Origin of the sequence: Ruegeria sp. HKCCA4633 (genome assembly GCF_013034605.1) — a bacterium.
Taxonomy (GTDB): Bacteria; Pseudomonadota; Alphaproteobacteria; order Rhodobacterales; family Rhodobacteraceae; genus Ruegeria.
The window spans coordinates 55,809-168,935 of record NZ_WQGJ01000004.1; the positions used below are offsets into that span (position 1 = coordinate 55,809).

General features: G+C 57.6%; 115 protein-coding genes, 1 tRNA gene and 1 riboswitch (2 of these 117 running past the window's edge). Of the genes, 53 read left to right on the plus strand and 63 right to left on the minus strand.

The features are described 5' to 3' along the window. Positions 1-79, plus strand: partial view of an NADPH-dependent 2,4-dienoyl-CoA reductase gene (locus GOV85_RS11565; RefSeq protein ID WP_171178253.1) — the 3' portion only. It extends 1,949 nt beyond the left edge of the window; 79 of the gene's 2,028 nt are visible here — the last part of the coding sequence; the start codon falls outside the window, past its left edge; the stop codon is at positions 77-79. Between the two features lie 6 nt (positions 80-85). Here GOV85_RS11565 and GOV85_RS11570 read toward each other — a convergent pair whose 3' ends face one another. Then, the gene (locus GOV85_RS11570; protein ID WP_171178255.1) at positions 86-694 is read right to left on the minus strand and encodes a LysE family translocator; all 609 of its coding nucleotides are present in this window, start codon (positions 692-694) and stop codon (positions 86-88) included. A gap of 67 nt (positions 695-761) precedes the next feature. Then, complete coding sequence (locus GOV85_RS11575) at positions 762-1,202, minus strand: DUF4399 domain-containing protein (protein ID WP_171178257.1); 441 nt, start codon at positions 1,200-1,202, stop codon at positions 762-764. A 227-nt stretch (positions 1,203-1,429) separates the two neighbouring features. Between GOV85_RS11575 and GOV85_RS11580 the strand changes: the two genes are divergently transcribed. Continuing rightward, complete coding sequence (locus GOV85_RS11580; RefSeq protein WP_171178259.1) at positions 1,430-2,335, plus strand: LysR family transcriptional regulator; 906 nt, start codon at positions 1,430-1,432, stop codon at positions 2,333-2,335. A 77-nt stretch (positions 2,336-2,412) separates the two neighbouring features. Here GOV85_RS11580 and GOV85_RS11585 read toward each other — a convergent pair whose 3' ends face one another. Genes GOV85_RS11585 through GOV85_RS11600 form a run of 4 tightly spaced genes read right to left on the minus strand, consistent with a single transcriptional unit; the run spans position 2,413 to position 5,329 of the window. Further along, positions 2,413-3,315 carry an OmpA family protein gene (locus GOV85_RS11585; protein ID WP_171178261.1) on the minus strand — a complete coding sequence of 301 codons (903 nt, stop codon included), beginning with the start codon at positions 3,313-3,315 and terminating at the stop codon, positions 2,413-2,415. Further along, entirely contained in the window at positions 3,312-3,869 is a 558-nt protein-coding gene (locus tag GOV85_RS11590; protein ID WP_171178845.1) for a peroxidase-related enzyme, read from the minus strand. The genes GOV85_RS11585 and GOV85_RS11590 overlap by 4 nt, the downstream gene beginning before the upstream one ends. A 30-nt stretch (positions 3,870-3,899) precedes the next feature. Beyond that, complete coding sequence (locus GOV85_RS11595; protein ID WP_171178263.1) at positions 3,900-4,610, minus strand: GNAT family N-acetyltransferase; 711 nt, start codon at positions 4,608-4,610, stop codon at positions 3,900-3,902. After that, the gene (locus GOV85_RS11600) at positions 4,607-5,329 is read right to left on the minus strand and encodes a molybdopterin-binding protein (RefSeq protein WP_171178265.1); all 723 of its coding nucleotides are present in this window, start codon (positions 5,327-5,329) and stop codon (positions 4,607-4,609) included. The genes GOV85_RS11595 and GOV85_RS11600 overlap by 4 nt, the downstream gene beginning before the upstream one ends. Before the next feature lie 50 nt (positions 5,330-5,379). Between GOV85_RS11600 and sfsA the strand changes: the two genes are divergently transcribed. The 4 genes from sfsA (at position 5,380) to map (ending at position 7,992) form a co-directional block, all read left to right on the plus strand. Then, on the plus strand, positions 5,380-6,075 hold the full coding sequence (gene sfsA, locus GOV85_RS11605) for a DNA/RNA nuclease SfsA (protein WP_171178266.1): 696 nt from the start codon (positions 5,380-5,382) through the stop codon (positions 6,073-6,075). Between the two features lie 167 nt (positions 6,076-6,242). Further along, positions 6,243-6,617, plus strand: coding sequence for a hypothetical protein (locus tag GOV85_RS11610; protein WP_171178268.1), 375 nt, complete (start codon positions 6,243-6,245; stop codon positions 6,615-6,617). A 22-nt stretch (positions 6,618-6,639) separates the two neighbouring features. Next, positions 6,640-7,014, plus strand: coding sequence for a hypothetical protein (locus tag GOV85_RS11615; protein ID WP_171178270.1), 375 nt, complete (start codon positions 6,640-6,642; stop codon positions 7,012-7,014). A gap of 165 nt (positions 7,015-7,179) precedes the next feature. Beyond that, on the plus strand, positions 7,180-7,992 hold the full coding sequence (gene map, locus GOV85_RS11620; RefSeq protein WP_171093205.1) for a type I methionyl aminopeptidase: 813 nt from the start codon (positions 7,180-7,182) through the stop codon (positions 7,990-7,992). On the opposite strand, the gene GOV85_RS11625 is transcribed toward map, so the two are convergent. The 4 genes from GOV85_RS11625 to GOV85_RS11640 are packed head-to-tail and all read right to left on the minus strand — an operon-like array spanning position 7,980 to position 10,578. Beyond that, a complete protein-coding gene (locus tag GOV85_RS11625; RefSeq protein ID WP_171178272.1) occupies positions 7,980-8,159 on the minus strand; it encodes a hypothetical protein in 180 nt (59 codons plus the stop codon). The two genes, map and GOV85_RS11625, sit on opposite strands and share 13 nt — an antisense overlap. A 25-nt stretch (positions 8,160-8,184) precedes the next feature. Next, positions 8,185-8,814 (minus strand): HAD family phosphatase, encoded by a 630-nt coding sequence (locus GOV85_RS11630; protein ID WP_171178274.1) that lies wholly within the window; start codon positions 8,812-8,814, stop codon positions 8,185-8,187. Further along, a complete protein-coding gene (gene rsmD / locus GOV85_RS11635) occupies positions 8,807-9,370 on the minus strand; it encodes a 16S rRNA (guanine(966)-N(2))-methyltransferase RsmD (RefSeq protein WP_171178276.1) in 564 nt (187 codons plus the stop codon). The genes GOV85_RS11630 and rsmD overlap by 8 nt, the downstream gene beginning before the upstream one ends. Then, positions 9,367-10,578 (minus strand): NAD(P)/FAD-dependent oxidoreductase, encoded by a 1,212-nt coding sequence (locus tag GOV85_RS11640; protein WP_171178278.1) that lies wholly within the window; start codon positions 10,576-10,578, stop codon positions 9,367-9,369. The genes rsmD and GOV85_RS11640 overlap by 4 nt, the downstream gene beginning before the upstream one ends. Before the next feature lie 99 nt (positions 10,579-10,677). Between GOV85_RS11640 and GOV85_RS11645 the strand changes: the two genes are divergently transcribed. From GOV85_RS11645 to GOV85_RS11660, 4 genes are all read left to right on the plus strand, one after another. Continuing rightward, positions 10,678-11,163: a peroxiredoxin gene (locus tag GOV85_RS11645; RefSeq protein WP_171178280.1), complete on the plus strand. Its 486-nt coding sequence runs from the start codon at positions 10,678-10,680 to the stop codon at positions 11,161-11,163. A 101-nt stretch (positions 11,164-11,264) separates the two neighbouring features. Then, positions 11,265-11,510, plus strand: a complete 246-nt coding sequence (locus GOV85_RS11650; protein WP_171178282.1) for a glycine zipper 2TM domain-containing protein — start codon at positions 11,265-11,267, stop codon at positions 11,508-11,510. Positions 11,511-11,521: 11 nt separating this feature from the next. After that, positions 11,522-11,869: a hypothetical protein gene (locus GOV85_RS11655; RefSeq protein WP_245222904.1), complete on the plus strand. Its 348-nt coding sequence runs from the start codon at positions 11,522-11,524 to the stop codon at positions 11,867-11,869. Positions 11,870-11,892: 23 nt separating this feature from the next. Then, positions 11,893-12,201 (plus strand): hypothetical protein, encoded by a 309-nt coding sequence (locus tag GOV85_RS11660; protein ID WP_171178286.1) that lies wholly within the window; start codon positions 11,893-11,895, stop codon positions 12,199-12,201. On the opposite strand, the gene GOV85_RS11665 is transcribed toward GOV85_RS11660, so the two are convergent. From GOV85_RS11665 to GOV85_RS11680, 4 genes are read right to left on the minus strand one after another with little or no spacing between them, the layout of a single operon-like run. Continuing rightward, positions 12,198-12,491, minus strand: coding sequence for a 4a-hydroxytetrahydrobiopterin dehydratase (locus tag GOV85_RS11665; protein WP_171178288.1), 294 nt, complete (start codon positions 12,489-12,491; stop codon positions 12,198-12,200). The genes GOV85_RS11660 and GOV85_RS11665 overlap by 4 nt on opposite strands. Continuing rightward, the gene (locus GOV85_RS11670) at positions 12,488-13,675 is read right to left on the minus strand and encodes a GNAT family N-acetyltransferase (protein WP_171178290.1); all 1,188 of its coding nucleotides are present in this window, start codon (positions 13,673-13,675) and stop codon (positions 12,488-12,490) included. Before GOV85_RS11670 ends, GOV85_RS11665 begins: the two co-directional genes overlap by 4 nt. A 45-nt stretch (positions 13,676-13,720) precedes the next feature. After that, positions 13,721-14,488 (minus strand): glycerophosphodiester phosphodiesterase family protein, encoded by a 768-nt coding sequence (locus GOV85_RS11675; RefSeq protein ID WP_171178292.1) that lies wholly within the window; start codon positions 14,486-14,488, stop codon positions 13,721-13,723. Then, positions 14,485-14,940 carry a RidA family protein gene (locus tag GOV85_RS11680; RefSeq protein ID WP_171178294.1) on the minus strand — a complete coding sequence of 152 codons (456 nt, stop codon included), beginning with the start codon at positions 14,938-14,940 and terminating at the stop codon, positions 14,485-14,487. The genes GOV85_RS11675 and GOV85_RS11680 overlap by 4 nt, the downstream gene beginning before the upstream one ends. Before the next feature lie 290 nt (positions 14,941-15,230). On the opposite strand from GOV85_RS11680, the gene GOV85_RS11685 reads away from it, so the two are divergent. Together GOV85_RS11685 and GOV85_RS11690 are read left to right on the plus strand one after the other, a co-directional pair. Further along, positions 15,231-16,046, plus strand: a complete 816-nt coding sequence (locus tag GOV85_RS11685) for a VacJ family lipoprotein (protein WP_371732269.1) — start codon at positions 15,231-15,233, stop codon at positions 16,044-16,046. After that, a complete protein-coding gene (locus tag GOV85_RS11690) occupies positions 16,036-16,635 on the plus strand; it encodes a phospholipid-binding protein MlaC (RefSeq protein ID WP_171178297.1) in 600 nt (199 codons plus the stop codon). Before GOV85_RS11685 ends, GOV85_RS11690 begins: the two co-directional genes overlap by 11 nt. Positions 16,636-16,727: 92 nt before the next feature. Here the strand turns inward: GOV85_RS11690 and fliP are convergent, their stop codons facing one another. Genes fliP through fliF form a run of 4 tightly spaced genes read right to left on the minus strand, consistent with a single transcriptional unit; the run spans position 16,728 to position 19,915 of the window. After that, positions 16,728-17,456, minus strand: a complete 729-nt coding sequence (gene fliP / locus GOV85_RS11695; protein ID WP_171178299.1) for a flagellar type III secretion system pore protein FliP — start codon at positions 17,454-17,456, stop codon at positions 16,728-16,730. Continuing rightward, on the minus strand, positions 17,456-17,743 hold the full coding sequence (locus GOV85_RS11700; protein ID WP_171178301.1) for a FliM/FliN family flagellar motor C-terminal domain-containing protein: 288 nt from the start codon (positions 17,741-17,743) through the stop codon (positions 17,456-17,458). The genes fliP and GOV85_RS11700 overlap by 1 nt, the downstream gene beginning before the upstream one ends. Continuing rightward, complete coding sequence (locus tag GOV85_RS11705) at positions 17,736-18,332, minus strand: ABC transporter ATP-binding protein (RefSeq protein ID WP_171178303.1); 597 nt, start codon at positions 18,330-18,332, stop codon at positions 17,736-17,738. Before GOV85_RS11705 ends, GOV85_RS11700 begins: the two co-directional genes overlap by 8 nt. Next, positions 18,332-19,915 (minus strand): flagellar basal-body MS-ring/collar protein FliF, encoded by a 1,584-nt coding sequence (gene fliF / locus GOV85_RS11710; protein ID WP_171178305.1) that lies wholly within the window; start codon positions 19,913-19,915, stop codon positions 18,332-18,334. The genes GOV85_RS11705 and fliF overlap by 1 nt, the downstream gene beginning before the upstream one ends. Before the next feature lie 118 nt (positions 19,916-20,033). Between fliF and fliL the strand changes: the two genes are divergently transcribed. The 5 genes from fliL to GOV85_RS11735 are packed head-to-tail and all read left to right on the plus strand — an operon-like array spanning position 20,034 to position 24,668. Then, positions 20,034-20,531 carry a flagellar basal body-associated protein FliL gene (gene fliL / locus GOV85_RS11715; protein ID WP_171178307.1) on the plus strand — a complete coding sequence of 166 codons (498 nt, stop codon included), beginning with the start codon at positions 20,034-20,036 and terminating at the stop codon, positions 20,529-20,531. A 9-nt stretch (positions 20,532-20,540) separates the two neighbouring features. Beyond that, on the plus strand, positions 20,541-21,038 hold the full coding sequence (locus GOV85_RS11720) for a DUF6468 domain-containing protein (RefSeq protein WP_171178309.1): 498 nt from the start codon (positions 20,541-20,543) through the stop codon (positions 21,036-21,038). After that, positions 21,035-21,619: a MotE family protein gene (locus GOV85_RS11725; RefSeq protein WP_171178311.1), complete on the plus strand. Its 585-nt coding sequence runs from the start codon at positions 21,035-21,037 to the stop codon at positions 21,617-21,619. The genes GOV85_RS11720 and GOV85_RS11725 overlap by 4 nt, the downstream gene beginning before the upstream one ends. A 44-nt stretch (positions 21,620-21,663) precedes the next feature. Then, on the plus strand, positions 21,664-22,533 hold the full coding sequence (gene motA / locus GOV85_RS11730; protein ID WP_171178313.1) for a flagellar motor stator protein MotA: 870 nt from the start codon (positions 21,664-21,666) through the stop codon (positions 22,531-22,533). After that, the gene (locus GOV85_RS11735) at positions 22,530-24,668 is read left to right on the plus strand and encodes a hypothetical protein (protein ID WP_171178315.1); all 2,139 of its coding nucleotides are present in this window, start codon (positions 22,530-22,532) and stop codon (positions 24,666-24,668) included. Before motA ends, GOV85_RS11735 begins: the two co-directional genes overlap by 4 nt. Positions 24,669-24,893: 225 nt before the next feature. Here GOV85_RS11735 and betB read toward each other — a convergent pair whose 3' ends face one another. Next, the gene (betB, locus tag GOV85_RS11740; protein WP_171178317.1) at positions 24,894-26,348 is read right to left on the minus strand and encodes a betaine-aldehyde dehydrogenase; all 1,455 of its coding nucleotides are present in this window, start codon (positions 26,346-26,348) and stop codon (positions 24,894-24,896) included. 186 nt (positions 26,349-26,534) lie between these two features. On the opposite strand from betB, the gene GOV85_RS11745 reads away from it, so the two are divergent. Then, the gene (locus tag GOV85_RS11745; RefSeq protein ID WP_171178319.1) at positions 26,535-26,864 is read left to right on the plus strand and encodes a hypothetical protein; all 330 of its coding nucleotides are present in this window, start codon (positions 26,535-26,537) and stop codon (positions 26,862-26,864) included. A gap of 3 nt (positions 26,865-26,867) precedes the next feature. Here GOV85_RS11745 and GOV85_RS11750 read toward each other — a convergent pair whose 3' ends face one another. Together GOV85_RS11750 and GOV85_RS11755 are read right to left on the minus strand one after the other, a co-directional pair. Continuing rightward, positions 26,868-27,380, minus strand: a complete 513-nt coding sequence (locus tag GOV85_RS11750) for a potassium channel family protein (RefSeq protein ID WP_171178321.1) — start codon at positions 27,378-27,380, stop codon at positions 26,868-26,870. A 65-nt stretch (positions 27,381-27,445) separates the two neighbouring features. Further along, on the minus strand, positions 27,446-28,351 hold the full coding sequence (locus tag GOV85_RS11755) for a rhodanese-related sulfurtransferase (RefSeq protein ID WP_171178323.1): 906 nt from the start codon (positions 28,349-28,351) through the stop codon (positions 27,446-27,448). 96 nt (positions 28,352-28,447) lie between these two features. Here GOV85_RS11755 and pncA point away from each other — a divergent pair, with 96 nt between their 5' ends. Further along, a complete protein-coding gene (gene pncA / locus GOV85_RS11760) occupies positions 28,448-29,041 on the plus strand; it encodes a bifunctional nicotinamidase/pyrazinamidase (RefSeq protein ID WP_171178325.1) in 594 nt (197 codons plus the stop codon). Here the strand turns inward: pncA and GOV85_RS11765 are convergent. Next, positions 29,038-29,571: a hypothetical protein gene (locus GOV85_RS11765; RefSeq protein WP_171178328.1), complete on the minus strand. Its 534-nt coding sequence runs from the start codon at positions 29,569-29,571 to the stop codon at positions 29,038-29,040. The genes pncA and GOV85_RS11765 overlap by 4 nt on opposite strands. Before the next feature lie 164 nt (positions 29,572-29,735). Here GOV85_RS11765 and pncB point away from each other — a divergent pair, with 164 nt between their 5' ends. After that, positions 29,736-31,028: a nicotinate phosphoribosyltransferase gene (gene pncB, locus GOV85_RS11770; protein WP_171178330.1), complete on the plus strand. Its 1,293-nt coding sequence runs from the start codon at positions 29,736-29,738 to the stop codon at positions 31,026-31,028. Here pncB and GOV85_RS11775 read toward each other — a convergent pair. The 6 genes from GOV85_RS11775 to GOV85_RS11800 all read right to left on the minus strand — a co-directional run bounded on the left by GOV85_RS11775 (position 31,025) and on the right by GOV85_RS11800 (position 38,526). Next, the gene (locus GOV85_RS11775) at positions 31,025-32,476 is read right to left on the minus strand and encodes an aldehyde dehydrogenase family protein (protein ID WP_245222890.1); all 1,452 of its coding nucleotides are present in this window, start codon (positions 32,474-32,476) and stop codon (positions 31,025-31,027) included. The genes pncB and GOV85_RS11775 overlap by 4 nt on opposite strands. A gap of 34 nt (positions 32,477-32,510) precedes the next feature. Then, positions 32,511-34,109: an ABC transporter ATP-binding protein gene (locus GOV85_RS11780; RefSeq protein WP_171178334.1), complete on the minus strand. Its 1,599-nt coding sequence runs from the start codon at positions 34,107-34,109 to the stop codon at positions 32,511-32,513. Next, a complete protein-coding gene (locus GOV85_RS11785) occupies positions 34,106-34,921 on the minus strand; it encodes an ABC transporter permease (RefSeq protein ID WP_171178336.1) in 816 nt (271 codons plus the stop codon). The genes GOV85_RS11780 and GOV85_RS11785 overlap by 4 nt, the downstream gene beginning before the upstream one ends. Beyond that, on the minus strand, positions 34,918-35,865 hold the full coding sequence (locus GOV85_RS11790; RefSeq protein WP_171178338.1) for an ABC transporter permease: 948 nt from the start codon (positions 35,863-35,865) through the stop codon (positions 34,918-34,920). The genes GOV85_RS11785 and GOV85_RS11790 overlap by 4 nt, the downstream gene beginning before the upstream one ends. Positions 35,866-35,905: 40 nt before the next feature. After that, positions 35,906-36,976 carry a hypothetical protein gene (locus tag GOV85_RS11795; RefSeq protein ID WP_171093137.1) on the minus strand — a complete coding sequence of 357 codons (1,071 nt, stop codon included), beginning with the start codon at positions 36,974-36,976 and terminating at the stop codon, positions 35,906-35,908. 62 nt (positions 36,977-37,038) lie between these two features. Further along, entirely contained in the window at positions 37,039-38,526 is a 1,488-nt protein-coding gene (locus GOV85_RS11800) for an ABC transporter substrate-binding protein (protein ID WP_171178340.1), read from the minus strand. Positions 38,527-38,696: 170 nt separating this feature from the next. Here GOV85_RS11800 and panB point away from each other — a divergent pair, with 170 nt between their 5' ends. The 3 genes from panB (at position 38,697) to glpK (ending at position 41,932) form a co-directional block, all read left to right on the plus strand. Next, positions 38,697-39,536, plus strand: a complete 840-nt coding sequence (gene panB / locus GOV85_RS11805; protein ID WP_171178341.1) for a 3-methyl-2-oxobutanoate hydroxymethyltransferase — start codon at positions 38,697-38,699, stop codon at positions 39,534-39,536. Then, complete coding sequence (gene panC / locus GOV85_RS11810) at positions 39,533-40,384, plus strand: pantoate--beta-alanine ligase (protein ID WP_171178343.1); 852 nt, start codon at positions 39,533-39,535, stop codon at positions 40,382-40,384. The genes panB and panC overlap by 4 nt, the downstream gene beginning before the upstream one ends. Positions 40,385-40,453: 69 nt before the next feature. Further along, on the plus strand, positions 40,454-41,932 hold the full coding sequence (gene glpK, locus GOV85_RS11815; protein ID WP_171178345.1) for a glycerol kinase GlpK: 1,479 nt from the start codon (positions 40,454-40,456) through the stop codon (positions 41,930-41,932). Here the strand turns inward: glpK and smpB are convergent. The 10 genes from smpB to GOV85_RS11865 form a co-directional block, all read right to left on the minus strand. After that, positions 41,929-42,405, minus strand: a complete 477-nt coding sequence (smpB, locus tag GOV85_RS11820) for an SsrA-binding protein SmpB (protein ID WP_171178347.1) — start codon at positions 42,403-42,405, stop codon at positions 41,929-41,931. The genes glpK and smpB overlap by 4 nt on opposite strands. Before the next feature lie 58 nt (positions 42,406-42,463). Next, positions 42,464-43,006, minus strand: coding sequence for an isopentenyl-diphosphate Delta-isomerase (gene idi / locus GOV85_RS11825; RefSeq protein WP_171178350.1), 543 nt, complete (start codon positions 43,004-43,006; stop codon positions 42,464-42,466). A gap of 198 nt (positions 43,007-43,204) precedes the next feature. Beyond that, positions 43,205-43,618, minus strand: coding sequence for a cytochrome c family protein (locus tag GOV85_RS11830; protein ID WP_171093120.1), 414 nt, complete (start codon positions 43,616-43,618; stop codon positions 43,205-43,207). A 113-nt stretch (positions 43,619-43,731) separates the two neighbouring features. After that, a complete protein-coding gene (locus tag GOV85_RS11835; protein ID WP_171178352.1) occupies positions 43,732-44,748 on the minus strand; it encodes a P1 family peptidase in 1,017 nt (338 codons plus the stop codon). Positions 44,749-44,829: 81 nt separating this feature from the next. After that, the gene (locus GOV85_RS11840; RefSeq protein ID WP_171178353.1) at positions 44,830-45,576 is read right to left on the minus strand and encodes an SDR family oxidoreductase; all 747 of its coding nucleotides are present in this window, start codon (positions 45,574-45,576) and stop codon (positions 44,830-44,832) included. 57 nt (positions 45,577-45,633) lie between these two features. Beyond that, positions 45,634-46,053, minus strand: a complete 420-nt coding sequence (gene arfB, locus GOV85_RS11845; RefSeq protein ID WP_171178355.1) for an alternative ribosome rescue aminoacyl-tRNA hydrolase ArfB — start codon at positions 46,051-46,053, stop codon at positions 45,634-45,636. Positions 46,054-46,316: 263 nt separating this feature from the next. Then, positions 46,317-46,964 (minus strand): queuosine precursor transporter, encoded by a 648-nt coding sequence (locus GOV85_RS11850; RefSeq protein WP_171178357.1) that lies wholly within the window; start codon positions 46,962-46,964, stop codon positions 46,317-46,319. 91 nt (positions 46,965-47,055) lie between these two features. Continuing rightward, entirely contained in the window at positions 47,056-47,940 is an 885-nt protein-coding gene (locus GOV85_RS11855) for an esterase-like activity of phytase family protein (RefSeq protein WP_171178359.1), read from the minus strand. Then, a complete protein-coding gene (mepA, locus tag GOV85_RS11860; RefSeq protein ID WP_171178361.1) occupies positions 47,913-48,776 on the minus strand; it encodes a penicillin-insensitive murein endopeptidase in 864 nt (287 codons plus the stop codon). Before mepA ends, GOV85_RS11855 begins: the two co-directional genes overlap by 28 nt. Further along, positions 48,773-50,140, minus strand: coding sequence for an MFS transporter (locus GOV85_RS11865; protein WP_171178363.1), 1,368 nt, complete (start codon positions 50,138-50,140; stop codon positions 48,773-48,775). Before GOV85_RS11865 ends, mepA begins: the two co-directional genes overlap by 4 nt. 127 nt (positions 50,141-50,267) lie before the next feature. Between GOV85_RS11865 and GOV85_RS11870 the strand changes: the two genes are divergently transcribed. From GOV85_RS11870 to yaaA, 3 genes are all read left to right on the plus strand, one after another. Further along, entirely contained in the window at positions 50,268-50,555 is a 288-nt protein-coding gene (locus GOV85_RS11870; RefSeq protein WP_171178365.1) for a YggT family protein, read from the plus strand. 78 nt (positions 50,556-50,633) lie between these two features. Next, positions 50,634-52,673, plus strand: coding sequence for a DNA helicase RecQ (gene recQ / locus GOV85_RS11875; protein WP_171178367.1), 2,040 nt, complete (start codon positions 50,634-50,636; stop codon positions 52,671-52,673). Positions 52,674-52,806: 133 nt separating this feature from the next. Then, the gene (gene yaaA / locus GOV85_RS11880) at positions 52,807-53,577 is read left to right on the plus strand and encodes a peroxide stress protein YaaA (protein WP_171178369.1); all 771 of its coding nucleotides are present in this window, start codon (positions 52,807-52,809) and stop codon (positions 53,575-53,577) included. Between the two features lie 79 nt (positions 53,578-53,656). On the opposite strand, the gene GOV85_RS11885 is transcribed toward yaaA, so the two are convergent. Beyond that, positions 53,657-55,915 carry a response regulator gene (locus tag GOV85_RS11885; RefSeq protein WP_171178371.1) on the minus strand — a complete coding sequence of 753 codons (2,259 nt, stop codon included), beginning with the start codon at positions 55,913-55,915 and terminating at the stop codon, positions 53,657-53,659. A 116-nt stretch (positions 55,916-56,031) separates the two neighbouring features. On the opposite strand from GOV85_RS11885, the gene GOV85_RS11890 reads away from it, so the two are divergent. Beyond that, complete coding sequence (locus GOV85_RS11890) at positions 56,032-61,458, plus strand: alpha-2-macroglobulin family protein (RefSeq protein ID WP_171178373.1); 5,427 nt, start codon at positions 56,032-56,034, stop codon at positions 61,456-61,458. 36 nt (positions 61,459-61,494) lie between these two features. Continuing rightward, on the plus strand, positions 61,495-63,531 hold the full coding sequence (gene pbpC, locus GOV85_RS11895) for a penicillin-binding protein 1C (RefSeq protein ID WP_371810791.1): 2,037 nt from the start codon (positions 61,495-61,497) through the stop codon (positions 63,529-63,531). Here pbpC and GOV85_RS11900 read toward each other — a convergent pair. The 4 genes from GOV85_RS11900 to GOV85_RS11915 are packed head-to-tail and all read right to left on the minus strand — an operon-like array spanning position 63,528 to position 70,205. Next, positions 63,528-65,570, minus strand: coding sequence for a hypothetical protein (locus GOV85_RS11900; protein WP_171178375.1), 2,043 nt, complete (start codon positions 65,568-65,570; stop codon positions 63,528-63,530). The genes pbpC and GOV85_RS11900 overlap by 4 nt on opposite strands. Continuing rightward, entirely contained in the window at positions 65,567-68,329 is a 2,763-nt protein-coding gene (locus GOV85_RS11905) for a DUF4159 domain-containing protein (RefSeq protein WP_171178378.1), read from the minus strand. The genes GOV85_RS11900 and GOV85_RS11905 overlap by 4 nt, the downstream gene beginning before the upstream one ends. After that, positions 68,326-69,201 (minus strand): DUF58 domain-containing protein, encoded by an 876-nt coding sequence (locus GOV85_RS11910; protein ID WP_171178380.1) that lies wholly within the window; start codon positions 69,199-69,201, stop codon positions 68,326-68,328. The genes GOV85_RS11905 and GOV85_RS11910 overlap by 4 nt, the downstream gene beginning before the upstream one ends. Further along, complete coding sequence (locus GOV85_RS11915) at positions 69,198-70,205, minus strand: MoxR family ATPase (RefSeq protein ID WP_171178382.1); 1,008 nt, start codon at positions 70,203-70,205, stop codon at positions 69,198-69,200. The genes GOV85_RS11910 and GOV85_RS11915 overlap by 4 nt, the downstream gene beginning before the upstream one ends. 64 nt (positions 70,206-70,269) lie before the next feature. Between GOV85_RS11915 and GOV85_RS11920 the strand changes: the two genes are divergently transcribed. Continuing rightward, entirely contained in the window at positions 70,270-70,845 is a 576-nt protein-coding gene (locus GOV85_RS11920) for a DUF1285 domain-containing protein (protein ID WP_245222881.1), read from the plus strand. Here GOV85_RS11920 and GOV85_RS11925 read toward each other — a convergent pair. Next, positions 70,828-71,784: a DMT family transporter gene (locus GOV85_RS11925; protein WP_254442983.1), complete on the minus strand. Its 957-nt coding sequence runs from the start codon at positions 71,782-71,784 to the stop codon at positions 70,828-70,830. The genes GOV85_RS11920 and GOV85_RS11925 overlap by 18 nt on opposite strands. Before the next feature lie 178 nt (positions 71,785-71,962). Between GOV85_RS11925 and GOV85_RS11930 the strand changes: the two genes are divergently transcribed. Then, positions 71,963-72,718, plus strand: coding sequence for a hydroxypyruvate isomerase family protein (locus tag GOV85_RS11930; protein ID WP_171178388.1), 756 nt, complete (start codon positions 71,963-71,965; stop codon positions 72,716-72,718). Next, positions 72,703-73,011 carry a DUF2798 domain-containing protein gene (locus GOV85_RS11935; RefSeq protein ID WP_254442984.1) on the plus strand — a complete coding sequence of 103 codons (309 nt, stop codon included), beginning with the start codon at positions 72,703-72,705 and terminating at the stop codon, positions 73,009-73,011. Before GOV85_RS11930 ends, GOV85_RS11935 begins: the two co-directional genes overlap by 16 nt. A 42-nt stretch (positions 73,012-73,053) precedes the next feature. Here GOV85_RS11935 and polA read toward each other — a convergent pair whose 3' ends face one another. From polA to GOV85_RS11950, 3 genes are all read right to left on the minus strand, one after another. Beyond that, on the minus strand, positions 73,054-75,852 hold the full coding sequence (gene polA, locus GOV85_RS11940) for a DNA polymerase I (RefSeq protein ID WP_171178390.1): 2,799 nt from the start codon (positions 75,850-75,852) through the stop codon (positions 73,054-73,056). Positions 75,853-75,922: 70 nt separating this feature from the next. Continuing rightward, entirely contained in the window at positions 75,923-76,393 is a 471-nt protein-coding gene (locus tag GOV85_RS11945) for a hypothetical protein (protein ID WP_171178392.1), read from the minus strand. An 82-nt stretch (positions 76,394-76,475) separates the two neighbouring features. Next, positions 76,476-76,652, minus strand: coding sequence for a zinc-finger domain-containing protein (locus GOV85_RS11950; RefSeq protein ID WP_170533977.1), 177 nt, complete (start codon positions 76,650-76,652; stop codon positions 76,476-76,478). Between the two features lie 87 nt (positions 76,653-76,739). Between GOV85_RS11950 and GOV85_RS11955 the strand changes: the two genes are divergently transcribed. Next, positions 76,740-77,729 (plus strand): ABC transporter ATP-binding protein, encoded by a 990-nt coding sequence (locus tag GOV85_RS11955; protein WP_171178852.1) that lies wholly within the window; start codon positions 76,740-76,742, stop codon positions 77,727-77,729. Here the strand turns inward: GOV85_RS11955 and GOV85_RS11960 are convergent. Beyond that, on the minus strand, positions 77,726-78,190 hold the full coding sequence (locus GOV85_RS11960; protein WP_170785285.1) for a DUF1203 domain-containing protein: 465 nt from the start codon (positions 78,188-78,190) through the stop codon (positions 77,726-77,728). The two genes, GOV85_RS11955 and GOV85_RS11960, sit on opposite strands and share 4 nt — an antisense overlap. 110 nt (positions 78,191-78,300) lie before the next feature. On the opposite strand from GOV85_RS11960, the gene GOV85_RS11965 reads away from it, so the two are divergent. The 3 genes from GOV85_RS11965 (at position 78,301) to GOV85_RS11975 (ending at position 82,764) form a co-directional block, all read left to right on the plus strand. Continuing rightward, positions 78,301-81,219 carry an error-prone DNA polymerase gene (locus GOV85_RS11965; RefSeq protein WP_171178394.1) on the plus strand — a complete coding sequence of 973 codons (2,919 nt, stop codon included), beginning with the start codon at positions 78,301-78,303 and terminating at the stop codon, positions 81,217-81,219. A 48-nt stretch (positions 81,220-81,267) separates the two neighbouring features. Further along, complete coding sequence (locus GOV85_RS11970) at positions 81,268-81,681, plus strand: group III truncated hemoglobin (RefSeq protein ID WP_171178396.1); 414 nt, start codon at positions 81,268-81,270, stop codon at positions 81,679-81,681. 144 nt (positions 81,682-81,825) lie between these two features. Beyond that, a complete protein-coding gene (locus tag GOV85_RS11975) occupies positions 81,826-82,764 on the plus strand; it encodes a DMT family transporter (protein ID WP_171178398.1) in 939 nt (312 codons plus the stop codon). 9 nt (positions 82,765-82,773) lie between these two features. Here GOV85_RS11975 and GOV85_RS11980 read toward each other — a convergent pair whose 3' ends face one another. Then, positions 82,774-83,487: an NYN domain-containing protein gene (locus GOV85_RS11980; protein ID WP_171178853.1), complete on the minus strand. Its 714-nt coding sequence runs from the start codon at positions 83,485-83,487 to the stop codon at positions 82,774-82,776. A gap of 109 nt (positions 83,488-83,596) precedes the next feature. Beyond that, positions 83,597-84,709: an S-(hydroxymethyl)glutathione dehydrogenase/class III alcohol dehydrogenase gene (locus GOV85_RS11985; protein ID WP_171178401.1), complete on the minus strand. Its 1,113-nt coding sequence runs from the start codon at positions 84,707-84,709 to the stop codon at positions 83,597-83,599. 129 nt (positions 84,710-84,838) lie between these two features. Between GOV85_RS11985 and GOV85_RS11990 the strand changes: the two genes are divergently transcribed. Further along, the gene (locus GOV85_RS11990) at positions 84,839-85,126 is read left to right on the plus strand and encodes an I78 family peptidase inhibitor (protein ID WP_171178403.1); all 288 of its coding nucleotides are present in this window, start codon (positions 84,839-84,841) and stop codon (positions 85,124-85,126) included. Between the two features lie 61 nt (positions 85,127-85,187). Next, on the plus strand, positions 85,188-86,840 hold the full coding sequence (locus GOV85_RS11995; RefSeq protein ID WP_171178405.1) for a DUF6504 family protein: 1,653 nt from the start codon (positions 85,188-85,190) through the stop codon (positions 86,838-86,840). Between the two features lie 3 nt (positions 86,841-86,843). Here the strand turns inward: GOV85_RS11995 and GOV85_RS12000 are convergent, their stop codons facing one another. Further along, on the minus strand, positions 86,844-87,569 hold the full coding sequence (locus GOV85_RS12000; RefSeq protein WP_171178408.1) for an SDR family oxidoreductase: 726 nt from the start codon (positions 87,567-87,569) through the stop codon (positions 86,844-86,846). A 192-nt stretch (positions 87,570-87,761) separates the two neighbouring features. Between GOV85_RS12000 and GOV85_RS12005 the strand changes: the two genes are divergently transcribed. From GOV85_RS12005 to GOV85_RS12040, 8 genes are all read left to right on the plus strand, one after another. Then, the gene (locus tag GOV85_RS12005; protein ID WP_171178410.1) at positions 87,762-89,093 is read left to right on the plus strand and encodes an NAD(P)/FAD-dependent oxidoreductase; all 1,332 of its coding nucleotides are present in this window, start codon (positions 87,762-87,764) and stop codon (positions 89,091-89,093) included. Positions 89,094-89,100: 7 nt separating this feature from the next. After that, entirely contained in the window at positions 89,101-89,592 is a 492-nt protein-coding gene (locus tag GOV85_RS12010) for a hypothetical protein (RefSeq protein ID WP_253285892.1), read from the plus strand. Next, complete coding sequence (locus tag GOV85_RS12015; RefSeq protein ID WP_171178414.1) at positions 89,592-90,815, plus strand: MFS transporter; 1,224 nt, start codon at positions 89,592-89,594, stop codon at positions 90,813-90,815. Before GOV85_RS12010 ends, GOV85_RS12015 begins: the two co-directional genes overlap by 1 nt. Further along, on the plus strand, positions 90,812-91,429 hold the full coding sequence (locus GOV85_RS12020; protein ID WP_171178416.1) for a DUF3833 domain-containing protein: 618 nt from the start codon (positions 90,812-90,814) through the stop codon (positions 91,427-91,429). Before GOV85_RS12015 ends, GOV85_RS12020 begins: the two co-directional genes overlap by 4 nt. Next, positions 91,426-91,968, plus strand: a complete 543-nt coding sequence (locus GOV85_RS12025) for a DUF3833 family protein (protein WP_171178419.1) — start codon at positions 91,426-91,428, stop codon at positions 91,966-91,968. The genes GOV85_RS12020 and GOV85_RS12025 overlap by 4 nt, the downstream gene beginning before the upstream one ends. Positions 91,969-92,848: 880 nt before the next feature. Continuing rightward, complete coding sequence (locus GOV85_RS12030; protein WP_171178421.1) at positions 92,849-94,015, plus strand: tyrosine-type recombinase/integrase; 1,167 nt, start codon at positions 92,849-92,851, stop codon at positions 94,013-94,015. Positions 94,016-94,213: 198 nt separating this feature from the next. Further along, positions 94,214-94,468, plus strand: a complete 255-nt coding sequence (locus tag GOV85_RS12035) for an AlpA family transcriptional regulator (RefSeq protein ID WP_171178423.1) — start codon at positions 94,214-94,216, stop codon at positions 94,466-94,468. A gap of 188 nt (positions 94,469-94,656) precedes the next feature. Next, positions 94,657-95,928, plus strand: a complete 1,272-nt coding sequence (locus GOV85_RS12040; protein WP_171178425.1) for a hypothetical protein — start codon at positions 94,657-94,659, stop codon at positions 95,926-95,928. On the opposite strand, the gene GOV85_RS12045 is transcribed toward GOV85_RS12040, so the two are convergent. From GOV85_RS12045 to GOV85_RS12055, 3 genes are all read right to left on the minus strand, one after another. After that, entirely contained in the window at positions 95,875-96,705 is an 831-nt protein-coding gene (locus tag GOV85_RS12045) for a site-specific DNA-methyltransferase (protein WP_171178427.1), read from the minus strand. The two genes, GOV85_RS12040 and GOV85_RS12045, sit on opposite strands and share 54 nt — an antisense overlap. Beyond that, positions 96,702-97,574 (minus strand): TRM11 family methyltransferase, encoded by an 873-nt coding sequence (locus GOV85_RS12050; protein WP_171178429.1) that lies wholly within the window; start codon positions 97,572-97,574, stop codon positions 96,702-96,704. Before GOV85_RS12050 ends, GOV85_RS12045 begins: the two co-directional genes overlap by 4 nt. Before the next feature lie 351 nt (positions 97,575-97,925). Continuing rightward, positions 97,926-98,001: transfer RNA gene (locus GOV85_RS12055), tRNA-Lys, on the minus strand. Positions 98,002-98,221: 220 nt separating this feature from the next. Here GOV85_RS12055 and dapF point away from each other — a divergent pair. Further along, positions 98,222-99,055, plus strand: coding sequence for a diaminopimelate epimerase (gene dapF, locus GOV85_RS12060; RefSeq protein ID WP_171178431.1), 834 nt, complete (start codon positions 98,222-98,224; stop codon positions 99,053-99,055). Further along, positions 99,052-100,308, plus strand: coding sequence for a tRNA (N(6)-L-threonylcarbamoyladenosine(37)-C(2))-methylthiotransferase MtaB (gene mtaB, locus GOV85_RS12065; RefSeq protein WP_171178433.1), 1,257 nt, complete (start codon positions 99,052-99,054; stop codon positions 100,306-100,308). Before dapF ends, mtaB begins: the two co-directional genes overlap by 4 nt. A gap of 144 nt (positions 100,309-100,452) precedes the next feature. On the opposite strand, the gene GOV85_RS12070 is transcribed toward mtaB, so the two are convergent. Genes GOV85_RS12070 through petA form a run of 3 tightly spaced genes read right to left on the minus strand, consistent with a single transcriptional unit; the run spans position 100,453 to position 103,193 of the window. After that, positions 100,453-101,244 carry a cytochrome c1 gene (locus GOV85_RS12070; protein WP_171178435.1) on the minus strand — a complete coding sequence of 264 codons (792 nt, stop codon included), beginning with the start codon at positions 101,242-101,244 and terminating at the stop codon, positions 100,453-100,455. Positions 101,245-101,262: 18 nt separating this feature from the next. Continuing rightward, a complete protein-coding gene (gene petB / locus GOV85_RS12075) occupies positions 101,263-102,594 on the minus strand; it encodes a cytochrome b (RefSeq protein WP_171093028.1) in 1,332 nt (443 codons plus the stop codon). A gap of 14 nt (positions 102,595-102,608) precedes the next feature. Then, positions 102,609-103,193: a ubiquinol-cytochrome c reductase iron-sulfur subunit gene (gene petA, locus GOV85_RS12080; RefSeq protein WP_171178437.1), complete on the minus strand. Its 585-nt coding sequence runs from the start codon at positions 103,191-103,193 to the stop codon at positions 102,609-102,611. Between the two features lie 464 nt (positions 103,194-103,657). Between petA and GOV85_RS12085 the strand changes: the two genes are divergently transcribed. Beyond that, complete coding sequence (locus tag GOV85_RS12085; protein ID WP_171178439.1) at positions 103,658-104,101, plus strand: cytochrome c family protein; 444 nt, start codon at positions 103,658-103,660, stop codon at positions 104,099-104,101. 22 nt (positions 104,102-104,123) lie between these two features. On the opposite strand, the gene GOV85_RS12090 is transcribed toward GOV85_RS12085, so the two are convergent. Beyond that, positions 104,124-104,732, minus strand: coding sequence for a glutathione S-transferase (locus GOV85_RS12090; RefSeq protein WP_171178441.1), 609 nt, complete (start codon positions 104,730-104,732; stop codon positions 104,124-104,126). 70 nt (positions 104,733-104,802) lie between these two features. After that, the gene (locus GOV85_RS12095; RefSeq protein WP_171178443.1) at positions 104,803-105,414 is read right to left on the minus strand and encodes an FMN-binding negative transcriptional regulator; all 612 of its coding nucleotides are present in this window, start codon (positions 105,412-105,414) and stop codon (positions 104,803-104,805) included. Between the two features lie 54 nt (positions 105,415-105,468). Then, a riboswitch (FMN riboswitch) is annotated at positions 105,469-105,669 on the plus strand. A 71-nt stretch (positions 105,670-105,740) separates the two neighbouring features. Here GOV85_RS12095 and GOV85_RS12100 point away from each other — a divergent pair. The 5 genes from GOV85_RS12100 (at position 105,741) to cobO (ending at position 109,713) form a co-directional block, all read left to right on the plus strand. Continuing rightward, complete coding sequence (locus GOV85_RS12100; RefSeq protein ID WP_171178444.1) at positions 105,741-106,181, plus strand: 6,7-dimethyl-8-ribityllumazine synthase; 441 nt, start codon at positions 105,741-105,743, stop codon at positions 106,179-106,181. A gap of 148 nt (positions 106,182-106,329) precedes the next feature. Beyond that, positions 106,330-107,430 carry a chorismate synthase gene (aroC, locus tag GOV85_RS12105; protein WP_171178446.1) on the plus strand — a complete coding sequence of 367 codons (1,101 nt, stop codon included), beginning with the start codon at positions 106,330-106,332 and terminating at the stop codon, positions 107,428-107,430. Next, positions 107,414-108,076: an HD domain-containing protein gene (locus GOV85_RS12110; RefSeq protein WP_171178448.1), complete on the plus strand. Its 663-nt coding sequence runs from the start codon at positions 107,414-107,416 to the stop codon at positions 108,074-108,076. The genes aroC and GOV85_RS12110 overlap by 17 nt, the downstream gene beginning before the upstream one ends. 45 nt (positions 108,077-108,121) lie before the next feature. Continuing rightward, complete coding sequence (locus tag GOV85_RS12115) at positions 108,122-109,057, plus strand: DMT family transporter (protein ID WP_171178450.1); 936 nt, start codon at positions 108,122-108,124, stop codon at positions 109,055-109,057. Between the two features lie 56 nt (positions 109,058-109,113). After that, positions 109,114-109,713 (plus strand): cob(I)yrinic acid a,c-diamide adenosyltransferase, encoded by a 600-nt coding sequence (gene cobO / locus GOV85_RS12120; protein WP_171178452.1) that lies wholly within the window; start codon positions 109,114-109,116, stop codon positions 109,711-109,713. A gap of 35 nt (positions 109,714-109,748) precedes the next feature. Here cobO and GOV85_RS12125 read toward each other — a convergent pair whose 3' ends face one another. The 4 genes from GOV85_RS12125 to GOV85_RS12140 all read right to left on the minus strand — a co-directional run. Then, positions 109,749-109,967, minus strand: a complete 219-nt coding sequence (locus tag GOV85_RS12125; RefSeq protein ID WP_171178454.1) for a hypothetical protein — start codon at positions 109,965-109,967, stop codon at positions 109,749-109,751. Positions 109,968-110,175: 208 nt separating this feature from the next. Beyond that, complete coding sequence (locus GOV85_RS12130) at positions 110,176-111,744, minus strand: alkaline phosphatase (RefSeq protein ID WP_171178455.1); 1,569 nt, start codon at positions 111,742-111,744, stop codon at positions 110,176-110,178. A gap of 137 nt (positions 111,745-111,881) precedes the next feature. Beyond that, positions 111,882-112,247, minus strand: coding sequence for a hypothetical protein (locus GOV85_RS12135; protein ID WP_171178458.1), 366 nt, complete (start codon positions 112,245-112,247; stop codon positions 111,882-111,884). A 111-nt stretch (positions 112,248-112,358) separates the two neighbouring features. Beyond that, on the minus strand, positions 112,359-113,127 hold the 3' portion of the coding sequence (locus GOV85_RS12140; RefSeq protein ID WP_171178460.1) for an AraC family transcriptional regulator. Its footprint extends 182 nt past the window's final position; only the last 769 of its 951 coding nucleotides appear in the window; the start codon falls outside the window, past its right edge; it ends in the stop codon at positions 112,359-112,361.

Here is a 113,127-nt window from a genome sequence, read left to right on the forward strand (position 1 = left end):
CGGCGGTGCGGATGTAGCGGCCGAACTGGACGCCAAACGTGCGATCAATCAAGGAACACGATTGGCGGCCGAGCTTTAAGCTTGGTCAGTCGGACAGCGCAAGTTTTACCCCAAGCGCGCCGAAGGCTGTTGCAAAACAACGTTTGATCCAGGCCATCACTGACGGGCGGTGGATTATGTAGTCCCGCGCCAAAGCCGCGCAGGCCCCGTAGGCGATGAATACAACAAAGGTCATCGCCATGAACGCAAGCGCCAGTTGCACCAAAGCCAGCCCCGCATCGCTTGTGTCGGCGGGCAGGAATTGCGGCAGGAACGCAAGGAAGAACAAAGACAACTTAGGGTTCAAAACGTTGATAAGCGTGCCGGTCGTCGCAATCTTTAGGTAGCCTTTACCGGATTTTTCGGCGCTCACTTCCATCGCACCGCCCTCACGGACGATTCCCCACGCCATATAGAACAGGTAGAGCACGCCAAGGTATTTGAGCACCTGAAAGGCCAGCGCGCTTGTATGCAGCAAAGCGGCCAGGCCGATAATGCTGGCTACAGCGGCGGGCACGATCCCAAGTGTACAGCCTGCTGCTGCCGCGACGCTGGCGCGAAATCCTCGGCCAAGCCCAATGGCCAGCGTGTAGATGACGCCGGTACCCGGCAACAGAACAACGATCAAGGACGTAAGAAGAAACTCAAGCGACATGAAACCCCCCGAACACGCGCCGGAGAGTTCCCCACATCAACGCGAAAGTAAACAGGCCCGTGGTTGCTTATTCGACGGTAATCGTAATCACCTCGGACACAATCGGCGGGTTATGCGGCACATGGCCCGCGTCCCCCAGCACCAGTTGCAACGTGTGCTGACCAGGGGGCAGGTCCAGTGTCACCTCGGTCTGACCGCCTCCGAAGTGCATGTGGTTGTCGTCGGCGGGCAGGCCATAGGCCAGCTCATCTGCGCCGTCATCACCCTCACCAATTGGTGGGCGGTTAAGCAGCAAGTGGTGGTGGCCGGTGTTTTCCTTCTCGGTCCCTGCCGGAGCGACACCCATTCCGCTGAGGCCAAAGACAACCGTAACCGGCGATTGCACTGCGTCACCGTCTGACAAATTGACGAAATAGACCTTTGCTTCGGGGTTCGAAGGCGTTTCACCCCCGGCGTGTGCGAAACCCGCAAAAAGGCAAAAGGCAGCGATGGTGAAAACGGTCTTCATGGTCTCCTCCCTTGTCACAAAAATGCCATTCTCAAACTAATAGATTAGTCCAATTGGCCAAAAAACACAGCCACACAGGGGCTGCGGCGCATTTGGAAACCACTGTTTCTGCGTTTCCCATACGCAAACGATCCGATTCAAATCCCTGATATTATCCCATGTATGCCCCGTTTCCGCCCAGATTCAGCGCCATAGTCAGGGAGGAAATCAAGATCTGGGGAACAAGTATGGACCGACTGACTGAAATGGAAGCCTTCGCCAATGTGGTGGACCAAGGTGGCTTCACCGATGCGGCCAAAAAGATGGGCATCTCCAAATCCGCCGTGTCCAAACATGTCTCGAGCCTCGAAGCGCGTCTGGGGGCCCGGTTGCTGAACCGCACCACGCGTCGGGTGTCGCCGACAGAAATCGGCCTTGCCTATTATGACCGCGCACGGCGCGTTCTGAATGACGCGGGCGAGGCAGATTCGCTGGTCACCTCAATGCAGTCGGCCCCATCTGGCCTGTTGCGCATCAGCGTTGCCACGGATTTCGGCGTGAATCACCTGTCCCCCGTTCTGTCCGAGTTCCTGGCCGCCTATCCCGACATCACCGTGAACATGGTTCTGAACAACCGTTATGTCGAACTGATTTCCGAAGGATTTGACGTGGCCGTCCGCATTGGCGAGCTGGAAGACAGCACGTTGCGCGCCCGTAAACTGACTGAAACCGTGAAGCGCATGGTGGTTGCGCCCAGCTACATAGAGCGCTTCGGTCGCCCGCAGAAGATTGATGATCTGAACGAACACAAGCTGCTGCACTATTCCAGCCAGTCCTCGGGCAATGTCTGGAAACTGACGGCACCTTCGGGTGAAAAGCGTCAGGTGCGCACTGCGGGCTGGCTGAGCGTGAATGACGGGCAGTCGCTGCTGAACGCGGCCATCTCGGGGCTGGGGATCGCGTATCTGCCCAGCTATCTTTATGCCGATGCGCTTAAATCAGGGCAGGTGGTCGACGCCATGCCATCACTGCCGGATGAGGTTCAGGGCATCTATGCCGTCTACCCACCCGGCCGCTTCACACAACCCAAAGTTCGGGCCTTCATCGACTTCCTGGTCAATTCCTACCACGACAAAGGCCCGATGGACTGGTAATTCTCCCTGAAGACCAACCTATGACCCGCATGTCAAAGTGCGGGTCTTTTTTTGCCTTCAGACTCGGCGGCACAGTTTCAGTTGACCAATAAAACCGCCTCGACCCGGCGGTTCAGGTCGCGCCCTTCAGGCGTTGCATTGGACGTTATCGGAGCCAGATAGCCCACGCCTTGCGCCTCAATCCGCTCGGGGGCCACGCCATGCGCCTCGATCAATCGGGTGCGTACGGCCTCGGCCCGGCTTTTGCTGACAGAGATATTGGCCGACAGCGCGCCGGTGTCGTCGGTATGCCCCACCAGCGCCAACCGCGTCTCCGGGTTGTCGGCCAGATATCCGGCCAGCAGGGCCAGTGAGCCAAATGGCCCTTCTCCTAACGCCACCTCGCCCGTAGGGAAATGCAAATCATCCAGGATCACATGCCCAGTGCTAGTCAGAGCCTCGAGCAATCCGCCCGAACCTTCGACGGCCTGTTCGATCACCACCGGATCAGGGTCAGGAGCATCCTGCGGCGTCACACGGATAAGCTGAACATAGCCATCCGGCGGGTTGCGACTGACCAACAGGCTCAACACAACAGGCCCTTTGGTGGCCGACAGGAAGCGGTAATCCTGAATGGCGACATACATGTCCGGTGTCGGCACAACTTCGGTACCAAATCGAAAATCGAAGCCGCCACAGTTTTGAGCCTCGCATTCGAACAGGATTTTGTATCCCTGCGCCTCGATCTGGTCGCGCAGCGGGGCCAGAAGTTGCAGGGTCGTACTGGACCCGGCCTGAAGCCGCCATGTGAACCGTTCGACCTGCCCCTCAACGGTCTTTGCTGGCACTGCACCATCGGCATAAGGCCCCGTCGGTAGGTCATAGCTATCCAGCGGCGAGGTCCGGTCGCTGATCTGACGCGCACTGCTGGGCAGTGTCAGGTCCTGTGCCAGAACCGGACCTGTCAGAAGCATTGAAACAAGGGCGGCGGCGCGGATCATCGAAACTGTGCGTGATATTCTTCGTTGGGTACCATTGCGGTCGCGCTGGCCACCCGGTTGGACATGTTGAAGAACCCGGTGACATTGGCAATGTCCCAGATATCCCGGTCGGTGAACCCGGCATCGCGCAGTTTCTGGCGGTCAGGTTCTTCAATCTCGGCACTGGCAGTGGTCATCTTGGCGGCAAAATCCAACATCGCACGTTGACGCGGCTCCAGCGGCGCGACGCGGTAATTCATCACCAGCATCTCACCCAGTTGCGGATTACCCGATAGCTGACGCACCGCCGCGCCATGTGCGACCAGACAGTAGAAGCACTTGTTGATCGACGATACCACCACCGCAATCATCTCGCGCTCCAGCTTGGACAAGCCGCTGTCGACCAGCATCAGGTCATTGTACATCGCTGTGAAGGCGTTCAGCTTGTCGATGTCGAATGCGTTGGCTTTCAATACGTTCGGCACCATTCCCAGCTTTTCGACACAGATATCAAAGTATTTCTGCGTTTCCGGCGGCAGCGGATCGACCATGGGCAGGTTCAGCGCGGTGGGCATGTCTTTCTGTGTCACGGCGGCCTCTTCAGTTCACTCAAGGTGACGGTAATGGTATTCGCCCGCAAGCTCCATCCCGAGTGCGCGATAAAGACCATTGGCTCCCACGTTGGCCTTGGTGCAGATCACGCTGAGGGTCTGCGCGCCATTGTCCCGCGCCCAGATTGCCGCCGCGCGCATGGTCCAGTGGCCCAGACCTTGGCGGCGATGATCGGGCAGGATTTCAAGTGCGTGGACCATCGCAACATCCCCGTGCATCGCGACAAATGCTACGCCACTGGGCTTGTCGTTGTGGCGCAACAACAGACTGGTTTTGGGGCCCTTCGCGCGCGCCATCACCGCTTGGCGTTCTGGCCCAATCCCGGCCGAAGCCCAGATTTCACGCATGATCTCAAGCGGCTCCCAGACCGAGAAGACCATGATCGGAGGGATCGGTTGATCTGTCAGCAGGTCGACCGGACAGGCATAGATGTTGACCGGGTCCAGAACGCTGTACCCCCGATCAGCCAGTTTCGCGTCCAGAGCCTCATCACCCGGACGCAGACAGAAAATGCGTTTTTGCCCCATGGCCAGCATTGCGGCCTCGGCGGCGTCAATATCCGCGTCCCTGGCAGGACCCAGCGCGTTGGCGGCAGACACGCGTGACCCACCACCCTGCCCTTCGCGCAGTTGGAACGGGCCAAGCGCCTTGTAGCCTGCGGCGGGCCAAGTGCCGTCGACAATATCCGCCCAGTTGGTGCTCAAAGCTCCAACTCTTTCGCCAGACGGGTCATCGCCGCATCGATCTGCCTTCCGTCAGTGCCCCGTATCACAACGTTGGCACCGAAGGCCCCGTTGATCTGGAACGGATAACAGCCAATGGACAGGTCGCTGAACTCTTCGGCCAAGGCGGACAGGTTTGCGGCAATATCGCCCTCGCCCCGATCCACGCGCAGAGTTTGCGACAGCAAGGGACTGCCTCCGGTTAACGTTGGCAGAACACTGGCCACCATGGCCTGAAACACCGAAGGCACACCGGCCATCACATGCACGTTCGCAAGGATAAAGCCCGGTGCAGTCGAGACCGGATTGTCGATCAGCGCCGCACCATCGGGAATGCGGGCCATGCGCAGTCGGGCGGCATTCAGCTCCAACCCCGATTTGTCGTAATGCGCCTGCAACAGCGCCCGCGCGTCATCCCGAATATCAATCGGCGTGTCGAAGGCCCGCGCGATGCAATCGGCGGTGATATCGTCATGTGTCGGACCGATGCCGCCACTGGTAAAGACGGTGTCATAGGCATCAGACAGTGCTTTGACCGCCGCTTCGATGGCGGGGGCGTCATCGCTGACAATGCGCACTTCTTTCAGGTCGATGCCGTGTTTGGTCAGCTCCTGCGCCAGAAAGTGCATGTTGGCATCACGGGTGCGGCCGGACAGGATTTCATCCCCGATCACCAGCATTGCTGCAGTTGGATTGGCCATGGCGCCCTCCCCTCTTGATCGTTCTCAGGGGCAGGTATAGGCCCTGAACCATGCGATTTGAAACCCCTCTTGTCCCCGCCCGCCTGATCCGCCGCTACAAACGCTTTCTGGCTGATTGCACGCTGGAAGACGGGCAAGAGGTTACGGCCCATTGCGCCAATCCGGGATCGATGATGGGGCTGGCTGAACCGGGCGAGAAAATCTGGCTGGAACCCAATGACGACCCCAAGAAAAAGCTGAAATACGGCTGGCGTTTGGTGGATCACGAAAACGGGCATTTCACCGGCGTTGACACCTCGGTTCCCAATCGCGCCTTAAGGGCAGCGCTTGAAGCCGGTGAGATTGCAGAACTGGCCGCCTATGACACCGTCCGGCCCGAAGTGAAATACGGCGAAAACAGCCGCATCGATTTCCTGCTGACCGGGCCGGGCCTGCCCGACGCTTATGTCGAGGTCAAAAGCGTGACCCTCTCGCGCCAGCCCGGCCTGGCCGAGTTTCCCGACAGTGTCACGGCACGCGGCACAAAGCATCTGGGCGAGCTGGCAGCCATGGCCGCGCAAGGACACCGCGCGATCATGCTGTATCTGGTCCAGCGTACCGATTGCGACAGGTTTGCGCTGGCGGCTGATATTGACCCGGCCTATGCGGCGGCGTTTGAAACAGCACAGGCGCAGGGGGTGGAACGATTGGTGTATGGGACAGAGATTTCACCCTTAGGCGTCGCAGTCTTACCCAAACCGATCTAGAGGCCATTCAGCAGCACCCGCCAGAAACAAGATAACCTAGCGTCTCGGGTCAAACCTAAAGCTCACTATAAACATTCTTAAAACGCTATTTGTTGATTCATATCAAGGTTAATGAGCATACAAAAAGCTTTGCTATTCAGCACGACAATTTCGAGGGGAGATTTGTCATGCGATACAAAGCCATTGGTATGACCGTTCTGTGCGCCGCACTCCTATACACGGCCTCTTGCTCGGGCATGAGTTACGCGATGAAGACATATGGCGACGTCGACCCAATAAACTTCGAAGCCTTTGGCAGAACCTGGCGCGTCTTCGACAAGCCTGAAAGCGGCTTGATTATGCTGACGCCCAGCTTGGGAGATGCGGCATTGGCAGGTGCCGCCGAAGGGGCAACATTCGGCTTGGCTGGCAGTATGGACCCCACGCAGTTGGTCTTTCAATCGGCGGCGGCAGAGTACCTGAAGTCAACCGGCAGAACATGTGACATCCGTTCTGCCCAACTGGTCATCGACCCTCAGTGGGAGTTCACCTATACCTGCTGAGCCTTCGCGAAACTGTCGCCTTATGTCAGAAATCACTGAGTTCAGCATGCAAAAAAATTTAGTCACATTGGCCGTCCTTCTCGCCGTCACCGCGTGCGCGGAACAACCAAGTTCGATTGCACCGGTTCCAATCGGAGACGTCTATAACGACGTATCTTGCGCAAAGGCACGACAACTCTACCAACAAGAGGTTGCCAGAGTGCCTGCCTTGGTTTCCGCACAAAAACAAGCGGTTGCTGGTGACGCTGTCGGCGTGCTGTTAATCGGCGTTCCTGTATCCAGTTTATCTGGGGATGATTTGGAGGGCGAAATAGCCGCGACCAAGGGCAAATTGATCGCACTGTCCGCTCGTTTGGAAGTTTGCGGCACTCCACCCCCGAAAATAGCGTGGGATTGAGCCTGTCGCGACATAGGGTCGTAGTAATGGCATGAGAGAGCGGCTGTTGAAACTGATAAGCCGTCGAACTACTTCGCTGAAAGAGTGTGACCCTGCGCCCTCTGGTACTTTCTGCACAAGCAGCGTAAAAGGAATGCTGCGCGAAACATTTGGAGCTTAGCGTCGATGAAAGAACATCGTGGCCGCCTGACCAAAGACGGCATCCGCATCTATGAACAAAGCGACTTTGCCGGAATGCACGCGGCAGGGGCTTTGGCGGCACGCATTCTGGATGATATTGCAGAACACGTCTTTCCCGGCCAGACCACTGGCGCGATTGACGGGCTGATCACGCAGATGGTCGAAGACGCAGGCGCAACTTCGGCCACGATTGGCTACAAAGGCTATCAGCACGCCAGCTGCATCAGCGTCAATCACGTCGTTTGCCATGGCATTCCGGGTGAAAAAAAGCTGAAGGATGGCGACATCCTGAACATCGACGTGACTGTGATCGTCGATGGCTGGTTCGGCGACACCTCGCGTATGTATGTGGCCGGTAAATTGCCCCGCAAAGCAGAGCGGCTGATTCAAGTGACCCATGACGCGCTGTTCAAGGGCATCGAGATGGTGAAGCCCGGCAACACTTTTGGCGATATCGGCCACGCCATTCAGGCTTATGTCGAAGCGCACCGGATGAGTGTTGTGCGTGATTTCTGCGGCCACGGTCTGGGCCGCGTGTTCCACGCGCCGCCCAACGTTTTGCACTATGGCCGTCCGGGCACTGGCGCGGTTCTGGAAGAGGGTATGTTCTTTACCATCGAACCGATGGTCAACTTGGGCCGTCCTGAAACCAAGACACTGGCCGACGACTGGACTGCTGTGACCCGCGACAAGTCACTGTCGGCACAGTTCGAGCATTCGGTGGGTGTCACAGCGGATGGGGTCGAGATTTTTACACTCTCGCCGGGCGATAAGTTCCACCCGACCTATTCCTCCTGATCGGCAGCCTGTTCGCGCATCACTTTCAGCAGCATTGTCTCTGCCCCCCAAGGCGTCACCGCGTCGTGGATGAAAACAGGCGCGCGCATGGGTTTGCGCTCGGGGCCGGTCGAGGCTTCGGCGTCGTGGGAAAACGTCCAACTAAAGGGTGTCAGGGCGCGGTCCATGCCTGCACCTTAGCACAACAAAGGGTCAGAGTCCCAACAACTGGTGCGCTTGTGACATGTGCGTGATTACTTCGGCACCCAGATCTGCCAGCCTGCCGCCATGCGGTGCGTAGGCCAAACAGCGCATACCCGCCCGGGTGGCCGCAGTGACGCCGTTCTCGCTGTCTTCAATAACCACCGGGGCGTTTGCTTCGAAGTGCTGAGCGGCCAGCTTGAACATCCTTGGGTCCGGTTTGCCAGTTCCCAGAACATGAGCCGAGAACATAACGTCCTTGAACCGGTCCCAGAGCCCATTCTGACCCAGGGTGATCTTCATCTTGTCCGGGCTGCCGTTTGACGCAACGCAGAACGGGATGCCGTTTTGATCCAATGCCACCAACAATTCGGAAACACCAGGCACCAAAGGAACCCCTTTGCGAAGTCGGTCATAGGTTTCAGCATAGATCTGATCCACCCAGTCATCGGGTAAATCGGCACCCATGCTGCGTGCCTTGTCGCGCACCCCGACCATTGTTCCGCCTACAAACAGCGACATGCATTCAGGCAGTGTCAGGTGCAGGTCATAGCCAGCTAGATTTTCAACCAGCACCTGGTTCGAGATCACTTCGCTGTCTACCAGAACGCCATCGCAATCAAAAATCACCAGATCATGCATCCGGTTCGTCTTTCCATATCAAAGAGATATACGTGTCGCCATATTTCCGACTGCCCTGCAACGTGAACCCGGCAGGTGGCTGCATCGGAGCATTTTCTTCCCAAACCAGTAAGGCGTCATCAGCGACCCATCCACCGGCGGTTATTGCGGTCACTGCCTTTTGGCCCAACGCTTTGCCGTAGGGGGGGTCCAGAAAGATCAGATCATATGGGGCCTTCGGGTTGTCGCCCAGCCGGGTGGCATCGCGGCGGACCAGATCGGTACGCTCGGCGCTGTGGGTCAGGTCGATATTCTTGCGGATTAGCCCTTGGGCCACACGTCCGTCATCAACAAAGGTGACATGAGACGCACCACGCGACAGCGCCTCAAGCCCCAGCGCCCCGGTTCCTGCGAACAGATCCAGCACGCGCAGGCCGTCAAAATCGATCTGGTGGGTCAGGACGTTGAAAAGACTTTCGCGCACACGGTCAGTGGTGGGGCGCAGATGTGCCCCCGCATCCCCTTTGCCGACCGAGGCCAAGGCGCGGCCCCGGAACTCTCCGGCGATGATTCTCACGCTTTAAGCAGCGGCTTCAGGTCCGCGTCCGGATCCGCCACGATGGCCGGATCGGCCGTCTTGCCTGCGTCGATCAAGCGTTTGCCGACCATATACGCGCGGGGATCGTTCATTGCGTCCACAGCTATCAACTGATCGCCCTTGTAATACCAGAAGGACACGGTCTGCCCTTCGCCCTTGCGGGTCACAACGCGGTCATATCCGGTGTTCAGACCGGCGATCTGCAGTTTGACGTCATACTGGTCCGACCAGAACCATGGGGTCGCCACATAATCCCGGGCCGCGCCCAGCATGTTCTGCGCGACGATCTCGGCCTGATCGATGGCGTTAGGCACACTCTCTAGCCTGATCCGGCCTTCACCGTGTGGAAACGAGGCACAATCGCCTGCCGCCCAGATTGACGGATCCGAAGTGCGGCCATGGGCATCGGTCTTGATACCATTGTCCACCTCAAGCCCCGCCATCTCGGCCAATTGGGTTGCGGGCGCGATGCCGACACCAACCACGACAAAGTCAACCTCAAGCTCGGTGCCGTCGGTAAGCAGGGCCCCCGTCACCTTTCCGTTTTTGCCAATCAGCCGATCCAACCCGACGCCTTCGCGAATGTCCGCACCATACTCGCTGTGCAATGCACGGAAATAGTCGCTGGTCTCGGGTGCTGCAACCCGTTGTAGAATACGGTCTGCCATCTCGACCAGAGTCACCTTGACGCCTCGCTTGGCGCAGACGGCTGCGGCCTCAAGCCCGATATAGCCACCCCCCACGATCAACGCACGAGCACCTTCAGTGACCTTGGGCTCCATATCGTCGATATGCGCCAGATCGCGCACCACATGCACACCTTCCAGGTCACCACCAATTGCCGCGGGCAGACGGCGCGGATCGGACCCGGTGGTCAGCGCCAGTTCGTCGTAAGAAATGACTTCGTCCCCCAACGTCACAGTCTTGGCTTGCGGATCGATGCCCGTGACGCGCTGGCCCAGACGCAGGGTGATGTTGTTCTCGGCATAGAAACTCTCGGGCCGCAGGAACAGGCGCTCCAGCTCCATCTCGCCCAGCAGGTATGCTTTGGACAAAGGCGGGCGCTGATAGGGCAAATGCGGTTCAGCGCCGACAAGGGTGATGTCCCCGTCGAACCCATCCTTGCGCAAACGCGCCACCAAAGATGCACCCGCCTGACCGGCACCGATCACGACAATATGGCTCATGTTTTGCCCACCCTGCAGTTTTCCCGTGGTCTCCGTGTTTGGACCACCTATATTGCGGCTAAGCCCAATTCTGCAAATCCAAACAACAGGAGCTGAAAAATGATTTCAACAGGAGACGCCCTTCCCGAAGCGACACTGACCCAGATGGGCGCGGACGGGCCGGAAGAGGTTCGGATTTCAGAAAAGACCAAGGGCCGCAAAGTGGTGATCTTTGCTGTTCCTGGGGCGTTTACACCGACATGCCATTCCGCGCATGTACCCAGCTTCATGCGGACGAAAGATCAGTTCGACGCCAAAGGCGTAGACGAAATCATCTGCATTTCGGTCAACGACCCCTTTGTCATGAAAGCTTGGGGCGAAGCCACCGGCGCGTCTGACGCCGGTCTGACCATGCTGGCAGATGCCGCATCAGAATTCACCAAAGCCATCGGCATGGATTTCGACGCCCCGCCCGCCGGTCTGATTGCCCGGTCCAAACGCTATGCCATGCTGGTTGAGGACGGCAAAGTCACTGCCTTGAACCTGGAAGAAAACCCGGGCGCATGCGAAATCTCTGCCGGTGAAGGCCTGCTGGACGTCATCTGATAGAGTTCGGCCCCGGTTTTTCGGGGCCATCAAAACCCAAATTAACTTGATGCTCTTCCCTAATGCGCGAATACTTGATCCAGGCGTTTGGGGAGTTCTTTATGACACTTAAGACATTTTCACTTATCCTGACCGGCTCCGCCATTCTAGCATCCTGCGGACCGGCACCCACCCCACAGCAACAAGCCGCGCGCCAACACGAGATCGCGTGCCTGGGCGGAACTTTGGGCGGTGCGTTGATCGGTGGCGCCATCGGCAATCAATTTGGTGGCGGGTCGGGCAAGACAATCCTTACCGCTGCGGGTGCCGCGGCTGGTGGCTTTGAAGGCCAGAGATTTGCATGCTGAAAGGGTCAACCATGACACGCGGAATTATCATACTCATGATCACATTTCTGACCTCGGCAGCCGCCGCCGAAACCGTTGCAGAGCTGCATGAAAAAGAACTGAACGCCATTGATGCGAATAATGACGGGTTCTTATCAAAAGACGAGTTCGACGCATTCTCGGACTATGCATTTCAGGCCATGGATGAAGACAAAAACGGCACCCTGGGCCTGGAAGAGGCCAAACCGTTTCTGGACATCAAGCAGTTTCAGAATGTTGACCGCAACAAAGACAGCTTTATCTCAAGAGCGGAATATGATGCTCAGATGGATGAGGACTTCAACACGGCGGATCAGGATGGCAATGGCCAACTGGATTAAGCCTGTCACGACAGGAGCTTGGTATGAACAAATGGATTGGTTTGGGCGCATTGGCACTGGTCGCGGCCTGTGATGTTCCGCAGGCTACTGTGGTGACGGGACCGGATGGGCAGTCTCGCATTGAAATCAACCTTTCCGGGCTGACCTGCTATCAAAACCGCTGTCTGGACATAAACCCAGCAGCGCGGAGCGTGCGCCAGATTGGCAACAAGACCACCAGGATTCCTGCATCCATAGATGTCAGCGACGGCTATGTCACGCCAGCCGAGTTCAGGCAGATGGCGACCACGGCCTCACTTGCCGGAGGCCAAGGCTCGGGAAATGATCGCTAGCACAGACTGTCCATCTTGCGTGCCAGTTTGGCATCCAATGAGGACAGACCACCTACGTCATGGGTGGACAGAACAACCTCGACCGTGCGGTACACGTTGAACCATTCGGGATGGTGGTTCCATTTCTCGGACCAAATCGCTACCTGGGTCATCCAGCCAAAAGCGGAAACGAAATTGTCGAATATAAACGTTTTTGTAATCGCATCTCGGCCTTCGACCATCGTCCAACCGTTCTTGAACAGCGGATCCAGCAGCGGGCCGCGGGTTTCTGTCGACAAGAGTTCGGTCATTGCTGTTCCTCCGGGTTCGATTTCCTGAACGGACCGTAGTCCGTTAGGATCTCGATCTCTTCTCCCACTGCACGGCCTTCGGCGTCCAGATATTTTTTGACGGCATCAGCAAAACCCGGATCGCCAACCCAGTGCAAGCTATGCGTGCGCGTTGGCAAATAGCCCCGCGCCAACTTGTGTTCACCCTGAGCGCCCGCCTCGACCCGGGCCAGACCATGGGCAATGGCAAAGTCTATCGCCCTATAATAGCACAGTTCGAAATGCAGACAGGCATGATGTTCAACGCAACCCCAATACCGGCCAAAAAGCGTTTCGCGGCCTATGAAGTTCAACGCACCCGCGATGGCAAAGCCGTTCCGTTCCGCCAGCACCAAGGCCATGTCATCCGACATGGTTTCCTGTGCAATATCAAAGAATTGGCGCGTCAGGTACGGCGAGCCCCACTTACGCGCGCCGGTATCCTGATAGAATCGCCAGAACGCATCCCAATGTTCCGGGCGCAACGCTTCGCCGGTCAGGGTGCGGATGTCACCGCCAAAGTCATTGGCCTGCGCCCGCTCCTTGCGGATGTTCTTGCGTTTGCGCGATGACAGGGCAGCCAGGAAAGCGTCGAAGTCTGAATAGCCCTCATTCAACCAGTGAAACTGCTGCGAGCCGCGCAACATCAGGCCCATCTGTTCACCGGCCAACGCTTCGTCCTCGGTACAGAAGGTCGCATGAACCGACGAAACCTGATTATCCGCCGCCAGTTGTACAGCGCCCTGCACCAGAGCTGACATGCCGATCCTCTCGTATCCCGGGCGCACCAGGAAACGTCGTCCGGTTGCCGGGGTGAACGGCACTGCGATCTGAAGCTTGGGGTAATAACGTCCACCTGCGCTTTCATAAGCATGGGCCCAGCTATGATCGAAGATATATTCGCCCTGACTGTGCGATTTGGCATACATCGGGGCCGCTGCGATCAGCATACCATCAAGATAAGCAGTCAAATATTGCGGCTGCCAGCCTGTGCCGCGACCAACCGAGCCGCTTTCTTCCAGCGCTAGTAAAAACCGATGGGTTGTAAAGGGATCAAGAGGCCGCCCGCCATCAACGGCTTCGGGGCAAGCGCAGGCATCCCACTCTGCCGCAGAAATCTGCGACAGAGCACCCAATACCTGAATTTCGATCTGTGCCTGATCCATATGTCCTCCGCGCCTGCCCTTTATCTGTGACAGCCTGAAGGAGGTTCAAGCCGAATGCGCAGCCAGATACCCTTCGAAAGTCACATTGTCGGCAACTTTGCGAGCCTCTGCCTCTTGTTCAGGCGATCGGACAGTCCAGCACAGGATTGGCACCCCGCGCGCCTTCAATTCAGCCACGCGGGGGCGCGACAGGTCAGCGGCCTCGTGACTAATGAAACTTGCTCCGACACGATCAAAATCCGGAATACCACGCAGATTGTCGCAAACGCCTTGGGGCAAAAGTTCGACGCTGGGTTCATAGGCGCAAGTGGTGATGCCGCGCGGCAGATGCGGGGCAAGCCGTGCCAGTTCAGCGACCGAGTTGGGATTGAAGGACATCAGGGCCACAGGACCGTCGTAACCCTGCAATGCGCGGACGGTATCCCGCTCCAACGCGCCCACATTGGCACCCATTTCACCGTCCTGATCTTTCAGTTCGATCAGCAGCGGTACCCGACCTGCCACCATCTCTAGGACCTCATCCAGCGTTGGAATGCCATCATCCCCATACAAAAGGGTCGCGCCAGAAGCTGCAGCCGCCGAGACCTGACGGATCGGCCCGGGCTGACCGGTCAGACGCGCCATATCATAGTCATGGAAAACCATGGCCCGGTCATCCGATGTCAGTTGAAGATCGATCTCGATCCCGTAACCCGCGTCAATCGCTGCCTGAATAGCCGCCCGGCTGTTTTCCGGGCGGTTGTCCGATATGTCATGCAGAGCCCGATGAGCAATAGGGACCTGCAAAAACGCGTTTGGCAAAGGTGGTATCATTCGACTTCGAAAATACCTTCGATTTCAACCGCCACACCCAACGGCAGGGACGCCGCGCTGACTGCGGAACGTGAATGACGGCCCGCTTCGCCCAGCGCTTCGACCATGAAATCGGAGGCACCGTTGATCACCTGTGGCTGTGCTGTGAACTCTGCTGTCGAGTTTACAAAACCAGTCAGCTTGATCACACGCACCAGTTTCTCGATATCGCCGCCGCAGGCTGCCTTGACCTGCGCCAGCAGGTTGATCGCGCAAACCCGGGCCGCAGCAGCTCCGGCCTCAACGTCCATATCGTCGCCCAGTTTGCCGGTGATCAGTTCATCAGCTTTCGAGATCTGGCCCGAGACATAAACGATATTGCCCACGCGCACGAACGGCACATAGTTGGCAGCGGGTGCAGGTGCGTCATCCAGCGTGACACCCAGGGTTTCCAGTTTTGCGGCGATGCTCATTGAGAGGGTCCTTCCCTAAATTCGACTCTGCCGGACGCTAACCGGGAAGCTTGGATTGGGAAAGACGGAAACCGGCAATTTCCTGTCTGCCTGCGATCTGAGCGTTTCTTTACTTATTACGAGCTGTTGATCCTGGGTCACTTTACCCGCCCCCAAATGACAGGTTACACGCAAGGTGTTTCATTTAAGACCCGAAACGACTAGTGACAGAACTTGTGCCACCCCAGCACGTGGATTTTGATTGAACGTCCGGCGGACCATGTGTCGGACCATTTTGGGAGAAGCAAACCGTGCCAAGCAGATTGCGCCTGAAACATTTTATTGTCCTGTCATGCATGGCCATTCTGTCTGCTTGCGCTACTACCCCGCCCGAGGGGGCCTCGCGTAGCGATGTTTTTGATCCGTATGAAAACAACAACCGGGCAATCCACAAGTTCAACCTTGGTGTGGACCGATTTTTGTTCCGCCCCGCCTCGAAAGGCTATGTGAAGATCGTTCCTGATCCGATGGTGACCAGTTTCAGCACCTTCGCCGAAAACATCTCGCTGCCGGGGCAGGCCGTTGATTACCTGTTACAGGGCAATCCGAAACAGATGGGCAACGCGTTGCTGCGCTTCGTGATCAACATGACTGTGGGTGGCTTTGGTCTTTCTGCACCTGCGGATGAATTGAATTTGCCACCAGTGGATACCGATTTCGGCGAGACGCTGCATGTCTGGGGTGTGGGCGAAGGCGCATATGTTGAGCTTCCCTTCTACGGCCCATCCACCCAACGAGATGCGATCGGGGTTGTGATCAACTTGTTCTCGAACCCAATCAATTTTTCTCCGGTGCGACCGGTCGACAATATTGGCGTCTACGCCGAGATCGTGCGCCGCATGGGAGATCGCGGCCGGTTCTCGGATACAGTCGACTCGATTCTTTACGAAAGTGCAGACAGTTACGCGCAAGCACGCCTGATCTTTTTGCAAAATCGCCGCTTTGAACTGGCAAGAGATGACGAAGACGCCTATCTGGATCTATATTCTGACCCCTATGCCGAAACCGGGACAGACCCGGTCAGGGACCCCTTTTTAGACCCCTACGAGGACCCCTATGCCGAATAACGAGTTGAACCGCCGTCACTTCATCGCCTCGAGCCTCGCGCTGGCCTTGCTGCCCATGCCTGCCTTGGCGCAGACCGAAGCTGCAGCCAAAGCGCTGGTCAACAGCGTGGTTGCTGACATCAATCGGGTGATCGATTCGGGCAAGTCTGAAAAGGCAATGCTGCGCGACTTCGAAAAAATCTTTGTGCAATATGGTGATGTCCCGATCATGGCTCGCTATGCCCTGGGGGCGGATGCCCGCACGGCAAGCCCCGCCCAGCTGAAAAAATTCACCAAAGCGTTCCAGGGCTATATCTCGCGTAAATACGGCCGCCGGTTCCGAGAGTTTATTGGTGGCGAGGTTGACGTACGCAATGCGCGAAAAATCAAGGCCGGGTACGAAGTTCGGACGATGGTCAAACTGCGCGGCTCCGCCCCGTTTGACGTGACGTTCCTGGTGTCCGACAAGTCGGGCCGGGACAAGTTCTATAATATGTTCATTGAAGGCGTGAACCTTCTGCTGACCGAACGCACCGAAATCGGCGCTATGCTGGATGCCCGGAAAGGCAATCTGGATCAACTGATCAGAGATTTGAACAAAACAGGCTAACCTTGCGGCCGGGTGTGGTAACGCGCCAGATCAAAGTTATTGCAAGTACACAAAAAAGGGTCAGGTTCTTCTGACCCTTTTTTGTTTCGATTTCAGGGCGCATAGCTACGCACCAAAGCGCCTGCAATCAACGCCCAGCCGTCTGCGATGACAAAGAACGCAAGTTTGAATGGCAAGGATACGATTGCCGGAGGTACCATCATCATGCCCATCGACATCAACACCGCTGCAACAACAAGATCGATGATCAGAAACGGCAGAAAAATCAGAAAGCCAATCTGAAAGGCCCGCGCGATTTCAGATAGCATGAAAGATGGCATCAGGACGGACAGCGGCGCTTGTGCTGACAGTTCCATCTCATCCCCACCGGGACGTAGGGCCGCCATGGCGTAAAATGTATCCGCGTCCAACCGGGCTGCCATGAAAGTACGGAACGGGTCCAGCGCCCGTTCCAGTGCGACCTCGACCCCGATCGTTTCCTCCATCATCGGGCGAATGCCGCTTTCCCAGGCTTCAGTGAAGACAGGGTCCATGATGAAATAGGTCAAAAACAACGCCAGACTGACAATCAGCATATTGGGCGGCGATTGCTGCAATCCAATCCCCTGTCGCAGGATCGACAATACTGTAACCAGGAACGGGAAACAGGTGATCATAACTGCCAGGCCCGGCGCTATGCTCAATACAGTGATCAGTAGGATCAACTGGATGGTCCGTGCCGATATAGATCCTCCCTCGCCAAGGGACAAAGTCACATCCTGAGCTGTGGCGAGCGATGGTGTCAGCACAATCGCCAGAGCCAGCCAGATCGCAAAGCGCATCAACCGATCCCGTTTTGAAGGTCGGCAATCTCGGTCAGGCGCACGGCCAGTTGACCGGCCTGGTCGCCATCCATCTCTTCAAGCAGCCCACGTGCCACCAACTGATCCCCGACATAAAGGTCAACCGGATCTTCGATCCTTTTGTCCAGTGTCAGCACCGCATTCTCTCCCATATTGAGCAAATCCCGGATCAATGGGCGGGCGCGGCCGACAGAGACAGTCACCTCGATCGGGACGGATTCAAACGGGTTGGGTCTTTCGGTGTTCGGGGTCTGAGTGTCATTCATTGGACAAAGCCTCTCTTGCCTCAAAGACGTATGCGTCAAAAATCTGTGCAACGGTGGTCAGCAAGGCGCTGCAATCCACTTCGCGCCTGCTGATGCCGACTTGCAGGCGGGCCTGCCCCGGCTCGAGCACGGGATCTTCGATGACCTCTGGCGCGAGCTGTGCACTTGGCGGCAAAATTGCTGCAACATCTTCAGCACGGCCCGTCGGCACCATGATCTGCATAGGTTGCTCCAGCTGCATGCGCGCCATCTCCGACAGCTGTTCAACAAGAAGGGTGGCCAATCCCCGGTCGACCATCTGCGGTAAGACTGTCTGCACCAGGCTTTCAAACATCGGCTCCAAAGACAGAGTCATCCGGGTCATCGCCTCGTGATAGGTGAATGACATGTCCTCCAGCGATTGCGCGAGCTCTGCCGATACCTTTCCGCGACTTTGCTCCTGCGCCTGAGCGGCATCCTCCCAACCAGCACCATAACCATCCTCAAAGGCGGCAAGCCTCTGTTCTTCTAATGTTTCCTCATCCAGAAGCAGAACCGTGCCGGTGCTGGTCTGAGCGGTGAAATCCTCAAGCAGATGGGCGATCGACATCACACCCGCTCCTCGCCTTCTTCAAGCCAGCTGCGAAGGATCTCGACGGTCTCCTCTTGCTTGTCACCGATCATAGTCCGCAACCGTTCAACCGGGTCTTCGACGGCGTTGACGCCCAGCGCTGGAACGCCCCCGTCTTGGGACAAGGCTGCAAACTCAGCCACGTCATCGGCCGCGATTTCACCGGTCAAAACCGAAGGTTCCACCTCGGCCCCGTCAACAGCGGGCAAAAGCGCTGGTGTCAGTGTCGGCTTCATCAGAATCGGTCGGATCACGAACAACGCCAGCACCAGCGATACCACCGCCAGCACGGCCATTTGGATCAGGGACATGGCGTCCAGATGAATGTTCTGCCACATGGAAGACGAAGCCAGAGTGCCTTGCGGTTCTGTCACAGGCAGATCCAGAGATTTAAGTGTGATCACGTCCCCGCGCGCGGCGTCGAACCCCACGGCCGCAGCCACCAGTTCTTGCAGCGCGTCCAGTTCTGCCTGCGGCAGCGGTGCAAATGTTTCGGCTCCCGAGGCATCCACAGTACGCGTTCCGTTCACCAAAACGGCAACCGTCAGGCGCTTAATCGAACCGGGCGCTGTGTGAACTTCAAGCTCTGTTTCAGAGACCTCATAATTCACCCGCTCACGCGTTTCGGTGGCGGTGGAGTTCGATTCGTCACCACCAGCCCCATCTCCATCGGGCAGGTTGGATGCAACGGTGACATCAGAAGACTGATTGCGGGCGCTGTCCGAACGTTCCTCGACATCCGTACTGATGGCCACGCGGCCTTTGGGGTCAAAGCGCCGCTCGCGGATTGATTCTGTCTTGGTTTCCGTATCCACGCTAACCTCGACCACCGCATTGCCGGGTCCGACACGCGCTTCCACAAGGCGCAGTACACGTTCACGCAGTTGGCGCGATTTATCATCTGCCGTGTCAGCGGCCACCGCAGTGTCTTGCCCACCAATAACAGCCCCGTTCGAATCGATTACAGTCACGTCCTCAGGTGCCAGGCCGCTTACGGCGGAGGCAACAAGGAACCGGATCGCCTTGGCCTGATCACCAGTGATATCGGCACCTGACGGCACCAGATAGACAGAGGCTGTCGGCGCAACGCTGCGCTGGAACGGGTTCGCAGACCCGTTGGCGATGTGCACCCGCGCCTGGCTGACATGCGGACTGCCGACTATGGTGCGCGCCAACTCACCCTCTTTTGCACGCCAGTATGCGGCGTCGAACATCTGAGAGGTGGTGCCAAACCCGCTCAGCGAATCCAGCAGTTCATACCCCCTGTTACCATTTGCGGGCAGGCCTTCACTGGCCAGAGTCATCCGCAACTCGTCCCGCTGCGCGCCGGGTACATAGATTGACCCACCGCGAATCTCATAGGTGATACCGCGCTGATCCAGCGCGCGCACGATGTCCCCTGCCGCGCCGCTTTCCAAGCCTGCATACAGCAGCGTCATAGACGGTGCGGTTGCAAGGCGGGACATTCCGAGAATTCCCAAAAACACCAGCACAACTGCACTGGCGACAATGATTTGTTTACGCCTGTCCAAACTTGCCCAAACAGTTCCGATCTGCTGCACGCTCACCTCCGACTCGCCGACATTCTGCCCGGCGCACCCTCTGTTTGGACGATTGCCCTTAACAATCGGTTAGTCCCTGAGCGGTTATGAAACGACAGAACGGATGAATGAGGACGTCATGACCGACGCGACGGCAGAACAGGCAGAAGCCCCGGAAAAAAGGGGGAAAAAGGGAATCCTTATTGGGTTGATTCTGGCAATTGCAGGGGCCGCGGGCGGATATTTCCTAACCTCATCCGGACTGATTCCGCTGGGCGGCAAAGCTACGCAGGAAACAAGCCAGGACATGGAAAAAGGAAACTCTGTCAAAGCGCTGGAAAACGTTGGCTTCCTCGCACTGCCACCCGTCGTCGTATCGGTGAATTCAGACAGCTCTCGGCATTTGAAGTTTCACGCACAACTCGAAGTTAACGCCCCGTACATGGCTGACGTGGAAAAAATGCAGCCGCGAATCATGGATGTTCTGAACGGATACCTGCGTGCCGTGGAATTGCAGGATCTTGAAGATTCGTTGGCGTTGATGCGCATCCGGGGCCATTTGCTGCGCCGCATTGAAATTGTCGTTGGCGAGGGTCGCGTTCGCGATGTGCTGGTGATGGAATTTGTTTTGAACTAGGAGGCGAAATTGGAGCTGATCGCGGATATTTTGCTGGTTGCCGGTGCGTTGGGCGCGGGTCTTTACTGCTTTGTTCTGTCGCGCCGCCTCAAGCGGTTTACCGACCTTGAAAAAGGCGTTGGTGGTGCTGTGGCGGTTCTTTCACGGCAAGCGGAAGAGCTGGAGAAATCTCTGGACAACGCGCGCAGCGCTTCTGACCAGTCCGGGGACAAGCTTACAACCCTCACACACAGAGCCGAGAGCGTCGCGCAACAGCTCGAGCTGATGATGGCGTCAATGCATGACGTGATCCCCGAAGACGCCTCCAAAACGGAGACGCAGCCAGAGGCTGTTCCGGCAGAGGCTCAGCCACAAGAACCAACTCTTGCAAGGCAAGAGGATGTCACAGAGCCCTCTGACGACGCAGAATCTTCTGAAACTGAAGCACCCAAAACAAAAGAAAACAAAGCGCCAGAGGGTCTGATGTTCTTCCGTCATGATCACAAGCAGGGTGGAACACTGGCATGAACCGCCCTCGCGCAACTCGGCCAAACGCTCGCCCGCGGGCCGGTGTACTTGCTGTCATCTCCTTACTCATGCTTGGTTCAGCCGCAATTCGCATCGGGTTAGAGGCTGGGCCGGCGCTTGCGAAACCAGCCGAACCTAAGGCCGTTGAACACACGCCCAAAGCGTTGGAAACACGCGACGTTCAAGCTCTTTTGACCGAGCTTTTGCGTCGAGAAAAACAGGTCACACAACGTGAAGACGCGCTGCGGGATCAAGAAAAGGCATTGGAAATCGCGGGCCAGGCTATCGAGACGCGGCTGGTCGCGCTTCAAGAGGCGGAAGAGGCTCTGCGTGCCACTTTGGCTGTCGCCGACAACGCGGCCGAGAATGATCTGACCCGTCTGACAGATGTCTATCAAACCATGAAACCCAAAGATGCTGCTGCGTTGTTTGAAACCATGGATCCAACTTTTGCCGCCGGGTTCCTTTCTCGTATGCCTCCTGATTCAGCGGCCGGGATACTTGCTGGTCTCAGCCCCGAGGCAGCCTACACGATCAGTGTTGTCATGGCAGGCCGTAATGCCTCGGCCCCACTGGAATAACCAGTGCCACATTTTCACGCGCATCACTAAGCCGGAGATCTCAAATGATTGGAATTGTTGGAATTGTTGTCATTTTCGTGATGGTTTTCGGCGGCTATCTTGCTGCTGGCGGCAAGATGACCATCATTCTGAAATCGCTTCCGTTTGAAATGATGATGATCGGCGGCGCCGCCGTTGGTGCCTTTTTGATCAGCAATGACATGGGCGGTGTAAAACACACGATCAAAGACCTGGGGAAGGTTTTCAAGGGACCGAAATGGAAACCCGAGGACTATCGTGACCTTCTTTGCCTTCTGTTTTCACTGATCCGCATTGCCCGTGCTAATCCGGTTGAGGTCGAGCAACATATCGAAGACCCTGAAAACTCAAGCTTGTTTTCCACTTATCCCAAGATTCAAGCCGACAAGGAGGCGGTCGATCTGATCTGTGACACTATGCGTTCCGCCGCGATGAACTATGATGATCCGCACCAGGTTGAAGAAGTGCTGGAAAAGCGGATGGAGGCGAATTTTCATCACGCAATGCACTCAAGCCATGCGTTGCAAACAGTGGCGGATGGCCTGCCTGCGCTAGGGATCGTAGCGGCTGTTTTGGGGGTGATCAAAACGATGGGCTCGATCGACCAACCACCCGAGGTTCTGGGCAAACTGATCGGCGGCGCTCTGGTGGGCACGTTCTTGGGGGTTTTCCTGGCGTATGGTCTGGTGGGACCCTTTTCAGGCAAGCTGAAATCCGTTGTCGAAGAAGACAATCACTTCTACCAATTGATCAAAGAGGTTCTGGTTGCAAACCTGCACAACCACAATGCCGCGATGTGTATTGAGGTTGGGCGCCAGAACACACCCACTCACAACCGCCCCGGCTTCTCCGAGCTTGAAGAGGCTCTGAAAGAGCTCAAGCAGGCCGCAGCATGAAAAAGTTCGGAATCCTGTTTGCGGCCCTGATCATGATGGCCACTTCGGCATCCGCACAAAATGTGACGGTGCGATCAGGTGAGCATGATGGCTATACGCGTTTGGTTTTCAATGTACCACCAAACACAGGATGGACACTGGAACAGCGTAAAAACGGTGCTCGCTTAAGGCTGGCATTGGATGCCGCGACCTTTCAGACAAGCGCAGTATTCAGCCGCTTGACGACCAATCGCCTTGCGTCAATCTCACAACCTGAACCCGGTGGGGCATTGGAATTGGAGTTCGGGTGCGCGTGCGCAGCCTCGGCTTTCCTGTACCGGGATTCTATGATTGTTCTTGATATTGCACCGGGCGCATTTCTGCCCCCGCTGCTGGTTGACATCCCCCCCCCAGTGAAGCGGACGGCCAAAAAGGCCACGACTGAATCGTATAAAGACGCGCAGTTGGCAGCATTGGACCTGCCGCTTCTTGAACACGGGTTGAAGGACCAATTGTCCACGCGTTTTCTGCAAGGGGCCGACCGCAGATTGCTGGGTTTGAACCTAACCCCAGTTGGTCCTCGCAGCTCTGCCCCACCCGACGCAGCGCGCCTGCCAACGGGTTTGTCCGGCAATATTCGACTGACTTCGGTGCTGGACGATTTGCAGGATGTTCTGAATGCCGAGTTGCAGCAGTTCGATAACAAACCAACCTGCATCACGACGTCCGAACTTGGCTTCGCACACTGGTCAGGGGATGAACCCTTTTCTGCGCAAGTGTCTGCTTTGCGTACGGGTCTATTTAAGGAGTTTGACCGTATTGATGAAAACAAGGCTCTCAGACTGGCAAAGCTGTATGCGTTCAACGGCTTTGGGGCCGAAGCACTGGCTGCTTTGGCGCTGTCTGAAGCACCATCTGAAGAACTCGACCGCATCGAGTTTGTCGCTCAGCTCGTAGACGACAAACCAATTAAGCCCCCCCATCCTTTCAGTGGATTGCAGCGTTGCGACAGTGACGCCGCGCTTTGGGCAGTATTGTCCGAAGGCACTCTGGCACCTGACGCGGATGTTGAGGCGATCGAGCAAGCTTATGGTAGTTTGCCGAACCACTTGCGCCGCCAATTCGGAAAACGTCTGTCCGAAATTCTCGTCAACGCACAACAGTTGGAGGCCGCCCGCAGAGTGATACGCTCGGTCGACCGTATCGAACAAAGCACCTCGGCAAGTACCGCACATGCCAAGGCCATAGTTGCTGCGGCAGAGGGGAACGACGTGCGCGAAGAGGAGTTGTTGACGGAGGTTGTTTCATCACCCAAAGCCACGCCGAATGCTCCGGTGGCGTTGGCCCGTTTGGTCGAAAAGCGCTGGGGCGAACGCAGCGCAGTCACTTCGAAAGAACTGGAACTGGCGGCGTCTTTTGCGGTCGAATACCGACGCTCGAACCTGGGCCCAATGATGGCACGCACGCACGCGATCGCCTTGAGCCTGAGCCAGGATTTCGAGCCAGCATTCGACATCATCCTGAACTTGCCAAACGGGCAGGACAGAACCCGCGCGTTCAATCGACATTTTCACCTACTGTCAGAGCGGTCCGACAACGTAACCTTTTTACGCCAAGCGTTCCACGTAATGCAGATGAGCAAGACCCCAGCCCTGTCAACGGACAGTGCAATCGCCGTTGGTGATCGGCTGGCGGCGCTTGGTTTTGCGGATCAAGCCATTGACCTGACAAACCGAGCAGAAGATCAAACGCACAAGACAGAAAGAGCGCGCGTGCGGGCCAAAGCGGCCCTTCTGTCGGGACGTCCGCACAAGGCTCTGATGGAGTTGGACGAAGACAAATCGGACGAAGCCCGCGCCTTGCGTGCACAGGCCCTGGGCAGAATTAGTGACTTTGCAGCAGCAGCTGAGATCATGAAAGATTTGGGGCAAGGCGAGGCAGCAAACCGCTTATACTGGCTGGCAGGGCTGCCGGACGATACCGTTGAACCACAGGGTGGGAAATACGCGGTCCTGAACCAGACAACGCAAGCCCTGTTGGACACCCCGGCACGACAGTTGGAAAAACCCCTAATGGACGCAGAGGGTCTGCTTGAGAACAGTGAAACGACACGCGAACGCATCATTGAGATGCTGAATGCGGTCAATTTAAAATGACAAGTGCGCCTGCTGCTCTTCAGACAATCCAGTGCCAACATGAGAAAACTGCGTTTTGGGGTCAGTATTGCGATAGCGGCTCTCGGATTGGCTTGCGACGCAAACGCCATCAACATCTGGTCGGCGCGAAGAATTGAAAAGCGTTTTCTCAAATGATGCCCCGTTCCTAGGGCTTGGTGCCAGGAACAGGGACAGATTAGGCGCAACAGGCGTAACGCCGACTATTCAGTAGGGTGCCTCGACATCGTTCATCGAGACATAGACGGTTTTCATCTCGCTGAAGTGGTTGATTGCCAGTTTCGAGTTTTCGCGCCCCACGCCTGACATCTTCGATCCGCCAAACGGGGCTTCGACCGGGGCAAGGTTATAGGTGTTGATATAACAGGTGCCCGCTTCGAACCCGGCCACCACGCGGTGGGCGCGTGTCAGATCGCTGGTGAAGACACCGGCGGCCAGACCAAATTCAGTATCGTTGGCGCGGGCCATGACCTCGGCTTCGGTGTCAAAATCCAGCACCGACATGACCGGGCCAAAGATTTCTTCGCGCGCGATGGTCATATCGTCGGTCACGTCGGCAAAGACCGTGGGTTGCATGTAGAACCCGTCGCCATCAAGCCGCGCTCCACCATAGACCAAACGCGCACCCTCGGACTTGCCTTTTTCGATATAGCCCAGCGCGATTTTCATCTGATTTTCGCTGACCATCGGGCCAAAGCTGACATCCTCGTCCATCGGGTCGCCGATTTTGGCGTTGGCCAGACGTTCGGACAGGCGTTTAAGGAAAGCTTCTTTGATACCCTTTTGCACAAACACGCGGGTGCCGTTGGAGCAGACCTGACCTGACGAATAGAAGTTGCCCAAAATTGCGCCTGAAACCGCGTTTTCGACATCCGCGTCGTCAAACACGATCATCGGAGATTTGCCACCCAATTCCATGGTGACATGTTTCATGCCTTCGGCTGCAGCAGCATAGACCCTGCGGCCCGTTGGAACAGAGCCGGTCAGCGAGACTTTGGCCACACGCGCGTCGGTTACCAGTGCAGCACCTACATCCCCGTACCCCTGAATCACGTTGTAAACGCCTTTTGGCGCACCGGCCTCGATGAGGATTTCTGCCACTTTCAACGCCGAGAGGGGCGTGGTCTCCGAAGGCTTGAACACCATCGTGTTGCCGCAGGCCAACGCCGGAGCCCCCTTCCAGCACGCGATCTGAGTTGGATAGTTCCATGCCCCAATCCCGACGCAAACGCCCAAAGCCTCGCGGATCGTATAGACAAAATCACCCCCGCCCAGAGGAATGTGTTCGCCGGTCAGACTGCCAGCCAATCCACCAAAGTATTCCAGCGCATCCGCGCCCGAAGTGGCGTCTGCAACAGTGGTTTCCTGAATGGGCTTCCCGGTGTCATGGGTTTCCAGGACCGACAGATCATAGTTGCGTTCGCGCATGATGTCAGCGGCGCGGCGCAAAACCCGACCCCGCTCGGTTCCCGACATAGCCGCCCAGGCCGCTTGCGCACTTTTGGCACTGTTCAGAGCCTGTTCAACAATCGCCGGAGTTGCCGAATGCAATCGCGCGATCACCTCGCCAGTGGCCGGGTAGATCACGTCGATGGCGGCACCATCTGTATCTTCGACATACGCGCCATCAATGAAATGGCTGGCTTGGGGCTGAAACTTCATACCGTGTCCTCTTCTCTTGCACCCGTCTGAACGGGACAATTGGTTCGTTGAATTCGGCCCTAAAGATTATTGATTGATCAGTCAATAAACTCATTCCAGCGGCGGGAACGTGCCGACTTTACCCCCAAACCTTGAAATTTTTGGCTAATGTTCTATTTATGTTCTACATAGTCAGAGGATAAACCGATGGCCCAGCACGCACGTCAACCTGCCCTGAACGGGCCCAGCAACGACTACCATTTGCTTCCGGTGACAGACCGGCAGATGCGCTATGCCCGCGCAATTGCCGAAAAGTCAGCATTGGAGATACCGGTCGAGGCACAACGTGACCGAAAGCTGCTTTCGGATTGGATTTCAACGCACAAACCGCGCAGCACGTCGCAATTCGACAATTACCCAACAGGCAAGCAAGTTGCCTTCGCCGAGCGGATTTCACGCAGCAAGCGCCGCCCGATCCCTTCTGAGTGTTTTCGCGACAAGAAGATGATGTCGCGCTGGATCGATCACAACAAATAGACCCTACTTAGGGCCTTCTTGACTGTGATTGCGCGCATAAAGCGCGACTGCCGCTGCAACAAACATGCCCAGCAAGATGTATCCTGTCACAGCTTCGGACACGGCAAGCCCGCGACACAGGCCGGTTGGGGACATGTCGCCATATCCAACCGTCGTAAAAGTCACATACGAAAAATACAGAATATCACCCGGACCTTTTGCACCGACGACACAATGATCGTTGTATCCAAACGCGCCATATACAGCAGCAAACAGGAACGGGACCACCTGTATGAAAGACACCCCCATCAGGAACAAAAGCCTTCGCGGTGATTTCACTTGGGTCATGTAGTACCAGGACTGCGACACCAGCCAGATCAACAGACCAACCGAAGCGATTGTGCCGATCGTGTCACCTGCGGTCGTTTCGCTCAGGCGAGAAAGGCCATACCAGGCGAGAAAGCTTGCCAGAATCAAACCCAACGCCGCCAGAAAGGTCGACTTCCACTCTTCCAGTGTTGTGGGTTTGCGGCGCATGAGTGCCCCTTCAAGCTGATTTCCAGGTGATCATCTGACCTAAAGCAATGGCCTGCAACCCGAATTCAATCCTGCCGTAAATGCGTCTCACCCCGTTCACGCGCCAGCAGAATCTGCTTTTGCCGCTCGCGAAAGCGCATTTTATCTGCCTCGGACGTCTCATCGATGCACTGGTGGCAAGAAACACCATGTTCGTATTCCGGGCGTTTCATGTCCTCAGGCAAGATCGGTCGGCGGCAACCGTGGCAAAGCATGTGCGGCCCTTCAACAAGGCCGTGACCGACGGATACGCGATTGTCGAACACAAAACACTCACCTTGCCAGGTGCTGTCTTCAGCGGGCGTCTCTTCCAGATACCGCAGGATGCCCCCTTTGAGGTGATAGACATCCTCCACCCCTTGCCCCAGCAAATAATTGGTGGATTTTTCGCAGCGGATACCGCCGGTACAGAACATGGCGACGCGTTTGTTGTGAAAGCGGTCTTTGTTTTCTGCCCACCACGCTGGAAAATCGCGAAAACTGGCTGTTTCAGGGTCTATTGCGCCTTCAAACGTGCCAATCGCCACTTCGTAATCGTTGCGCGTATCAATCACCACAACATCGTCCGAGCGGATAAGGTCGTTCCACTCTTGAGGCTCAACATAGTTGCCAACGCGGGCGCGCGGGTCGACATCCGGCTGCCCCATGGTCACGATCTCTTTCTTCAGTCGCACCTTCATCTTGCCAAATGGCGGATGATCCGAGGTCGCCTCTTTCCATTCGAGATCTGCGCAACCTGGCAAAGCGCGGATATGCGCCAGTACCGCATCAATACCGGCGCGTGGACCTGCGATGGTGCCGTTGATCCCTTCTTGCGCCAGCAGCAAAGTGCCGGTGACAGATTGCTCTCGGCACAGATTCAGCAGCGGATCACGCAGCGCAGCGGGATCCGGGAAACGGGTAAAGTGGTACAAAGCGGCGATTGTGTACATAGGCGCGATTTACCTTTGCAAACCCAAAGTCGCAAGGGAGTGCATTGACGCCTCGTACTGTGATCCCTACCGATAGGATAATCAAGGGAGGCCGCAATGACCCATGCACTGCTCGTCATCGATGTTCAGAACGATTTCTGCCCCGGCGGAGCGCTGGCAGTGGCCGGAGGGGACGAAATCGTCGCCCCGATCAATGCAATGATGGACGATTTCGACGCCGTGATCCTGACGCAAGATTGGCATCCGGCGGGGCATTCTTCTTTCGCCAGCTCACATGATACTAAAAACCCGTTCGATCTGATCGACATGCCCTATGGTCCTCAGGTGCTTTGGCCCGATCACTGCGTTCAAGGATCGCAAGGGGCCGCATTTCACCCTGATCTCCGTGTCGATGGCGATCTGATCCTGCGGAAAGGGTTTCGGCGCGCGATAGACAGTTATTCGGCATTTTTTGAAAACGACCACAAGACACCCACGGGCTTAAAAGGGTATTTGGAAACCCGGGGTGTCAACCGCTTGACCCTGGTTGGTTTGGCAACCGATTTCTGCGTCCACTATTCGGCCGTGGATGCCGCACAATTAGGGTTCGATGTCACTGTTCAAATGGATGCGTGCCGTGCAATTGATATGGATGGCTCACTTGCGGCAGCGGAACGCGCCATGCGCGACGCAGGAGTTACCTTGGGCTAAGGCGCCCCCCCGGCTGCGGCCAGCAGCTTGATAAGCACAAACAAAACAACCGCCAAACCCAAAGCCAAGCCGATGCGACTGGGCACAGTCCGGCGCTTCGGGCTGGACTCTGCGAGTTTCTGTGGCGGCGGTGTGCGTGGCTGACGCGCGCGAACAATCCCAGCCATGGGTTGCGCCGTGCGCACGTAGTTCAGGAAATCCATCAGGTCGAACTCGCCGCAATATTCCCCACGGAGCCCACCGGTCTTAATGTTGGCAAAAAGTGACCTGAGAACCCGCACCCGATCCGTTTGATCTTCTGCCGGGAAAACACCAGGCACGATGCCGCTGTTGCGCGACTCGAGGCTGAAACCAGCATCCAGAAACATCTTGCGGATTTTCGGAGACGTACCCCGCAAAGCGTCCGCAGTTCTGATGTCGCGGAAAACCGCATGCACTTGACGTACCCCATCCTTCTGAGCCCCCGGCATTTCGGGGTCAAAATCATCCGGTGCTACGTTAACAATATCAAAATCGTACTCGAGACCCATTCACAAACTCAGTTCCGTATTTCCATCCCCTCTTCTCACTAACCGGTTAAAACAATGCACAATATGCCGGCATTGTGACGTCAAACTGGCATTGTCACCAAATCAGCGACTCTTGCCATTCCCGTTGTCGATTGATCTAACTACGGAAATCGCAGGAGTTCCCCATGGTCGACATCGCGACCCGAGTATACAATCACAAATGGCAGATTGACCCAATTGTACGATCTTTGATCGACACAGATTTCTACAAACTGCTGATGTGCCAGTCAGTGTTTCGCAATAAGCCCCAAACAAACGTCGTGTTTTCGCTGATTAACCGGTCGAATCACGTACCTTTGGCGAAATTGATCGACGAAGGAGAGTTGCGGGAACAGCTGGATCACATCCGATCACTCAGCCTGAGCCGGGGCGAAAGCACCTGGCTGCGGGGCAATATGTTCTATGGCAAACGTCAGATGTTTCGTTCCGATTTCATGGAATGGTTCGAGAACATGCGCCTTCCTCCCTATCATCTGGAGCGCAAAGGCGATCAGTATGAGCTGACCTTCGAAGGCAAATGGCACGAGGTCATGCTGTGGGAAATCCCTGCGCTGGCGGTGTTGATGGAGCTGCGATCGCGCGCCGTTCTCAACGATATGCGACGGTTCGCATTGCAGGTGCTCTATGCCCGCGCGATGACGCGCGTGTGGGAAAAGATCGAACGGCTGAGTTCGGTCGAAGGTTTAACCATCGCCGATTTTGGAACGCGACGGCGCCATTCCTTTCTATGGCAGGATTGGTGCGTGCAAGCGATGATCGAAGGCTTGGGCGCGTCTTTTACCGGCACATCGAACTGTCTGATCGCCATGCGGCGCGAGGTTGAGGCCATCGGCACCAACGCACATGAATTGCCGATGGTGTATTCAGCGTTGGCAGACACCGACGCCGAACTGGCCCAAGCGCCGTACGACGTCCTTAGCGACTGGCACGACGAACATGACGGCAACCTGCGCATCATTCTGCCCGACACTTACGGCACCAAAGGCTTTTTGGACAATGCGCCCGATTGGCTGGCCGGGTGGACCGGTATTCGTATTGACAGCGGGGATCCAGCGGCAGGGGCAGAAGTCGCCATCGCGTGGTGGAAGTCACGCGGTGAAGATCCGACGCAAAAGCGTATTATTTTCTCGGATGGTCTGGACGTCGAAAAAATTCAGGAGCTGCACGCACAATTCGCTGGCCGCGCCAATATTTCCTTTGGCTGGGGCACTTTGCTGACCAACGATTTTCGCGGACTTGTTCCCAATGACGCGCTGGCACCGTTCTCATTGGTCTGCAAAGCGGTATCCGCCAACGGGCGCCCGACGGTAAAACTGTCAGACAACCCGGAAAAGGCGATGGGACCGAAAGATCAGATCGAGCGCTACAAACGCGTTTTCGGAGTGGGTGCGCAACAAGCGATCGAAGTCGTGGTCTAGCCATGATAGGCTGCGACCGTCTTCAGCTGTGAAAACCCATAAAGGGCCTCGAACCCCTTCTCACGACCGTGGCCGGATTTCCCAACACCGCCAAAGGGCAACTCAACTCCGCCCCCAGCGCCGTAGTTGTTGATAAAAACCTGCCCTGAATGCAGCGCCTTCGCCAACCGCATCTGGCGTGCCCCGTCGCGCGTCCAGATGCTGGCGACAAGGCCGTATTCCGTACTGTTTGCGATTGTCAGAGCCTGTTCTTCGGTGTCAAACGGGATCAGAACCTGAACCGGGCCAAAAATCTCATCCCGGGCCAGCACGTGATCGGGCGATACATCTGCAAACAAGGTGGGCCGGACATAAGCACCTGTTTCAGGTGCCTCACGGACGATACGACCCTGCGCGGCAATGGTCAGATCCGCGCCTTTATCCAGAAAACCGCTAACGATCTGTTTCTGCCGGTCCGAGATCAAAGGCCCGACACGCATATCCTGAATTGCGGGCCCGACGGTCAGTTGTTCATAAGCCTCAGACATGCGGGACTTGACCTGATCATACACCCCACGTTGCACCAGAATACGCGACGAGGCCGAACAGGTTTGCCCTGCATTCTGTATACCCGCGTTCACCAAAAACGGCAGCGCCGCATCCAGATCCGCATCGTCAAAGACCAGTTGCGGGGATTTTCCGCCCAATTCCAGCGTTACAGGCACCACATTGCGGCCAGCTGCCTGTTGCACCAGGGCTCCCGTGGCCACCGAACCGGTGAACGAAATATGGTTCACCCCCGGATGTGCTGACAGCGCCGCGCCTGCCTCGGATCCAAGACCGGGCACGACGTTTAACGCGCCGGCTGGCAAACCGGCCTGTTGCGCCAGATGAGCAAAAGCCAGTGCCGTTAAACAAGCTTCCTCTGCAGGTTTCAGAACGCAAGCATTGCCCATAGCTAGCGCCGCCCCAACCGAACGCCCAATGATCTGCATCGGGTAGTTCCACGGCACGATATGGCCCGTCACCCCATGCGGTTCTCGCAGTGTATAAACGGTGTAGCCATCAAGATAGGGGATGGTCTCTCCCATCACCTTGTCCGCAGCACCCCCATAGAACTCGCAATATCTGGCCAGCGCGACAGCGTCAGCCCGCGCCTGCGTCAGCGGTTTACCCACATCCATAGCTTCAAGCTGCGCCAGATCGTCGGCCCGCTCCAGCACCAGCTGACCCAGCCTCGTTAGAATGCGCCCCCGCTCCAGCGCTGTTTTACGCCCCCAATCCCACTGCAAGGCGGTTTGAGCCGCTTGAACTGCGGCGTCGATATCTGGTTCGGAACCACGTGCGATCCGGCAGATTTCGGTCCCGTCCGAGGGGTTGATGAGCGGCAGGGTGCCACCCGAGGCTGCAGGTTTCCATCGTCCCTCGATCAGACAAAGCGTGGGGTCGAACCATATCTTCTGGATCAATTTCGCCTCCATTTCAGGCTCTAATCAGCAGTTATTAGGCCGATATCATCTCAATCTCTGGCAATCGGGGTGCGGCTGCAATCAGAGTTTGTGTGTAGGGGTGTTGTGGTGCCTCAAAGACCTTATCGGTCTCGCCCTGTTCAACGATCTGACCGGACCGCATTACCAACACTCGGTCGGTGACGGTGCGCACAACGCTCAGGTCATGACTGATGAACAGATAAGTCAGGTCATACGCTTCGCAAAGCTCGGCCAACAGATCAAGGATTTGCGCTCGGACCGACACGTCCAACGCCGAGACAGCTTCGTCAAACAGGATCAATTCAGGTCGGATGATCAGCGCCCGCGCGATGGCAATCCGCTGACGCTGCCCGCCCGAGAATTCGTGAATGTACTTACCAGAGTCATCCGGGCTGAGGCCGACCGCTGTCAGCATCTCAGCGATCCGATCCTGACGGTCCGATCCGGTCGGCGGAGTATCTAGCAGATGGAAGGGTTCGGTGATCAGACGCGCCACGCGGTGGCGCGGGTTGAAACTGCCAAAGGGGTCTTGGAAAACCACCTGCATCTTCCGGCGCACCGCAAGGTTGGGTTTGTGACCTGTGAACACAGGCTGCGCGTCCAGTCGAATCTGGCCCGATTGCACCTCTTCCAACCCCAAAATAGCCCGTGTTAGGGTCGATTTTCCGCAGCCAGACTCGCCCACAAGCCCCAAACGTTCTCCTCGGTTGAGGGTAAAGCTTACACCATCCACAGCCCGATGATGACGCGGCCTGTCAAACAAGCCCTTACGGGGCAGGCGATACTCACGCACGACCTGGCTCACCTCCAGTAACGGCTGCGGCTGCGGCGGTTTCGGCAGCGTGACCTGATGACCGGATGCCTCAAACAGCATCCGGGTGTAGGGATGCTGCATGTTGTGTAGCAGGTAACTTGTCGCGCCGCTTTCGACCACTTCCCCGTGACGCATGACGGTAATTTGGTCAGCCATGTCTGCGACCACAGCCAAATCATGGGTGATCATCAACAGACCCATGTCATATTCGCGCACCAGTCCCTTGAGCAAATCGAGGATCTGCGCCTGCGTGGTGACATCCAGCGCCGTTGTCGGCTCGTCCGCGATCAACAGCTTGGGGCGCAAGGCAATGGCCATGGCGATCACCACACGCTGTCGTTGCCCACCAGACAGCTCATGCGGATAGCGGGACAACGGGAACCGATCGGCAGGCAAACCGACGCGGGTCAGAACCTCTTCTGCCCTTGCTCTAGCCTGAGCCAGAGGCATCGCCTTATGGATCAGGATCGTTTCCATCACCTGATCGCCAATGGTTTTAACGGGGTTGAGCGCTGTCATCGGCTCCTGAAACACCATCCCGATGGATGCGCCGCGCAATGCACACATCTCGGCCTCGGACCGGATCAGCAGATCTTCGCCCTCCAGTTGGACCGTGCCGTCTACCTCTGCACCGTTCGGAAGCAACTGCATCACTGCCAAGGCCGTCATGGATTTACCCGAACCGCTCTCACCCGTCACGGCGACGATCTGACCGTGATCGATGGACAGGTCGATCTGTTTCAGGATCGATGTCCCATGGATCGAGAGTGACAGGTTCTTGATGCGCAACAAACTCATGCCCGCGCCACCCTGATCCGTGGATCCAGCCAATCCCGCAACCCGTCGCCCAACAGGTTCAGGCCCAAGACGGTGACGATGATCGCCACGCCTGGAATCAGAGCCAAATGCGGGGCAAAACTGACCATTGTCTGCGCATCCGCCAGCATTCTGCCCCAACTTGGCGTGGGCGGCTGCGCCCCCAGTCCGACGTAGGAAAGACCGGCCTCAGCCAAAATACCTAGGCTGAATTGGATGGTGCCCTGCACGATCAACAAGTTGGCGACATTGGGCAGGATATGCTCGACCGATATCCGCGCCGCCCCTTTTCCCGAAACGCGAGCGGCAAGGATGAACTCGCGCTCCCACAGCGACAGTGCCGCACCTCGGGTGATGCGGGCAAAAACGGGGATGTTGAAAATACCGATGGCAATGATGGCGTTGATCGCTCCGGCTCCAAACACGGCGGTGATGAGGATCGCGATGACCAGTGAGGGGAAGGCAAAAACCAGATCGTTACCACGCATGATGACCTCATCCAACCATGATCCTTTGCGGGCTGCGGCTGTCAGGCCAAGGGGGACGCCCAGCGCCATACCGATCCCCACAGCCACCAAAGCCACCGCAATGGACGTGCGCGCACCGACCATGATCATCGAAAACATGTCACGCCCGAAGTGATCCGTACCGAACCAGTGCTGCGCATTTGGGGGCTGCAGCTTCTCTGGAATGCTCAGTGCTGAATAATCATAGGGGGTCCAGACAAACGAAATCAGCGCGGCCAAAACCACCAGTGAAGACAAAAAAGTGCCCAGGAACAGGTTGCGGCTCATGTCCTGCTCCTCAGCCTCGGATCGACGGCGGCATAAGCCAGATCGACCAGAAAATTCACGGTGATCACGGCAAAGACCAGCAACATGACCACCGATTCAACCACGATGAGATCACGGGCCGAGATGGCCTGAAACACCAAACGACCAAGGCCCGGCAGGTAGAATACCTGTTCGATAATGATCGACCCGGCCAGCAGAAAGGAGAACTGCAGGCCGATGATGGTGAGCACCGGGATCAGCGCATTTCGCACCCCGTGCCGCCAAAGCGTCTGACGGCGGGACAACCCCTTGGCCCGGGCAGTGCGCATAAAGTCCTCACCCAAAATATCCAGCAAGGCTGACCGCATAACGCGAGCGAGGATAGCCGCCTGTGGCAAGGCCAGTGCGATTGCGGGCAGGGTCAGCGAATGCAATCCGGCCCATACGCCGTTGCCCCAACCGACAAACCCGCCCGCGTTGAACCAGCGCAGGTTGATGGCGAAGATCAGCACAAGCATCATCGCAAACCAGAAATTGGGCACGGCAATGCCCAACTGAGTGGCGCCCATTACCGCCAGATCCCCCGGCTTGCCCAGGCGGGCGGCGGCGTAGATTCCGGCGGGAAACGCGATCAAAGTTGACAGTGTCAGCGCGTAAAGTGCCAGCGGCAGCGATACCCATAGCCGGTCTGCGATCATCTGGGACACCGGCGTGCGGTACGTGTAGGACGTGCCAAAATCCCCCACCAGCATTCCGCCGACCCAGTTGAGATACCGGTGCACTTTTGACCCGTCCAGGCCCAGTTCAGCCCGCAACGCGGCAAGTGTATCCTCTTGCGCGTTCACGCCCAGCATGAACGAGGCCGGATCGCCCGGCGCGACCTCGATCACCGCAAAGATGACGACCGAGGCGACAGCCAGGCTGATCAACAGCGAAATCAGGCGTTTAAGGGCATAGCGGAGCATTGGCACCACGTTAGGGTCACATCAGGCACGGGTCCAGCATCTAAGGCACCAGAAGGTAGGCGAAAACCGCGTAGGCCACGATTGCGGCATAGCCCAAAGGATAGATCCACTTGATCGCGTAATTGTCCAGCGTCCGCGCCGCGCCTTCTTTCCCGGACACTTTGAGTTTCCGCAACGCCACATTGAACACAATCAAGGCCCCGGTCATCAGGAACATGCATTGCAGAACAAAATCCAGAAAGGTTAGATATCCAAGCTTTGGCAAATCTGCCGAGATCGCCCAGTTGAATGCAACAAAGACCAGCAGATTGCCGCCCGCAATCTCGATCCTGCGGCGGTATTCATCAAGGAAGAACAGCGCCCAGCCGACCGAAATCAGAACCAGCATCGGCAAGAATACCCGAATGACGTAGTAGGTCAGGTGCCGGTTGCCTTCGAAGACAAGCGCGACCTGATCGCTTTCTCTGCCGGACAAACCTGTGACCTTGGTTGCTTCCAGACGTGCATTGTCCAAAATCCACTCTTCTTCGCCCAACAGATCGCCAAGTCCCGAATAGTCCTCGAGCGGGCGGTATTTCACGTAGTCAGAGGGAAAGATTGATACGACTTCGAAGTGAAACTCCTGCGTATCGAACGGGTATTTACGGAAATCAAAATGCGGTGCCTGTAATGTCAGCGAGGATTTCTCGACATAAACCACATGCCCGTCATACCGCAGGGATGCCGCAGATTCGTGTATCCACTTGTTGGACTGCTGGTTGTGGATGACGAAGGCGGGCAAAACGGTACCGATGTCGGCGGCATGATCCGCCAGATCCGGCGGGCTGAATACTCGGATCTCGCGCCCGATCTCGGCTTGATCAAAAACCATCGCGGGATCCGTCCATTCGACCCGTAAAACCACGACAGCGCCATAGTTTTCCGCCTTTTGGTCGACGCTGGTGATCTGGTCGATGCGGATGCCTATGCCCACCTCAAGCGGGTTCTCCGGTGTGCCAGTCAAGGCATCCAACCGCCCACCCAACGCGTTTTGCGCCGCAGCGATGTTCGGCGCATTCGACACAAGGCCAATGGCTAGCAACAGAAGGTAAAAACTACGAAACACGAACATAACAAGAGACACCCGAAAAGAGCGTAACACCGGGGCCGCGCTAGACAGCCCCGGCATAGGTATCATTCAGACCAACTGATCTGTGTCAGGTCGATCGCCGCAGTGGGTGCGTTTGCCCACAATCCTTGCACACCGGCCTTTGCGACGCCCAGCTTGGCCAATTGGAACAGATAGCCGTTTACATAATCGGTGGAGATCAGACGCTGGGCCTCACCCAGCAGTCGTGTGCGTTCATCGGGATCAGTGGTGGCGTTCAAAGTATCCATCAGCGCCTGAAAATCAGTGCTTTCATACTGAAAGTAATAATCTGGCCGCGCATAAATTCCGATATCCATGGGTTCGGTGTGGCTGACAATCGTCAGGCCAAAATCCTTGCCCCGGAACACCGATTCCAGCCATTGCGCCCATTCGACATTGATGATCTCGGCCGTAATGCCGACCTCGGCCAGTTGCGCGGCAACGATCTCACCGCCCCGGCGTGCATAAGACGGCGGCGGCAGGTGAAGCGTAGTTTCGAACCCATTCTCAAAACCGGCCTCGGCAAGCAGCGCCTTTGCCTGTTCCGGGTCATAGGCAGACTCACCAGTCAAATCGACATAGGCCGGATGATGCGGTGCAAAATGGGTTCCAATCGGCGTGCCATAGCCGAACATCGCACCATCGATAATCGCCTGCCGGTCGATGGCATGAGCCATGGCCTGCCGGACAAGAATGTCGTCAAACGGCGGCTGTTTGTTGTTGGTGGACAGGATCGTCTCACCCTCGGTTGTACCAACCAGAACCTGAAAGCGCGGATCGGCGTCGAATTGCGGCAGGTTTTCCGGCGCAGGGAAGTTGTCAAATACGTCCACATCCTCGGCCATCATGGCCGCAAAAGCGGCGGTTGGATCCGAGATAAACTTGAATGTAGCAGTCTCTAACGTGGGCTGATCGCCCCAATAGTCGCGGTTGCGGTTCAGCGTGATGCTGTCGCCCTGAACCCAGTTGCCAAAGGTGTATGCCCCGGTGCCAACTGGGTTGGTCTTGATGTTTTCGATGCTGTCGGGCGCGACAATGACCGCATCCCCCCAAGCCAGGTTGAACAGGAAATTTCCGTTCGGTTCCGAAAGAGTGACTTTGACAGTCAGCGGATCGACAACCTCAACGCTTTCAATCCCAGCAAACAATGCCTTCTGGGCGTTCGCGCTGTCTTCGGCGGTGGCGCGATCAAGGGTGAACTTGACGTCCTCGGCGTCCATAGTTGTGCCGTCATGGAAGGTCACACCATCGCGCAGTCTGAAGGTATAAACCATACCATCGTCAGAAATCTCCCAGCTTTCAGCTAGGCCGGGCACGACCGAGCCATCGCCCATGAACCGGGTCAGTCCTTCGAAAATGTTTGTATAGACCACCGAGTCAATGGCCTGCGCCGCCGCGCTGGTGGGGTCCAGATGCGGGGGTTCAAGCTGCATCGCGATGGTGATGTCCGATTTGGCAAAAGCCTGCGTGGCAAGCAGACCAACGCCCACCGCCAGGGTCGACGCAAACGTCCTGAACATGAATTTTGTCATGTGAACTCTCCCTACTGAAACTGGTTGTGCCCTTGATTTCAGGGCCGTTTTATCAACAGTTTTCCTGTAAACCTGAGGTCAATCAAGGGAATGTTCGCGCAACCGGGGTTTCTTTGGACCTATCCGGTCTGCTATGCCGCACTGCAACATAATACCTGCAGGAGCGACACATGAGCGCCACCGCCCGCAAGAAAGCCCCGAATGCCGAGGATATTCGCGCCCGAAAAGGTGGCGCGCCTCTGGTCTCGCTGACCGCCTATACCACGCCCATGGCACGTCTGATGGATGCGCATTGCGACTTTGTTCTGGTGGGTGACAGCGTTGGCATGGTGCTGCACGGCCTGGAATCTACCCTTGGCGTCACGATGGAGATGATGATCCTGCATGGGCAGGCCGTCGCGCGCGGTCTGGACAAGGCCATGATGGTCATAGACATGCCCTTTGGCAGCTATGAGCATTCTCCAGCCGATGCCTTCCGCAATGCCGCGCGCCTTATGGCAGAAACAGGTGCTGGGGCCGTGAAGCTGGAAGGTGGTGTTGAAATGGCAGAAACCATCCGATTTCTGGTCAAGCGTGGTATTCCGGTGATGGCCCATATCGGTCTGACTCCGCAATCGATCAACACGCTGGGTGGCTACAAGGTACAGGGCCGTGACGGACAGGCAGAAGCAGTCATGGCCGATGCCCATGCCGTGGCCTCGGCTGGTGCGTTTTCAGTCGTTCTAGAGAAAGTTCCACAAAAGTTGGCCGACCAAATCACCGAAGAGGTTGCGATTCCGACCATCGGCATCGGTGCCTCGGCTGGATGTGACGGGCAAATTCTGGTCGTGGACGACATGGTTGGCTTTTTCACCGCCTTCAAACCCAAGTTCGTCAAACGCTATGCCGAGCTCGGCCCACTGGCCGAAGCTGCCATAGCAGAATACGCCGCCGACGTGCATGCAAGGACCTTCCCGGCAGACGAACATGTCTTTTCCGACCAGGCTCCGACCAAAGGACCTAAGGCATGACAGCACCGATTTTGCGGTCTCTGGCCGAACTGCGCGCCAAAACCACCGAATGGCACCGCGATGACGAAATGATCGGCGTGGTTCCCACCATGGGTGCGCTGCACGAGGGGCATTTATCGCTGGCACAGGCCGCGAAAGAAGGCTGCGACCGGGTCATCGTGACGATCTTTGTGAACCCCAAGCAGTTCAACAAACCCGAGGATCTGGCAAATTACCCCCGCACTGAACATGAAGACGCCAAAAAACTGGCTCCCTACGAGGTGGACGCGATCTATGTGCCGGACCCGCAGGAAGTCTATCCTGAAGGCTTTTCCACCACGGTTTCTGTCTCTGGCCTGACCGACATGATGGAAGGCCCCTTCCGACCGGGGCACTTTGAGGGCGTGGCCACGGTTGTTGCCAAGCTGTTTCTGCAAACCCAAGCGGATCGAGCCTATTTCGGGGAAAAAGACTACCAGCAGCTTTTAGTTGTCCGCCGCATGGCGCGCGATTTGGACATCCCCGTTGAGGTTTTTGGCTGCCCGACCGTGCGCGAACCCTCAGGGTTGGCAATGTCTTCCCGTAACCTTCTGCTCTCATCTGACGGGTTGAAGATCGCGGAACATATGCACAAGGTCATGCGACAAGTCGCCCAAAACCTGGCGGAGGGCGGTGATTTCGCAACCTTGGCGCAAGATGCCAAAGCGCGCTTGCTGGCCGCCGGATTTTCCGAGGTTGAATACATTGATCTCCGCTGCGCCGAGACGCTGGAAAGCCTGCCCAATGCCAACAGGCCAGCCCGCCTGTTCGTCACTGCATGGGCGGATGGCGTCCGTCTGATTGACAATATCCCGGTCGATTCAGCCTGATTTCTGCTCTGGCCCCTACGCCGTTGTTTGCGCTAAAGTCCCGCGAAACGAGACCGGGGGAGAGCGGACATGACCTATATTCTGGCAATCGATCAGGGCACGACATCCTCGCGCGCCATTCTTTTTGACGCACAAATGCAGCCGGTAGGCACCGCACAACAAGAGTTTCCCCAGCACTTCCCACAGGAAGGTTGGGTTGAACATGACCCCGAGGATATCTGGTCCAGCGTTTTGCATGTGTGCCGCGAGGTGATGGAGACCACCGGCATTTCCGCCAAACAGATCGCCGGGATCGGGATCACCAACCAGCGTGAGACGACCGTCGTCTGGGACAAACACACCGGCAAAGCGATCCACAACGCCATCGTCTGGCAGGACCGCCGCACCGCCGACATCTGCGCCCGCTACAAACAAGCCGGATGCGAGGATGACGTCACGGCCCAAACCGGCTTGTTGCTGGACCCCTATTTCTCGGGGACGAAGGTCAAATGGTTGCTGGATAACGTCTCTGGCGCCCGCGACAAGGCCGAAGCCGGAGAGTTGCTGTTCGGCACTGTCGACAGTTTCCTGATCTGGCGGCTGACCCAGGGCCGTGTTCATGCCACCGACGCCACCAACGCCGCGCGCACCCTGTTGTTTGACATTCATAAAGGCACATGGAGTACCGAGATCTGCGATCTGCTGGATGTGCCGCTGAACCTTTTGCCCGAAGTGCGGGATTGCGCCTCGGACTTTGGCTCCACTGCGGAGTTCGGTGGCGAAATACCCATTCTGGGCGTTGCGGGTGACCAGCAAGCCGCCACCATCGGGCAGGCATGTTTCCAACCCGGCATGATGAAATCGACCTATGGCACGGGCTGCTTTGCGCTTCTGAACACGGGTGCACAGCCAGTTGAATCGAAAAATCGCCTGCTGACGACAATTGCCTATCAGTTGGACGGTCAGCGCACCTATGCGCTGGAAGGGTCGATCTTTATCGCGGGGGCGGCGGTGCAGTGGTTGCGTGACGCGCTACAGATCATCGAGTCGGCCCCTCAAAGCGGGGATCTGGCAACGCGGGCGGACCCGAACCAACACGTAATTCTGGTGCCTGCCTTCACTGGGCTGGGTGCACCCTATTGGAAACCCGATTGCCGTGGTGCGATGTTTGGTCTGACCCGCAACTCGGGTCGGGCCGAGATCGCTCGCGCCACGCTGGAAAGCATTGCCTTTCAAACACGAGATTTGTGGCATGCAATGCAAGGCGACTGGGGTGCCGAAACCAACGTGACTCTGCGTGTCGATGGCGGGATGAGCGCTTCTGACTGGACCATGCAAGGTTTGTCCAACTGCCTGGGCGCACCAGTGGACCGTCCGGTGATGCAGGAAACAACTGCGCTGGGTGCTGCATGGCTGGCCGGGATGAAAGCCGGAATTTTTCCGGATCAGGCCGGTTTTGCCGAAACATGGGCGCTGGACCGTCGCTTTGAACCGACGCAAGCGCAAGACGAACGCGACGCAACTTACGGCCGCTGGCAACGTGCCGTACAGGCCGCAATGGCGTTCTAGCTGTGGTCTTTCAACAAGCGCTGTTTCTGACGTGACCAATCCCGCTTGGCCTGAGTTTCCCGCTTGTCGTGAATCTTCTTGCCTTTGGCGATCCCGATCTTCAGCTTGGCCCGGCCCTTGTGGTTGAAGTACAGAACCAGCGGCACCAGCGTCATTCCTTTGCGCTGGGTCGCATTCCACAGGTTCGACAATTCCTTGCGTGACACCAGCAGCTTGCGGCGTCGGCGTTCTTCGTGCTTAAACACTTTGGCCTGTTCGTAGGGCGCGATGTAGCTGTTGATCAGCCACAGTTCTCCATCATCGACCGAAGCGTAGCTTTCGGCGATGTTCGACCCGCCTGCGCGCAGGGATTTGACCTCGGACCCTTCCAGGACGATACCGCACTCGATATCCTCTTCGATCGCGTAATCGAAGCGAGCGCGCCGGTTTTCGGCGATTATCTTATAATTCGGGTCTGTCTTCTGTTTGGCCATGACGCGTTGATTTAGGCGGCTTGCGCCGACCTTGCAAGGCAGGGTTTTCCCAACTGCGTCACGATTTGGCAGAAATGATCAGATCAGGGCCAAAAATCGTGTCAGCATATTTGTGCAGATAGATCTTGAGCCATGGCGTGAAACGATCCGGATGGCGGGCCACTTCGGCCAGAAGATCGTGATAATCGATCCAGCGAATGTCCATGACTTCGTCCGGGTTAGGCTCGATTTTCAGTGGGCCGCGAACATGGGCCAGAAAGACGTCGACAACTTCGTTCTCGACCATGTTGTTGCCCACATCTGCATGGTACTCCAGACGGTGCCGGTATTCTGGATAAAGACCCGTTATCCCAAGTTCTTCGCGCAGACGTCGCACGGCACAGGTTGACGAGCTTTCATCCCAATCCGGATGCGTGCAGCAGGTGTTCGCCCAAAGGCCGGGCGTGTGGTATTTGCCCATTGCGCGACGTTGCAGCAGAATTTCCGTTCCGCGAACAAGAAACACGGACACAGCCTTGTGCTTGAGCCCTTTTTCGTGCGCTTCGAGCTTGTCCACAGGGGTCAATTGGCCATCGACCCAGGCCGGGATCATAATTCCCATCTGTCCTCTCCCGTTGCCAATCCGTCTGCCCGGCGCTGGTTTGAATTTAGCTGCCATCTGAACAGGCTGGCTGTACGACGCGATTTGACATCTCCCGTCAGTACCAAAGTGGCTTCTATTCACTTGGGTATCAATCGCACCAAAGGCCGCAGGGGCTGCGGCCTTTAGTCCATGTGCTTTAGCACCGTGCGTTAAGGCTTATTCGCCTGAAACGCTGACGATATAGGCATAGACGTCTTCAGCACCTTTTTTCAGCTTGAAGGTCATTTTCGACTTGGCAGCAGTGTCATCCAGATAAGATTTCAGGAATGCTTTGGGATCTTGCGAGTATTCGACAAAGGTCGTCTCGTCCCAAACCAGGCCTTTTTCCCCTGCGGCAACGATGCTGTCACCGTATTTGAAGCCTTCATATGTCCCAGCCGTGCGGCCCGCGATTCCATACAGGTTGGGCCCAGTCTTACCGCCTTTGACAATCACTTCACCTTCCGGGTCAGCGATCAGGTGGCAGGACTTGCATTTGTTGAAGGCTTTCTTGCCGGCTTCGGCATCGCCTTCAGCATAGGCGGGCAGTGCCAGAAGGCCGACAATTGCGGTAGCGAGGATGCGATTCATAGCTTGTGCTCCGATACAAAATGGCTGCACCGAATGGACCTTCGGCGCAAAAAAGAGTCAACGCGCAGATTGCCGCGCGGGCTTACTGTGCCACTGCGACAAAAGGGATGTCCTTAACTTATGTCATGTACCTCGGACCAGCACGGCAAAAGGTCGCCCGCTGCCGGAGTCGCCAGGTACACCGCCCGCGCAATAGCCCGCGCCAGACAAACCGAACCTGCATGACCGATGCGCCCCAGTTCAGCTTCGGTTGATAAGGGTCGAACACCGGTGCTGGCGGCAAAAACCAGATCGCCGTCGCCCGGTGTGTGGGCGGGCACAATCGCACGCGCAATGCCGTCATGGGCGGCAACGGCCATCCTCTGACATTGGGGCTTGGTCAAGGCTGCATCGGTTGCGACGATGGCAATGGTCGTATTTGTCTTAGCCGGGTCTGCAGATTTCATCGCCTGCGCCTTGAGGCTTGCTTGCGGAGTACCAAGAGCGGCATTGGTATCAGGCCCTAAACCGCCAAATTCGTTGCCGATTTCAAAAGGTGCCGCCCAGAAATGTTGATCACCCGGTGTGGTCACACTGCCCAACGGATTGGCTGCAACCAGCGCGCCAACAGTGATGCCACTGTCCAGAATTAACGAAGCAGAGCCCAGCCCGCCCTTTTGCATCGCAGCCAAAGCTCCGGTTCCCGCACCTACTGAACCGAGATCGAAGCGGTCCGAAGCCACCTCGAACGCTGTGCGACCCAGGGCACGATAGGGGTTGTCCTCCCAGTTTTTGTCACCACCGTTGAGCAGGTCAAACAGGATCGCGCCCGGAACTATGGGCACAGTGACGTCGCCGACCGGATAACCCCGCCCCCTTTTGCGCAGCCCGTCTGAGACGCCGGAACAGGCATCCAAGCCAAAGGCAGAGCCGCCAGACAATACAATCGCATCCACATGTGTCACGGCTTTGTCTGGTGCAAGTAGATCGGTTTCGCGCGTCCCGGGTGCGCCCCCCATCACATGGACCGAAGCCACAAACGGAGCCTGCGCCGTCAAGACTGTCGCGCCGGATTTCAGCGTGTCGTCCTGCGCGTTGCCGACCATCAGGCCGGGGATATCGGTGATCAAGTTTTTGGGTCCGGGGGTCATTTTTTGCTTCGATGTTCAGGCCGAAAAGCGCGCAAGCGCGCTGCCTCCGGCGGAGGTATTTTTGGCCAGATGAAGAGCGGATCAGATGCAGCGGCCACCGTCAACCTCAAGCGCTGTACCCGTGATCATGCTGGCCTCGTCCGAGCAGAGGAAACAGGCAGCATTGGCCATGTCTTCCGGTGTGGAGAAGCGGCCCAGCGGGATGGTCGACAGGAATTTGGCGCGAATCTCGGGCGTGTCTTCGCCCATGAAGGATTTCAGCAGCGGTGTTTCTCCGGCCACAGGACAGATCGCGTTTACACGTACACCGGTCGGGGCGAGTTCAACAGCCATGGTCTTGGTTGCCGTGATCATCCAGCCTTTTGAGGCGTTGTACCAGTTCAGGTTGGGACGCGGGGATAACCCAGCTGTTGAGGCCACGTTCAGGATCGCACCTGCCCCGCGCGCTTTCATCGCCGGGACAAATGCGCGGGCGGTCAGATAGACCGATTTCATGTTTACATTGAACAGTCGGTCGAAATCGTCTTCGGCGACATCTTCGAGCGGGGTCGGCAAATGCGTGACACCTGCATTGTTCACCAGAATGTCCAGATTTTCGAACTGACGCCTTGCGGTATCTGCCATGGCTTGAACCGACGCGCCGTCTGCAACGTCAACCTGGTGTCCGATTGCCTGTTCACCCAGGGTGTTTGCAAGATCCAGCGCCGCTTCGCCATTGATATCCGCAATCATGACGCGCGCACCTTCTTCGAGGAATTTTTGCACGATCCCTGCGCCGAACCCGGATGCGCCACCGGTTACGATTGCGGTTTTTCCCTCCAGCCTCATGGCATTACCCTCCTGCCTGTCAGGGGCAGAGTAACAACGCATCGAAAAGATGCCAGATCATTCTTCCGAGACCTTGCCCCGCAGTGTTTTAACGTCGCCGCGCGCCTTCTTGGCCGCCAACCTGCGCTTGACCGACCCATAGGTCGGCTTGGTTGCGATGCGCCGTTTGGGTTTAACGAGCGCACGGGTGATCAGTTCGGCCAGCCGTGCGCGTGCAATGTCACGGTTACGCGCCTGAGAACGGGTTTCTTCACATTGGATGATGATTGCGCCCTCTTTGGTCCAGCGCCGCCCGGCCAGTCGTTTCAAGCGGCTCTTGACCGGATCCGGCAAAGAGGGAGAGCGCGCGGCTTCGAACCGCAGTTCAACTGCGGTCGAGACTTTGTTGACGTTCTGCCCACCGGGACCGGAAGAGCGTACGAAGCTTTCGGTCATTTCCCAGTCTTGCAGGATGATATCGTCGGTGATGCGCAACATGGGCCGGACCTTACAGGGCACGGATGGAAACAGAAAGGGCCGCCCCTTTGGGACGGCCCTTCGAAAGTTCAGGAGGTCGGGTCGGTTAGATCAATCGACCAGCCGGAGCGAGCGCTCCGCCAAGGGCTGCCCTAGCAGGCTTTCCCCCCGGTTGTTCCGACACCTCTCTCCAATCTCTTTCTTGACACTGGATCACCTCCTTTTCTATCTGTTGCGGTTAACTTTGAGCCTGACACAATATGCGCCATTCTCAAAGCACTTTTTTACGCAGGCTGTGCGGCGGTCAGCCGGGCAACAATGACTTTGAACGGGATCAAAGCAATCAGCGCCAGCGACAGCTTCACCAGCCAGTCCGCAAAAGCCAACGTCACCCATAACGGGGCCATCGGGCCGGACAACATGAACGGCACAGGCTCCCACGCCCAGTTGATTGCGGCGTCGGCGTTGGCTCCGAAGAAGGTGACAGAGGCCGAGAATGCGATAGTGAAGAAGATGGCGGTATCGAGCGCCGAGCCCACCAGTGTCGATACCAAAGGCGCGCGCCACCAGCGGCCACCGCGCATGGCGTTGAACACTGTGACGTCGGTCAGTTGCGCGATCAGGAAGGCTGTGCCCGAGGCGACTGCGATCCGCAGTGGAACGGCGGCGTATTCAAACCCGTCGCCTTGCAGCATGATCTGGCTGCCGATCAGCGAACAAATGATGCCGGTGACAAACCCGGCGAACACGACTTTGCGGGCTGGTCCCACGCCATAGACGCGGTTCATGATGTCCGTGACCAGAAAAGCCAGCGGATAGGTGAAAGCACCCCAGGTCAACAGACCGTCAAGGATCAGAAACTGGACCAGGATGTTTGAGGCCACAACAATGGTGGCCATGGCAATGATGCCGGGAATGTAAGCGCGTTGCATGTTTTGATGCCCGTTTTGACAAGGTAGCGGCGACTTGGCCAAGGGACCGTCCCAAGGCAAGCCGTGCGTTTAGACCCTTGGAGGCCCCGAGTCAATCGGGCAGCAGATATTCCACCAATTCGGTCCGCTGCAGGGCCAAAAAGTTGTCATCCGAGATCATCGTAGCCCGCAAACGGCCTTGACCGTCGCGCCAGACTGACACCCCTTCGAGATTGTCATGTATGCCTGCTGCGGTTTCGAACAGGGTTTCTTCGGCGCTGAGAACGTCATCCGTCACCTCCCATCGACGCAGCCGAGAGCGGAACCCGATGAATCCAAGCTTACGCTCCAGCAGGTAAAACTTCCCGTCCGGGCCGAAATCAGCGCCGACTGGTTTGAAACCCGCGCGTTGTGGCAATACAAATGGGATCGACCATGCATCGCCATTCCATCGGTAAACCGGGATGTCCCCGTCAGCGGTACGGTCTTTTTCCGGGATCGTGTAAAGCCAGCCGCGTGCATCAATGGCAAGACCTTCGAACGACCCGTTGTCGGCGAGGTCGTCAAACTCGGGCAACCGAGGCAAAACTCGCGACCTTGCCCCCCGTGCTGCATAATACGCGACCCGGTGCACCCCTTCGAACGAGATGTAAACTCCACCACTTGGCGCCAATGCGAGCCCTTCGGAGTCGCCGACACCACCCTTCATGATGTGCCCTTGGCTGGATAAGATCCGCCACTGATCCAAAACACGAATGTTGGTGATCCGATCACTGTCCCGTTCTATTTGCGCGGTCGCCATCCTGGCCCGGTCGCTCAGCACCAGAATTTGCTGACCATCATCCGAAACCTGCAATGCCGAGAACCCCCCGAACCAGGTTGCCGGATCACGCCACTCGAAGCTGTGCAGATAAGTGGCTGCCTTGATCTCGACCGCGGCGACTGCCGTAGCCACAAACAGAAAGGCGGTTAGTTGGATTGCAAAACAGCTGCGCATTGTTGTGGTAAATCGGCCAGAACATACTCCCGGCGTTTCTTGGGGGCTGGGGCGTTTGGATCAGGTGGCGGCGGATTGAGGATGTTGTTTACCCATTCCTGCGCCTGTGCGCAGCCATCGCCCTTGGGTGGCGGGTCCTGGTTGACGCAGCCTTTCGACCCTCGGGGGCATTTCAGACGGACGTGAAAATGATAATGATGCCCCCACCATGGTCTGATCTTGCGCAGGTAGGCACGGTTGCCTTTTTCGTCGTTGCACATCTGCACCTTGGCACCGGGAAACACGAAGATGCGCGCAACGCGCTTGTCTTTTGCGGCCTCGCGCAAAACTGCATGGTGCTGTTTCGTCCAATTCCCGTTTACAAAGGCACCGTTCGCGCGTCGCAACGAAATGGACGAGATATTCTCGCGCGCTTTGCGGCTGAGGCGCATGTTGTTGCCCGGCAGCATCCAGATATCGATATCCAGACCCAACTGATGAGACCGATGGCCCGACGTCATCGGACCACCCCGTGGCTGGCTGATATCCCCGATATAGAGACCATTCCAACCCGGCTGTCGCGCCGCAAACTTGCTGAGGTCCTTCACGTAATCAATCGCCTCTGGGTGCCCCCAATTGCGGTTCCGAGACAGGCGCATGGCCTGCCACGTTGGTCCGGTTTCCGGCAATTGCACCGAACCGGCAGCGCATCCGCGCGAATAACTGCCGAAGGCTGCTGCTTTTTGTTGTGAACTGACCTTTTGTGCCCCAAACAACTGCTTTGCCAGAGGCTCTGCCGCCGCTGTGCTCGCAATAGTAAGCGCGGCCAAAATTATCAAAAAACGCTGTATAATCATCTGCTCTGATCCCCTTCCGGTCTGACCCAGCGCATCAGGAATAGCCCTAGAATAAACAACAGAATGATCGGTGACACCCCCAGACGCGCACTGCCGGTTGCGGTTGTTGCAATCCCGATCATCAACGGTGCAGCAAAAGCAGTCGCGCGCCCTGACAGGCCATAGAGACCAAAGCTTTCGACCGGCGTCTCCGGATCTGTGTGGCGTACCATCATCGAGCGACTGGCCGATTGCAGAATACCGCCCATACCACCGATCAACACACCGCAGCCGAAGAAAACGATATCCGGCAAGCTTGACCCTTCTTCGAGCTGGATGCCGTAGATTTGCGTCCGATCCATCATGACCACAGTGGCGCATACGAATATCAGAACCCAGATCGCAACGATGATCACGGGTTTGGGGCCGTATTTCTTGTCCAGCTTGCCGCCGAACCAGGAAAATGCCGCCGCTGCCAAAACGCTGACAATCCCGAAGACGCCGATCTTGATCAAATCCCACTCAAGCACGAGCCGCGCATAAACACCGCCAAAACTGTAAAGCCCGTTCAGCGCATCGCGGTAGAACATCGACGAACCGAGGTAGCTGGCCAGACTGACGCGATGACGCAGGTTAGACACTGATTTCGCCAGTAGCCGCAGCGCTTCACCCACACTGCCCGTTTTTTCACTTGGTGCGTCATCGCGCACCCACAGGAAGTAGGGCACCATAAACAGAATGAACCAAGCAGCCGTAAACGGGCCGACAAAACGTGTGCCTTCCCGGGTCGCCGCATCTAGACCCAAGGCAGGCTCCATCCCGATCAGTGTTTTGCCGTTCGCCTGTTCCACAAACAGCGCCAACATGATCGCCAGTGAGATCAGGCCGCCGAAATAGCCAAATGCAAAGCCCGAGCCCGAAATCTCGCCCACTTCACTGTCGTCGCCCAAATCAGGTAGCTGGGAATTGATAAAGATCAGCGCATATTCCGCGCCCACGAAACCCAGCCCAAAGGCCGACAGCATCAGCCACATGTTCGAGCCATCGGGCATCGTGTACCACAACGCACCGGATCCAACCGCGTACATAACCGAAAACGCAAAGATCCACGGAATGCGCCGTCCTGACACATCCGCCATCGCCCCCAGCAAAGGCGCGCCAAAGGCAATGATCAACCCTGTGATCGTCAAACAGTTCGCCCAGACCGTCTGTGCCTGCGCGGCTGCGGCTTCGGCATTCAGCCCACTGTTCGCGTAATACCCGGCTGCCACCCCGGCAAAATATGGGCCAAAGACAAAGGTGACCAACAGCGTGTGATACGGCTGGCTGGCCCAGTCAAAGAACCACCAGCCCCAGATGCGCTTGCGTTTGGAAATCTCTGCCATTTCTGCCTCTGTTATTGTTGTGTTTATAAGACGGGGGTTTGGTTCAATTCGCAAGCGTTGAGTGTCAGGCACTTGCTCTTTGCCGCTGTGGTGCTTAGGTCTCGGCGAACAAGAAAACGGAGAACCCATGCTGTCGCTGATCCAAATCCTGCTGCTGATCCTGGACGTTGTCTGGTTCATCATTCTGGCCCATGTGATCATGAGCTGGCTGATAAACTTTCAGGTGCTCAACTTGCACCAGCAACTGGTTGCGCAAATCTGGTACGGGTTGAACCGCATATTAGAGCCTATTTACGGCCCCATCCGTCGCATCCTGCCCAATATGGGCGGGCTGGATCTAACACCTTTGGTGGTCCTGATCGGGGTCTATGCGCTGCGGATCATCCTGATCAACAATGCACCCTATTTCTACTGACCTCTTGTTCACCAAATCTTAGTATGTGATTGTCCTGTCTTAAGAGCAGACAAACCTTAAAACAGGGCAACCCCGCAGATGTTCGACTCCGCACCCCTGCTGCGAGATGTCTTTGGATTCGATGACTTCCGCCCCGGACAGGAAGAGATTGTCGATTCCGTGACCGCCGGCGAAAACGTGCTTGCGATCATGCCGACCGGGGGCGGGAAATCCCTGTGTTATCAACTTCCTGCCTTGCTGCGCGACGGGGTGACGGTGGTGATTTCACCACTGATCGCCTTGATGCGTGATCAGGTGCGCGGACTGCAGGAAGCCGGGGTTGAAGCCGGGGCACTGACCTCGGGCAACACACCCGAAGAGACCGACGCGGTGTGGGAAGCCTTGGAGGCTGGGCGGCTTAAACTGCTTTACATGGCGCCTGAACGTCTGGCCGCCGGGTCGGCGTTGGGCATGCTGCGCCGGATCAATGTCAGCCTGATCGCCGTGGACGAGGCGCATTGCGTCAGCCAATGGGGTCACGATTTTCGTCCAGATTACCTGCGGATCGGTGAACTTCGGCGCGCGCTGGATGTCCCCCTCGCCGCTTTCACCGCCACGGCGGATGCGGAAACGCAGGATGAGATTGTCGAGAAATTGTTCGACGGCATCGAACCGCGCAAGTTTCTGCGGGGTTTTGATCGGCCTAACATCCATCTGGCCTTTGCTGCCAAGGACGGGCCGCGCAAACAGATCCTCGATTTTGCAGCCGCACGCAAAACCCAATCCGGCATCGTCTATTGCGGCACCCGCAACAAGACCGAAGTGTTGGCTAAGGCTCTGCGCGACGAAGGGCACACAGCCTGCCACTATCACGGTGGCATGGACCCCGAGGATCGTCGCATCGTCGAAACCCGCTTCGCCCGCGAGGACGGTCTGATAGTTGTGGCCACCGTGGCCTTTGGCATGGGCATCGACAAACCCGATATCCGTTGGGTGGCCCATGCTGACCTGCCCAAATCCATCGAGGCCTATTATCAGGAAATAGGGCGCGCGGGCCGTGACGGAGGCCCTGCCGAAACGCTTACCCTGTTCGGCCCTGACGATATCCGCCTTCGGCGATCGCAGATCGACGAGGGGCTGGCCCCGCCCGAGCGTCGCATGGCAGATCATGCCAGGCTGAATGCTTTGTTGGGCTTGGCCGAAGCGCTGGAATGCCGTCGTCAAACCTTACTGGACTATTTTGGTGAACAGGCTGCGCCCTGTGGCAAATGCGACCTGTGCGACACCCCGCCCGAGGTCTTCGACGGCACCACCCCCGTCCGTATGGCCCTTTCCTGTATCCTGCGCACCGAGGAATGGTTTGGCGCGGGCCATCTGATCGATATTCTGCTGGGGAACGAGACCGACAAAATCCGCGCGCGTCGTCACGACGATCTGTCCACTTGGGGCATCGGCAAAGACTGGTCGCGCCCTCAGTGGCAGGCGATTTTCCGGCAGATGATGGGGCATGATCTGGTCCGCCCAGATCCAGAGCGCCACGGTGCATTGCGCATGACCGAAGCTGCCAAGCCGATCCTGAAAGGCGAGGCGCAGATTAATCTGCGCAAAGATACGATCCGAAAAGCCACGCGCCGACCCGCAGTGAAAGCCATGGTATCCGAAGAAGACGCTCCGCTGCTGTCGGCACTTAAAGCGAAACGCCGAGCACTGGCTGAGTCTGCGCGCGTGCCGGCCTATGTCATCTTCCCAGACCGCACTTTGATCGAAATGGCTGAAAACCGACCCACAACACTGGATGACATGGCTCGAATTGGCGGCGTTGGTGCCAAGAAGTTGGAACGCTATGGCGACACTTTCCTTGAAGTCATTGTAGGCGCGGTCGAGGCCGTTCACCCTGCGCGGCGCAAACTGGCCGGGCGCGATCAGGGTGAGATCTATGACCGTTTACTCGAAGTGCAATCTCAGTTGTCGCGTGGTCCCGAGGGGATTGATAAGCCACTGACCTGTTCTGCCTCGCAACTGGCAAAGGTGGCGCAAATGCGCCCCGATGACCCACGCGGGATCGAGACGGTGCTGGGTGATCGACGTCACGAAAGGTTTGGCGCTGCCTTTCTGGACGTGCTGCGTGAGGCGGGCTAGTTCGTTTTACGTTTCAATCGTGTCAAAAGACGCTGCCTCTCCCTATGGTCGACCGCGCCTTTCGACAAATGCTCTTTTGGTAACACGCAAAACGACCTAGATACACCAAAGCAGGTAAGGAAAGAGGGCGGATATGCTGGTAGTGATTTCCCCGGCCAAGCGGCTGGACTGGGCAGAGCGGGATGTCGCGGTCACACAACCCGACTTTCAGGATGACGCGATCCGGTTATCTAAAACAGCCCGCAACCTGACACTTGGCGATCTGAAAAAGTTGATGAACCTGAGCGACGATCTGGCACGCCTGAACCGCGACCGCTATCGCACCTTTTCGGATACGCCCGAGGCCGAGGCCACGCGCCCTGCCGCGCTTGCTTTTGCTGGCGACACTTACCAAGGGCTTGAGGCCAGTTCTCTGGATGCCGAGGAACTGGCGTGGGCCCAGGACCACTTGCGCATTCTGTCAGGGCTGTACGGTGTGCTGCGCCCATTGGATGCGATTCAGCCGTACCGGCTGGAGATGGGCGGCAAGCTGAAAACTCGGCGCGGCAAGAACCTGTATGAATACTGGGGCAACCAACTCAGCAAAACGCTGAATACCCAAGGTGCAGAGATTGGAAGTGACTTTCTGATCAACTGCGCCAGTCAGGAGTATTTTGGCGCGGTTGACTTGAAAGCGCTGAAACTGCGGGTCATCACACCGGTGTTTATGGAAGACAAGAACGGGACCCCGAAGATCGTAAGTTTCTTTGCCAAAAAGGCTCGCGGTGCCATGGCGCGATATATCGTTCAGCACCGTCTGACCGACCCAAAGGCCCTGCTGGAATTTGACACTGGTGGGTATGAATACCGTCCTGACCTGTCTGAAGAGGACAAACCGGTCTTTGTCAGGCCCTATACAGCCTGAACATCATTGAAACACCTGGTCGCGGTTGCGGCCACGGAAGGAAGCGAGGGGCCAGCCCCTCGCGCTCCCCGAGGTATTTTTAGCCAGATGAAGCAGGATCCTGTTTTTGATCGCAGCGGTTTGTGATGAACTCTTCGGGTTCGGATTTATCAACAGGTCTCACGTTACTGGGTTGGTGGTTCAAGATCATCTGATGAATGAGGGTTTTGTGCAGCGGTTTGGTCAAATAGTGGTCGAGTCCTGCCGATAATATCCCCTCATCGTCCCCAGCCATCGCGTGCGCGGTCAGGGCAACGATCGGGACGTGTCGGCCGGTTTCAACTTCGAGCCTACGGATTTCGGCAGTGGCTTGTTTGCCGTCCATCTTGGGCATTGAAATATCCATGAAAATCAAGTCAGGCTCGAACTTCTGATAGATATCAACCGCCTCAAACCCATGAGATGCAAATCGTAGGTCAATGTTCAAAGTCTTGAGCATCTTTTTCAGGATCAATTGATTAGTGCGGTTGTCTTCGGCTGCAAGAATCTTCATTCGCCGGAGCGTTTTTGATCCGGAATCCTTTTTATTAGACTCTGACTTTGTCTGCTGCGGCGCTCGATCAGATTGCGGTGAGGCTTTCAGAGTCATCAACCTGGCATACAGCTCTGATCGGGGAATGGGTTTCTGAAGAACGCCACTTACGAGGTCGCGCGCCGGATGGGCGTGGATCAATGCGGGATTTGCGGACATCACAATGATCGGCAAGTCACCCCATCCCCGATCCTTGAGTGAGGTCGCAAGGTCCAGCCCATCCATGTCAGGCAGATCATGGTCACTCAGCACCAATTCTATCTGATCATTCATCAAGGACAGCGCCTCTCTGCCCGACGCGCAGACAGTCACTTCAGCACCCAGCTGGCCTAGCTGTTTCGCCAGAATTGCCCGGTTTACGGCCAGATCTTCGACCACCATCACGTGTTTGACGCACTCTGCCAGATTCGGCGGCTCGGGTTGCTTGCCTTCGGCGGTGGGCAGAGAGATGCGAAACCCGAAACAGGACCCAAGCTCCAGTTCGCTTTCCACCCAAACAGTGCCGCCCATCATTGAAATCAGCCGTTTTGTGATAGCCAAGCCCAGCCCTGTACCTTCGAATTGGCGGTTGCGCTCGTCTTCAACTTGATTGAACTCGCCAAAGATGTGACTGATTTTTTTAGCCTCGATACCGATGCCTGTATCTTCGATGGCAACATGGATGTCGCAGGTCTGTTTATCCGGGTGGGGCACACCCGTGACCCGGATTAGAACATGCCCTTCGGACGTGAATTTGACCGCGTTGCCAACCAAATTGGTCAGAACCTGTCGTATCCGTCCGGGATCACCAACAAACAGAGTGGGCAGGAACAGGTCGTAATCCACCAGTAGTGTCAGGCCCTTGTCGCGCACACTGGGTTGCAAGAGCATCGCAACCTCGAGAATGCAGCGTTCCAGATCGAAATGTTCGGGATGAAGAACAAGCTTGTCCGCTTCGATCTTCGAGTAGTCCAACACGTCATTGATGATGACCAGCAAGGCTTCACCCGAATTGCGGATGGTGTTGACGTACAGACGCTGTTCTTCGTTCAAAGGGGTTTCGTCCAACAGCTCACTCATCCCGACGATACCATTCATCGGCGTGCGGATTTCATGACTCATGTTGGCCAGAAATGCTGACTTTGCGCGGTTGGCCGCCTCGGCACGCTCGCGCGCGGCTGTCAGTTCGGTCTCATGCCGAACCGACGCCGTGATGTTGAGCGCAAGACTAACCACGTCACCACCATTTCCCCGCTGGTCAATCAGGCGGATGTATTGCCCGTTCCACAGTTGCAGTACGATGGGTGGAGGATTAGCGCGTTTCCAGCGTGCCTGCATCCTGGCGCGCCACGCATCAGCCGTGTCATCGCCGATGTCGACAATGCCTTCGGTTGTCAACAATTCTAGAATGCGGGGATATGTTATCCCAGGCACCACCTCATCCAAACCGTCAAAAACACTTAGATAAGCGGTGTTGGCTCCGATCAATCTGCCATCGCCGTCGAAAAAGGCAAACCCGTCCTGAATGGTTTGGATAGAATGCCACAAACGGCGTTCAGCCACCTCGATCTTGGCATTCGCGACGGTCAGGTCGGATTTGACCTTCTCATTCTCGTCGCGGACGGTTTCAACCTCGGCCTGAGTCTCACCAATGCGTTTGGTCAATGCCATCGCATGCTGGCCCAGTTTACGGTTGGCCGCCGAAAGCTCGGCCTGTTTCAAGGCCAGCATACGTTCGGCCGCCAGACGTGCGCGCCGTTCCTGTGCCAGTTTGTGTGCAAGACTCATGGTAATCGATTCCGGGACGTTCCGGTCCCACCATCGCGGCAGAGAATGAAAAACTGTTTAAGCCGTTGCGTGACAGGTACGCGCCATGCAAGGTTGAGCACAAAGAGGAGGGCAACATGCACCGCTTTGTTTTTATTTCAATAACTTATATCTTTTCACTCTTGATCCTGCCCGTCACCGCTCTGGCGCAGAACGCCGTGCCTGACTTCCGCTACATAACCACCCGGGACACGGACTTTTATGGGTCAGATCTGGATGCTCTGTTCGACACAGATCTGAAATCATGCATTCGGGCATGCTCGGCCAATGATCGCTGCACTGCTTTCACCTATAACACGCGATCCGATGCCTGCTTTCCCAAGGACGGGGTGACCCGGCAGGAGGCGTATCAAGGGGCGCTTTCCGCGCAAAAGGTAACGACCTCAGAACAGGCTCTGAAATTGGGCAAAACCCGTGCGGCAGCGTTGAGCGTTCTGGGTTCTGCTGATTTGAAGCGGGCGACAGATCAGGCGCGCAACCTGGGATTCCTGCATCCTGCCGGCGGTTACGACCTGAAAGCTGTGTTGGACGCAGCGCGTAGCGCGGGCAGTGCGACGCAAGCGATGCAATGGACCGGCGTTGCCGTGTCTCTCAGCGATGCGCCGGACCTGTGGGTGGAATACGCGCGACTATTGCTGATTATGAACCCCTCGGGCTGGAGCGAACGACGGGATTTGCGCAATCGTGCATTGAACGCTGCGATCAATGGCTATCTGCGCGCCGAGACCCCGGGCACCCAGATTATGGCTCTGATGACTATGGCAAACGCGCTGGAAGAAGTTGAGCGCGGGCGTGACATGGTTCCAGTGCTGCGCCTGGCCGAGCAAGTGCAACCGCGCGAGGATGTGTTGGCCGCACTCGACGATGCCATTGCAAAATATGGCTTCCGCGTTGTCGATAGCTCGGTCGAAAGCGATGCTGCCGCCCCCCGGATCTGTGTTGAGTTTTCCGAACCCCTGGTCAAGGCCGGCGTGGACTATGATCCGTTTGTGCAGCGTGGCGATGTCGGGTTGGTCGTACAGGCTGAGGATAAACAGCTTTGCGTCGACGGGGTCGCGCATGGCCAGCGATATCGCGTGACACTGCGGCAAGGGTTGCCAGCTGCCTCGGGTGAAGTACTGAACCGAAACGTTGAACTGACCCATTACGTGCGCGACCGAACGCCTTCGGTTCGCTTTCCCGGGCGCAGCTATGTCCTCCCGAAATCTGCGGATGCGGCTTTGCCGGTCGAAACGGTCAACGTCACCGAGCTGGATCTGATCCTGCGGCGGATCAGCGACCGGAACCTGTTGCGAGCCGTGCAACAGGACTTCTTTGGCCGTCCGCTCAGCGAATGGCAGGAAGAGGAATTCTCGGACCAGATTGCCGAGGATATCTGGACCGGCACTGCCGAGGTATCCAATCAGTTGAACCAAACCATGACGGCGCGCCTTCCTATGGCAGAGGCCATCGCTGGTCAGTCTGCAGGCATCTATGCGCTGACAGCCCGTGTTCCGGGGGCTGATCCTTATGACGACCCCGGCGCGACGCAGTGGTTTGTGTTGTCTGATCTGGGGATCAGCACCGCGCTTGGCACCGATGGGCTGCACGTAACGGTGCGCGGCCTCAGCGATGCGGCACCGCGTCAGGACGTCGAGGTTTCGCTGGTCACAAATGCGAACGCGGTCATTGCAACCGCGCGGACCGATGAAACGGGCTATGCCAGATTCGATCCAGGCCTGATCCGCGGAAAAGGGGCCAGTGCGCCTGCCTTGGTGATGGCCTCTGCCGGAGACAGCGATTTCAGCTTTTTGTCCCTCACCGATCCCGCCTTTGATCTGTCGGATCGCGGCGTTGAAGGGCGCGCGCCTGCGGGGCCGGTTGATGTCTTCCTGACCACGGATCGGGGTGCCTATCGTGCCGGAGAGGTCATCCATGTCACCGCGCTGTCCCGAGATGGTGAAGCACAGGCCATTGAAGCGTTGCCACTGACCGCGATCCTGTATCGTCCGGACGGGGTGGAATACCGTCGGTCTGTCTCGGACGGGGGCATTGCCGGGGGGCATGTCTTTGCTTTGCCTGTCGCCATCGACGTACCGCGTGGAGCATGGAAGATTGAGATTAAATCTGATCCCAAAGGCGAGGCACTGGCGCGTCAGACGGTACTGGTCGAGGATTTTCTGCCTGAACGTATCGATTTCGATCTGACCCTACCCGACGCGCCCTTGCGGCCCGGCGATAGCCCACCGCTTTCCATAGATTCGCGCTATCTGTTTGGTGCGCCGGGATCTGACCTGAGCATTGACGGACAGGTCATCGCGCGCGCCGCGGACACCGTTCCGGGGTACGAAGGTTACCGCTTTGGCCGCTACGATGCTGAGGCCGTGATCAAAAGCACTTATTTCGGAAACACGCGCACGGATGCGGCGGGACAGGCCACCGTGGCCGTCGAAATTCCAGTGTTAGAGACTGAAGGAAAGCCCATTGAGGCTGAAATCATCGCACGATTGACCGATGGCTCTGGCCGTCCGGTTGAACGTCGCCTGTCTGCTCCGGTTCTGCCACCGCAGCCGGTGATCGGTGTCAAACCTTTGTTCGAACAGGTTGTTCCCGAAAGTACCGAAGCGGCGTTTCAGATCGTCGCGCTCGCCCCTGATCTGAGCCCGAGTCCGATGCGTCTGCGTTGGACTCTGAACCGGGTCGAGACGCGGTATCAGTGGTATCAGCTGTACGGCAACTGGAATTGGGAACCGACAACCCGCCGCACACGCATTGCCACCGGCGAAGTTGACATCTCGACAGATCCTTTGACACTGGCGCAGCCCGTGGATTGGGGCCGTTATGAACTGGTCGTCCAGCGCATCGACGGCACATATGCCGAAACCGCTGTCGATTTCTATGCGGGCTGGTATCAGGCCGCGGATGCGTCAACCACACCAGACCGGCTTGAGATGTCGCTGGACCGTGACAGCTTTCGCGCAGGCGATACCGCGCAGTTACGGATCGTCCCGCGCATGGCGGGCGTCGCCCAGATCGAAATCCTGTCGAACCGGCTGATCCATCGCCAAATGGTGGACGTGCCGGAAGGTGAAACCGTAATCCCGATCGAAGTGACCGAAGATTGGGGCGCGGGGGCTTATGTCACCGCCACGGTCATCCGCCCGATGAACGTCGCAGCAGGTCAAAACCCGGCGCGTGCGATGGGCGTGGCACATGCCACCATTGATCCAGCAGATCGCAAGCTGGAAGTCGTTATTGATGTGCCCGAGGTCACATCTCCACGGCAAACGCAAAAAGCCCGTGTTAGGGTCGAAAATGCCTCGGAGAATGATCCTGTCTGGCTAACACTGGCTGCAGTGGATGTGGGCATTCTGAACCTGACTGGATTCGAAAGCCCGGATCCGCAGGAATATTACTTTGGGCAACGTCGTCTTGGCGTGGATCTGCGCGACGTTTACGGGCGCCTGATCGACGGCATGACCGGAGCGATGGGTACCGTCCGTTCCGGTGGTGACGCCGACAACGGCATGCGCCGCCAATCCCCGCCTCCGACGCAAGACTTGATGGCTGTGTTCAGCGGCCCGGTTCAAGTCGGCCCGGACGGAGAGGTTGAGGTGGACATTCCCCTACCCGCCTTCAACGGCACTGTCCGATTGATGGCTGTCGCGTGGTCACCCAAAGCGGTCGGGCAGGCCGAAGCCGATATGATCGTCCGCGATCCGGTGGTCGTCACCGCCAGCCTGCCCCGTTTCCTTGCCCCCGGCGATCAAAGCCGAATGCGGCTTGAGATCGTTCATGCCGATGGCACACCCGGGGACATGGTACTTGGTCTGACGGCTTCCGGTGGATTGAAACTGGGTGAGGCACCGACCAACTTTGTGTTGGAGAACGGTGGCAAGGCGATCTTTGACATCCCCGTCACAGCCAGCGTTGTTGGCGATCCCGAAATCAGTGTCTCGATCACCACACCGGACGGGCGCGACTTGTCGCAAACCCTGCGCGTGCCCATACGTGCCAATGATCCGGTGATTGCACAGACAAGACGTTTCGCGTTAGGGGCCGGGGACAGCTTCCTGTTTTCACAGGACGTATTTGACGGGTTCCAGCCCGGTTCGGCCAAGGCCATCTTATCCGCCGGAGCTTTGGCAAAGTTCGACACGCCCGGTCTGTTGGATCAGTTGAACCGTTACCCCTATGGCTGCACGGAACAGATCACCAGCAAAGCCCTGCCGCTGCTTTATCTGTCATCCGTCGCGCAGGCCTCGGGGCTGGGGGACGGTCCGGTGGTGGATCAGCGCATCGCAGAGTCCATTCGCAGCATCCTGACCCGTCAGGCAGCCAATGGTGCCTTTGGCCTTTGGCGTGCAGACAGTGGGGATTTCTGGCTGGACGCTTACGTGACGGACTTCCTGTCCCGTGCGCGCGCACAGGGATACCCTGTGCCGGATCGCGCCTTTGCCCAGGCCATGGATAACCTACGAAATAGGGTCAATTACGCGCCAGATTTCGACGAAGGCGGTCAGGATATTGCCTATGCCCTGATGGTTTTGGCACGAGAAGGCGCGGCATCGATGGGTGATCTGCGCTACTATGCAGATGTCAAAGGGGATGCGTTCGACACCCCATTGGCGGCCGCACAATTGGGCGCAGCACTTGCATCTTACGGCGATCAGACCCGGGCGGACGCGATGTTCAACCGCGCCGCTCGCATGTTGGAACAAGTTCCGGATGAGCAGGAAAATTACTGGCGCGCGGATTTTGGCACGCACCTGCGGGATGCGGCAGGTCTGTTGACTCTTGCCGTGGGCGCGGGCAGTGAGGCCGTCAATCGCGACGTACTGATCCAACGTGTCAGCGCCAGTCGCGCCCCGTTGTCCACGCAAGAGGCAACGTGGTCGCTTTTAGCCGCCCATGCGCTGGTGTCTGATCCGACTGGATCGGGCTTGACCGTCAACGGCTCTCAGGTGTCTGGTCCGTTTGTGCAGGTGCTGCAGTCTGGTCAGGCGGATGAGGTCAACATCACGGCAAGTGACGGCCAAGCCACGGACATCACCCTGACAGTCACCGGGATCCCTGAGGTTCCGCCCGAAGCGGGCGGCACCAGTTATTCGATCGAACGACAATATTACTCGATGGATGGCGATCCGATTGACGCCAACAGCTTTGAAACCGGCGAAAGGTTTGTCACGGTTCTGACAGTGACCCCGTTCGAAAGCGGCGGGGGGCGGCTGATGGTCGATGATCCACTTGCCGCCGGGATCGAAATCGACAACCCCAGTCTGCTGCGTTCAGGCGATGTACGGTCGCTGGACTGGCTGGACCTGTCTGAGGCAACTCATACCGAGTTCCGTTCTGACCGTTTCCTTGCTGCGGTTGATCTGTCCGGCGGTGAAACGGTAACGCTGGCCTACGTGGCGCGCGCTGTTACGCCGGGTATCTTCCATCATCCTGCGGCCTCAGTTGAGGATATGTATCGCCCGCAGAATCGGGCACGCACAGCGACCGGTCGGGTTGAGGTTCATTGATCAGCTTTGCAACATATCAATGCCCGGGTGGCTGTCGTGCCTAGGCCGTCGCGTCTGCTGCTTGCACTGGTCGGTGCCCTCTATTTGACGGCGCTGGCACGGGATGGCGTTGACCAATGGGTCGGCGCCACCGTTTTACCACCTGTTCTGGCCGAAACCTCGGTTGAGATACGAGATCGGAACGGAGACCTCCTGCGTGCGTTCCCGGTTGAGGATGGCATCTGGAGACTGCAGCCAGGCACAGTCGATCCAAATTTCACCTCCATGCTGATCCGGTACGAGGATAAGCGGTTTCGGAGTCACCACGGTGTGGACCTGATAGCGATGCTGCGGGCAGCAGGGCAAAGCCTGTGGAATGGGCGTAAGGTATCGGGTGGGTCTACGCTGACCATGCAGGTCGCGCGGCTGATTGAGGACGGGCCGACGGGACGTTGGAGCGGTAAAATCCGTCAGGTTAGGGTCGCATTGGCGTTGGAGCGGCAACTGACCAAACAGCAAATCCTAAGCCTCTATCTGACACATGCGCCTTACGGCGGTAATCTGGAAGGTATCCGCGCCGGCACCCGTGCGTGGTTTGGCAAAGAGGCAGCCCGGTTGACCCCGGCGCAAGCAGCGCTGTTGGTTGCTCTGCCGCAATCTCCAGAGGCTCGACGCCCGGATCGCCAGCTACACGCAGCCCGAGAAGCACGTGACCGGGTTCTGCGCAGGCTTGAACGTCATGGCGTCCTGACAGCCGCTGAAACACGCGCAGCTCTGACGGAGCCCCTGCCGGATCGGATGAAACCATTTCCGCGCCTGGCACCGCATCTGACCGATCGTGTAAAGCGGCAAACACCCGAAACAAGCGCCTTTGATCTAACCCTTGATGCCGGGTTACAGGCCCGGTTGGAAGCTATAGTCATGCAGGCCGCCACGCGCGCCGGACCACGCGTGTCTGGCGCTCTGATCGTGGCCGATCATCGCAGTGGCGAGGTTCTGGCCTCAGTCGGGTCCGCCGGGTATCAGGATGCCCGACAGGGGTTTGTGGATATGACACAAGCACTGCGGTCGCCTGGATCGACCCTGAAACCTCTGGTTTACGGGCTGGCCTTCGATCAGGGACTGGCCCATCCCGAAACTCTGATCAGCGACAGCCCCGTAATGTTTGGCCGCTACGCCCCGCGCAATTTTGATGGGGCATTCCGTGGCGATGTCCGGGTACGGGACGCCCTGCAATTGTCGCTCAACATTCCGGTCGTGCGTCTGACAAACGCGCTGGGGCCAGCGCGTATCATGGTGGCATTACGCTTGGCCGGATCAGAACCGCGCCTGAACGGTGGCACGCCCGGCTTGGCGATCTCATTGGGCGGTGTGGGGTTAAGTCTGCACGACCTTGTACAAATCTACGCCGCTCTGGCAGGCGGTGGACAAGGCCCGATTCTGCACCACGATGCCTTGGGGGATACGCTGCAAACCCCGCGCGTTATGTCAGAAACCTCTGCCTGGCAGGTTGCCGACATTCTGGCCGGGCTTTCACCACCCGCAGGCGGCGCGACAGGGGCGCTGGCCTACAAAACCGGCACATCTTATGGTCACCGAGATGCCTGGGCCATCGGCTTTGACGGTCAGCACGTCATTGGGGTCTGGTTAGGTCGTGCAGATGGAACGCCCGTTCCCGGCGCGTTCGGAGGCGATCTTGCCGCGCCGCTTCTGGCCGAAGCCTTCAGCCTGCTGAAACCCGCGCTTACCCCGCTGCGCCCGCCGCCGCCCTCGACCTTGTTGGTGGGCGCTGCGCAATTGCCCCAACCCTTGCAACGTTTCCGACCTCGCACGGCGGCTTTCCAAAATGATCACTCCGCTCCGAATCTGCTATTTCCGCCTGAAAGCGCCGTGTTAGAGACACTTGGAGCACCCCTAACGGTCAAACTACGCGGGGGTGTCGCGCCATTTTCAGTGCTGGCGGATGGCGTGCCCGTGCTGACCGGACAGCGGCAACGAGAGTTCGAAATCCCCAATCCGGGGGCCGGTTTCACCTCGCTTGTTGTGGTGGATTCGCAGGGCCAATCGGACCGGGCCGCAATCAGGATTGATTAGCGCCGCCCCTCGCGCAGCCAACCGCCCAGCAGGAACCCTCCTGCCAGTAGCAAAACCAGCCAAGGGGGCAGCAGACCGGCCTGCGTAACATCCCGCGTCTCGTAGGCATCGCGCGGGGTCAGACCGATCCAGCCCCGACCAGCCGCAGGACGCCCTGCGCGTACGTTGCGGATTGATGGCAAACCGTCTTCCAAACGGATCACGCCACCCCGCATACTAGCCAAGGTCGGTTCCAAAACATCATCGGTTGCGATGGTGCGTTCAAACTCTTTCGGTGCGGCGGGGCCAAGGCCAATCACGGCCATATGGTCGCCTTCCTGCAACCGGTACAGACCGATCTCAGGCCCATAGTATTGTGCTTCGAACCGGCCCGGAGAGACCTCTTGCAAAGTGATCTCTAGTGTCTCACCGTTTGGACGCGTTACCGTAACCGGCCCGACCTCGTCTTCCAGCGTCTGGCGAATGATGCGCATGGATTGACCGTTCGCCTCGGCCCATAACGCTTCTTCCTCCAGTTCGGGTTCCTTCATCATCCAATGAGCCAACCTGCGCAGCAGCTCCAGCTGCGGACCGCCACCTTCAAAGCCGCGACTCCACAACCAAGCGTGGTCGGATGCCAGCATCGCAACGCGCCCCTCGCCAACACGGTCCAGAACCAGCAGTGGCCGTTCTTCGATGCCAGTCATCAGAACCTCGCCCGAGCGGTGGTTCACGTCGATCTGGCGCAACCAAGCCCCCCAATCCTCGGAATCGCCCAGATTGGTTGTTACCGGATGCCGTTGCCCCAAGTCGCTGACCATCGGCACATACCGTTCCTCGAACACCCGTGCCGAAGGCTGCGCCGGCAAGATCGGTGCTAAAGGAGATCGGAAGATACTGTCGGCACTGGCGAAATCGGGACCAGCGGCGATCAGAACCGCGCCCCCGTCATTGATGTAACTTGTGACATTGTCCAGATAGATCGCAGGTAAGATGCCACGCCGCTTGTAGCGGTCGAAGATGATCAGATCGAAATCGTTGATCTTTTCCAGAAACAGTTCACGCGTTGGAAAGGCGATCAAGGACAGCTCATCGACAGGCACGCCATCCTGTTTCTCAGGCGGGCGCAGAATGGTGAAATGCACCAAATCGACCGAACTGTCGGATTTCAACAGGTTACGCCATGTGCGCCCACCGGGGTGCGGTTCGCCCGAGACCAGCAAAACACGCAGACGATCCCGAACGCCATTCATCTGGATCAGCGCAGTGTTGTTGCGATCAGTTAATTCACCCTCGGCCTGCGGAACAGAGAACTGGATAACGTTGCGCCCGCCATGGGGCAGCGTGATGGGCAGTTCTACATCACGACCAATGGGAACACTGAACTGCTCCGGCGCGCCGCCATCGACCGAAATCTCTAGTGGCGCAGTCGCCGCGCCCGCAGGTGCCGCACCACTGTCTTCCACCCGAAGGGTCAATGTGACCGGCTCGCCAATAATGGCAAAGGCCGGCGCATTGCGGACGATAAGCCTGCGATCCCAATCACTTTCGCGCCCGGTTTGCAGAAGGTGCATCGGTGCAGGCAGGTCCGGGGCCTGATCGACATCGTGCACAATCCCGTCCGACACCACCAGAATGCCAGCGATCCGAGCGCGGGGTTCTTCGGCCAATGCCTCATTCAGAGCCGCCATGATCTGCGTGCCCTCATCCCCATCCCCGTCGCCAACCTGAATGCGGCGCAGTTCCGTGTTGTTGCGCGCCTCAATCTCAGCAGCAAGTGCCTCGGCTGCCTGTGCAGTTTGTTCAGCCCTGTCCGTAAGCGTCTGGCTGGCGCTTTCATCCTCGATCATCAGGACGATATCTGTCAGCGGTGCGCGATCTTCGATCTGATAGACCGGGCCGGACAGAGCCGCCAGAACCACCAAAGCCGCCAAACCCCGCAGCGCCCAACCCGACAAGCCACGCCACAGGGCCAACACAACCCCAGCCACGGCAATCGCACCCACAGCGGCCAAAATAGGCCAAGGGATCAGTGGGTCGAATATGACGGTTCCGGTCATTGTCCTAACCTGTCCAGAAGGGCGGGCACGTGGACCTGATCGGATTTGTAATTCCCGGTCAGCACATGCATTACCAAATTGACACCAAAACGATTGGCCAACTCGCGCTGACGTTCCCCGGCATAGCCGCGCCCGACAGGCAGCAGGGCCTGCCCATTGCGATCCACAGCCCAGGCCCCAGCCCAATCATTACCGCCGATAACCACCGGAGTCACATTGTCGTTCAGGTTGCGGAACGGCATCCCTTCGATCTGTTCCGCGTCCAGTGGCGCAGCTTCCACCCAGACTTCCGTGCCAGAATAACGGCCCGGGAAATCCTGCAACAGATAGAACGTTCTGGTCAGGACGTGATCACGTGGAATCGGCTCTAACGCAGGGATATTCAGCGGTGCAGCCAGTTGCTGCAACTTGCGGCCATTCGGGCTGGACGCGCCGAAGCCAGCGATATCCGCGTCACGTGTGTCGAACAGGATCATCCCACCCGAGCGCAAATAGGCGTTCAGTTTCGCATAGGCTTCGGCGGAAGGTTGAGGCTGGCTCGGGGAAATCGGCCAGTAGAGCAGCGGGAAGAATGCGAGCTCATCACGTTCAAGGTCCACACCTATGGGGTCGGCCGGTTCGACGGAGGTGCGATAAAACAAGGTTTGCGCCAATCCTCGCAGACCGGCCTGCGCAATCTCGTCCACCTGCGCGTCGCCAGTCAGCACATGGGCTAAGACAAGTTCATGCGTCGCTGCCAAGGCGAACTCAGTGTCCTCCGGCGTCTGCGCCTGAACCTCGGGCACCAGCAGAAACGCCGCCAGAACCCCAGCAGCAGCACGCGCCAAGCCCAATCGGCCAGACAAAGCCAGCGACGCAACCACGTCGATTGTGAGCAAGATCAAAGCAAGGCTAAGCAGCAGACCCGACAGCGGCGTTTCAGTGCTGGCCTCTTGCCCCTTGATCGGCACATTGGCAGGCCAGACCACCGGACGAAGTTCAGTATCCTCGGAAACAACGTTCAGCGCCAGTTTCTGTTTGCCACTTTCATATAGACCCGGACGCAAATCCGGCCCGATCTGTCCCGAAATCAACTGCACACCGTCCACACCAGCCAAAGTGCCAGCGTCTGACAATGTGCCAAACCCGTCCATGATCTGCACTGGCTCCCACGTGGTGCCTTGCAACTGCGCCTCTTGCCGAGACTTCGCAGCAGAGGCCACGGCCAGACGATCCAGCATTTCGACAAACAGACCCGAAAGCGGCAGGCTGGACCATTCCGCATCGGCGGTCACGTGGAACAGCACCACCTGCCCCAATCCCAGCGCTTTGCGCGTCACCAAAGGTGTTCCATCTGACAGCGAAGCAATCACGCGATCCGCAAGATTAGGGTCTGGTTGGGCCATTACCTGAGTCGAAACAACCACATCGCCTGGGATGTCCAAACCATAGAACGGTGAATTCTCGGGGAACGGAGCCAAGGTCTTGGCCTCACCCCAGCTCATCGCTCCACCGACAGATCGCCCGCCGCTGCGCAGCCGCGCGGGCAACAGGGTGTCTTCGGTATCCCGCCCCAGATCGCTGGCTGCCATGCGCGGACCGGCAAACCGCAGCAGCAGGCCGCCCTGTTCGACCCATTCGATCAGACCGGTCTCTTCCGCATCCGACATCTGCGCGACATCCGACAGAACGATCACATCTGGGTTCGCAGGCAGAACCTCAAGCAGACCCCCATCGACAAAATCCGCCGTGGGGATCAGAACCTGTGTCAGATAATGTAGGGGCGACAACAGCTCCAGCCCTTCACGGTTCAGGGTTCCGGCAATCAGCGCAACCTCGCGACGACGCAAGCTGTCATCGGTCAGAGTCACAGTCCCGGCGGATCTTTGGCCCTGAATTTCGAAACGCGTGATGCGCGCGCGCAATTCCGACGGCAGTGCCAGTTCGATCTGCGCCGTGGTTTCCCCGGCATCTAAGGTCAGGTCTACCGAATGCAGCACCCGCGCCGTGCCTGCCGGATCACGCCCCTGCGCCAGAACCGTCACCCGCTCTTCTGGGCCGGGTCCCGCGCGTTGCACGGTCAGTTGGATAAGACCGTCTTGGTAGGCCGCGGGCTGGATCGCAATGGGCCTGGATGCCGCCTGATACACCGTCACATCACCACGTGCCTGCACGGCAGAAACCAAACTGGTATGCTGGGTATAGTCCAAACGGTCGCTAAACCAGTGAGTGTCAAAGCCGCCATCAACTGCATCCAAAGCGGCAATGGCTTGCGAAATCTGATCTGCAGTCGGTTGCCAAGGGTTCGGAGTCAGACCAGGAAGACGCCCACGCCATGCTTCCGCCGCTTGAAAAACAGGTGTTTCCGGCTCGGTCAAACGTATTATGGCAACCGTGCGACCCGCGCGTCCGGCCTCGGTCAGTTGCGTGTCAAGCTGATCCAGCGTGGCCGACCAGCGCGTGGCACCGGCCCAACTGGCATCCAGCACCAGTAGAAGCGGCCCTGTGCCAGTCTCATCACGCGAGGGGTTCAGAACTGGCCCGGCCAGGCCGATGATGATGGCTGCCGCCGCAAGCATCCGAAGCAGCAACAGCCACCATGGCGTACGGTCGGAAACACTTTCGTCATCCTTCAGCCCCAACAACAGCGTAACCGCCGGGAACATCCGGCGGATCGGTGCGGGCGGTACAGCGCGCAGAATCAGCCACAGTATCGGCAGGGTTAGAAGACCCAGCAAAACCCATGGCGCGGTAAAGCCTATGCCCGCAAGAACCGTCATCGCGTGCCCCCATCCAAAGCTCGATAAAGCCACAATAGAGCCGCTTGTGCACTATCACCCGTATGATGCAGGCCCAGTTGCCAGCCGGTTGCACGGCACAACTGCGTCAGGGCATCCTTGCGGCGCGCAAGACGTGCCAAATAGCGGTCCCGCAACTCAGCCGCCTTGAGGGTTTCGTGCCGGACAGATCCTCCGACGCTTTCGAAAATGGTGCGCCCGCGATAGGGAAATGTCTCTTCGCCCGGATCAAGTACTTGCAGCACCACACCGCGCACGCCACGGTCAGCCGCTTTGGTCAGGGCCAATTCAACTTCGTCCATGGGGCCAAGGAAATCCGAGATAAACACGGCGCGGGCATGAGGAATCATGGCACGGTGTTCAGGCGGGGCGTAATCCGTTTGATCATCTTCAGACCAGGCTTGCGCCAAACGGATGATCTGCGCGTTGCCGCGCCGGGGCGGCAAGGTTGTACCTGTAAGACCGACACGTTCACCGCCACGTACCAGCAGGATCGAGGTTGCCAGCCCCAACAGCCGGGCGCGATCCGCCTTTGTCGGCAGCGATTTGTCAGACGCGAACCGCATGGAAGCACCCTGATCGACCCAGAGCATCACCGATTGCGCGATCTGCCATTCGCGCTCGCGCACAAACTGCTGATCCCCCCGCGCTGAACGGCGGTGGTCGATCATCCGGCGGCTATCCCCGATTTGCGCGGGGCGGTATTGCCAGAAATCATCGCCCATACCCGAGCGCCTACGCCCGTGATCGCCCAACAGGACGGTCCCGGCCAAATGCTCGGCCCGCGCCAAAAGCGGCGGCAGCCGGGACGCTTCGGCCTCGGATCTTTCGCGAAGGGTCAGCGCAGCATTCACGCCGCAGCCTCGGTGCGGATCAGACCGGCAGCCGTCGAGTCAATCAGCTCGGCAAGGCTGTCACCGCGCGCCCGCGCCGCAAAGTTCAACGCCATCCGGTGGCTCAGCACCGGGCGCGCCATGTCCAGAACATCCTCGGCATTCGGAGCCAACCGCCCCTGAAGCATCGCACGCGCGCGCACTGTCATCATAAGCGCCTGCGCCGCGCGAGGACCGGGGCCCCAAGCCACGGTTTCTGAAACGCGTTCGGACGCGCCTGCTTCTTCGGGGCGGAACGCGCGAACCAGATCAAGGATCAGTTCGACCACCGATTCACCCACCGGCATCCGGCGCAGCAGGACTTGGGCCGCCAACAGGTCTTCCTTGCTGAAAATCTGGTGCGCGTCTTCCTCTTCCACACCCGTCGTGGCCAGCAGAATATCACGTTCGGTCTGCCGATCCGGGTATTCGACGTCGATTTGAACCAGAAAACGGTCCAACTGCGCCTCGGGCAGCGGATAGGTCCCTTCCTGTTCGATCGGGTTTTGCGTGGCCAATACGTGGAAAGGCGTCCCAAGCGAGCGGTCTTCGCCTGCCACAGTTACCGTGCGTTCCTGCATCGCTTGCAGCAAAGCCGACTGAGTTCGCGGGCTGGCGCGGTTGATTTCGTCAGCCATCAGCAGCTGGCAAAAGATCGGGCCAGAGATAAAACGGAAATGCCGTGAACCGTCATCGGCAGTATCCAGAACCTCGGACCCAAGAATATCTGCGGGCATCAGGTCGGGCGTGAACTGAATGCGGTTGCCGTTCAAGCCCATCACGGTCGAAAGCGTTTCGACCAACCGCGTTTTTCCCAGCCCCGGCAAACCGATCAGCAGGGCATGACCACCGCATAACAGCGCGGTCAGAGTCAGATCCACGACCCTTTCCTGCCCGATGAAGCGGCGGGTGATCGAGGCCTTGGCCTCTTGCAGCTTGTTTTCCAGCGCTTCGATCTCGGCTACGAGGTCGGCAGGTTCGGTCATGACTTTCCCTTCCGTGGACTAATATGATTGAAGTGTATCGCGCTACGAGGAAATGGCAAAAGCAATGAGCGGACAAAAACCTGTGAAACCGTCGCCGGATGGTCTGGCTGCATCAGTCAAAGCGGCCAAAACCAAGGGTTTACCGCCCGTTCACCTTTGGAATCCCCCGTTTTGCGGCGATCTGGACATCCATATCGCAAAAGATGGCACCTGGAGTTATTTAGGCTCGCCTATCAACCGTTTCGAGCTGGTGAAGCTATTTTCCTCAATTCTTAAGAAAGAAGATGGGAAATACTACCTCGTCACACCGGTCGAGAAGGTGGGAATCACTGTTGAAGACGCCCCATTTGTCGCCGTGGATTTTGATCGTGAAGGCGAAGGCGAGCAGCAAAACCTGACCTTTACAACTCATGTAGGCGATCATGCTGTTGCAGGTTCAGATCATCCGATCCGGATCGTTATTGACCCGGTGACAAGCGAACCTTCACCCTACATCATGATCCGTTCCGATCTTGAAGCACGCATAGATCGCAAAAGTTTCTACCGCCTGGTCGAGATTGGCACCCACCATGACGGCTGGTTTGGCGTTTGGTCAGGCCAGGAATTCTTTGGGCTGATCCCGTCAACCGACCTTGGCTGATCCTCGGGACTGTCGAGGCGCACGATCCTGCGCCAAAACAACGGCCACAGCAACAACACCCGCGCCCAGCGCGCGGGTCCAGTTCCAGTCATCCCCCAGCATCAGCATGATCAGCATCACGTAGAACGGTGCGATGTTGATGTGGAACGACGCCAATGCAACGCCCAGTTTACCAACCGAAGCGATGAACAGAACCTGGCTGAGCCCCATGGCAATCAGTGCATAGATCACAAGCATCCCAACTTGCTGCGCATCAACTGACGTACGCGGCATCACGTCCATACCCATTTGCGCAGAAACAAAACACAGAGCACTGGCCATCAGCAATCCGCCGGTAAACGTGATCGTTGTGCGGCCGATCTGGCTGAGCTCGGGAAAGTCCCGTGCCGTCGCCATGCTGGCCCAGCAATACAGACCGGTTGAAGCGATTGCGCAGACCGCGCCCAGCCCCAGTTGTGCCGGTGAACCGGCGCTTGTTGCTATCAATCCACCTACAATCGACACCAAGACACCAAGGGCAAAGTTCCACTTTAAACGGCGCGTGCCAGCGGCAAGTTCCAGCAATGTTGCCGCCAGCGGAGCGCAGGACGCAATGATTGCAACGGTAACGGGATCTGTCAGTTTCTGTGCAAGGATCAACAGGAACATACCGATCCCGAAACCGAAACCGCCGATGATCATTGCCCGACCCCATTTGGCCCTCAGTACGCGGCTGGGCCCGTCCAGAATGAACCAAAGCGGCAACATCACAGCCACGGCCATTGCCAGACGCGCAACCAGCAGTGCGACAGGTGGCCAGCTTTGCAACAGGACCTCAGCGGCAGGGAAACCCGCAGCCCACGTCATCATCGAAGCCACTGCCAGACCATTCCCGGACAGGACCGAGTTACGGCCAGCAGGCAAAGAAACTGCCGCCCCGCGCACGGGTTCAGGGCTCATGGCCATGAGTTTAGACCTTTTTGTTGGTTCAGCGTGAAAAATGATTCGCTGCTACAGCCCGACTGTCCCTGATCCTTTGTCCATGATCTGGCCGATTTTCGACAACTTGTCGTTTTCAGTCCCTTCCCCGGAAACCACTCGACGGTTAGGGTCGAGCTGTCACTACCGAAGATCTCTCATGCCCAGATTTGCCGCCAACCTGTCGTTGCTCTTTACCGAACTGCCTTATCTCGACCGGTTTCAGGCCGCTGCTGATGCGGGATTCACTGCTGTTGAAATCCTGTTCCCCTATGACATAGCCGCTAAAGAAACCCGCCGCGCCTTGCTGGCCAACGGGTTGGAATTGATACTGATCAACGCCCCACCCCCTAATTACACGGGCGGCCAACCCGGTTTCGCCGCGGTCCCGGGGGGCGAGGCCCGGTTTCAGTCGGATATCCGCCGCGTTCTGCGTTATGCGGACATGCTGCGCCCCGGATTCATTCACATCATGTCAGGGTACGCCTCGGGGTTGGACGCTCTGTCGTGTTTTGTTCAAAATCTGCAATGGGCCGCTGATGCTGCGCCTCAACAGCAGTTCACGATTGAACCGCTCAACTCGGTGTCGCAGCCTGAATACTTCCTGAACGACTACGATCTGGCAGCTGAGGTTCTGGATCGTGTTAATCGCCCGAATGTCGGCCTGCAATATGACAGCTTTCATGCTCACATGATCCACGGCGACGCGCAGGCCGTTTGGGATCGATTTCATCGCAGAGTGGCCCATGCCCAGATCGGCGCTGCCCCGGATCGGTCTGAACCGGGTCGGGGACCCACGGATTTCCAAAGCTTGTTTTCGGCTATGCATGCCGCGGGATATACGGGTTGGGTCAGTGCCGAATACACACCTTCGACATCGAAAACCTCCGACAGCCTTGATTGGATGCAGCCCTAGCACTGGCATTTCACAGGCAAATGCTGCAGATCAAAGGCAATACGACCTTCAGGATGCCCGCCATGATTCCAGCCCGCTATGCCCGCGCCGTATTCAGCCTGATCATGTCCGGCCTCATGTCCTGCATCGTCACAGGGATCGCAACAGTGAAAGCCATTGGTTTCGGCCCCAGCACATTCGGAGATTGGTTGGCATCCTGGGCTTTTTGTTGGCCGATAGCCTTCACCGTAATTCTTCTGTTTGGCCCAACCGTGCAACGCATGGTGAACCGCATGGTCAGGCCACAAGACTGACCCGCGACGAAGAGGGTTCGCCGGGCCGGATGAGGCGCGTCGCTAGTGCGCCTCGGCCCAATTCGCGCCTTGCCCGGCATCCACACTCAGCTTGACGTCCAGCTTGATTGCCGGATCCGAGGCACCCTCCATCACGTCGCGTGCCACGCCGATCACCTGATCCACTGAATCTTCCGCCACTTCGAACAGCAATTCGTCATGCACCTGCAACAGCATTTTGGCCGGCAGGCCGTTGATCGCCTCCGGCATCCGCACCATGGCCCGTCGGATCACGTCTGCCGCCGTACCCTGAATGGGCGCGTTGATCGCCGCCCGCTTTGAGAACCCGGCATGAGGTCCCTTGGCGTTAATCTCGGGCGTGTGAATCTTGCGCCCGAACAGGGTCTGGACATAGCCATGTTCTTTGGCAAAGGCGACGGTGTCATCCATATAGGCTCTAATGCCCGGGAAACGCTCAAAGTATCGGTCGATGAAGCCCTGCGCCTCGGCCCGAGGGATGCGCAGGTTCCGCGCCAGACCAAAACCTGAGATGCCGTAGATCACACCAAAGTTGATCGCCTTGGCCTGACGGCGAATATCGGGGGTCATCTCATCCAGCGGCACGTCGAACATCTCGGATGCCGTCATGGCGTGAATGTCCAGCCCGTCCGAGAATGCCTGTTTCAATGCCGAAATATCCGCAATATGCGCCAGAATCCGCAATTCGATCTGACTGTAGTCGAGGCTGACCATGACATTACCCGGCTCGGCGATAAACGCCTCACGAATGCGTCGCCCTTCCTCGGTCCGCACCGGGATGTTCTGAAGGTTCGGATCGGTCGAGGCCAAACGTCCGGTATTCGCCCCGGTGATGGAATAAGACGTGTGCACCCGCCCGGTATCCGGGTTGATATGGGTCTGCAGCGCGTCCGTGTAGGTCGATTTCAGCTTGGACAGCTGCCGCCAATCCAGCACCCGGCGCGGTAGTTCGTGTTCAGTCGCAAGATCTTCCAGAATGTCCGCCCCGGTCGAATATTTCCCGGTCTTCCCCTTCTTTCCGCCCTCAAGACCCATCTTGTCGAACAGAATCTCACCCAACTGCGCAGGTGATCCAACGTTGAAAGTCTCACCCGCCAGCTCGTGAATTTCAGCCTCTAACCCGGCCATTTTCTGCGCGAATGCGTTGGACATGCGGCTGAGCACATCGCGGTCCACCTTGATGCCATGCATCTCCATCTCGGCCAAGACAGGCACCAAGGGGCGTTCCAGCGTCTCATAGACGGTCGTCACTTGGACCTGATGCAGTTGAGGCTTGAACAGCTGCCAAAGACGCAAGGTGATATCCGCATCTTCGGCGGCATAGGCCGTGGCCTCATCAATTGGAACCTTGTCGAAGGTGATTGCGGATTTGCCCGAACCCAGCAGCGGCTTGATCGGGATTGGCGTGTGGCTCAGGTAGCGCTCGGACAGAGTGTCCATCCCATGCCCATGCTCGCCGCCATGCATCGCATAAGACATCAACATCGTGTCATCGATCGGCGCAACTTTGATCCCATGGCGCGCAAAGATCTTGGCATCGTATTTCATATTCTGCCCGATCTTGAGGATCGACGGATCCTCAAGCATCGGTTTCAGCTGGGTTAGAGCCTGATCCAGTGGCATCTGCCCCTCGGCCAATGCATCCGAGCCGAACAAATCGTCCGCCGCACCGTCCCGATGGGTCAGGGGGATATAGCAAGCCTCACCAGCCTCAACACATAGCGAGACGCCGACCAGATCGGCGATCATTTCATTCAGACCAGTGGTTTCGGTATCGACAGCGACCCAACCGCGTTCATAAGCCTGATCGATCCACTTTTGCATGGCCTTGGCGTCGCGCACACACTCGTATTTCGACGCATCAAACGGAATAAGCGCTACCTCTGGTTCTTCAGCCGCAGGGGCAGGCGCGTCAACAATCACCGGAGCTTCGGCCCCCAGCTTATCTGCGATCCGCTTGGTGAGAGTGCGAAACTCCATCTCGGCCAGGAACCCCAGAAGGGTTTCGGCATCGGGGTCCTTTACTTCAAGATCGTCGAGGGTGAAGTCCAGCGGCGTGTTTTCGTCCAATTGCACCAGCTTTTTGGACAGCTCGATCTGGTCTCGTTTTTCCATCAGCGTCTGGCGGCGCTTTGGCTGTTTGATCTCTTCCGCGCGATCCAACAAGGTTTCCAGATCGCCATATTCATTGATCAGCAGGGCCGCCGTTTTCACGCCAATCCCAGGGGCACCCGGCACATTGTCCACCGAATCCCCGGCCAAAGCCTGCACATCGACCACCCGTTCAGGGCCAACACCGAATTTTTCGATAACCCCATCCCGGTCGATGCGCTTGTTCTTCATCGCATCCAGCATCTCAACGCCGTCGCCGACCAATTGCATCAGGTCCTTGTCGGAACTGACGATGGTCACACGGCCTCCGGCCTCACGCGCCTGAACGGCCAGCGTGGCGATGATGTCGTCAGCCTCGTACCCTTCAAGCTCTTTGCAGGCGATGTTGAAAGCCTTTGTCGCCTCGCGCGTCAGGGGCATCTGTGGACGCAAGTCTTCGGGCATCGCCTCGCGGTTGGCCTTGTACAGATCGTAGAGATCATTCCGGAACGTGTGCGAACCTTTGTCGAAGATCACCGCGACATGGGTTGGAGCATCTGGTCCGGCGTTTCCCTCGACATATTTCTGCAGCATGTTGCAGAAGCCCGAGACCGCCCCGATCGGTAATCCGTCGGATTTTCGAGTCAGCGGAGGCAGCGCATGATAAGCCCTGAAAATAAAGGCCGATCCGTCGATCAGATGCAGATGACACCCTTTTCCGAAATTGCTCATGCGCGCTCTCCCTGTCGGTCAGTGATGGTTCTGCCACAGGGGCAGGCGGGTGACCAGTCAGGAACGTGCGTTACCCACCAAAGAGACCGCTGAAAACGTCCGAGAAACTGTTCAGCAGCGCCATGATCACCAGAACTCCGAGGAAGGCGAAGAAAGCGAAGGCGAAGAACTGGAACAGGATTGCGCCGATGCCGACTGCGACACCCGCAATAGCCGGACGCATCCGTTCATGACGCAAAATGCCAATCACCGAGACGACAATTGCCAGCCCGCCCAGCATCGCCACGCCAATTTGAAGGTAATCGTCCAGGTCGCGGGTTTGGGCCACGGGTGCAGGCTGCTCCAGCCCGGCTGCGGCGCGCAGGGTGGATTTGCCAAGCTCTGCCGCCAGTTCACCCAATGAAACGCCGGTGGACTGTTGCGGCGCGAAAGGACCGGCCCAGAACACAAACAACGCGGCGAACAAAGCCATTGCCGCAAGGAAAAACCCGATCCAACCAAAAACCGGGTTGGCCGTGTCAGTGGCAGTCATGTCGGTCATCACACTCACCTATGATGGTTGCACCAACGCACTACCATGAAAATCGCGGCGAGATTTGGGCGAAACCCGGTTAGGGGGGCAATCAGCCCTGCTCTGTGCCCTTCAGAACATATTTGCAGTCGCAATAGGGGCACTCGACCCAGCCGGTATCTTCGGGGATTTGCAGCCACACGCGCGGATGCCCCAACGCACCTTCACCGCCATCACAGGCAACACGGGTGGTTTCGACGATCTTGGTTTCCGGCGCTTCGATGGTCACGGCTGGCGATCCTTCTTCGGTTGTCGGCCTCGCGGGCATGTACTAGGTGCGTTTATGAGCGATGAGCAAACCGGGGGCAAGAGCCACATGAGCGATGCCGCAATCAGGATCAAAGGGCTGCGCAAAACCTATCGCGGCGGCAAGGGCCAGCCCGAGAAACACGCGCTGAAAGGCATTGATCTGACCGTTCCGCGCGGGTCGGTTTTTGGGCTGTTGGGGCCGAACGGGGCAGGAAAATCGACACTCATCAACATTCTCGCCGGGCTGGTTGTGAAATCCTCGGGCCATGTATCTATTTGGGGATTCGATCAGGATCAGAACCCGCGCCAGTCGCGTTCCGCCATTGGCGTGATGCCGCAAGAGCTGAACCTGGATCCGTTCTTTTCCCCACGTGGAGCGTTGGAGGTTCAGGCCGGGCTTTATGGCGTGCCAAAGGCGCAGCGCCGCAGCGATGAGATTCTGGAACTGGTGGGTCTCAGCGCCAAGGCCGAGGCGTATGCCCGCACGCTGTCGGGCGGGATGCGGCGGCGGCTTTTGCTGGCCAAGGCGCTGGTGCATCACCCGAAGATTCTGGTGTTGGATGAACCCACGGCAGGTGTGGATATTGAACTGCGTCAGATGCTCTGGACCAATGTGCGCAAACTGAATGAACAGGGCATGACCATCATCCTGACCACGCATTATCTGGAAGAAGCGCAAGAGATGTGCGACGAGATCGCCATCATCAACCATGGCGAAAAGATCGCACAGGACAGCACCGCCAACTTGCTGGGTCGGATGGACAGCCGGACGATGGTGATCGTTCCGGACAACCCTGTGACGAAACTGCCTGCAACAGAAGGGGTCGAAGCCGCGCTGCGCGACGATGGCAGCCTTGTGCTGCAATATCAGGGCAATCAAACCAGCGCCGAGCAGGTGCTGGAAGCCGTCCGTGCCGTGGGTATCCGTATTCGTGACGTGCGTACCGAGGAAGCCGATCTTGAGGATGTGTTCCTTGCACTGACTTCGTCGCGCGCCGAGGAACCTGCAGACGATCAGGACCAGCCGCGCCGGGGAATGCACCGCGTTAAGCTTTAGGCGCGGTCGATCCGCGCCTGATAGCAGTTGTTTCTGGCCGAGCGGACATGGATATAAGCGATATCCGGTGTAGCAAAGATGCCCTTCACCGCTGCGCCGATCTGCTCCATGGGCGTGATCGCCCCGGTGCCATAGACGATCCTGTCATCCGCACCATAGCCCTTGATCAAATAGTCAGGAGAGGTGGTCAGAATCTCGGGCATCTCTTCCCCCTCATGCCGCTCGCACGGTTTAGCACACAGAAAGATCGGGCCGGTTTCCGCATACGGATGCGTCTCTAAAAAGGGGCGATGGGCCAATATCAGCATCTCTTCGCCTTCGGGAATGTTCTGCAGGCAGTGGCGGCATGGATTGCCTGCACCAGTCGAAACGGCGTGTTCGGGCGTTGCGCCATAAGCATCCGGACCACCGGCCTGAAGGGCGCGTACCTCGTTGGTGGGTAATGCAGTAATTTTGAACATATCGGGCCTCCTTTTTTGCCGACCCTGCCGATCTGATCGATCTCAAGCGACCCGTTTCCTGCGCAAAGGACTCGAAAAAGAACAAAACGTGAATATAATAGTGACTCGCCATGTATGCCGAGCTGTCGATCACATCGAACTTCACCTTCCTCACCGGGGCCTCGCACCCCGAGGAGTATATGGAGCGTGCCGTCACCCTGGGCCTGCCCGCTATTGCGATTGCCGATGACAACTCGGTCGCCGGGATTGTCCGCGCCCACACCCAGGCGCGCGAGATTGCCCGCAAGGTCCGCGAACGGCTGGAGTGGGAAGCGCAGAGCACCTCCATCGGCCCACCCTGCCCTGACCACATCCCCAAACCGCCCTCGTATCCGATTCACGCAGTGCCGCGCCTGATCCCAGCCGCGCGGCTGATCTTTACCGACGCACCTACCGTCACCGCCTTGCCGCTGAACCGACAGGGTTGGGGCAACCTATGCCGTATCCTGTCCACTGGCCGCCTGCGTGCCGAGAAAGGCGACTGCATCCTGCACCTGTCCGACCTTTTGGAGTTTTCCGACGGCCTCCACCTGCTGCTCTGGCCACAAGCGGACCGATCCCAAGGCGGCGCGAGCGCATGGAGGACACACGCGCAACAACTGACGCGCCGCTTTGCCGGGCGGATAAACCTGTTGATGCACCCTCGATACGATGGCGCAGACAGCGCATATTTCTCTTTGTTAGAGACTGAATCAAAGCAACTGGGCATCCCCACACTCGCCAGTGCCACACCGATGATGCATCACGGGGCCCGTCGTAAGCTGGCCGACGTTCTGACCGCCATCCGCCTGCGCCGTAAGGTGGATGATCTGGGCCGCGAGGCATTGGCCAATGGCGAACAGCGCCTGCGCTCCGAGACCGAGATGTTGCGCATCTTTAAAGGTCACGAGGGCGCTGTTGCCCGCGCCCATGAGCTGAGCGAGCAACTCACATTCTCGCTCGACGAGCTGCGCTATGAATATCCCAGCGAGGGCAGCGAACAGGAAACTCCGACCCAACGCCTGCACCGTTTGGCACATGAGGGGTTGAAATGGCGCTATCCGGCAGGCGCGTCAGAGAAAGCTCAGAAGATGTTGGCCCATGAGCTCGCCCTGATCGGCAAACTGAAATATGAACCCTATTTCCTTACCGTCCGCGACATCGTCCATTTCGCCCGATCACGGGGCATCCTGTGCCAGGGGCGCGGCTCGGCGGCCAATTCGGTGGTCTGTTTCTGCCTCGGCATCACCGAAGTCAGCCCCGAGATGGGTACGATGGTGTTCGAACGCTTTGTCTCTGAGGCGCGCGATGAACCGCCCGACATTGACGTGGATTTTGAACACGAACGCCGCGAAGAGGTGATCCAGCACATCTATGATCGTTATGGCCGCGAACGCGCGGGGCTGTGCGCCACGGTCGTGCATTACCGCGGCAAGCGCGCCATCCGCGAGGTGGGCCGCGTCATGGGGCTGACCGAAGACACGATCTCGGCGCTGTCCTCGCAGCTTTGGGGTTTCTTCTCGACCGCCGGGCTCGAAGCACACAGGATGCGCGAGATCGGCCTCGACCCCGAGGACCGTCGCCTGAAACAGACTCTAATGCTGGTGTATGAGATTGACGGCTTCCCCCGTCATCTATCCCAGCACGTCGGCGGCTTTATCATCACCGAGAGGCGTTTGGACGAACTTGTTCCCATCGAGAACGCCACGATGGAAGACCGCACGGTCATCTGCTGGGACAAGGATGACATCGACTCTCTTGGCATCCTCAAGGTCGATGTTCTCAGCCTCGGGATGCTCACCTGCATCCGCAAGGCATTCGATCTGATCGGTCAACACCATCAGACCAGCTATACACTAGCAACCCTGCCGCCCGAGGATCCGGTGATTTATGACATGCTGTGCAAAGCCGACAGTATCGGCGTGTTTCAGGTGGAATCACGTGCGCAGATGAACTTCCTGCCCCGGATGCGGCCACGCAATTTCTATGATCTGGTGATCGAGGTCGCCATCATCCGCCCCGGCCCCATTCAGGGCGACATGGTTCACCCCTATATCCGCCGCCGGAACGGAGAGGAGGAGGTCAGCTTCCCCTCGGACGAACTGGGTGAGGTGCTGGGTAAAACGCTGGGCGTACCGCTGTTTCAGGAACAGGCGATGCAGATCGCCATTGTGGGTGCGGGTTTCACCCCGGAACAGGCCGATCGGCTGCGACGGTCGCTTGCAACCTTCAAAAAGCATGGCAATGTCAGCGAATTTCGCGCGCTATTCCTGCGCGGAATGAAGCGCAACGGGTATGATGACGAGTTTGCCGAGCGCTGCTTTTCACAGATCGAAGGGTTTGGGTCCTATGGCTTCCCTGAAAGCCATGCGGCCAGCTTTGCCTTGCTGGTCTATGCCTCGGCCTGGATAAAATGCCACCATCCCGGGATTTTCGCCTGCGCGCTGCTGAACTCACAGCCCATGGGGTTCTATGCGCCCGCCCAGATCGTACGCGATGCGCGCGAACATGGGGTGCAGGTGCGCCCGGTCTGCATCAATGCCAGCTTCTGGGACAATGTGATGGAGCCTGACGGCCATGGTGGGCTGGCCCTGCGGTTGGGGTTCCGTCAGATCAAAGGCCTCAGCGAGGAAGACGCCAGCTGGCTGACCGCTGCGCGCGGCAACGGCTACCATCAGGTCGACGATGTGTGGCGTCGCGCGGGTCTGGGGCCGTCAGTGATCGAACGCCTGGCCGAGGCCGATGCCTTTGCTGCCTGCGACCTGACACGACGCGAGGCCTTGTGGCAGGCCAAGGCGATTGCGACCGCCAAGCCCTTGCCTCTGTTCTCGCAAGATCTGGAAGGTGAGGCGCTGGACGAGCCCGAAGCCTATCTGCCGCAAATGACATTGGGTGAGCAGGTGGTCGAAGATTACGTCGCCACCCGTCTTAGCCTGCGGGCGCATCCGGTGGCCTTGCTACGGCATATCCTGACGCCCGAGCCGCGCGACAAAACCACGCCTGTTGCATGACGGTTGAAGGGGATATTGCTCCGAGACAGAGTCGAATTTGGTGACCTCATGTCCAGACCCACCTTGCCGCCGCGCTTTCCGGCGACACCCCACCAGATCAATGCGCAGGTTCACGCCTTCTATGCCCGCGTACGAGAAGACGCTGTGCTGGGTCCGGTCTTTGCCAACCATGTCACCGACTGGCCCGCGCACGAGGACAAGATCGCCGCGTTCTGGCGCAACGCCATCTTGTTTGAACGCAGCTACGACGGCAATCCACAGCGGGTCCATATAGAACGGCCCGATGTGAAACCCGAGATGTTTGCCCACTGGCTGGACCTGTTCGAAGAGGTTGCAACCCAGACCTTGCCGCCCGAAACCGCAGTCCCTTGGGTCGCGCTGGCCCGACGTATCGGCGTGGGGATGAAGGCTGGCGTGCAATCGGCCCGTCAACCCAAAGACGCGCCACCGATCCTGCGTTGATCCCTCTGCATGGCGGCTTTGTCATGTTAGCGGTAAAATAGGGACTATGCGGACCGCAAAAATGGGGTTACTCAGGGGCAAGACAGCCCCTTTGCGCTGCGACGGCACAGTGCCACCACACCGACATCGCCCGAGGCCATATCGATGAGCACTCAAAACACCACCCTCAGGGGCCTTGGTTTCGCGTTTGCGGGATTCGCGGTCTTTGCCAGCCACGACGCGCTGATCAAGGTGCTGGGCGGGACGTATTCGGTGATGCAGATCATTTTCTTCGCCACGCTGTTTTCCTTTGTACCGATGGCGGTGACGATCCTGACCGACCGGACCACGGGCAACTTCCTGCCGCACCATCCCTGGCTGGTGCTGCTGCGCTCGGCCCTGATGGTCACATCCATGGTCTGCGCCTTCTATTCGTTTTCGGTGCTGCCACTGGCCGAGGTCTATTCGCTGCTGTTTGCTTTCCCCCTGTTCGTTACGGTTCTGTCGATCCCCATATTGGGGGAGGTCGTCCGCGCCCAACGCTGGGCCGCCGTCGTCGTTGGTCTTATCGGCGTTCTGATCGTCCTGCGCCCCGGCACGACGGACATCACCCTCGGTCACCTTACCGCCCTGACAGCTGCGTTTTGCAGCGCGTTTGGCTCTGTTCTGGTGCGAAAGATCGGGAATGAGGAACGTTCGGCCGTGCTCATCCTCTATCCGATGCTTCTAGCCATCGTGGTGATGAGCCTTGCGCAACCTGCCGTCTATCAGCCGCCCTCGCTGCTGCATCTGGCTATGATGGCGCTGGTTGGCGTGTTCTCGGTCATCGCCCAGCATTTGATCATCCTCGCCTACCGTGCCGCGCCTGCAGGGGTCGTGGCCCCCAGCCAATACAGTCAGATCATTTGGGCCACACTGTTTGGCATGATCTTCTTTGGTGAACGCCCGGACGGCTGGGTCGCGGTCGGGGCCAGTGTCATCATTGCATCGGGTGTGTTCGTGGTGTGGCGCGAGAGCCGGGCCAATACTTCGTCGGTCAACACGCCAGTATTGCGAGTGCGGTCTCCGCGGTCGGATACGGGAGCAACGAGGCCGGGGGGCTGAAGCAAGGCTTCAACTGTCCTTACACCTGATCTTGAGACCCCCGTTGATATCACCTTCTTCAAAGCGGCCAATGGCGCGGACCAAATCGCCTAGCCTTTTGTGGCCGTAAGTGCGAGAGTCGAAATCCGGATACATCTTACCAAGTTGGTTACCCACAAAGGAAAGACTGGCCCACCCGTCCGCCTCGTTTGTGTTCAACACAACATTCCGGATCAATTGATACGCATGGTTCAATCCATGTTTCGATTTTGCGTCTTTGTTTTCTTTTGAAGTATTTGCTCCGCACTCCGGCTTGTGGATGTTTTCAATGTAGATAAACCTGTTGCAAGCATTCACGAACGCTTTGGGAGCCTTTCGTTCTTCACCAATGCCGAATACCTTCAACCCCTGCTCGCGGATGCGGCTGGCCAAGCGGGTAAAGTCACTATCGGATGATACCAACACAAACCCACTGAACCGACTGCTGTGCAAGATATCCATAGCATCAATGACCAAGGCAATATCGCTGGAGTTCTTTTTGGACGCATTGGCAAATTGCTGTTGGGGAACAATTGCGTATTCCGCCAATGATCCAGAGCTCCATCCCTGCGGCGACCCGTTCGAAAAATCTCCGTAGATCCGCCTTAGGCTTGCCTCGCCCAAAGTGGCGATTTCTTCAAAAATCTCCGGCGCGTGTTTTGCCGGTACATTCTCTGCATCAATAAGGACCGCCAAGCGATCCATGCCTGCTGTTGTCACTGTAATTCCTCAAAACAAAACTAATTCGCATTGCGGAATGTAGTAACAAAAAAGGGCGAGCAAAAGCCCGCCCTTTAAGATTATTTGATTTTTATCAGTACTCTACAACCGACCGGATACTCTCACCCTTATGCATCAGGTCGAAGCCGTGGTTGATGTCGTCCAGACCCATGGTGTGGGTGATCATCGGGTCAATCTCGATTTTGCCTTCCATGTACCAGTCGACGATCTTGGGCACGTCGGTCCGACCACGTGCGCCGCCGAAGGCTGTGCCGCGCCATGACCGGCCGGTGACCAGCTGGAACGGACGGGTCGAGATCTCGGCCCCAGCAGGCGCCACGCCGATGATGATCGATTCACCCCAGCCTTTGTGCGCCGATTCCAGTGCGTCGCGCATCACGCCGACGTTGCCGGTGGCGTCAAAGGTATAATCCGCGCCGCCCTTGGTCAGGTTGACCAGATAGGGAACCAGGTCGCCTTCGACCTCTTTGGGGTTCACAAAATCGGTCATGCCGAATTTCGTGGCCATCTCGACCTTCGATGGGTTCAGGTCAACGCCAACGATCTGATCCGCCCCGGCCAGACGCAGACCCTGAATCACGTTCAGGCCAATGCCACCCAAGCCGAACACGATGGCCCGGCTGCCGATTTCGACCTTGGCGGTGTTGATCACAGCGCCGATGCCGGTGGTGACGCCGCAGCCAATATAGCAGATCTTGTCGAAAGGCGCGTCTTCACGCACTTTGGCCAGCGCGATCTCGGGCAGAACCGTGTGGTTCGAGAAGGTCGAGCAGCCCATGTAATGCAGTATCGGATCACCATCCAAAGTCGAGAATCGCGAGGTCCCGTCGGGCATCAAGCCTTTGCCTTGGGTTTCCCGGATCGCCTGGCACAGGTTGGTTTTGGGATGCAGACAGTATTCACACTCGCGACATTCAGGAGTGTAAAGAGGGATCACGTGGTCACCCGGCTTCAGGCTGGTGACGCCGGGGCCGACCTCAACCACGATGCCTGCGCCTTCATGGCCCAGAATGGCCGGAAACAGGCCCTCGGGGTCGGCACCCGACAGGGTGAATTCGTCTGTATGACAAATGCCGGTGGCCTTGATTTCCACCAGTACCTCGCCCGCCTTGGGGCCTTCGAGATTCACATCCATCACTTCCAAAGGTTTGCCCGCCTGAACGGCGACGGCGGCACGGGTGCGCATATCACTGTCTCCCTGTCTTCTTTGACCCGACCCTGCGTCAATTGCAGGGTGTTTTCAACTGTGCTTTCATGACAGACTTGCTAATTGTTTGATATTGCAGAAACGACATTGCCGGAATGAGGAACGCCAATGCACCGATTTATCCCGATTCTGATCCTTCTGGCCGCCTGCGCCGAGACCCCTGCCCCCGAAGAAGCACGCCTTGCGCCCGAGAACGCGCCGGTTGATCTGGCCTTTTGTCAGGGCGAAGCATTTGCCGACTCGGTAGGCCAGCCGGTTTCGTCCATTCAGGCCGATTTGCCGGAACGCACCCGCGTGTTGGGGCCCGATGACATTGCAACGCAGGATTACCGGATCGACAGGCTGAACGTCTTTGTAAACGGGGCCGGTGTTATTCAGCGCCTGACCTGCGGGTAAGCGTGGACTCGGGCGTTGATTCTCAGATAAGAACAAAGTGGGAACATTTTGATGTCTGCCGATGCCAAAACGCCGAATACTTTCACTGTGGTTTCCCCGTCTTGGGGCTGAACGGCTGATCCGCGCCGCGCGGGGGCTGCATGCCGGGCCGTTGGCTGTGGTCACTGAGCAGTCGAACATGCAGGTCATTACCTCATTGAATACTGAGGCGCAGGCCGCCGGGCTGCGTGTGGGCCAGCCCGTGCGCGATGCCCATGCCATGTGCGCCAGCCTGATCACACGGCACCGCAACGCCCCGGCCGAGACTGCGTTTCTAACCGCGCTGCGCCGCTGGGCGGGCAAGTTCAGCCCTTGGGTGGCCGAAGAAGCTCCGGATGGGCTGATCGTTGATCTGTCGGGTTGCGCGCATCTGTTTGGCGGGGAAGAGACGCTGCTGAGCGTGCTGGAAACCGACTGCGCTGATATGGGCCTCAGCGTACAAATGGGCATTGCCGACACGCTGGGCGCAGCCTGGGCTTTGGCACGCTATGCAGGTCAAGAGGCCACATCCGACCGCAATGGCGACGCCATCAGCCAAGAGGCCCGCGCCACCCGCGCCCGGGCAGGCAAGCGGCGACACTGGACCAAAGGCGGGGCTGCACCACAAGTGATGGCCCTGGGTGGTGGCGCGCGTATTGCAGCGCCGGGGCAATCCTATGGTGCGCTCAGCCCCCTGCCCATCGCGGCGCTGCGACTGGACGACCCGGTTGTGACGCAGTTGAACCGGCTGGGCCTGCGCCGGATCGGCGATCTACTGGGCCAGCCGCGCGCGTCGCTGGCGCGCCGCTTTGGGCGCGGGCTGGTGCTGCGGCTGGATCAGGCCATGGGCAGCGCACCCGAGCCGGTCTCGCCCGCGCGTCCGCCGCATCAGTTCGCGGTGCGCATGACGCTGCCCAATCCGATCGGTTTGATCGAGGATGTGATGGCTGCGGTTGATCGGGTGCTGCCCACGCTCTGCGCCAAGCTGGAGGAGAAAGGGCGCGGGGTGCGGACATTACGGCTTGAGGCGCACCGTGCTGATCAAGCCGCCGAGATCATCGAGGTCGGCCTGGCCCGCCCGACCTATGACAAACATCGTATTCGACCTTTGTTAGAGATGAAAATCGACAAGATCGATGCAGGCTATGGCATCGACATGCTGCGGCTTGAAGCGATCCAGACCGAGCCCATCCACGCCCGCACCATCGCCGGTCATGCCGAGGCACGCCGCGTGGCTCGTAACCGGCTTGAGGGCAATACAGCCGTGGATGACCTGATCGGCAAGCTGGGTGCGCGTGTTGGGCTGGAGGCGATCACAAGACGGCACCCGGCCGCCTCTCATATCCCCGAGAAAACGGCACAGACGCTGGCGGCTGCATGGTCGGAACCCGCGCGCGACTGGCCTGCACCGCCGCGCCCCCGGCCCTTGCAGATGTGGCAGCCCGAGCCGGTGATGGCACCGGAAACCCCAGATGTCCCAACCGCATTCCGCTGGCGCGGACGCGACTGGCAACTGGCTCAGGCCACCGGCCCGGAACGGATCGCACCGGAATGGTGGCTGGATGACCCCAACTGGCGCAGCGGCGTGCGCGATTACTGGGTGGTGGTGACGGAACAGGGCGAACGCCTATGGCTGTTCTACGGGCACGGAGGCACCATGTCTGCAGGCTGGTTCTGTCAGGGACAGTTTTGTTAGAGTCTATTTTCCGCGATAAACCAGCAGATCCGGCAGGTAGTCAATCAAACGAATAAACCACGAGAATGGTGCCGGGAAATCGGTACGGAACCGGCGGCGCGACATCGCTTTGACCACGCGCTCTGCCGCGTCCTCAGCTGTCATCAGCATCGGCATCTTGAAACTGTTCTTGTCGGTCAGGCGGGTCTTGATGAAGCCGGGATTGACAATGCGCACCGTCACACCGGTGCCCGCCAGATCATGCCGCATCGTTTCGGCCAGCGAAATCAGCGCCGCCTTGCTGGCCCCATATCCGATAGCGGCAGGCAAACCGTGATATCCGGCCAGCGACCCGATCAGAGTGATCTCTCCTTGACGCGCCTGAACAAAGCCCGGAACCGTTTCACCTAATACCCGCAACGCCCCCGAATAGTTCACATCGCTAATCCTGAGCGAAGCCTCGGTATCCCATTCGCCCGAGCGCATGGGCTCGTAAGCGCCTGCATTGTAAACCAGACCGTCGATCTGACCTGCCTCGGCCACGGCATTGCGTACAGAGTCTAAATCGGTCACATCACACGGAATCGCGCGTGCATTTGGAAGCTTGGAACAGATTTCATTCAAACGCGCGGCGTTGCGTGCAGACAATATCAGATGCGCGCCCTTACCGCTCAGTGCCTCGGCCAAGGCACGGCCCAAGCCTTCGCTTGCGCCGATGATCCAATAGGTTTTTCCGTCAAAGCTGCTCATACCCGCGCCGTTTCGTTGAAGTTACACTTTTTACGGCCCTGCACCCGCAGTGGATCATAGGGTGACGCAAGGAAGCGGGCGCTGAAACCCGAAGTCACAAGATAGTGCATCTGTTAAAAACTTCTATCCGGATTGATCCAGCACGGCATACCCTGCGTATCTCATTGTAAAATGTCACATAACGAGGCTGGAATGTTCGACGAAACCCGGGGTGTACGGAAGAAAATTGCGATTGTAGGTGCAGGCGTTTCGGGTCTCTCTGCCGCGTATTACCTTTCAGAAAACAACGACGTGACGGTGTATGAAGCCGAACCCAGGCTGGGTGGTCATGCCCGCACGGTGATGGCTGGCAAAAACGGCGACCAGCCGGTCGACACCGGCTTTATCGTTTTCAACTACGCAACCTACCCTTACCTGACGCAGCTTTTTGACGAGCTGAACGTACCCGTCACCAAAAGCGAAATGAGCTTTGGCGCGACCATCGACAATGGCCGCATCGAATACGGGTTGAACAATCTGCGCACGCTGACGGCGCAGAAACGCAATCTGGCGCGCCCTGCCTACTACAAGATGATTGCAGACATCATACGCTTCGGCAAAGAAGCGCCCGAGGCCGCCAAGGACGACGACACAACGATTGGTGAACTGGTCGATCAACTGCGTCTGGGTCACTGGTTCCGGCACAACTATCTGATGCCCATGTGCGGCGCGATCTGGTCCACGCCGGTTGAGTTCGTAGATCAGTTCCCGGCCCGTTCGCTTGTGCAGTTCTTCCGCAACCATGCGTTGCTGGCGAGTGGGCGTGCCAATCAGCATCAATGGTATACAGTCAGCGGCGGTAGCATCGAATACGTCCGCCGCATAGACGCCGCTCTGCGCGCACGTGGCTGCGACATCCGACTGGCCGCCCCGGTTCAACACGTTCATCGCGACGACATGGGCGTCAGCGTCACCAGCCAGGGGCATACGGATCAATTCGACGAGATCATCCTGGCGACCCACTCGGACCAGTCCCTCGCCATTTTGGGCGAAGGCGCAACCCCGGCCGAGGCCGCAGCTTTGGGCGCGATCCGCTATCAACCCAACACCGCCATACTGCACTGCGACCAACGCCAAATGCCCAAGCGGCGCGCGTGTTGGTCCAGTTGGACCTATCGCTCGCAAGCCGGAAATGTGGGCGTGACATATTGGATGAACAGGCTTCAGAACATCCCGGACAGCGATACCCTGTTTGTGACGCTGAATGCTTCATCAGAAATTCCCGCGGACAAAATCTATGATCAGGTCGAATTTGCCCATCCGGTATTCGACAAAGCCGCCCTGAAGGCACAAGGGCAAATCCGCGAGATGCAGGGACAGAACCGAACTTGGTTTGCCGGTGCTTATAACCGGCACGGATTTCACGAAGACGGGATTGCCAGCGCGATGCATGTCGTTGCGCAAATTAATGGCACCCCGCAAACCATCGGAGCTGACAATGGCATTTCTGGGAAAGACCCGGCCATCCCCGTGGCCGCCGAATAAGGGAATTTTGCGTGCAGCGTTACTGACCGTGGCGCTACTGGCCCCATCAGCAGCGCTGGCGTCGCCCGTGAACGAAGAGTTGAAGGACGCGCAACTGCGTGGCTCAGCGACTTTTCGATATCTGGGTCTGCCGCTCTATGACGCCAAACTCTATACCCCCGGCGGCGCTCCGTTTAGTTGGAGCGAAGACATCGGCCTGCAACTGACCTACCGCAAGAACTTCAAGAAGAAAGCGCTGGTCAACTCGACCCTGGACGAGATGGACCGGATCGGACGCTCTGCCCCGGTACGCAACCAATTGGACCAGTGTTTCAAAGCCGTGACCAAGGGGGACAGCTTTCTCGCGGTGTCCAACGGGCCGGATAACGTAAGCTTCTGGCTGAACGGGCAAAAAACCTGCACTATGTCCTATCCGGGCATCAAGCGTAGTTTCATGTCCGTGTTTCTGGGGGACAACACGCGATCGGCGTCGTTCACGCAGAAACTGCAGGGGCGCTGATGCTTTATCCTCGGGTCAGCCTGTATGCGCTGATGCTCGCTGCGGCGGGCATCCCGCTTTATATCCACCTGCCGCGCTTTGCGGCGGTGAATTTAGGTATTGGCCTGGGTGTAATTGGAACTGTTCTTCTGGTGATCCGCCTTGTTGATTTGGTTCAGGACCCGTTGATTGGCTGGGCAATCGACAAGTGGCCAAAGGGCCAGCTTGTATTTGCCTCTCTAGCGGCGTTGGGGTTGGCGGTCGGTTTCCCTTTGCTCTTTAGCTTGCCGCAGGGTGTCAGTGTCGCCGCGCTGATCGCGGTTTTGATCCTGCTGTTCTCGGCTTACAGCCTGGGAACCATCCTTTTGTACGGGCGCAGCGCAACTTTGGCGAAACGTCCAGACCCGCAAGAACTGATGACCTTGGCCGCCTTTCGCGAAGGCGGGCAACTGACCGGCGTGGTCATCGCTGCCAGCGCTCCAGCGCTTTTGGTTGCATTTGGCGCGCAAGCCCAAGGCTATCCTGCTTTTGGAGTGTTTCTGGGGCTGCTGTCAGTTCTGACCCTGCTGCTGACTATTCCGATCTGGAGGCGCACGCCAATCACCGGCACCGGTCTGTCTTTTGCAGGGCTGGGTCAGGCCGGAGGGTTGCGCCTGCTGGCGCTTGCCCTGGTTAACAGCCTGCCCGTAGCCATCACCTCGACCCTGTTTTTGTTTTTTGTTGAAGATCGGTTGCAACTGCCGGGCAAAGCAGGCCCGCTGTTGATCCTGTTCTTCCTCAGCGCGGGCGCAAGCGTGCCGCTTTGGGCCAAACTCTCCAACCGGATTGGCCCGAAACAGACTCTGATGATTGCCATGCCCCTCTCAATCGCAGGGTTTATCGGTGCCGCCACCCTGAGCGCTGGGAATCTAACCGGGTTTGCCGTGATCTGCCTTGCCTCGGGCGCTGCCTTAGGTGCGGATATGGTCGTGCTGCCCGCTATGTTCTCGGTCGTCTTGACCCGGGCCGGGCTGAACGCCTCTGCGGCGTTTGGCATCTGGTCTTTCGCAGGCAAGCTTGGCCTCGCCCTGGCTGCCTTTTTCACCTTGCCACTGCTGGAACGCAGCGGCTTCACCCCCGGTCAAGCCAATTCTGCTGTCGCGCTAGAGACACTCAACCTTGCTTATGCGGTGCTGCCCTGCATCCTCAAGCTCGGCGCGTTTGGAATGGTCTTGACCCTGCCCACCGAGGTCACAAGCAAATGAACGCTATCGCCATCATCCTGCTGGTCCTTTTGATCGCAGTTTTCATCCGCGCCCGTCTGCTGAGCTTTCGCGCGCAATCTCCATCCGACTACTCGGGAACCGGACCTGCCTTTTCACTGAAAGAGCATCTGAACGGAGAAATCCTGTCCGAAGGGCTGATTTATGGCCCCAATGGGAAGATGTCGAACAGCTTTGTCGCGCGCATGGTCGGCGAATGGAGCGGAAATTCGGGCACGCTGTCGGAATACTTCACCTATTCCAACGGCAAACAGATGAACCGAAAGTGGTATCTGACACTGGGCACCGGCAACACGTTCACCGCAACGGCGGACGATATCGTCGGTGAGGGTCAGGGCGTCATCTCAGGCTCAACCGTCAAACTGACCTATCGGATCATCCTGCCCGAAGATGCGGGGGGGCACACTCTGGACGTCACAGACTGGATGTATCTCACGGAACACGGCGTCATCATGAACCGATCCGAGATGCGCAAGTTCGGCCTCAAGGTTGCTGAACTGGTCGCTACGATGCGCCCTGCTCCCGATTTGAAAACCACGCACGTGCCAGGTGCAAACGGGTATGATGCGACATCCGAAGGGAAACCACTGCAATGAGTGTTTTCCGTACCCTTCTCACCTTTCTTGCCATAGCAAGCCTTGCGCTTTTGGCGGCCTGTTCCAGCAAGCCGAAGGTGCCCAAGACCTTCTTGTCCGACCGGCAACTGAATCTCGAAGAGTTCTTCGAAGGCAAAACGGTGGCCTACGGTCAGTTTCAGGATATTCTGGGCAATATCCCCCGCAGATTTACGGTGGATATCGACGGGACATGGGATGGTGAAACCCTGACGCTAGTCGAAGATTTCGTTTATGACGATGGCGCCACCGAACAGCGTATCTGGACGCTGACGAAAACCGGTGAGGATACCTGGACCGGTACAGCCCCCGGCGTGTTGGGCACCGCCAGCGGGATTGAGCGCGGTGATACGTTCAACTGGAAGTACAAGATCGACCTGCCGATCAAGGACGGGACGATGCGCGTCAAATTCGACGATTGGATGTGGTTGTTGGATGATGATCGGCTTCTTAATCGCGCCTACGTCTCACGCTATGGCGTACGTCTGGGCGAAGTGATCCTCTTCTTCGAAAAGCGATAGCCGAAGCGGGATCAACCGGTCTTCCGGAATCAGTAGAAAATAAACTCGTCTACCGGGGCTTGCACTGTTCGATTTTTACTGCCGTTCCTGTTCATGCCTGACCCATCCGGAACGGTTCCGTCAGAAGGAACTGTGTTCTCCAAATTTAGACGCGCTCGTTCAATCTGGCCCCAAAGGAAAAACAGACCATCCCGTTTGCCCACCATACCTGCAGGCACACTCGCCCGCACAACACGTTTTTTCGCCTGTCGCATTTGCGCTCTCACTGCCCCCGGTGTTGACCACCTTTTTCAAAAACCTATCGGGTTTGTTAGTCAAAAGCAATTTTACATAGGCAAAATAGCGCCCGGCGGCCTCTCCGACGTGGTCCTGTTACGAAAGCACCATTTAAAGGACCATTTGTTTTTGTCCTTACATGGGCGCCCAACGTGGTCTACCGAAGGTTGGAGGCCTCACGCAGCGATGGACCGATGGCGCAAAACCGCATTAGTAATAGGTTCGTGGCTGTACGAAATTCGCGCACGACCCGCAAAGGCTTAACGATCGCGCCTGACCCGCTTTCAAGAGACTCAAATCACGCCCAAGTCGCACACGCAGCTTGGTGAGCCATACATATAGGCCCGGTCGTCTTCGCACCAAACCCGCTTACTGAACGCCTTAATTTTGAAAAAGTGGTGAGCCGTGCAGGATTCGAACCTGCGACCCACTGATTAAAAGTCAGTTGCTTAAATTTGTTGAGTTACTCAGACCTGCTACCGATATTCAATACAAACAACGCATTCTCATCTTTTTGCAACGAACATCAGTTGGTTGATAGTCAGCATAAGTTCGTGTAAGCGTTGCAATGTGTTGCAGTTTTTGTTGCAAAATGGAGCCTGACATGAATGGTAACCGCAACCTCGTGAACTTCAATTCCGTGCCCGACCTCCGCAAAGCGGCCATCGGCACCTATGCCCACGATGGCGACCGCTTCCCCAACATGAAATTTCGCGTCGGTAAGACGAAACGGTCTTGGACGTATCGCGGGCGCATCAACGGTAAATTCAAATCCGTGGTTCTCGGGACGTTTCCCGACCTCACGGCGGCACAGGCGTTCAAGCGGATTGAGAAGGAAAAGGTGCACCATGGAAACGAGGCAACAACAAAAGTCGCGACCGTGCGCGACGCATGGGGCAAGTATCGCATCGACGCCCGTGCCAACAAGCGCGCGTCCGAGAAGCACCTCGACGACCTCGAACGCAAACTCGATGCCTATGCTTCCACCATCCTCGATACGTCGCCCACGCGCGTCTCAACGATGAATGTCCGAGATTGCCTGAACGAGATCGAATCCGTCGCCACGCGGCATCATGTCAAAGCGGCATTGTCGTCGGCGTTCTCGATGCTCGACATCACGACGCCCATCCAGCGCGGCAAGATCAAGCTGGCCCCGGTTGGCGACCGTGCGACACTTTGGGAGGAATATTGCAAGCGCCACCCAGACCAAGACCCTGAAGATTGGTCGCCCATCTGGAACGCGATCATGGCGCAGCGTGAGCGCAACGTGCTTCGCGGCACAGCGTGGATCGTGATGTTCTTCACAGGCATCCGTTCCGAAGACGTGCGCGAGTTGGAATGGAGTCAGGTGAACCTGCAACGCGGTGAGATTGAACTGATCCAAACGAAGTCGGGCATCGACCGCACCATCTCCATCTGCGATACGGTCGTCCGCGCGCTGACCGCGATACAGCAGTCGGACAGCAAGTTTGTGTTCCCAACGACATCAACGAAGACCGGCGAGACGATCCACCTCGATCATTTGGACCGTCTAAAGCATCCCGACAATCGCGAACCGATCCTGCGCCAACACGACACCCGCAAACATTTCCAAGAGGCGTCCAACGAAGCGATGCTGCCAGAGAATGTCATGTTGTTCCTGCGCGGCGACAAGAGCGCAAAAGGTGGACAGAAGATGCTGCTCAAGTATACCCGCCGCGTCGGCAAAACCGCGCCCGCAATGATCGAAGAAGTCATCCTCGAACGGATTAAGGTAACACCTGCTTTCTGACTTGAATGCGAGATAGGCGGCGACTACATATGACAACGCACCAATGCCCGTCGTGAGACGCGCGCACCGCGAAGGTGGGTGCCAGGCATCGCAGGATTGGCCGTGTTGGAAGCTGACTTGCAAGGATGTAAGACCCGCACCGACACATAGCAACAGTAGGGTCGTGCTGTTCCGAAAGGGACAACGATGGAGGTTGCTATGACGACTGAGTCCCCGAAAATCCGTGCGCTCGAGGAGCGCATCGAACTACTCGAGGCGCAGGCCGCCTTCCCCAAGCTGATGACCGCTAAGCAGGTGGCAAACGCTATCGGCATCGCCGAGGGCGTGTTCTACGAGTACAAGCAGCGCGGCGACGCGCCGCCCGCAATCTACTTCACGGCCCGCAATGTGCGCTACGACCGTGACGATGTGGTCAAGTGGTGGAACGAAAAGAAAGTGGGAGCAGGCGGCTGAACCTGCTCCCACGAGTGTGGTTGCGAGGAACATCACAACTGGTTGCGATGGCTCGCTTACCAGTGGTCGCTGGCAGATCGGAAGCGCAACGTGGGGTGTTTCCTAAGCCAAACCGGTGGGAACGCGTTGCCAGAGGATTGATGGCGCGGTAGCAATCTCAAGTATGAGAAGCAGTCGAGACTATTTTGATGAAGAATTTTCCCCACCAGTTCGCAAACGTAAATCGCCTGACGGAGGCTCTTCGAACGGCTTCGGAAACCATCGGAGCCGGACGAGATTTTGGACGCGATGATGTTTTCGGGCCTGAACTTGCAAGGAGTGGTGTCTACACTTTTCGCGGCGGTGGTGACCTAGATGCAAATTTGGCGGCGGAAGCCCTGAAACCACGCGCCAGCAGGGGCACCGAGACGGCAGCCCGCGAAATGCGAAGGTTTCTGGTTTTGGCGGGCTTTATTGACCACGATCCAATAGCGGGCACCTTTGATCTTACGCCAAAGGGTGCTGAGTTGCTTGCCGCAGACAGCGAGACAGTGACGAATGCTCTTTGGCGCGAGGCGATGCTTGCACTCGAGTTAGAGGACGCCGATGGAAACCGAAGTCATCCGTATCGGATTCTGCTTCGCCTCGTTAGCGACAACCCCGGTATCGACAATTTCAAGCTGATGCTGGCGTTTGAGAGTAGCGACGATTCTGAATCTGAATATGAGCGAATATCTGATTTGCTAGACCTCGATTTCGAGGCGTTAGTTGATGCAATTGGCGTCGGCGAGTCGAAAGCTAGGAACGCCGTCAAAATCTTGCCTAGCATTGCTGATCAAGTTGGCGATCTCCATCGGGAGTCCGGGATGAGCTATCCTAGCGCTAGCATCGAAATTGCTGAGGACAGCATTGAGCCAGTTTCGCGTAAAGCAAAGCGAAAAAAATCCGCGCCGGCATCTGGAAAACGGATCACCAAAGAAGTGGACAGCGGAACCATCGCGGCGACCCCGGAATTCAAAGAGGGTGATTCCGATGAATCCATGGTAGATTTGTCCGGTGCAATTGAACTCAGGAAGCGCCGAACGAAGCTGCACCATGAAGTGGTGAAGCAATTCGCAGAAAGAATGGAAGGGGAGGACTACAGGCTTTTCGAAGACCCGTTCGATTGCCTTGCGATCAAAGGAAGCACATCACTGCTGGTTGAAGTTAAGACCCTTGATGGGAGCCCGTCGGACGAGCGCCGCCAATCTGAGAAGGCGTTAGGGCAAATCAAGGGCTATGCGCACTTTGACCTGCCCGCTGAAGTAAACCCTTCGGATGCCGTTCAGATTGTTCTGTTTTCCCAAAAACCGAGGGAAGCGACCTTAGCCTTTCTGGTAGCTAATGAAACCGTGCCCATGTGGCGGAATTCAGAAGGGAATTTCCAGCTATTTGACAGCGACGGCGACGTTCTCGAGTTCGGCCCGGGATTCTTCGGGTAAAGTTCTACTTATCGGCCAACCTCGATCTGTTAGGCGCCGCTCTGCGATGACGCAATACTCTTCATTGAGTTCGACGCCTATGAAATCTCGGCCTTTTTCAAAGGCTGCAACGCACTCTGAACCCGAACCCGCAAACGGTATCAAGATTAGCCCATCTTTTGGGCAAAAATGATCGACTAGCCGTTCGGAGATTGCCAGCGGCTTTTGCGTGGGGTGGCCTACTTTCTCATCCTTAAAGCGACGCCCAGCCAGCGTTGGGATATTCCACACATCCCCAGCCAAACGTCCCTCTGGATTTGGAGTCCAAGTTTTTCCGTTTTTCTTGACGCTATACTTCAACCGGTCAGCGCTCTTGTACGGCTCACGAATCTCTCGGAAGTAAAAATCGTCAGATTTTGAGAACCATAATAGGGGCTCGTATGTCGCCCGGATATTCCGGTTGCCACAAAAGCCGTTCTCATAGTGCCATATTATTTGCCTCCGGTAGCGCATTCCAAGCTCGTAGAGTTGGACTTGGTTGAAGCAAATGTAGTGGCTAATCCCATAGAGCAAAATGCTCCCATTTGGCTTCAAAATCCGTTCGCATTCAGTCAACCAAGACCAGCACCAGTCCTTCCAATCGTCAAGGCTTTGCCAGCTGTCCGGCTTGCCGAAGTCTTTCTCGATTCCATAAGGCGGATCAGCGATCACGAGATCGACCGATCCGTCATTCAGGTATTTAAGTTGGTCGAGGACGTCGCCATTTAAGATGACGTTTTTTGGATTCGCCTGTGTCATTTCTTTTGGAGGATCATTGCATATTGGTGATGAATGTTCGGCACGAATGCAAAAGGATAGCCGTATGGGAAAACCCTTTTGAACTTTTGGTAGATGATTGTGACGCCCTTCAGCTTATAGGGGCCGTGGTCTTCTATCGCACGCGACAGGTCAGAATGAAAAAGATAGTACTGGTCTTTATTTCTAAAGTCTCCAACGATGACTACGGCATACTTTTTCGGCTTCAGCACGCGGGCAAGGGATCCAAAAAGAGCCCCTAGTTCATCAAGAAATTCGTCATATTCTTCGATGTTGGCAAGATCAGCTGTCGTATCGCCGTAGTTGTGATCGAGGCCGTTCGCCAACCGCTCCTGCTTTGCTTTGTGGTCAATTTTGTTCAGGATGCCCCAATAGGGCGGACTCGTAATGATGAAATCCACTGATTCATCGGGAATACCGGCCGCCAAAGTGCGTGCGTCACCCAGTCGGATGTCATGCTGAGTTTTCGACAGGAGTTTTTTCGGAACCTCGCTGTCGAGTCGAAGCTCGGAGAGTTCATGGAATTTCGGATTGAGTTCAAATCCAATCGAATTTCTCTCAATCGAAGCGCAAGCCTTCGAAGTGGAAGCGACACCGCTAAAGGGATCGAGTACGGTCTCCCCCTTCTTTGTAAAAAACTCAATGAAACGAGCGACATCTTGGTAGGAAAAGGGCGCGGGATGTTGCCTCTCGATCTGGGCGTCTTTGGAGCCCTTGCCTAGCCCCTTTTGTACCATCACGGAGACGGTGCGGGCGATCCACTCGCTGGCGGTGAGGTCGTTGAGCTTGTTGCGTGGATCGACGACCCTTTCGAGCTTTTCGGGTTCGATGTCGCCTGCTTCAACATTCATTGCTCTTGTCCCTCACCTGATCGTTTTGACTTCAATTGCTACATAAACACGGCCCAATGCGCAATGTATCTTGTTGCTGCAGACGCGCGGAACGCTACACTTAGTTACCTACAACGCAAGCTTGAAGCCACCTCCAACTTGTCGGTTGCTGACACATTGCGGTGACAAGGCTAAACATCCAGTTAGGATTCGCTACCGTGCTGAGATTATCTGACTGATGATACGAGCTTCTTGCTTTTGAGCTCGACGCTGTCGCATGACAAAATTGCCATTGTTGCAATTTTGTTGCAAAATTCGAAAACGGGAAGTGAAGTTGCAGCTCGTTTTTCGTTACATTTCAGTCTGTTAAAGTGGTGAGCCGTGCAGGATTCGAACCTGCGACCCACTGATTAAAAGTCAGTTGCTCTACCAACTGAGCTAACGGCCCACTCTTTTGCTGGATCTTCCTGATCCGTGGCGCTCTTTAAGACAAATCCCTGATCGGGTTCAAGTCCTTATTTTGCGCCTCGTTTCACCGATACATCTTATGTTTCCGGCGACCCGATAGGCGGCCTAATTAGGCAGGTGTCGCAGGGGGGTCAACCCCTTTTTTCACGATTCTGCGCAACAGGGTGGATTCATGTTCGGACCGGGGTTATATCGCCGCCATGCAACAGAGACTCGATACCGGTTTGCCCTTCATGAAGATGCACGGGCTGGGAAATGACTTTGTCATCGTGGATGCGCGCGGGTGCGATTCCCAGATTACACCGGCTCTCGCAAAGGGAATCGGCCATCGGCAGTTTGGGGTGGGTTTCGACCAATTGGCTGTAATCGAAAACGGCCAGGCGGACGCACATCTGGTCTTCTACAATTCCGATGGATCTACCTCGGCCGCATGTGGCAATGCAACACGCTGCATCGCGCGGTTTCTGATGGATGAGACCGGAAAGTCCGAACTGGCCCTGACAACCGAACGCGGTGCCCTCTTTGCAAAAGATGTCGGCAATGGTCTGACCTCGGTGAATATGGGACAGCCTCAACTGGACTGGCAGGACATACCGCTGGCGGAGGAGATGGACACGCTGGAGTTACCGATCGAAGGTGCGCCTACGGCAACCGGTATGGGCAATCCGCATTGCACTTTCTTTGTCGAAGACGCCGAGGCAATTCCGCTGAACGAGTTTGGCGCGCGTTACGAACACCATCCACTCTACCCAGAGCGCACCAACGTTCAAGTCGCACAAGTGACTGGCACGGACAGCATCCGTATGCGTGTTTGGGAGCGTGGTGTCGGGATCACATTGGCATCTGGCTCATCCTCCTGCGCGACGGCGGTTGCAGCCGCAAGACGCGGTCTCACGGGGCGCAAAGTTCAGATCGAGTTGGATGGCGGCACGATCTGGATCGACTGGCGCGAGGATGGAGTCTGGATGACCGGCCCGACAGCGCATGTCTTCTCGGGCACCATCACCCCTGAGTTCTTGGGGTCTTTGGGATGAACCCGCCCAAGTTCACCACTTTGGGCTGCCGCCTGAACGCCTATGAGACCGAGGCAATGAAAGAGCTGTCACAGCAGGCAGGTCTGACCGATGCTGTGGTGGTGAACACATGCGCGGTGACGGCTGAGGCCGTCCGCAAAGCCCGGCAAGAGATCCGCAAATTGCGGCGCGAAAACCCCAACGCCCGTCTGATCGTCACCGGATGCGCCGCCCAAACTGAACCCGAGACCTTTGCCCAAATGGAAGAGGTCGATGCGGTCATCGGCAATACCGAGAAAATGCAGCCCGCAACCTGGAAAGGCATGGCCGCCGATTTCATTGGCGAGACCGAGGCCGTTCAGGTTGATGACATCATGTCCGTGACCGAAACGGCGGGCCACCTGATCGACGGCTTTGGCACACGCTCACGCGCCTATGTGCAGGTTCAAAACGGCTGTGATCACCGCTGCACCTTCTGCATCATCCCCTATGGCCGCGGCAACTCTCGCAGCGTCCCTGCGGGCGTTGTTGTGGATCAGATCAAGCGGCTTGTGGACAAGGGCTACAACGAAGTGGTTCTGACTGGGGTCGATCTGACCTCGTGGGGGGCCGACCTGCCCGCAGAACCCAGGCTTGGCGATCTAGTGATGCGCATCCTCACACTGGTGCCAGACCTGCCGCGCCTTCGGATCAGTTCAATCGATTCGATCGAGGTCGACGAAAACCTGATGCAAGCCATCGCGACCGAGCCGCGCCTGATGCCACACCTGCACCTCTCGCTTCAGCACGGGGACGACCTGATTCTGAAACGGATGAAACGCCGCCACCTGCGCGACGACGCGATCCGATTTACCGAAGACGCCCGAAAGCTGCGCCCTGACATGACGTTTGGTGCCGATATTATCGCGGGGTTTCCTACGGAATCCGAAGAGCATTTCAAAAACTCGCTCAGGCTGGTCAAAGACTGCAATCTCACGTGGCTGCACGTCTTCCCATACTCCAAGCGTGACGGCACGCCTGCCGCACGAATCCCGCAGCAAATCAATGGAACGGTGATCAAAGACCGCGCGGCCCGACTGCGCGCGGCCGGGGATGCTCAGGTCTCAAAGCACCTATCGGAACAGATCGGCAAAACCCATCATATCCTGATGGAAAACCCCCATATGGGCCGGACCGAGCAATTCACCGAAGTGTCCTTCGCCACACCTCAGCCCGAAGGTCAGATCGTTACGGCTGCAATCACCGGACAGACTTCAAACCAACTCACTGTCTGATCCGCCCTTCATCTGGCCCAAAATACCTCGGGGATGAATTGGCCAAAGGCCAAGAAGGGGCTGGCCCCTTTTTAGCTAGTTCCCAAAGAAAACCCCCGCAACCGGGTGGGCGCGGGGGTTTCGATTTCTAATTCCGAAAAAGGATCAATCCTCTGGACGGAGCTTGCCCTTATGTGGTGCCCAGAGGCGCTTGTTCACCAGATACAGCAGGACTGACAGAATAGACAGGAAGATTACGCCAACAAAACCGGCGTTCTTGCGATCCATCAGCTTGGGCTCAGCCGCCCACATCAGGAAGGCCGCAACGTCTTCCGACATATGCTCGACCGAGTTCGAGTGACCATCAGCAAACTCGACCTGTTCGTCTGCCAGTGGCGGGCCCATCGAAATCCAGCCGCCCGGAAAAGCGGTGTTTTCGTACAGGATGGTGCCTGCCTCTTCCTTTTCCTTGCCGGTGTAGCCATCCAGCAGCGAGGCGATGTATTCCGCGCCACCCATGCCCTTGACCAGCTGGTTGATGCCCAACCCGTAAGGGCCGTGGAAGCCTGCACGCGCCTTGGCCATCAGGCTCAGGTCGGGTGCGCCGACGGCAGTATTGGCCGGGAAGTGATCGGTCGGGATCGCCGGGCGGAAGTCGTCCAATTCAGGATCGAAAACTTCAAAATTGTCCGCCGCATAGGTGATGACCTGCTCTTCGTTGTAACCCAGCGCTTCCAGATCACGCAGGGGAACATATTGCAGGCCGTGGCAGGCTGCGCAAACCTCGGTATAGATTTGCAGACCGCGTTGCAGCTGGTTTTGATCCCAGGTGCCAAACGGACCTTCGAACGAAAAGGCGAAATCTTCGATATGCTGATCGCCACCACCTGCCGCAAAAGATGCAGCAGGGGTCAGGGCCAGAGCAAACGCAGCGCCGATTGCAAGTTTCTTGAACATGGTATCCGGTCCCTCTTCTTACTCGGCCGGCGTGGCTTCGGCGTCAGCCTTGCCATAATGCGCGTTGAAGTCTTCTTCGATGGTCTCCGGTGGGGTCAGCGGTTTTTCGATAACACCCAGGATCGGCAAGATAACGAAGAAATAGGCGAACCAGTAGGCAGACGCGATCAGCGAGAAGGTCGCATAGGGCTCTTCCGCGGGCATCGCACCCAGCCACATCAGGGCAAAGAAGTCGATGATCAGCAGGTAGAACCACCATTTGAACATCGGACGGTATTTACCCGAACGCACGCTCGATGTGTCCAGCCAGGGCGCCAGCGCCATGGCCAGGATCGCACCAAACATCGCAATCACACCGAAGAACTTGGCGTCGATGATGCCACCGGTGATAAAGCTGGCGAACTGAACAACCCAGACCTCACCGGTGAAGGCACGCAGGATCGCGTAGAACGGTAGGAAATACCATTCCGGAACGATGTGCGCAGGTGTGACCAGCGGGTTGGCTTCGATGTAGTTGTCCGGGTGGCCCAGGTAGTTCGGCATAAAGCCGACGATTGCCCAGAACACGACCAGGATTACGGCCAGCGCAAACAGGTCCTTGATCACGAAGTAGGGCCAGAACGGCAATGTGTCTTTCTCGGCCTCGGCTTTTGAACCACGGCGCACTTCAACGCCCGTGGGGTTGTTGTTGCCGGTGGTGTGGAAAGCCCAGATATGCACGATGACCAGCGCCGCGATGATGAACGGCAGCAGGTAGTGCAGCGAGAAGAAGCGGTTCAGCGTGGCGTTGTCCACGGCGGGTCCGCCCAACAGCCAAGTCTGGATCGCTTCACCCACAAACGGGATCGCACCAAACAGGCCGGTAATCACTGTCGCGCCCCAGAAGGACATCTGGCCCCAAGGCAGAACGTAGCCCATGAACGCGGTACCCATCATCATCAGGTAGATGAGCATACCGATGATCCACGTGATTTCACGCGGGGCTTTGTACGAGCCGTAATACAGGCCGCGGAACATGTGAATGTAGACCGCAACAAAGAACAGCGATGCGCCGTTCATATGCAGATAACGGATGAAGTAGCCGCCATTCACGTTACGCATGATGTGCTCGACGCTGGCAAAGGCCAGATCGACATGCGGGGTGTAGTGCATCACCAGGATGATGCCGGTAACGATTTGCAGCGCCAGGCAGAACGCCAGGACGATGCCCCAGATCCACCACCAGTTCAGGTTCTTGGGGGTCGGGATCATCAGGGTGTCATACAGCAGGCCGACGATGGGAAGGCGGCTGTTCAGCCACTTTTCGCCGTCTGACTTCGGCTCGTAATGATCGTGGGGAATTCCGGACATAAACTGGGTCTCCCTTAGCCGAGTTTGATGGTTGTTGCGTCGACCCACTCTGCGGGTGGAACAGGCAGGTTCTCAGGAGCGGGGCCTTTGCGGATCCGGCCAGCAAGGTCGTAGTGCGAACCGTGGCAGGGGCAGAACCAACCGCCGAAATCGCCAGCGTCGCCCAAGGGGACACAGCCCAAGTGGGTGCAAACGCCCATCTGAACAATCCACGCGCCCTCTGCCTCGCCTTCGGGCGACGGCATAACACGGTTTGCATCAGTCGCGGGCGCATCCGCGTTCAGGTTGAAGTTCCGTGCCAACGGATCAGGCAGGCTGCCAATGGCTTCCTCATCCTGCTGCTGCGCTTCGGCAATCTCAGCACCAGTGCGGTGACGGATAAAGACGGGTTTTCCCAGCCACTTGACGGTCAGCTGTGTACCCGGCTCGACCCCGCTCACATCCGTGCGGATCGACGAAAGCGCCTGCACGTCTGCTGACGGGTTCATTTGGTTGATCAGGGGCCATACGGCTGCACCCGTCGCAACGACACCTGCGCCGCCAGCGACGTAATACAGGAAATCTCTGCGGGTGCCTTCGTGGTCTTCTGCGTGGGACACGAGGTTATCTCCGATTGTCTGGCGCCCGCGGACGGGCAAAAAGCTCGCGCACCGCGTGAAAGCGGCGTCTTAAACGCGCTTACTATCGGGGAGAATAGTGTTCGTCCAGCGTTCATAAACGCGCAATACGCCGCATGTGCCGCTTCATTTAGGGAACGAGGCCGTTTTTTTGGTGAATCTTGCGCTCAACTTTGTTGATCAGGTCGAATCAGGCTGCTTTGATTCGATTGCCAGCAGACACCAAAGACGACGCCCAGCAGGCGCGGGGCGTTCCAGCCATGTAACGCTGAATTGCGCCTTGAATGTTCACAATCCAACCGGCGGGAACGGGATTGTTTTCTGCAAAATCATATTCCCCAAATAGATGATTTAAATTGCAAATTGTGCAGGTTTACCCCGTTGCACTTTTTGCGCGAATACAGGACAGCGGGCAAAACGCGCGAACTCCTGTCAGGAGACCCCCTATGTCAAAAACCCTGTTGACCACAGCTTTACTTACACTGGCGCTGTCCACTCAGACCCTTGCCGCAGGTGACCCCGAAAAGGGAAAGGCGATCTATAACCGCTGCTCGTCATGCCACGCGATCATCAAAGACGGAAAAGTTCTGGTCAAAGGCGGAATCACCGGACCGAATCTTTATGGTGTCATCGGACGAGTCGCCGGGTCCGAGAACGATTACCGTTATGGCAGCGAGCGCCTACCCATCGGAATGTTCACCGACGACATGATCCGCGCCGGTGAAGAAGGTCTGGTCTGGACCGAAGAAAACATCGCCGCCTATTCCAAAGACCCCATCGGGTTCATCAAGGATTATCTCGACGATGACACCGCCCGCCCGAACATGAGCGTCAAGCTCAAGAAAGGTGCGGAAGATATCGCTGCTTATCTGGCGACGTTCAGCCAGTAACGCAGATGCGGCTGAGGATGCCTTAGCCCTGAGGGCGGGTGGCCACCATGCTGGGTCGCTCGCCAAACTCCGCAAACCACTTGGCAAGTGCGTCATTACCCTTGCGCCACCCCCGCGCGTCATGGCGCAGATCCAGATAACCCAGCGCACAGCCGACGGCGACCTGCCCCATATCCAACGGGCCGGACAAATGCGCCATCCACCGTTGGTTCAGTACAGCACAGGCCCGGTCAATCTTGACCCACTGCGATTCAATCCAGGCATCCCACTTTTTGTCGTCGGGACGCAGGCGGTCTTCGTAAGTCATCAAAAGGGCTGCATCCAGAATGCCGTCAGCAAGCGCTTCGAGTGTCAGAACATCCCAGCGACCTGCGCCCTCGGGATAAAGCTTTCCACCGGCACGGGCATCCAGAAACGCACAGATTACCCGACTGTCGAACAAGGTAGGCCCATCCGGGCGCTCCAGCGCCGGAACTTTTGTTAACGGTGCTTTGCTAACCAGTGGCTCAGCCGGTGAGATCGGTGTTCCGGCCACGGTCTCCAGCTCAACATCTTCAAGCTGTTCTGTTTCATGCAGCAATACCATGACTTTGCGTACATAAGGCGAGGTCAGACTGTGGTAGAGTTTCATCGGCGGGCTCCCTGTTTGAGCCGACCTTACAGAAGGCCTGCAAAAACAAAAGCCCACACTTTGCCGAGGGCTAGGCGTTGCGCATTAGCTCTTGCAGAACATTCAATTCGGACCCGATCCCTGACGCAATCTGTTCAGACGCCCGCAAGCGCACATCATCAGGCTTGTTCTGGCTCAACTTCCATGTGCCCTGAACATCCTCGACCTGCATTCGACACGGCACGATCATCCGCATCATTTTGGTCAGAGCCTCATCTGACATCTTTCCTGTGGCCCATGGAGGTTTAGGTTGCAGGCGCTCTTCATAGAAGGCCGACTGCCGGTTCAACAGATCCAACAGCTCTTCCTGCGGGCGCAACTCCAGCTCCCCGGTCAGATGCACAGCCACGTAGTTCCAGGTTGGAACCTGATCCTCAACCTCATACCAATCCGGAGAGATATACCCATCCGGCCCCTGTACCGCGATCTTCGCCGCTTTCGGCTTTTCCAAGGCGCGCACGATGGGATTGGAGCGGACAAGATGCAGTTCAGCCACCCTGCCGTCGTCCGACAGAAGAATCGGCACATGGCTCAACAGCGGGGCACCATCTGTCGACAAGACCAATACACCGAATCCTCGGTCACGGGCGAACTCAATATGGCGCGCGCGCTCCTCGGCGCAAAAGGCGGGGTTCGGGTGCATGGTGATCCTCCTGCCAAATCTCTTGCAGACGAGGCCCAAGATATGCAAGGACCGTCTTGTTCTCAGGGCGGGGCGAAATTCCCCACCGGCGGTATGCGGGCGACGACCCGTAAGCCCGCGAGCGGCCCAAAAGTGTCCACGATCCGAAAAGTGGGAACCGGTTTTCGGACAAAGTGTAGAAGCGCCAGAGGGTGACAAGCAGATCTGGTGAGAAGCCAGAGCCGACGGTTACAGTCCGGATGAAAGAGAACGTGCAACACGCCGGCAATCGGTGTGCTTGTTCGTGATCGCCTTGGGTGACGTGTCTGTTACGAAAGGAGATCACGATGACACACACCCGCTATGCTTTTGTCAAAGCCAACTGGCATTCCGATATCGTCGACCGCGCACTTGACGGCTTCCTCGAACTCATCCCCGCCAAGCAGGTCGATGTCTTCGACGTCCCCGGCGCGTTCGAAATGCCCTTGTTGGCCCGCGACCTGGCCCAAACCGGCAACTACACCGTCGTAGCGTGCGCCGCCTTTGTTGTGGATGGCGGCATCTACCGCCACGACTTCGTCGCGCAGGCAGTGGTCGATGGCCTAATGCGAGCAGGAATGGATACCGGCGTTCCTGTCCTGTCTGTCTCGCTGACGCCGCACCAGTATCAAGAGACCGAGCACCACAACGCCATCTACCGCGACCACTTCGTGCAAAAGGGCCGCGAAGCCGCTCAAGCCGCGCTCGGCATCACCCAGATCCGCACAAAAATCGCAAGCGCAGCTTGATCGCTTCTTCTTGTCCCAAATACGGCAGGGGTGAATTGAGCCGCAGGCTCAAGAGGGGACGACGTCCCCTCCACCACCTCCAAAACGCAATTCCGCTTGAGGCCAGGACCCGCGCCCGCTAATCACGACCCGCAAAGGAGCACGCCCCATGTCGATGAACAGTTTTGGACACCTCTTCCGCGTCACCACCTGGGGCGAAAGCCATGGTCCCGCTTTGGGCGCTACGGTCGACGGCTGCCCTCCGGGTGTTCAAATCGACGAAGCCATGATCCAGCACTGGCTGGACAAGCGCAAACCGGGTCAGAACAAGTTCACCACGCAGCGGCGCGAACCGGACCAGGTAAAAATCCTCTCGGGAGTATTCGAAGGCCAGACCACCGGCACTCCGGTGCAATTGATGATCGAGAATACCGATCAGCGTTCAAAAGACTACGGCGATATCATGGACAAGTTCCGTCCGGGCCACGCCGATATCACCTATTGGCAGAAATACGGCATCCGCGACTATCGCGGAGGCGGGCGCAGCTCGGCGCGGGAAACCGCATCACGTGTCGCCGCCGGAGGGCTCGCGCGTGAGGCGATCAAACAGATCGCGCCGAATGTGCAGATCACAGGCTACATGACGCAAATTGGACCGCACAAAATCGACCGTGCAAATTTCGACTGGTCCCAGATCGAACAGAACCCGTTCTGGACACCCGATGCACAAGCTGCCGAGGACTGGGCCGCGTATCTGGACGATCTGCGCAAGTCCGGCAACTCGGTCGGCGCTGTGGTCGAGGTCGTCGCGCGCGGTGTTCCAGCAGGAATCGGAGCGCCCGTATACGGCAAATTAGATACTGATCTGGCCGCTGCGATGATGTCGATCAACGCCGTCAAAGGTGTGGAAATTGGCGAAGGCATGGCGGCCGCGGAACTGACCGGCGAAGCCAATGCGGATGAGATCTTCATGGGCCAGAACGGCCCGCAATACAGCTCGAATCACGCCGGTGGCATTCTGGGCGGTATCTCAACCGGACAGGACATTGTGGTACGCTTTGCCGTGAAGCCTACGTCATCGATCTTGACCACACGCAAAACGATCACCAAGTCGGGTGAAGAGACCGAGATCATCACCAAAGGCCGCCACGACCCCTGCGTCGGCATCCGCGCGGTTCCGGTTGGCGAAGCGATGATGGCCTGCGTGATCCTCGACCACCTGCTTCTGCATCGCGGTCAGATCGGAGAGAACCGTGGACGGATCGGCTGATCTGCGCACGCGCCTACGTGCGGTGGTCGCGCATCGCATGGAAACGGATCCAGCCCATGATCTGGCCCATCTGGATCGGGTCTGGACCAACGCTCAGGCCATCGCAGATGATCAAACCGATATGTCCGTGCTGCTGGCCGCAAGTTATCTGCATGATCTGGTAAATCTACCCAAGGATGATCCTGATCGGCATCTGGCATCTCGCAAATCCGCAGTGGAATCAGAGCCTATTCTGCAGGATTTGGGGTATAACTCGAACCAGATCCGAGCCATCCAGCATGCGATCGAAGCCCATAGCTTCTCGGCCGACATTACTCCGAAAACAGCCGAGGCGCGTGTCCTACGCGATGCAGATCGGCTTGATGCTTTGGGTGCCATTGGTATTGCGCGCAACTTTTCTGTTTCCGGAGCACTGGGGCGTACTCTTTATGACGCGGCAGATCCCTTTGCCCAAAACCGGCCATTGGACGACCTGCATTTCTCGCTCGACCATTGGAAAGTCAAACTGCTGGGGCTGCCGGGCGACATGCTGACCCAGACCGGCAGACAGATTGCGGAACAACGCACCACGCGTATGATCCGCTTTCTTGAAGAATTCGGCGAGGAAATCGGCAATTCTCTGCCTCAATCCTGGGTGAATGACTAAACCCACCCGTTGATCTTTGTCCTCCAAAGGCGCAGGTTCGCGCCGATGACAAAACCCTTAACATCGCATCGACCTATGCTGGCAGTGACGCTGAAACTGGGCGCGCTGTTCCTGTTCACGTCGATGTCCGCCTTGGTCAAAGCTTTATCGGATGAATTCCCGCCGGGCCAATTGGTTTTCTTCCGGTCCCTGTTCGCGATTCCCGTCATCATTCTTTGGCTCATCGCGCGCGGGGAATTATCCAAGGGCTTTGTGGTCAAAAAACCCATGGGCCATTTCTGGCGCGGCGTCCTGGGCACCAGCGCCATGGGGCTTACCTTTACCGGCCTCAGCTTGCTGCCCCTGCCCGAGGTGACGGCAATTGGCTACGCCACACCGATCTTCACCCTGATTCTGGCCGCCGTGATGCTGGGCGAACGCATTCGTCTGATCCGTATCGGCGCGGTGGCTCTTGGTCTGTTGGGGGTCCTGATCATGATTTGGCCACGCTTGGGCAGCACCCAGATGGAGGTCGCCGCAACCATCGGCGCTCTGTGCGTTTTGGGGGCCACCATCGCGCGCGCCTTTGTGCAGATTCATATCCGGCAGCTTGTCAAAGTCGATCACCCGGCTGCGATCGTCTTCTATTTCTCGATGACCGCAACCTTACTGTCGGCGCTGACCGCGTCCTGGGGATGGACGATGCCGACGTGGAATCAGGCTCTAATACTGATCATGATGGGCCTGATCGGCGGGGTTGCGCAGATATTGGTGACGTCTTCTTATCGCTTTGGTCAGGCTTCGATGCTTGCACCTTATGATTACGCGACCATGCTGTTTGCGATTGTGATTGGCTATGTCTGGTTCGACGAACTGCCAACGCTTGCAATCCTGATTGGGGCCGCTTTGGTCATCGCAGGCAATGTTGTTGTGATCTGGCGCGAACACCAGTTGGGGCTCGAGCGTGGCAAAGCCCGGTCAGTCACAGACCCCAAAGCGTGACTTTACCTTTTGTAATCTTCCCCTAGGTTGGGCCGGACAATCAAAGAGGTTCCCCCATGAGCGACGCGCAGGATCACAAGGAAAAGATGCAGCAGGTGCAAGCCAAGCACCGCAAGAAAGTGTCCGAGGCGGTGGACCCCGGTCGCGGTCTGGTTCTAATCAACACCGGCAAGGGCAAAGGCAAGTCATCCGCCGCTTTTGGCGTGGTTATCCGCGCGCTGGGCTGGGGCCAGAAAGTCGCCGTGGTTCAGTTCATCAAGGGCAAGTGGAAAACAGGCGAGCGCCGTTTTTTTGAAGAACGTGATCTGGTGACATGGCACACGATGGGCGAAGGTTTCACCTGGGACACGCAGGATCGCGAACGCGACATCGCTGCCGCAAACGCCGCCTTCGACAAGGCGCGCGCCCTGATGTCCAGCGGCGAGTACGATCTGGTCGTGCTGGACGAGATCAACATCGCGCTGCGGTACGAGTATCTGTCTGTTGAGCAGGTCATCGACGGCCTGAACGCGCGTTCGGACAAGACCAGCGTGTTCCTGACCGGCCGCGACGCGCCCCAAGCGCTGCGTGATTACGCCGACTTGGTTACTGAGATGACTGAGGAAAAGCACCCGTTCCAAGCGGGGATCAAGGCGCAGCGCGGCGTGGATTTTTGACAATTGGCTGACGTAGGCCTCACGGCCTACGTCACTCAGCCAAAACGGCTCAGGGTCGCTTCAACAATCTCTCGAAGCGAGGCGCGTGGGGTAAGATCGTCAGGTTTTGATCTTACAGGCGGCATCGCTTCGGTTTGTTTGCGGCGCGGCTTTTGGCAATCGACATAGGCGCAATAGTCACTGTCGCAACAGGTGCATCCACACACAGCCAGCGCGTCATGGCGTGCCATAATTTCATCTAGCGACTCGCTCATTTCGGCCTCGTTCTGTTTAGACAGGTTCGTTTCCGGAGCGGCGGCAAGCTATCACCAAAGTCATGCCAAACCTGCAAACCGCCCCGAAACCATGAGCTTGATGGTACAACATCTGGCGTTGCGAATAATCTGACTATTTAAGTCGGGATTTTCAAGCCCTAAAACACCCCGAGGATTGCTCGGGGTGCAAACACGTCGTTACAAGAAATCAGAGCGCGCGATCCTGCGGGTCCAACGTAACCGACCAGAGTTCGGTATCTGCCCGATCCATCAGCCGAACCGTCATCTGTTCGGTCACTCCGTCAATGTCCACCAGACCAAAGAACTGCAGCCCTTCACTTGGAGGCAAGTTCACCCCTTGCCCCTCGGCGGGTGCTTTGACGAACTTGACCTCAGGACCAAAGGTCCCATCCAACGCGTTTGGACCAAATGTCCCTGCGTGCAGCGGACCCGAAACAAACTCCCAAAACGGTTCAAAATCCTGGAATTGTGCTTTGTTAGGGTCGTAGTAGTGCGCGGCAGTGTAGTGGACATCTGCTGTGAACCAGACCGTGTTGGTGATGCCAGCCGTTTTGATGAAACGCAGCAGATCCGCGATCTCCAACTCGCGCCCCTTGGCCGGCCCGCTGTCGCCGTTCGAAATTGCCTCTGCTCCGGCCTGTTCCTTCCAGTTGTCCCAGACGATCAATCCGATCGGCATGTCCGAGGCAATCACTTTCCAGGTCGCTTGAGATCCTGCCAGCTCTTGCTTGAGCCATGCCAGTTGTTCCGCGCCCAGAATGCGGGATTGATCCGTGATTTCATCCTCCATCGACGGGCCGTTCGGTCCACGATAACTGCGCAGGTCCAGGAAGAAGACGTCCAGCATCGGACCATAGGAAATCTTGCGATACACACGCCCTGGCTCTGCCGGCGTAATGCGCAACGGTGTCATCTCATGGAAAGCACGCCCGGCGCGTGACTGAAGAACATGCACCGACTTCTCGGTATACCGGTCGTCTGAAATCAGGTCTTTTGCGTCGGACCAGTTGTTCACAACCTCATGGTCATCCCACTGGAAAAAGGTGGGACAAACGGCGTTCATGGCCCGCACATGCTCGTCCATCATGTTGTATTTCCACTGGGCGCGGAATTCATCCAGCGTTTCGGCCACCTTGCGTTTCTCGTCGATCAGGGTTGTGTTCTTCCAGATCAGCTGGCCGTCTTTCTCGACCTCATCCTGCATAGGACCGTCGGCATAGACGGTGTCACCGGAATGTATGAAGAAGTCCGGCTTGTGCTGCGCCATGGTCGCGTAGGTGCGCATACCTTCGTCATCAATACCCCATCCCTGACCGGCCGTATCACCTGACCAGGCAAACCGAATGTTACGACGCGAGGTCGGTGCGGTGCGAAATTGCCCAGTAATAGGCTCTGATACGGTGTGGATGTCACTCAGATCAGCGGCGACGAATCGGTAGAAGATGTCTTGATCCGATGGCAGCCCCTCGACCAGACATTTCACTGCAAAATCGCTGTTGGGGATGGCATCCATCGGCGGGAGTGTGCGGGCGTCTGCGAAGCTTTCTGTGGTCGATACTTCCATCATCACGCGAGAGGGACGATCCGTGCGCGTCCAGATCATGCCCGATGTCGTATCGACGTCACCGGACTGAACGCCATGTGTGAACACGGGGCGCGATCCGGCGCGGCTGATGGCTGGCATGGCCAGCGAAGCGGCAAAGGCAGTGCTGCCTGCCAGAAACGAACGACGGTTTGGGCGTAAGATCTTGGTCATAGTGAGGCTCTCCTGTCTGGTGATCGATTCTCCGACCACGCGATTGGTGCGCCGATATGAGCCGCCAGTTTGTAAACCCCGCGGCTCAGTTTCTTGACAGTATCATGATGATACCATGACAGATGTGGATAACGCCGTCAGGCTGCGACTTCCTGCTCGGGCGCGCTGAGCGAGATGACCAGCACCACAGCCGCGCCATTCAGCCAGTAGAACGCCGCATCCAACCCCGAGAACCCCAGAATGCTGGGTGCAAACAGAAAGGTGATGCCGACCAACAAGTCTACGGCCAGGTGAACCTTGTAGGGCAAAACCCGCCAGATCCCCAGATGGTGATCGGTCAGAACCGTCAGAACAAAGGCGGCCACCCCGGTCGCAACAGACAACCACAGGGCCAGCGGATTGGAATGACCCAGCCCCAGAAGGAACGGCAAGGTCATCAGGGCAACGGCGACCGGGTAATCCAGATAGGCGTGGACAGAGCGGGTTACAAAACGCAGGGACATAAGGTTTTCCTTTCCTCAACCAGTGATGAAAGGAAGTTAATCTGGTGATCCCGGACGCTGAATTCCTGAGCGTTTACGATATAATGCAGATCGTTCAAAATTAGCGGAGTATCAGTGCATCGCCCTGTACGCAGCCGGTGACAGGCCAACCTGTTTTTTGAATACACGCGAGAACGCGGCTTCCGAGGCGTATCCGACTTCGGCTGCCGCGTCCGCCACGTTCCAGCGCGCCTCGGTCAGACCATGGCAGGCGATCTGCATCCTCCAGTCTGTGAGGTATTGCATCGGCGTCGTTCCCATTTTCTCGGCAAAAAGCTGAGCAAAGGCAGTGCGAGACATACCGGCCTCTCGCGCCAAAGATGCGACGCTCCAATCCTCAGCCGGGGCTTGATGGAACGCGGTCAGCGCCCGCGAAATGCGCAAATCGGCAAACCCGGCCAAAGCCGAATCCTGCGGACTCTGGCGTTCCAGATAGGCCCGGATTGCCTGCGCGAACAGAACTTCGGACAATTTCATCGCGATCAGGTCGCCGCCAATTTTCGCGCCAGAAACCTCGGAACCAATCATACGCAGAGTCGATTCCATCCAGGCCCCGGCTTCTTCGCCGTAGTTTTCGATAAGGATGTAGGGCGGCAGACGGTCGATCAGCATGTGCCCAGTGCCCTTCCGCCCGGCAGGACCTGTGAAAGAAAAGTGACCGCAGATCAGCTGCGTATCTCGGTCTTCGTCAGAGCCACCGTATACCAGCACACCGTCGCCTGTGTAGCCAGCCACCTCAAGCACCTCTTCCAAAGGCAACGCATCCAAAGGCTTGACCTCGGCACAGAGCAACGCGTGCGGCGCACCGTGGGGAATCAGGATCAAGTCACCCTGTCGCAGC

Coding starts and splice junctions, on each gene's coding strand:
- GOV85_RS11600 (WP_171178265.1), bottom strand. CDS start 5,329: ATGGCCAATCCAACTGCAGCAATGCTGGTGATCGGGGATGAAATCCTG.
- betB (WP_171178317.1), bottom strand. CDS start 26,348: ATGAAGTTTCAGCCCCAAGCCAGCCATTTCATTGATGGCGCGTATGTC.
- GOV85_RS11645 (WP_171178280.1), top strand. CDS start 10,678: ATGATTTCAACAGGAGACGCCCTTCCCGAAGCGACACTGACCCAGATG.
- pncB (WP_171178330.1), top strand. CDS start 29,736: ATGGTCGACATCGCGACCCGAGTATACAATCACAAATGGCAGATTGAC.
- GOV85_RS12050 (WP_171178429.1), bottom strand. CDS start 97,574: ATGAATGTTGAAGCAGGCGACATCGAACCCGAAAAGCTCGAAAGGGTC.
- GOV85_RS11970 (WP_171178396.1), top strand. CDS start 81,268: ATGTCCAGACCCACCTTGCCGCCGCGCTTTCCGGCGACACCCCACCAG.
- GOV85_RS11690 (WP_171178297.1), top strand. CDS start 16,036: ATGCCGAATAACGAGTTGAACCGCCGTCACTTCATCGCCTCGAGCCTC.
- petB (WP_171093028.1), bottom strand. CDS start 102,594: ATGTCCGGAATTCCCCACGATCATTACGAGCCGAAGTCAGACGGCGAA.
- GOV85_RS11890 (WP_171178373.1), top strand. CDS start 56,032: ATGCACCGCTTTGTTTTTATTTCAATAACTTATATCTTTTCACTCTTG.
- GOV85_RS11990 (WP_171178403.1), top strand. CDS start 84,839: ATGCACCGATTTATCCCGATTCTGATCCTTCTGGCCGCCTGCGCCGAG.
- GOV85_RS12095 (WP_171178443.1), bottom strand. CDS start 105,414: ATGCACCCGAACCCCGCCTTTTGCGCCGAGGAGCGCGCGCGCCATATT.
- pncA (WP_171178325.1), top strand. CDS start 28,448: ATGACCCATGCACTGCTCGTCATCGATGTTCAGAACGATTTCTGCCCC.
- GOV85_RS11905 (WP_171178378.1), bottom strand. CDS start 68,329: ATGACGGTTCTTGCGGGCATAGGCTTTACCGCGCCATGGGTTTTGCTG.
- GOV85_RS11795 (WP_171093137.1), bottom strand. CDS start 36,976: ATGTTCGTGTTTCGTAGTTTTTACCTTCTGTTGCTAGCCATTGGCCTT.
- fliP (WP_171178299.1), bottom strand. CDS start 17,456: ATGCGCTTTGCGATCTGGCTGGCTCTGGCGATTGTGCTGACACCATCG.
- arfB (WP_171178355.1), bottom strand. CDS start 46,053: ATGTTGCGCATCACCGACGATATCATCCTGCAAGACTGGGAAATGACC.
- GOV85_RS11840 (WP_171178353.1), bottom strand. CDS start 45,576: ATGAGGCTGGAGGGAAAAACCGCAATCGTAACCGGTGGCGCATCCGGG.
- GOV85_RS12070 (WP_171178435.1), bottom strand. CDS start 101,244: ATGTTCAAGAAACTTGCAATCGGCGCTGCGTTTGCTCTGGCCCTGACC.
- GOV85_RS11575 (WP_171178257.1), bottom strand. CDS start 1,202: ATGAAGACCGTTTTCACCATCGCTGCCTTTTGCCTTTTTGCGGGTTTC.
- GOV85_RS11945 (WP_171178392.1), bottom strand. CDS start 76,393: ATGACCGACATGACTGCCACTGACACGGCCAACCCGGTTTTTGGTTGG.
- GOV85_RS11855 (WP_171178359.1), bottom strand. CDS start 47,940: ATGCGCAGCTGTTTTGCAATCCAACTAACCGCCTTTCTGTTTGTGGCT.
- GOV85_RS11830 (WP_171093120.1), bottom strand. CDS start 43,618: ATGAATCGCATCCTCGCTACCGCAATTGTCGGCCTTCTGGCACTGCCC.
- GOV85_RS11680 (WP_171178294.1), bottom strand. CDS start 14,940: ATGAGCATCGCCGCAAAACTGGAAACCCTGGGTGTCACGCTGGATGAC.
- GOV85_RS11985 (WP_171178401.1), bottom strand. CDS start 84,709: ATGCGCACCCGTGCCGCCGTCGCCGTTCAGGCGGGCAAACCTTTGGAA.
- GOV85_RS11965 (WP_171178394.1), top strand. CDS start 78,301: ATGTATGCCGAGCTGTCGATCACATCGAACTTCACCTTCCTCACCGGG.
- GOV85_RS12090 (WP_171178441.1), bottom strand. CDS start 104,732: ATGAAACTCTACCACAGTCTGACCTCGCCTTATGTACGCAAAGTCATG.
- GOV85_RS11915 (WP_171178382.1), bottom strand. CDS start 70,205: ATGACCGAACCTGCCGACCTCGTAGCCGAGATCGAAGCGCTGGAAAAC.
- GOV85_RS11750 (WP_171178321.1), bottom strand. CDS start 27,380: ATGCGCCGCAAACCCACAACACTGGAAGAGTGGAAGTCGACCTTTCTG.
- GOV85_RS11955 (WP_171178852.1), top strand. CDS start 76,740: ATGAGCGATGCCGCAATCAGGATCAAAGGGCTGCGCAAAACCTATCGC.
- GOV85_RS11640 (WP_171178278.1), bottom strand. CDS start 10,578: ATGAGCCATATTGTCGTGATCGGTGCCGGTCAGGCGGGTGCATCTTTG.
- GOV85_RS11675 (WP_171178292.1), bottom strand. CDS start 14,488: ATGATACCACCTTTGCCAAACGCGTTTTTGCAGGTCCCTATTGCTCAT.
- GOV85_RS11735 (WP_171178315.1), top strand. CDS start 22,530: ATGAAAAAGTTCGGAATCCTGTTTGCGGCCCTGATCATGATGGCCACT.
- glpK (WP_171178345.1), top strand. CDS start 40,454: ATGACCTATATTCTGGCAATCGATCAGGGCACGACATCCTCGCGCGCC.
- GOV85_RS11655 (WP_245222904.1), top strand. CDS start 11,522: ATGACACGCGGAATTATCATACTCATGATCACATTTCTGACCTCGGCA.
- idi (WP_171178350.1), bottom strand. CDS start 43,006: ATGGGAATTATGATCCCGGCCTGGGTCGATGGCCAATTGACCCCTGTG.
- GOV85_RS11850 (WP_171178357.1), bottom strand. CDS start 46,964: ATGCAACGCGCTTACATTCCCGGCATCATTGCCATGGCCACCATTGTT.
- GOV85_RS11800 (WP_171178340.1), bottom strand. CDS start 38,526: ATGACAAAATTCATGTTCAGGACGTTTGCGTCGACCCTGGCGGTGGGC.
- yaaA (WP_171178369.1), top strand. CDS start 52,807: ATGCTGGTAGTGATTTCCCCGGCCAAGCGGCTGGACTGGGCAGAGCGG.
- GOV85_RS11925 (WP_254442983.1), bottom strand. CDS start 71,784: ATGAGCCCTGAACCCGTGCGCGGGGCGGCAGTTTCTTTGCCTGCTGGC.
- GOV85_RS11700 (WP_171178301.1), bottom strand. CDS start 17,743: ATGAATGACACTCAGACCCCGAACACCGAAAGACCCAACCCGTTTGAA.
- GOV85_RS11610 (WP_171178268.1), top strand. CDS start 6,243: ATGCGATACAAAGCCATTGGTATGACCGTTCTGTGCGCCGCACTCCTA.
- GOV85_RS12085 (WP_171178439.1), top strand. CDS start 103,658: ATGTCAAAAACCCTGTTGACCACAGCTTTACTTACACTGGCGCTGTCC.
- GOV85_RS11665 (WP_171178288.1), bottom strand. CDS start 12,491: ATGACCGAACTCTTGTCGACAGAAACCCGCGGCCCGCTGCTGGATCCG.
- GOV85_RS11585 (WP_171178261.1), bottom strand. CDS start 3,315: ATGATCCGCGCCGCCGCCCTTGTTTCAATGCTTCTGACAGGTCCGGTT.
- motA (WP_171178313.1), top strand. CDS start 21,664: ATGATTGGAATTGTTGGAATTGTTGTCATTTTCGTGATGGTTTTCGGC.
- cobO (WP_171178452.1), top strand. CDS start 109,114: ATGAGCGACGCGCAGGATCACAAGGAAAAGATGCAGCAGGTGCAAGCC.
- GOV85_RS11975 (WP_171178398.1), top strand. CDS start 81,826: ATGAGCACTCAAAACACCACCCTCAGGGGCCTTGGTTTCGCGTTTGCG.
- GOV85_RS11725 (WP_171178311.1), top strand. CDS start 21,035: ATGAACCGCCCTCGCGCAACTCGGCCAAACGCTCGCCCGCGGGCCGGT.
- panB (WP_171178341.1), top strand. CDS start 38,697: ATGAGCGCCACCGCCCGCAAGAAAGCCCCGAATGCCGAGGATATTCGC.
- sfsA (WP_171178266.1), top strand. CDS start 5,380: ATGCGATTTGAAACCCCTCTTGTCCCCGCCCGCCTGATCCGCCGCTAC.
- GOV85_RS12135 (WP_171178458.1), bottom strand. CDS start 112,247: ATGTCCCTGCGTTTTGTAACCCGCTCTGTCCACGCCTATCTGGATTAC.
- GOV85_RS12025 (WP_171178419.1), top strand. CDS start 91,426: ATGAGTGTTTTCCGTACCCTTCTCACCTTTCTTGCCATAGCAAGCCTT.
- GOV85_RS11900 (WP_171178375.1), bottom strand. CDS start 65,570: ATGACCGGAACCGTCATATTCGACCCACTGATCCCTTGGCCTATTTTG.
- GOV85_RS12125 (WP_171178454.1), bottom strand. CDS start 109,967: ATGAGCGAGTCGCTAGATGAAATTATGGCACGCCATGACGCGCTGGCT.
- GOV85_RS11570 (WP_171178255.1), bottom strand. CDS start 694: ATGTCGCTTGAGTTTCTTCTTACGTCCTTGATCGTTGTTCTGTTGCCG.
- GOV85_RS12045 (WP_171178427.1), bottom strand. CDS start 96,705: ATGACACAGGCGAATCCAAAAAACGTCATCTTAAATGGCGACGTCCTC.
- GOV85_RS11705 (WP_171178303.1), bottom strand. CDS start 18,332: ATGTCGATCGCCCATCTGCTTGAGGATTTCACCGCTCAGACCAGCACC.
- GOV85_RS11660 (WP_171178286.1), top strand. CDS start 11,893: ATGAACAAATGGATTGGTTTGGGCGCATTGGCACTGGTCGCGGCCTGT.
- mtaB (WP_171178433.1), top strand. CDS start 99,052: ATGAACCCGCCCAAGTTCACCACTTTGGGCTGCCGCCTGAACGCCTAT.
- GOV85_RS12030 (WP_171178421.1), top strand. CDS start 92,849: ATGAATGGTAACCGCAACCTCGTGAACTTCAATTCCGTGCCCGACCTC.
- GOV85_RS11995 (WP_171178405.1), top strand. CDS start 85,188: ATGCCAAAACGCCGAATACTTTCACTGTGGTTTCCCCGTCTTGGGGCT.
- GOV85_RS11980 (WP_171178853.1), bottom strand. CDS start 83,487: ATGGATCGCTTGGCGGTCCTTATTGATGCAGAGAATGTACCGGCAAAA.
- GOV85_RS11960 (WP_170785285.1), bottom strand. CDS start 78,190: ATGTTCAAAATTACTGCATTACCCACCAACGAGGTACGCGCCCTTCAG.
- GOV85_RS11870 (WP_171178365.1), top strand. CDS start 50,268: ATGCTGTCGCTGATCCAAATCCTGCTGCTGATCCTGGACGTTGTCTGG.
- GOV85_RS12000 (WP_171178408.1), bottom strand. CDS start 87,569: ATGAGCAGCTTTGACGGAAAAACCTATTGGATCATCGGCGCAAGCGAA.
- GOV85_RS12100 (WP_171178444.1), top strand. CDS start 105,741: ATGACACACACCCGCTATGCTTTTGTCAAAGCCAACTGGCATTCCGAT.
- GOV85_RS11755 (WP_171178323.1), bottom strand. CDS start 28,351: ATGTACACAATCGCCGCTTTGTACCACTTTACCCGTTTCCCGGATCCC.
- GOV85_RS11930 (WP_171178388.1), top strand. CDS start 71,963: ATGCCCAGATTTGCCGCCAACCTGTCGTTGCTCTTTACCGAACTGCCT.
- GOV85_RS12035 (WP_171178423.1), top strand. CDS start 94,214: ATGACGACTGAGTCCCCGAAAATCCGTGCGCTCGAGGAGCGCATCGAA.
- GOV85_RS12130 (WP_171178455.1), bottom strand. CDS start 111,744: ATGACCAAGATCTTACGCCCAAACCGTCGTTCGTTTCTGGCAGGCAGC.
- GOV85_RS11615 (WP_171178270.1), top strand. CDS start 6,640: ATGTCAGAAATCACTGAGTTCAGCATGCAAAAAAATTTAGTCACATTG.
- GOV85_RS11670 (WP_171178290.1), bottom strand. CDS start 13,675: ATGGATCAGGCACAGATCGAAATTCAGGTATTGGGTGCTCTGTCGCAG.
- GOV85_RS11920 (WP_245222881.1), top strand. CDS start 70,270: ATGAGCGGACAAAAACCTGTGAAACCGTCGCCGGATGGTCTGGCTGCA.
- GOV85_RS11625 (WP_171178272.1), bottom strand. CDS start 8,159: ATGGACCGCGCCCTGACACCCTTTAGTTGGACGTTTTCCCACGACGCC.
- recQ (WP_171178367.1), top strand. CDS start 50,634: ATGTTCGACTCCGCACCCCTGCTGCGAGATGTCTTTGGATTCGATGAC.
- GOV85_RS11650 (WP_171178282.1), top strand. CDS start 11,265: ATGACACTTAAGACATTTTCACTTATCCTGACCGGCTCCGCCATTCTA.
- mepA (WP_171178361.1), bottom strand. CDS start 48,776: ATGATTATACAGCGTTTTTTGATAATTTTGGCCGCGCTTACTATTGCG.
- GOV85_RS11790 (WP_171178338.1), bottom strand. CDS start 35,865: ATGCTCCGCTATGCCCTTAAACGCCTGATTTCGCTGTTGATCAGCCTG.
- GOV85_RS12040 (WP_171178425.1), top strand. CDS start 94,657: ATGAAGAATTTTCCCCACCAGTTCGCAAACGTAAATCGCCTGACGGAG.
- polA (WP_171178390.1), bottom strand. CDS start 75,852: ATGAGCAATTTCGGAAAAGGGTGTCATCTGCATCTGATCGACGGATCG.
- GOV85_RS11885 (WP_171178371.1), bottom strand. CDS start 55,915: ATGAGTCTTGCACACAAACTGGCACAGGAACGGCGCGCACGTCTGGCG.
- GOV85_RS11745 (WP_171178319.1), top strand. CDS start 26,535: ATGGCCCAGCACGCACGTCAACCTGCCCTGAACGGGCCCAGCAACGAC.
- GOV85_RS11865 (WP_171178363.1), bottom strand. CDS start 50,140: ATGGCAGAGATTTCCAAACGCAAGCGCATCTGGGGCTGGTGGTTCTTT.
- GOV85_RS11590 (WP_171178845.1), bottom strand. CDS start 3,869: ATGCCCACCGCGCTGAACCTGCCCATGGTCGATCCGCTGCCGCCGGAA.
- GOV85_RS12015 (WP_171178414.1), top strand. CDS start 89,592: ATGCTTTATCCTCGGGTCAGCCTGTATGCGCTGATGCTCGCTGCGGCG.
- GOV85_RS12005 (WP_171178410.1), top strand. CDS start 87,762: ATGTTCGACGAAACCCGGGGTGTACGGAAGAAAATTGCGATTGTAGGT.
- GOV85_RS11785 (WP_171178336.1), bottom strand. CDS start 34,921: ATGAGCCGCAACCTGTTCCTGGGCACTTTTTTGTCTTCACTGGTGGTT.
- GOV85_RS11630 (WP_171178274.1), bottom strand. CDS start 8,814: ATGCATGATCTGGTGATTTTTGATTGCGATGGCGTTCTGGTAGACAGC.
- GOV85_RS11780 (WP_171178334.1), bottom strand. CDS start 34,109: ATGAGTTTGTTGCGCATCAAGAACCTGTCACTCTCGATCCATGGGACA.
- GOV85_RS11835 (WP_171178352.1), bottom strand. CDS start 44,748: ATGACCCCCGGACCCAAAAACTTGATCACCGATATCCCCGGCCTGATG.
- GOV85_RS12115 (WP_171178450.1), top strand. CDS start 108,122: ATGACAAAACCCTTAACATCGCATCGACCTATGCTGGCAGTGACGCTG.
- panC (WP_171178343.1), top strand. CDS start 39,533: ATGACAGCACCGATTTTGCGGTCTCTGGCCGAACTGCGCGCCAAAACC.
- dapF (WP_171178431.1), top strand. CDS start 98,222: ATGCAACAGAGACTCGATACCGGTTTGCCCTTCATGAAGATGCACGGG.
- smpB (WP_171178347.1), bottom strand. CDS start 42,405: ATGGCCAAACAGAAGACAGACCCGAATTATAAGATAATCGCCGAAAAC.
- fliL (WP_171178307.1), top strand. CDS start 20,034: ATGACCGACGCGACGGCAGAACAGGCAGAAGCCCCGGAAAAAAGGGGG.
- aroC (WP_171178446.1), top strand. CDS start 106,330: ATGTCGATGAACAGTTTTGGACACCTCTTCCGCGTCACCACCTGGGGC.
- GOV85_RS11580 (WP_171178259.1), top strand. CDS start 1,430: ATGGACCGACTGACTGAAATGGAAGCCTTCGCCAATGTGGTGGACCAA.
- map (WP_171093205.1), top strand. CDS start 7,180: ATGAAAGAACATCGTGGCCGCCTGACCAAAGACGGCATCCGCATCTAT.
- GOV85_RS12020 (WP_171178416.1), top strand. CDS start 90,812: ATGAACGCTATCGCCATCATCCTGCTGGTCCTTTTGATCGCAGTTTTC.
- GOV85_RS11765 (WP_171178328.1), bottom strand. CDS start 29,571: ATGGGTCTCGAGTACGATTTTGATATTGTTAACGTAGCACCGGATGAT.